The sequence below is a fragment of the Acidobacteriota bacterium genome, from assembly GCA_026707545.1.
Classification (GTDB): Bacteria; Acidobacteriota; Thermoanaerobaculia; order Multivoradales; family Multivoraceae; genus Multivorans.
In genome coordinates, this window is the sequence record JAPOWR010000001.1 from 288,358 (window position 1) to 402,601 (window position 114,244).

Genomic DNA, 114,244 nt, shown 5'->3' on the forward strand with positions numbered 1-114,244 from the left:
CGATCTCGTCATCGAGCCCGCCATGCTGACCTCGGTAGTGGGGCCGAATGGGGCCGGCAAGTCCACCTTGTTGAAGCTCTTGAGCGGCACCTGGCGCTTGACGGAGGGCCGGGCTCTCCTGGGTGGATTCGATCTTGCCGGACTGCCGAGGCGGCAGGCGGCGCGGCGCGTCGCCTATGTGCCGCAATCAGTGCGTCCGTCGTTCGAGTTCACGGTGCGCGAGTTCGTGACCCTCGGCCGCTACCCGCACGAGAACCGGCTCTTCGGAACCCGTTCGGCGGACCGGGACTGGATCGACCGTTGCCTGGACGACACGGACGTGTTGGGGCTGTCCGAACGCAGGGTCACGACGCTCTCGGGGGGCGAACTGCAGCGCGTTCTGATGGCGCGTTGCCTGGCAACCGAAGCGGAAGTGCTGCTGCTCGACGAACCGACCTCGAATCTCGATCTCGCGCACGGTCTGGATCTGCTGGGGCTGGCGCGCGGCCTGGTCGACGAGGGGCGCTCGGTCGTCCTGGTCCTTCACGACCTGAACGCCGCGGCCCGGTTTGCGGATCGTGTGGCCGTGCTCGACGGTGGCGCCCTGATCGCGGAGGGGCCGCCTGCGCAGGTGCTGGAACCTGACCTCGTTCGGCGTGTGTTTCAGGTCGAGGCGGTACCGCTTTCGGGTGCCGCGTCGACGGTCTTCGACTTCGAACCGCTGGCTTAGGAGCTTGCGCCGCAGGACGCAGCGCAGCAAGTCTGCGGCGGAAGCTCCTGGGCGAGGACGGGATGGGCCGAAACACGGAGCTGGCGACGGGTTTCGGGGCGTTAGGAATCGCCCTCCAGGCGGACCAGGTACCTTTGCCGGCCCTCGAGCACCCGCTCGCCGCGCTGGTTCTCGATGACGCTCTCCAGCACCACCACTCCGGTCGTCCGCTGGCGCTTCAGTTCCGCGATCTCGAGGGTCGGGTACAGCGTGTCGCCCGGATGGACCGGCTGAAGGAAGCGACTCGACTGGTCGATGAAGGCGACCATCGCCCGCCCGACGACATCGGCGAAGAGACCGGCTCCGGCGGCGCTGTAGCAGAGCACCTGGAGTCCGTGCGCCAGCATCCCCCGGTGGCCCTGGGATCGGCAGTACTCGACGTCGTAGTGGATCGGGTGGTTGTCGCCCGAGATCGCCTGGAACGCGGCGAAGTGGGCGTCGGTGACCGTCCGGCTGGGCAGCGGGAAGCGCTCGCCGACCTGAAGCTCGTCGAAGGTGCGGACGTCGACGCGACTTCGTTCGTTACGCACCGAACACTCGGATCAGCGCTTCGGCTGCCTCGGCTGTCTGCTCGGGGCTCACGTCCCGATGCGTCACCAGGCGGATGTGCGTCGGGCTCACGTCCAGGCACAGCACGTTCTCCTTCCGGAGCGCCTCGACGCACTCCTGGGCGCTGCGGCCCGTGCCCTCGACCGAGAAGATGAGGATGTTGGTCCTCTGTTCGGCGATCAGTGCGACGCCGGGAAGGTCGTTGAGAGTGTCCGCGAGCAGGCGGGCGTTCTCGTGATCCTGGACCAGCAGCGGCGGGCTCTCGTCGAGGGCGACCTCGGCGGCGGCGGCGAGCACGCCCACCTGCCGCATCTGGCCGCCGCACATCTGGCGGTAGCGCCGGACGTTGCGGACGAAGTCGCGGGAACCGACGACGATCGATCCGGCCGGCGCGCCCAGGCCCTTCGAGAAGCAGAAGGAGAGAGAGTCGACGGGCCCCGCGGCCTCGGCCGGGGTGCAGCCGAGCGCGGTCGCGGCGTTGAAGAGGCGCGCGCCGTCGAGGTGTACGCGCAGACCGCGGCGGTGCGCCAGGTCGCAGAGGGCCCGCGTGCGCTCCGGTTCGTAGACCGTGCCGCCTGCCTTGTTGCAACTGTTCTCCAGGCAGAGCAGCCGGGTCGGAGCCAGCGTCGGGTCGTCGGGCTGGATGGCCGCCTCGACCTGTTCCGGCGCCAGGATGCCGTCTGCCTCCGCCGTCACTGCACGCGGCAGGAGACCGGCGATGCCCGTGATCCCGTTGTTCTCGTTGTTGATGATGTGAGCGTTCGATTCGAGCAGCACTTCGCTGCCGCGGGGCAGTTCGTGTCCGAGCAGACACGAGAGATTGCCCTGCGTGCCGGAAGGGACGAAGAGGGCCGCCTCCCGGCCGAGCAAGTCGGCGACACGCTCCTGGAGGCGGTTGGCGGTCGGATCCTCGTGGAAGACGTCATCGCCGACTTCGGCCTTGGCCATCGCCCTGCGCATGGCCGGAGATGGCCGGGTCATCGTGTCGGAGCGGAGTTCCACCAGCATGGCGAGGGATCATACTTGCGCGCGAATGGCCGACTCGCAGCACTCGCTCCCTCTCCCGCCGCAGGATCCGGAGGTGGTCGCCGCCGCCGACCTCGGCTCCAACAGCTTTCACCTGGTCGTGGCCGAAGTGCGTGGCGGCCAGCTCGTGTTCGTCGACCGTCGGAAGGAGTTCGTGCGGCTCGCCGCCGGACTCGATGAGCGCAAACGTCTGACCCCCGAGGCGACGTCGCGGGCGCTCGACTGTCTCGGCCGCTTCGGCGAACGCGTACGCTCGTTTCCTCCGGGAACGGTCCGCGCGGTGGGCACCAACACGTTGCGACAGGCGCGAAACGCCCGCGATCTGCTGGAAGCCGCGCAACGATCGCTGGGCCACCCGGTGGAGATCGTCTCGGGCCTCGAGGAGGCACGGTTGATCTATCTCGGCGTGTCGAGGAGTCTGGCCGGCGACGAGAGACGCCTGGCAGTCGACATCGGCGGCGGCTCGACGGAGCTGATCATCGGCGAAGGCTCGCGGCCGCTCGACCTGGAGAGCCTGTACATGGGCTGCGTCAGTTTCAGCCTGCGCCACTTTCCGAACGGCCGGGTGAAGGAGAGGCGCTGGGGGCGGGCGGAGATTGCGGCCCTGCAGGAGCTGGAACCGGTCGAGCGCCGTTTCCGGAGCGGCGCCGGCTGGCGGGTCGCGGTGGGTTCGTCGGGGACGGTTCGTTCGGTGGCGGAGGTCGTGCAGGAGGCGGGCTGGTGCGAGGAGGGCATCACGCTGGAGGCTCTGCTCCGGCTTCGCGAACTGCTGATCGAACGCGGCAGCACGACGCGCGGCGGCATCAAGGGGCTGAGCGAGGGAAGAGCGCCGGTGTTCGCTGGCGGCGTCGCGGTGCTGCTCGCGGTGTTCAAGGCGCTGCGCATCGAACGAATGCGGGTCGCGGGCGGCGCCCTGCGCGAAGGAGCCTTGTACGACCTGCTCGGCCGGTTACACCACGAGGACACGCGGCACGCGGCGGTCGAATCGATGGCCCGGCGGTACCACGTGCAGCCGGAGCAGGCGGAGAGAGTTCGGGAAACCGCGCTGCAGCTCCTGGAGCAGTGCGCGGAACCGTGGAACCTCACTGGAGAGCTTCCGTGGCTCATGCTCTCCTGGGGCGCCCAGTTGCACGAGGTCGGTCTGGACATCAACCACGCCGGTTTCCACAAGCACGGCGCCTACATCGTCGAGAACGCCGAGATGCACGGGTTTTCACTCCAGGAGCATCTGCTGCTGGCTTCCCTCGTGCGCAGCCACCGCCGCAAGTTCCCGCGCCAGATCTTCGATCGCCTGCCCTCGGGGTGGCGGCAACCGGCGCGGCGCGGCGCCGTCCTGCTGCGGCTCGCGGCGGTGCTTCACCGGAGCCGGCGGGACGAACCACTAGCGGTCAAACTCGAAGTTGATGGCCGCGACCTGAAGCTGGTGCTGCCCAGGGCGTGGCTCGAGACGTCGCCGCTGACCCGCGCCGACCTGCGCCAGGAGGCGAAGTTTCTGGCCGCGGCGAAGTACCGGCTGACGGTGGAGGAGGACGGTTGAGGGGCGGCGCAAGCTCCTAGGCCCCGGTGGTCGCGCACGCCTCTACGGCTGCTGCCATCTCGCCCATCGAGAAGAACACGAAGTCGGTCGTTGGCACCGTCTCCACGCGCTCGGTAGCGCCCCAGCTTCCGCCCTCCGAGAGCCGTTGGCGGTCGATCCAGGCATTGGCGAGCCCGAACCGGTTCGCCGGCACATGGTCGTGGTGCAGGCTCTGAGCGGTGTGCAGGATGTCGGACCGGTCTAGCCCGAAGTCGGACTTGAGGTGCTGTAGCAGGTACTCGAAGTTCCGGTCGGCCGGCTTGTACGAGCCGATGTCCTCGGCGGTGTAGATCGCGTCGAACTCGACTCCGAGCTTGCGGTTCGATCCGGCGATGCCGGCCCGGTGGACGTTCGAGAGAATGACGAGCCGGAAGTGCCGTTTGAGGACGCGTAGCGCGTCGGCCGTATCGGCGAACGCCGGCCAGTCCGGCACGGAGGCGCCGAAGGTCCCGTCGAGTTCCGGGTCCGTTCGCAGGCCCAGGCGGTCGGCGATGCGTCGATGCACACGGGCCAACAGGTCGGGATAGAGCAGATCAGGCGTCTCCTGCTCTTGAAGGCTCTCGCACTGGCCGAACGCAAGCAGCGCCGCGTCGCGGGTGACTTCGGCGGCCGGGTTTCGCATGATCAGCGGCTGCAGCGCGTCCCAGATGCCGGTCTCCCAGTCGATCAGGGTGCCATAGCAGTCGAAGGTCAGGACGCGGTAGTCGGTGAGTCGTCGCACGGTCGGTCGAGGCTACATGGGATCGAGGTTCTCCAACCTGCCGCCGGCGCTTCTTGATGCGACGGAGCGCTTCGAGTAGGGTGGTGCACCGTACTATGAGATATGGGGACCCATAGTGAAGACCACGATCGAGATCTCGGACGACCTGGCGAGAGAGGCGAAGGCCCATGCGGCGAGTGAGAACATCACGTTGCGGGAGCTGTTCGAGCGTGGGTTGCGGATGGCGATCAAGGTTGACCGGGAAGCCGCGGGCTTTACGCTGAGAGATGCAAGCGTCGACGGCGACGGTCTGGAGCCGGAGTTTCAGGGTGCCGATTGGGCTCGCATCCGCGAAGCCATCTATGAGGGCCGCGGGGGTTGATCGCCACCGACACGAACATCCTCGTGTACGCCCACCGCGCCGACTCCGAATGGCACGAACGAGCCGCGGCGTGTATGTCGGTTCTCGCCGAGGGGCGCGTGGCTTGGGGGCTGCCCTGGCCGTGCGTTCACGAGTTTCTGGCCACGGTTACGCGCCCAGGGATCTACCGTCCACCTTCGACGCTGGAGGCTGCGATCGAGCAGGTGGACGCCTGGCTCGAGTCTCCGGTGGCTGAACTCCTGACGGAGACGTTCGCCCACTGGGAGTTGCTGAAGGGCCTACTCCGTCAAGGACAGGTCAGAGGGCCGATGGTCCACGACGCACGCGTGGCTTCCTTGTGCCTCGCGCACGGAGTCACCGAGTTCTGGACCGCCGACCGCGACTTCAGCAGGTTTCCCGAGTTGCCGGCCCGGAATCCGCTGCTGGGTTGAGTGACACTCACGGCCGGAACTGAATCGGCCGCGGCCTGAGCCGCCCCGACTGCGAGACGATCTTCCAGGCGGTCTCGAGCCACTCGCAGATCATCCGGCGAGTGTCCCGAGGATCGATCATCTCCTCGATCTGGAAGCGGGACAGCGGGCCGACCGGGCCGCGGGCGCCCTCGATCCTCGCCATCAGCTCGTCGCGGAGGGCCCGTGGGTCTTCGGCTTCGGCGAGCTGGCGCTTGTAGGCGGCTTCGATGCCGCCTTCGGGCGGGATGCCGCCGGTGTCCGCGGCGGGCCAGGCGACGCGCATGGAGGGTTCGGCGCGGGGCGTGGCGTAGTTGTTGCCGGCGACGCCGAAGCTGCGCCGCATGATGACGGTGAAGATGGGCACGGTGACCTGGGAGAAGGCGACCATCCACTGGCCGCCCCAGCGGATCGTGCCGGTGATCTCGTGTTCGAGGCCGACGGCGAAGCCGGGGTTGTCGACGAGGTTGAGCACCGGCAGGTGGAAGAGGTCGCAGAGGTCGAGGTGGCGGCTGAGCTTTCGGCAGCCGTCGGCGGTCAGAGCTCCGCCGTTCGTGTGCTGACTGTCCGAGGCGATCACTCCCATCGGGTGGCCGTTCATCCGCACGAAGCCGGTCACCTGATCGGTGCCCCATAGCGGGCCGATCTCGAAGAAGGAGTCCCTGTCCGCCATCAGCCGGATGGCGCGGCGGACGTCGAAGGTGGCCGTGCGCTTGCGGGGGATCAGGCTGAAGAGTTCCTCGTCGCGCCGGTCAACCGGGTCGTTCGCGTCCGGCGCCGCAACCGGCGGCGTCTCGAAGACGGAAGAGGGCAGGTAGGAGAGGAAGCGCCGGGTCAGAGCCATCGCTTCCTCTTCCGTCTCGGCGAGGTTGTCCACGGAGCCGTTACGGCAGTGGATGTGCCAACCGCCGAGATCCTCCTTGGTGATGTCGTACCCCATTGCGGGGCGGACGACCGGCGGTCCGGCGACGAACAGCTGGGCGATGTCGCGGACCATGACGGAGAAGTGGCCGAGCACCGCCTTGGCGGCACCGATACCGACGACGCTGCCGAGCAGGAGGTTGACGACGGGAACGGTGCTCAGTTGTTCCGTGTACATCGTGCTGCCGAGATGGCCGGGCAGGAAGGAGCCGCCGGCTCCCGCGACCCGCGGACGGCCCGCCTTGATCGCGCCGCGGCTTTCCTTCGCCTTGCTTTCGCCTTCCTTCTTCTGCTGAGGCACCATCGCCGCGACGCTGCCGCCTCCGGACGAGCCGTCGAGCAGTCGAAGGGAGGGCACCCGCATCTCGAGAGCCAGCCGATCGAGATGGCGGCTCTTCTCGCCGATCGCACCGTCCGCGTGACCGCCCCGAGAGGTGAAGTCGTCGGCGCAGACGACGGCCGTGCGGCCGTCGATCCGGCCCCAGCCACCGACGTGGTTGGCCGGCGTGAAGTCGACGATCGCGCCCTCGTCGTCGTAGGAGGCGAAGCCGGCGATGCTGCCGATCTCGTGGAAGCTCCCGTCGTCGAGCAGGAGGTCGATGCGCTCGCGGCAGGTCAGTTTCCCCCGGCTGCGTTGGCGCACGACGCCGCGCTCGTCGGAGCTGGGCGCCAGACGCTTGTGCGCAAGCGCCTGCATCGTGGCGACGTCCTCAAGCTGCGGGGCCCAGGAGTCGTCCCGCCGTTCCGCCTGCGTCTCGCTCAGCGCCCCCTCATCCGGTGCGATGACCGCGACGACCTGGCCCGCCGCCACCGTGTCGCCGGCCTGAAGCGGCTGCAATGCCGCGACCGTCCCGCTTGTCGCCGCGGCAACCTGGGACTCCATCTTCATCGCGCTGACGATCAGGAGCGGCTCGCCGGCAGCGACGCGGTCACCCTGAGCGACCCGGATCTCCAGGATCGAGCCCGCCATGGGACACTCGACGGCCTGTTGGCCGGGGCGGATCTCCAAATCGTCGGCCGTCGATCTCGCGTCGGTCGAGGTGCCGGCGCCGCCGGCCGGGGACACGCCGATCAGCGTGGCCTGCTGCCGGAGCAGGGTCAGGGCGCCGTTTCCGTCGGCGTCGGCGGCGGGGGAGAGAAGATCCGGATGCTCGGCGAGAAGCGTCGTCCGCGCGTCGCCGGCGCGCACGGCGGCGTGGGCGAGGATGGCCTGCAGTTGGCCCAGGTTCGTGGCCAGACCGCCGATATGAAACTCCCCGAGGGCCCGGAGAAGACGGTCGATCGCGGCGACGTAGGAGGACTGGCCGGAACCGAACGACGAGGAACTCGCCGCGATGACCTTGGCGAGCAGGGGGTCGAACTGGGGCGGTGGCGCGTAGCCGACGTAGCCGCAGCCGTCGACCCGTACGCCGGGGCCGGTGGGCTCCTTGTAGGCGCTTAGCGTTCCGCCCCCTCGAGCGACCACGCGGGCCTGGACGGCGGATCCGCGCGGTGCGCCGACCGCGTTCTGATCGCCGAGACCGAGCGAGGCGAGCGTGGCGCCGGACGCGATCCGGAACTGGGCCTCGACGAGATCGATCCCGGTCACCTGTTCGGTGACCGTGTGTTCGACCTGGATGCGCGCGTTGCACTCGATGAAGAAGTGCTCGCCGGTTTCGGGCACGACCAGGAACTCCACCGTTCCGGCGCTGCTGTAGCCGGCCGCGGCGACCAGCTTCACGGCATCGGCGAGGATGCGGTCCTTGAGATCGCCGTCCAAGCCAGGCGCCGGCGCGGTCTCGATGACCTTCTGGTTGCGCAACTGGACGGAGCAGTCCCGCTCGTGTAGGTGGACCACGTTGCCTTCATGGTCCGCGAGAACCTGGACTTCGATGTGGCGGGGACGCTCGATCAGCTTCTCGACGAACAGGGCGCCGGTGCCGAACGCCACCTTCGCCTCGCTGCGGCAGCGGGCGAACGCCTCGGTCAGCGCCTCGGCCGATGCGACTCGACGCATGCCGCGGCCGCCTCCACCGGCGGCCGCCTTGAGCATCACCGGGTAGCCGAGACGCGCCGCCAGGTCGGCGGCGTCGGCAGGGGACGAGGTCGGGCCGTCGCTGCCCGGAACCACGGGAATGTCGAGGGAGGCTGCAAGCTGGCGGGAGCGCACCTTGTCGCCGAACAGCGAGAGCGCGGCCGGGGGCGGTCCCACGAAGACGAGACCGGCCTCTGCACACCGCTGCGCGAAAGCGGCGCTTTCCGCCAGGAAGCCGTAGCCGGGGTGGACGCAGTCGCAGCCGCTCCCACGCGCCGCCGTCACGAGGGCCTCCGCGTCGAGGTAGGCGGCTACGGCATCGTCCGGAGTGCCGTTTCCGATCTCGACGGCCGATGTCGTGAGACGGGTGTGAAGCGAGAGCGAATCGGCGGCCGGATAGACGCCCACCGATTCCATGCCGAGTGACGAGGCGGCCTGGACGATGCGAATGGCGATCTCGCCGCGGTTGCTGATCAGGACCCGTTCGAGTTGCGGCATGGACTGACCCCGTCGGTTGAGGAAGGACGCGAGGATACAGGGGCGGCGCTAAGATCCGCCGCTTCCTGTGGCGGGCTCGTTCGACCGAGCTTGTATCCCTGTTCATGCCCTTTACCTGCCGCAACGCGACGACTGACGACGCGGAAGCCCTCGTCGTCCTGGTCAACGACGCCTTTCAGATCGAGGCGGACATGCTCACCGGCGACCGGATCGGGATTGGGGAGGTCAGGGATCGCCTCGAGCGCGGCGCCTTCCTCGTCTGCGATGCGGAGCGAGGGGCGCTGGACGGCTGCGTCTACGTCGAGCGCCGTGGCGAGACCGGCTATCTGGGTCTGGTCTCGGTGGCAACGGCGCGGCAGAGCGTCGGGATGGGCCGCGATCTGATGGCAGCGGCCGAGAGTTGGCTGCGTGAGGCCGGATGCGGCGTCTTTCAGCTCTGGGTGCTCAGCACGCGGCCCGAACTCTCCGCCTGGTACACGCGGATGGGATATCGGCTGGTGCGCACCGAACCGTTCGAAGCGGTGAACCCGCCGCCCACTAGAAGGCCGCTTCGCCCGTGTCACTTCCTGGTGATGGAGCGCGATGCGGGCTAGGACCGGGCCCGGCCCAGGACCTGGTTTGCCTACTGTTCTCTCAGCACGTCGTACAGGTCGAGCAACTGGCGTCTCAGGCGGCGCTGCTGAACTTGCTCCTCCAGCAGCTGCTCGAAGTCGTCCCGGGAGTCCAGGTAGCGACCCATCTGGGAGAGCAGGGAGAACTTGTCGTGGTCGTGGAAGCGTTCGTCGAGTTCGAGTAGCGCCTCGTAGTAGTCGAAGGTGTTCTTGATGTACCTGCTCTCCCCGGCCTCGGCCATGACCAGGGCCACGCGTCCGAAGGGCGCGACGAGAGACCGCCGCGAACCGGGCACCGCATGGGCGACGATCTTCACCTCGTCGCCCACGGCGAAGCGGTCGCGCATTTCCGGCGCGGTCATCGATCGGACCGAGCAGTTGTCCTCGGTGATCTCGACCGTGACGACGTAGCGGGACCTGGGTACGGGCAGGTGCACCGAGCCTTCGTTCTGGACCTCCAGTTGATAGGCGCCGTCGTCTTCGGCCGGCAGGGCGGCCACCTCGGTCACGAAGCCCCGCAGGACGTAGATGTCCTGAGGGAACAGGGCGTGGTACGGGGGGCCCGGACAATCCTGGCTGGCGGCGGGTGCCGCTGCCAGGGCAGCGCACAGGATGCCGCCCGGGACCGCCGCCCTTCGCCTCATGCCGGCTCCGCGGCCTCCGCTCCCGCCTCGACAGTTAGCTCGGTGGCGACGGGCGGATCGCCTGGAGGCGCCGCGCCGCCGATCGTGTTGATCGCGGTACGAACGCCAGCCGTCAGCCACAGGAGCGCCACACTCGCGGAGACCACGGTTCCGACGAGCGACGAGTACCACACCCACTGGACGGGCCAGCGTAGCCAGAAGGTCACCGCCCAGGCGAGCGGTGCCGTGATCAGGATCACCCGCAGCAGGGAAAGCCAGAGTTCGGGAGAGCCGCGGCCAAGGCCCTGCAGTGTGCGACCGGTCAGGATCGAAATGCCGATGAACGGGTAGGCGAACACGACCACACGCAGGTAGTCGACGCCGAGGCTTCGGATGCCCGGGCTGTCGGTGAAGAAAGCGACGAGGCCGGGAGCCAGCACGTAGAACGCGGCGGCGATCGCCATGCTGAGCAGGATCGTCCGCAACATGGCGTAGCGGACGATGCTGCGGAGCAGGTCGCCGCGGCGGGCGCCGTAGAACATCCCCACCAGGGTGATCAGACCCGAAGCGACCGCGACCTGGGGCAGGATGACGACGTGGTCGAGGCGGCTGCCGATCTGGAGAGCGGCGACCGCGTCGGGCGTGTGTTCGACCAGGATGCGGTTGAGTATGCCGCCGCCCATCGACATGACCAGGAAGGACAGGGACGCCGGCAGGCCGATGACGCAGATGCTGCGCGTGATCGCTGGGTCGTAGCGGAAGTTCCGGAGGTTGAACCGGACATACGAGAGCCTGGCGACAAACAGCAGGTAGACGAAGGCCAGCGCCGCGATCGCCTGGCTCACGATCGTGGCCAGGGCGGCACCCGCGACCCCCAGTCCGAAGGTGAAGATGAAGAGCGGGTCGAGGGCGATGTTGAGCAGCGTGGCCGCGCCCTGGATCATGACGGGGGTCTTCACGTTGCCCTCTCCGGAGAGGATCGAGCGGAAGAAGACGGCCAGCACCATGAAGGGATAGCCGCAGGCGAGAATGCGGAAATAGTCCCAGGCCAGCGGCACGAGTTCCGCGGGCACGCCAAGCGCGTGGAGCAGCCGGATCCCGAAGATCAGCGCCGAGCCCGTGGTGGCCGCGGCGACGGCGGCGCCGATCAGGACCGCGTGCTCCGCGGCGCGGTCGGCGCGGACCCGGTCGCGGGCGCCGATCGCCTGGGCGATGACCGCCGTGATGCCGGTGCCGAGGCCGAATGTCACGCCCATCGCCAGGAACACGAGCGGCATGTTGAAGGCGAGGGCGGTCAGCGCCTCCGGACTCACCCGGCCGACGAAGAACATGTCGACGATCATGTAGAGCGTCTGGATCGACATGCCGATCAGGATCGGCAACGCCAGCACCCACAGCGCCCGCCGCGGATTCGCGACGAAGCGGTCCAGGCGGTCGGCCCCGGGTCGCTCCTGCATCGGCGGAGGTTACCCCGCGGGGGGCCGGAGGAGACTGCTCGCGCGCGATCTCGTTCCTGTATAGTCCGGGCCAACTGCACCCCAGGCCATCTCTAGCAGGCACAGGAGGTCCCATGTCTCGACCCGCTTCGTCCACGCTGGCCGCTCTGGCGAGCCTCGCAATCCTCGCGCTGGTGGCGTCCGTCGCCCTGGCGGCGGCTCCGAACGCGAACAACCTCGATGCGCCGCTGACGGTCTACACCGGCACCGTCGTCGGCAACGACGGCGAGCCGATTCGCGGCGCCACCGTGTCGCTGTTCTCGACGGACGAGTCGCGCAGCATCTCTGTCTACAGCCAGCCGGACGGCACCTACAAGCTGCCCGCCGTTCCCTCCGGCAGGTACAAGCTCCGTGTCCGGCTGATGGGCTGGCTCGACGAGTGGAAGGACCTCAAGGAGACGACCGAGCCGACCCCGATCCAGGTTCGCCTGCGTCAGGCCGAGGGTTGGGCCCTGCAGTCGCAGCGTCCGGCTCACAACCTGATGAACATGATGGAGTGGGAAGACGAGAAGGACGCGCTGAACTTCCGCATGATGTGCGCCTACTGCCACCAGGTCGGGACGGTCGGTTTCCGTTCGCCCGAGGAGCCGGTGGACTGGGAGGTCATGCTCACGCGGATGGACGGCTTCCAGGGTCTGTACAAGCACACCCAGGACGTCCTGGTTGACAAGATCGTCAGCATCTACGGCCGTGAGGCCGAGGACGAGTGGCCGGACTTCGTGCCCCCGGAACCGCCGTCGGGCGAGTCCCTCAAGGGTGAGGTTCGCGAATGGCTGATGGGCGACCAGGCCGGGGCCGTGATCCACGACCTCGAACTGGGCGACGACGGCCTCGTCTACACCGTCGACATGGCTCAGGACGTGATCGAGACCCTCGATCCGGTGACCGGCGAGCGCGCTTTCTACACGGTGCCGGGCGGTAAGGACTACCTGTCGGCGGCAAGCACCACGACCGGAATTCACTCGATCGAGAAGGCCGAGGACGGCGACATGTGGGTCACCCTGGCCTACTCGGGCCAGATGGCCGAGTTCGATGTGGAGACGAAGGAATGGCGGGTCGGCCCCGGCCGCGCCGCTCCGCGTCCGCGTGGCGGTTATCCGCACACCCTGCGCTTCGCGCCGGACGGCATCCTGTGGTGGACCGACGCCGGCAGCCCGAGCGGCGTCGGCGTGCTCTCGCTCGACCCCGACACCTGGGACGGCGAGCGCTGGGACGTCACCGAGTACAAGCTGCCGACGGCCGATCAGGTCCGCGGCGGCGGCGCCCGCGGCGAATCGCGCGGCGTGACCCCCTACGGCATCGACGTAGCGCCGAACGGCCACGTCTTCTACAGCAAGCTGAACGGCCAGCGGGTCGGCCGCATCCGTCCGCAACTCGACGCTGACGATCCCGAGCAGGTCGTCGAGTGGAAGCCGCCGGTGCACGGTCCGCGCCGCCTGCACGTGGCCCCCGACGGCATCGTCTGGGTACCGGGCTGGGCTTCGGGCGACGTCGCGTCGTTCAACGAGGAGACGGAAGAGTGGAAGGTCTATGACCTGCCGCACGGCCCGAACTCGATGCCCTACGCGCTGAACATCAACCCGGTGACCGGCGAGATCTGGATCACCGGCACGGGCACCGACTCGATGCTGCGCTTCGACCCGAAGACGGAGGAGTTCGTCGAGTACCGGATGCCGATGATGGTCACCTACACCCGCGAGATCGAGTTCGACGAGGCCGGCAACGCCTGGACCACGAACTCGAACGCTCCGTCCCGTCACGCCGAGCATCGTCAGGGTTCGGTGCTGATGATCTCGGCCGGAGGCGGCGAGTAGGCGCCACCTGGTCAGCGGGTCCGCCGGGTACGGTCGGCGGACATTGCAGTTCGGAGGCCGGTCCCGTCGGGGCCGGCCTCTTTCTTTCCGGGTGCTGCTCGTTCTCTGGCTGATAGCCTGCCGCGGTCGTCAGATGCCGCCTGCGAAGCGGAAACCGAAGCGATGAACGTCTCTCAGCAGCCAGAAACAGCGCCAGCCCGTGGTGAGGAATCATCGAGCATCAGGTGGATCATGTTCTGGCTCTTCTGGTTCTACTACGCCCTCGCGGGATTTGAGCTGGTCCGGGCGCTTCGAAGACTGAGCGACGGGTTGGAACTCTCGGTTGCGACCTTCGCGGCCCTGAGCTTCCTCGCGGGCCTGCTGGTTGCAGCGGTCTTGTGTGCGCACAGCGAGGGTGTCGGGCTGCTGGTCTGGGTCGAGCGGCTCCCGGACAGGCTGATGCAGTCGGTGCAGTTGACTGGTCTGGTCCTGATTCTTACGGCCCTCGCTTCCACTACTCCTTGGGGGACTGGCATAGAGGAGCTACACGATCCGACCTTCATGCTGGGATTCGGTCTGACGGCTCTTGCCGTGTTCTGCAATGTCAGGCCGCTCGTGGGACGGCGTCGGGCTTGAACAAGCTGAGTTCTCGCAGGACCGAGAGCACGTACTCCAGCTTGGGCATGCGTTGGTTCCTCTTTGGAGTGCAGGCTCTGATGGGGGTCATGTTTGCGGTCGTTGCTGTTCGGGCGCAACGCGACGGTCCGTTGGCCGTCGCGCTCGCGGGCCTGGCTGTCCTCTACGTTGGTGCCTTTCTCCTGGCCCGTGGCAACCGACGGTCGAACGCTTATGGGTCGGGTGCTCTGCTGACGTCGCTTCGTTCGTGTCCCTCCTGGTTCGGCTACGCCGTCCTCGGTGTCGCCGTCGGCCTGGTGGCCTTCTACACGTACGTAGTTGTTGGTTCCCTCAACGACCGCGCCGGGGATTCGCCGCACGCGGTGGAAACGTTGGCACCGCTCATGGTGTTCCTGTTTGGCTGCGTCGGACTTCTACAAGTTCTGCCGAGACTCTCGTTCGGGCGCCGCTGAGGAGTACCCATGGCCTGGTTGGTGGTCGTCCTGGCTGGCTGCGTGCTCCTGGATGCCGTTGCCTACACCGTAGCCTCACGGCGTCCTTCGGCCCCTCGAGGCCTGTTGGCGGTGCAGTCTGGCCTGAAGTGGTTCAACTGCGCGGGCGTCCTGCTCTGCGTGGGCTGGTTCTGGTCGAGGTTGTTAACGGGTGGCGTGTCCTACTCGGGTTGGGCCACGGCCGCCGCGGGCTTCGTGACGGTCGCGACGGTCTGGGCAGTCGTCACATTCGTCGCTTCAGGGGCCAAGCCTGAGGAAAGGCGCGACGGAGGTGGCCGTCGGGTTCTTCGCTTGGCACCTCACTACGCCCGACTTGCCGCCATCCTGTTCCTCATGGCGGTGATACTCGGAGGCGGCCCGGACGACTCGGGTGCACTGCTGTTCCTCATGATTGGCTTGGTGCTCTCGGGTTCCCTGGAGCGATCGACGTTGGCGTCGCTGGAAGCCCCGCGCTCAGTGTCGGTGGTTTCCGAAGACGACGGCGAGTAGACGACTCGCCGTCCACCTCCAAGCCGCCCGGCACCTCTTCGCGTCGAGTTGATAGCTTGCCCTCATGCGGTTGACGCACCTGACCCTGCGCAACTGGCGCAACTTCAAGGAGGCGGACTTCCCGGTTCAGGATCGTCTGGTCGTGTTGGGTCCCAACGCGTCGGGCAAGTCCAACTTGCTTGACGCCTTGCGTTTTCTTAGGCAGGTCGCCTCAGCCGGCGGTGGTTTCCAGGAGGCGGTCCAGAGTCGGGGCGGGATACCACGCGTCCGCTGTCTCGCCGCGAGAAACTTCAACCACGGCCATGTGACGATAGGTGTTCGACTGGGGGACGGCGAGAGGGAGGATCGATGGTCCTACGAGTTGACGTTCACGCGGGAATCGCGGGGGCTGCACCGGCCGATTCTTTCGGGCGAAGTCGTGAAACGGGATGGGACGGTGGTCCTCGATCGTCCTGACGACCAAGACGAGACCGACAACGAGCGCCTGACCCAGACCTACCTTGAACAGGTGAATGCGAACCAGGAGTTCCGACCGATTGCCGACTTCCTCCGCACGATTCGGTATCTCCACTTGGTTCCGCACTTGCTCAGAGAACCGGGACGCCAAGCGGATCGCTCAGACGACCCGTACGGCAGCGACTTCCTCCTTCGAATCGCCAGAACTCCAACTCGCACGCGTGATCGGCGTCTGCGCCGAATCGGCAACGGGCTCAGAGCTGCGGTGCCGCAACTCAGTCAACTCGAACTGGTCCAGGACGATGCAGGTCGGCCCCACTTGGAGGCTCGCTACGGGCATTGGAGACCTAAGGGCGCGCGACAGAACGAGCACGACTTTTCGGACGGCACGCTGCGGCTTGTCGGCCTGCTGTGGTCTCTGCTTGAGGGAAAGCGAGACGCGGGGCCCGTGCTACTGGAGGAACCGGAACTCTCCTTGCATTCTTCGGTAGTACGGCAGTTGCCATCCATCCTGAGTCGATTCCGCGGCACCGGTGGTCCGCAGGTCCTTCTCACGACACATTCTGAGGAGATCATGAAGGACCAGGGCTTGGGGCTGGACGAGGTCGTCGTTCTGGAACCCGGAACTGAAGGAACCGAGGCTGTACCGGGAACTTCGGTTGAGGGTGCCGCCCGGCTGCTTGACAGCGGCCTTAGTTTGGCCGAGATCCTGGGTCCTCGCACGAGACCCAAGCGCGTCGACGAACTGTCCGGCCAGTTGTTCCTGCAGTGAACTTCGTCAACCTCGCCGTCGAGGGAGACACCGACGTTCCCGTTGCGGAACGCCTGATCGGTCTCTTGGACCTGGAGCCCCATGCCGTCGTGACTGGGCCGGGTGCGCCGAACCTCGATGCTCGGATTCCCGAGTTCAACCGTTCCGGTGAGCATGTGAACTGGCTGATACTGCGGGATCTCGACCATGACGCTTCCTGCCCAGCCGAGTTGGTTCGAAACCTCCTTGGTGGGCAGCCGATGGCTCGGCGCATAGCCCTTCGAGTTCCGGTCCGCGCGGTAGAGAGTTGGCTCTTGGCAGACCGGGAGGGCTTCTCGCGACAGTTCGGCGTAGGGCTGAGACAGGTACCGAGGCACCCAGACTCGCTGGTGGATCCGAAGCGCCGGTTGATCGATATCTGCAGGAGGTCCCGACGCGCCGATGTCCGCAGGGGGATGCCGCCGAGACAGGGTAGCGGTAGGTCGGTCGGTCCGGAGTACGTGACCCGCATCGTGGAGTTCGCCCGCTTCATGTGGGATCCTGAACGAGCGGCTGAGGCGTCGGAGAGTCTCCAGAAGGCGCTAGTCGCCCTGCGACGGCGTGTAGACGATGGTACTTGGAGTTGACAAGATCCGGGCCCCGGAGACGGTGGCGAGTGGTGGGGGGCTCGGACGAGCGCGATCAGCCCACTGGAGGCGTGTCGTTGCTCGCCCGTCAGGTTTCTGGAGGTGCGGTCGGTGAAGTGGCTGCTGGTGGGGTTTCTTGCGGCCTTCGGGGGTGGGCTTCTCGCTCAGAGGATCGCCGAGTCACGCGACCATCCGGTGTGGCGGCCGAGGACGGAGCTTGCCGTCGCGTGGGTCTACTGCCTGCTGGCGCTGGCAAGTGTGGCATGGTTCTGGTCACGGGGCCTTGAGTTGATAGGTACGGGCACGTCCGTGGCCCGCTGGGCCATCGCTGCGTCCGTGCTCGTGGCGGCTGCCGTGGCCCTGCGCCTGGCTGAGCTGTCCACCTCGAAACACAGCTCGAAAGGCGCGACAGCGGGCCCCTTCTGGGAGCGTCGCCCTGTTCGGGAGATGGTCTTCTGCACTGACCTTGCAGGGATGCTGTGCGCCCTGCTCGCGCTGTTGTTGTCCACCCGCCCTGAGGAGCCCACGACGTTCCCACTGCCATTGCTTGTTCTCGTCCTTTCGTCGACGATCCTTCGTCAGAACGAAAAGTGAGACTCCGGCGCTGGCGATGACGTTGCTGTTGTGCACTTGTTGAGTCATCGCCGATGATTGTCTGGCGTGGCCCGAATCGAATTGCTCACTGGGCTAGCTTCCTGGTCTTTTTCGCCGCCTTTGGCCTGTGGACGCTCTTGGCTTCGGAGGTGTCGAAGGATCCCGCGTGGCCGGCGACGGCGCTGGGCATCGTGGCGCTCCTGGTGGTCGTCGTCTTCGCGCTTGCGTGGGCCGGCCGGGGGGCTGTGAAGAGTGAGGGCAGCAGTCTGTTCCCGGCGTTCGATGGCGTTCCCAGCTGGGTCGGCTTGGCCCTGGCCCTAATCGGCTTAGGCTGTGTCGCGGCAGGTGCCTACAGCTACTACGTCCACGACAGGGAGTTCTGGATCGCGGTGCAGTTCTACGTGGTCGGGTTCGGGGCGATGGCTCTCTCCCAGGCTCTCCCGCGTTTCCGTCGTCCTTTCGCCCGGGACTAGGCGGTCGCAGCGTTTAGAACGTGTACCTGAGCGAGTTCGAAAGGACCACATCCGTCTCCTTGACCCCGGTTGGCGGTTCGCTGTCGTGGGCGACGTTCAGGCTGATCGCCAGGGCCAGTTGACGGAAGAGCTGGATCTCGAACGAGGTCTCTGAAAGCAGCCGGAGGTCCTTGGGGCGGTCGAGGCGGGGCTGGGCGTAGAGGGTCTGAACCAGACGCACGCGTTCGTCTTCGCTGTTGTAGCGGACGGTCAGGTAGTTGGTGGACCGGTGGTGCTCGCTGCTTCTGGTATCCGGGAGGTTGGCCGGCAGGTCGAGGGTCTCCTGCTCGAGCATGTAGCCGGCACCGACGAAGACTTCGGTGCGTTCGGCCTGGACCAGGGCGAATCGGGCGCCGGCCCCGGCGAGGAAGCGGTCCTCGAGACGGATGAACTCGTTGAACTGGTACTGCCCAAAGACCTCGAAGGAGGCGCTTGGGCTGTGCTGGCGGATGAAGCGCAGGTGTCCCTGAGCGTTGTTGATGTAGCGGTTGTCGTTCAGGCGGGTGAAGGAGTAGTTGGAGACCAGGAAGATGACATTGGCCGGATCCCCGGTTTCGTCGTCTGGTGCATTGGTTTCGCCTGCGGCGTCGGTCTCGGGCCGGGGCCAGGCGTACTGAAGGCGAACGCCGGCGCCGAGGATCTCGCGTTCGGTGTTGCCCTGCTGGAGCGAAGCGTTGATGTCGAAGGTGCCGCCCCATCCCGGCTCGTTGGCGCCGACCCGCATCTTCTCGGTGTTGACCTGGGCGGCGGCGGGAGCCGCGAGCGCCGTCGCCAACGCCAGGGCTGCAAGAGCGCGCAGGGCCGGACCGTGACCCCGAGTAGGTCCCATGCGGCTGAAACCTACTGCGGAAACGCCGACGTGTCGCCCAGGCCGCAGAAGGGACGGCTCGGGTTCGAGTACGTCTTCGACACACCGGCCACGGTGTCCGTGACGGTCAACTGGTAGTCGACATCGGTCAGCCCTGCGGCGAAGACCCAGAAGGCCTTGTTGATCGTTGTGCCGTCGAGCGCCTTGACCGCGAGTTCGATGTTCCCGGGCGAGAAGAACCACATGTAGCCGGTGGCGTCGGCGCCCGGCAGCGGCGTGGCGACCCCGCTCTCGCCGTCGGCCTTGGTCCACTCCGCGGTCACTTCGAAGCGGCCGTCCAGCAGGCAGAGCGCTCCGGGGGGGCACGTCCCCTCGGTGGTGGCGGACCGGATCTTGTCGGGAGCAGTCGCGTTGGGAACGCGCTGCCTGTTCCAGGCTCCGCCGGTGACGGCTGCGAAGCCCGCCGGCTCGCCGAATGCCTTCGAATCGCCGCGCCCGCAGATCTCGCCCGGCGGATTGCGGTAGACGACGACACGGTCGTGGAGGGTGTCGGTGACGGTGAGCCAGTACTCGACGTCGGAAAGTGCCCCGTAGTACACCCAGTGGTGGTCGTTGATGGCTCGCCCGTCGAGCAACTTGAACACGAGCTCCACGTTCTCGGGCGAGAAGAAGGTCGCGGTGCCGCTCTCGTCGCTCAGGCGTTGCAGCGAGCCCGTGCCGCGCTTTCCGTTGTATTGGGACTGCCACTCGACCTCGACCCGGAACCGGCCGCCGGAAAGGCAGAGGGTACCTTCGCCGTCCGTGCAGCCCGGACCGGCGGTCATGTCCTGAATCACGCCCACGGCGCGAGCTTCGGGCAGGTCCGCGCCGCCGGAGACGTCGCTCAGGACGAGATCGAAGAGCTCGCTGCGCTCGATCTCGTCGTCCGCCATCAGCGGGACGTGGACCAGACGCGCGCCAGATTCCCCGTCCTTCCACACGAGCCGCCCCTCGACGGCGCTGAAGTCCGTGTCGGCGGCAGAACGGGGCATCGTCCGGTAGCGGACGGCGATCTCCCCGCGCGTACCGCCCCGGCGTTCGACCGCGATCGTGGCCTCCTCGCCCTCGTGGCCGGGGAACGCCGGCCCGGTGAACTCGATCGACCCGGCGGGGTTGACCGGCCGACCTCCGGGTCCGAGTTCGAGCCGCATCCGGTGCGGTGCGTCGATGTCGCCGCTCATCGACTCGAACTCGAAGCGGAAGTCGCGCGGCACGTCTCTTGTGGGGTTTGGGAGCAGCGGAATCCGGACGGTTTGCGGCTTTGCGTCGCCGTGCTCCCACCGCAGCTCTCCTTCGGTGCTGCGGAACTCCCGGCCGGCTCTGGCGCTGCCGTTTCGGGTCCCGTAGGCCAGTGTGACGGCGCCGTCGCTACCGCCCACCCGCTTGACCTCGATTGTGATCGCATCAGCGTCGCCGCCTCCGGCCGCCGCGGTTGCCACGAGCCGCCCCCGCCGCTCCGGCTTCATCGCGTCGCGCGCCAGATCCTGAAGTTGCTCGAAGTAGTAGCGGTACGTCTCCTGCGGCCGCGGAGACTGCTCCGAGAGGGTGATCATCGTCATCACGATGTCGGCCTCGGGATCGACGCCGATGTACTGCCCGTTGTAGCCGTGGGCGAGGTAGCGGCCCTGGGGCCGGATCCACCACTGGTAGCCGTAGCTCGGAGCCTCGGCGATGCCGGCGGTCTGACCGCGCGTCGCCTCGGCGATCCACTCACGCGAGACCAGGCGCTTGCCTTCCCACAGCCCTTCCTGGAGCGTGAGCTGGCCGATCTTCGCCATGTCGCGGGGTCGGATCCGGAGGCCGGTGCCGCCCCAGTGGCGGCCGCTCAGGTCCGGGTCCCAGGTGGCCGTGGTGATCCCGAGCGGCCCGAAGAGGTGCTGCTGGACGAAGGCCAGGTGACTCTTGCCGGACGCGCGGTTGTTCACCTCGGCGATCACATGGGAGAGCCCGCTGGAGTAGCTGAATTCCGTGCCCGGTTGGGCGACGACATCCCGTGTCAGGACGTAGTCGACGCTGTCGGCGTTGTTCCAGAACGCGCCGGCGGTTTCGTTCCAGGCCAGCCCGGCGGTCATCGTCAGCGCGTGGCGCAGGGTGATGCCGTTCTTCGGCGGCTCCCTCAGGCGGTGGGCGTAGTGCGGCAGAAGGTGGACGAGCCGGGTGTTGACGCCCGGCAGCAGGCCCTGGTCCATCGCGATGCCTACCGCCAGCGAGGTGACGCTCTTGCTGACTGAATGGACGTTCTTCAGGGTCTTGTTGGTATAGCCGCCGAAGTAGGCCTCCGCGACCAGGGTGCCGTGCCGAACGATGACGACTCCGCGTACGGTCCGATAGTCGGCCTGTGAGCGCACCCGGTTGAAGATCTCGCGGACGGTCGCTTCGTCGAGGCCCTGGTCGGCGGGAACGGAGCGAAACCAGGCGTCGCCGATGTCCGCGGGCTCCTGCGCTTGCGCGGGCTGCGAAACGCCCCCGAAGAGAAGCGCCGCGACCATCGCTCTGAGGATGACGTCCTTCATCGTGGAGATCCGAACCGCGCCGCCTGCACCTGCCCGGTCCGAGGCGCCGGCTTCACTTTGACACAAGCGGGCGAACCTGCCCGCCGGCCGGTATCCTTGGGCTACGCAAAGCGTCGTTTCATCAGAGCCCCGTCCTTGGACGGCGGCTCTTCCCGCGGCAGGAGGGAGTTACAGGATGTCTCGTTCATCGTTCACCGCTGTGTTGCTCGCCGTTCCGGTTCTCTGTCTGGCATCGTGGGGTTGCGCCGTCTCCGTGAGCTCGGAGACGGCGGCCGAGCCCACCGACGCCTCCGACTTCGACGCCTCGGTCGATGTCGGGTCGATCGACTTCCCGACTTCGGCGGGCGAGGAGGCGCAGAAGCACTTCATCCGCGGCGTCGCGATTCTCCACAGCTTCGGCTACGAGCAGGCGCGCGAGCAATTCCACGCCGCCCAGGAGATCGAGCCCGATTTCGCGCTCGCGTACTGGGGTGAGACGCTGACCTACAACCATCCGTTGATGCCGGAACGGGATCTTGAGTCGCCGCGCGAAGCCCTGGCGCGGCTCGGCGAGACCCGCGACGAACGGGCGGCCAAGGCCGGCGACGAGCGCGAACGGGGCTTCCTGACCGCGGTCGAGGAGTTGTTCGGCGAAGGCGAACTGGTCGAGCGGCGCATCGCCTACATGGAGGCGATGGAGCGGCTCTACGAGAGCTACCCGGACGACGACGAAGTCGCCGCTTTCTACGCGCTGTCGCTGCTGCAGGCGGTCGGGCCGCTCGACGACGACACCTTCCGGCTGAACGTCCTGGCAGGGTCGATCGGTCTCGGCGTCTTCGAGCGCAACCCGAACCACCCCGGGGCGGCCCACTACATCATCCACGCCTTCGACGATCCGGTCCACGCGCCGCTGGCGCTGCCGGCGGCCTATCGCTTCGCCGACATCGCAGCCGCCGTCTCCCACGCCCGCCACATGCCGTCGCACATCTTCATCCAGCGCGGCATGTGGGACCGGGTGTCGAAGTCGAACGACTCGGCCTACGAGGCCGCGGTGGCGCTCTGGGACCCGGGCGAACGGGTCAGCGACATGGTCCACTCGCTCGACTGGGGGCAGTACGGAGACCTGCAGCGCGGCGACTACGCCAAGGCGCGGGAGTGGATCGCCGAACTCGACGACCTGGTCGAGCGCACCGAAAGCGACTGGGCCGAGAACACCGTGCCGCTCGTGCGGGCCCGCTACATCGTGGAGACGGAGGAGTGGGAGACGCGCGAGATCACGGACGACACGTCCAGTTCGGAGTTGCTGGCGACCGGGATCTCGGCGGTCCACACCGGTGAACTCGACCTGGCCCGTGAGGCCGCCGCGCGGCTCAAGAAGGCGGGCGAGCGGCAGAGCGGCGACAGCTCGACGTTCCAGCGCGGCCCCAAGCCCGCCCAGGTCATGCACCACGAGGTCGCGGGCCTGATCCGGCTCGCCGAGGGCGACGCCGACGGTGCCGTCGAACTGTTCGACAAGGGGCTGGCGATAGCATCGACGATGGGGCCGCCGCGCGGCGCGGCGTCGCCGATCAAGCCGATCCGGGAACTCTACGGCGAGGTGCTGCTGCAGATCGACCGCCCGGAGGACGCGATCGCGCAGTTCGAGGACCAGTTGCTCTACACCCCCAACCGGCCACGCACCCTGCTGGGGCTGGCCCGCGCGCAGTCCGCCGCCGGCGACAGGGCGGCCGCCTCCGAGTCGTATCAGAGGTTGCTCGAGACGTGGTCAGGCGCGACCGAGCCGAAGGAGCTTGCCGAGGCGCGGGAGTTCGTCGCCTCCGCCATGTAAGGCCTCTCGGGTGACCTTCGAGACCGAGTTCGAGACCAGACACAGCGACTGCTTCGCCGCCACCGGCTTCGTCCACGCCGGCGTGTTGCTGGCGCTGACCGAGATGGCCTACGCGCGGTTCGAGCAGCACTGCGGCATCGATGCCGGCCTGAAGCCCGAGCACGTCTACGCGGTGCAGCGGTCGACGAAGGCGACGTATTACTCGCCGCTCCGCTGGCAGGAAGGGGCTCGCATCCGGGTCAGCACGACGGAGGCGACGGAGCGCGGGTTCGATCAGGACTTCGAGGTTCTCTCGGCCGCCGACGGCCGCGAGATCGCACGGTTCACGCATCGCTGGGTGTTGCTCGATACGCGGGCCGGACGCCCGGTGGCTCTGTCCGGGGACATTCGACAGCGGCTCCTGGGGGAGGATTGAGATCGTGCCTGGAAGGGAGTTTCCATGAACCGCAGACCGCCTTGCCGTCTCCTGGCCGTGATCGTCGTGGCCGCAGCCGCCTGTACCGGGTCGGGACAGCCCGAGGCTGAGGGCCTGGGCCTCGTCATCGAGACCGCGTCGGGCCCGGTCGAAGGCGCGGCGGTCGACGATGGCCGCGGCCCCGCTGGCGACGTGCTCGCCTTCCGCGGCATTCCCTACGCCGCGCCGCCGGTGGGCGATCTTCGCTGGCGGCCGCCCCAGCCGGCGGCATCCTGGGATGGTGTGCGGCCGGCCCTGGACTCCGGTGCGCCATGTTGGCAGCGGATCAGTCCCGACACGTCGATCTGGAGCCGCGGCGAGCTCGACCGCAGCGAGGACTGCCTCTATCTCGATCTGTGGACGGCTGCCGCCGACGATGCCGCTCCGCGGCCGGTCATGGTCTGGTTCCACGGCGGCAGCCACGAGGTGGGGCATGGGTCTTCGCTCATCTTCGACGGCGCGGCGCTTGCCCGCAAGGGTGTCGTGCTGGTATCGATCAACTACCGGCTGGGCTCGTTCGGCTTCCTGGCCCACGCGGCGCTGACGTCCGAGTCGGAGCACGGCTCGTCCGGCAACTACGGCCTGCTCGACAAGATCGCCGCGCTGCGATGGGTGCGGGGCAACGCGGCGGCGTTCGGCGGCGACCCGGAACGAGTGACGATCTTCGGCCAGTCGGCGGGCTCGATGAGCGTCTGCAGCCTGGTCGCGTCGCCGCTGGCGGCAGGTCTGTTCCATCGCGCGATCGGTCAGTCGGCCGGTTGCTTCACTCCGCTCGAGGGCCTGGAGCAGGCGGAGCGGCGCGGCGTGCTGCTCGCCGAGGAGTTGGGCGTCGCGGAGGATGCCGCAGGGGCTGAAGTCGCCGCCGCGATGCGGGCTGCTTCGGCGGAGGACGTGCTGGCCGGGGCCGGCAGTTCCGGGTGGTCTGAGGGAGCGAAGACGGTGGTCGACGGCTGGTACCTGCCGGATCAGCCGTCGGCGATCTACGCCCGTGGCGAGCACAACCCGGTGCCGATGCTGGTCGGCTTCATGGGCGACGAGTCGCGCGCGCTCTTCGCGCCCGGTCCGCCGCTGGAGCGCCCGGCGCTCGAACTGCAACTGGAGGAGCAGTACGGGGAGGCGGCCACAGGGCTCTTGGCCGCCTACGCCGCGGAGGCGAAGAAGGCGCCCGGGGCGGTGCCGGGCCTGATCTTCTCCGACACGATCTTCGGCTGGGGCAGCCGGACTTGGGTCCGCCACGCCGCGGCTGCGGGCGGTGACGCCTACCTCTACTACATCCCGCACGCGCCGCCGGTGTTCCGGCTCTACCTGCCGGACCGGCCGGACCTGGGCGGCGAAGGCGGTGCGCGCCGGATGGGCGCCTACCATTCCGGCGATCTGGCCTACGTCTTCGGCAACACCGACCTGGTGGGGATCAACTGGGAGGACTGGGACCACGAGATCGCGGACCTGCTTTCGAGCTACTGGTCGAACTTCGCGAAGACCGGCGATCCGAACGGCGAGGGGCTGCCCGAGTGGCCGCGATACGAGCACGCGAGCGACCAGGCGCTGGTCGTCGGCGACGCGGTCGGCGTCGAGTCGGGTGTGCTGAGAGAGAAGCTCGACGCCCTCGACCACGCTCTTGGCGGCGGTTAGCGGTACTCGGCACGAGACCGGTGCCAGGCGGGGCTGCTAGCTTCGCCCCATGACCGCGATTGCCGAGCCGCTGCCGCCGGAAGTCGACGACTTCCGGCAGCAAGCGCTGGAGTTCGCCGAGCGCGAGGTGTTACCGCGGCACGAGCGGCATGGCGCACTGCTCGACGATCCGCGCGAGCGCTACGACGCCGGCGGGCGACTCCAACCCGCTGCCGTCGACCTGATCAGGGAAGTGCGCACGGCGTCTGCCCGCGAAGGGATCTTCACCGCGTGCGTACCCGAGGAGCTCGGTGGCGGCGGCTACGGTCATCTGGCCTACTACGCCGGTTGGCAGACGCTCTTTCACCGCCTGGGGCCGCGGCCGTGGCTCCTGCTGCACGTCATGGCGCACTGGGCGTTCGGTCCCAGCCGACTCCTGTCGCAGCTCTCCGAACGGGCGCGCGAGCGCTTCCTGCCGGGGTTGATGGACGGCTCGAAGATCATGTGCTTCGGGCTCTCTGAGCCGGGCGCCGGTTCCGATCTCTCGGCGCTGGCGACGAGAGCGGAGCGGGACGGCGACGGCTGGCGGATCACAGGTCGCAAGATCTGGACCACGCACGGGCCGATCGCCGACTACTGCGTGCTGTTCGCGCGGACGGGCGAGCAGGGGATCACCGCCTTCATCGTTCCGACCGATGCGCAGGGCTTCAGGCGGGTTCGTGTCGTCGAACTCTTCGGCGACATCGGCGGCGACGAGGCCGAGATCGCGCTGGAGGGCCTCTATGTCGAGCCGTGGCAGGTCATCGGAGAGGTAGACCGCGGTCTGGCCGCGGCGCTCTACGGCGTGTCGCTGGGCCGTGTCTACAACTCGGCGCGAGCGGTGGGGACCGGTCGTTGGGCGATCGAGACGGCGCTCGCCTACGCCCAGAAGCGAGAGGCCTTCGGCTCCCCGATCGCCGAGTACCAGGGCGTGAGCTTTCCCCTGGCCGAGTCGGCGACAGAACTCCACGGCGCTCACCTGATGGGGCGTAACGCCGCCCGGCTGCTCGATGGCGGCAGCCGCGCGATCAAGGAGCTGAGCATGACGAAGGCCTACTCGGTCCAGGTGGGGCTGCGCGCGGTCGACCGGGCGATGCAGACCCACGGCGCCCTGGGATTCACGAACGACCTCGGCCTCACCGAGGCCTGGAAGGCGCTTCGGGTTGTCAACGTCGCCGACGGCTCGAACGAGATCATGAACCGCATGATCGCCCGCCAGCTACTCCGGGGCGACACCGACCTGTAGCGTGCGCTCGCGGCGGCATAGACTGCCCTTCCTCCGTACGTTGAACCTGACCCGGACCCGGGAGTTGATATGACCTTACCTGCCGAGGCGACTACGTTCGCCCCTTCCACGTCAGATCGCGACCATCTGTCCGTCCTCCATCCGACGACGGACCTTCCGGCACTGCGGCGCGACGGCCCGCTGGTGATCGAACGGGGGCAGGGCATCCGGGTCTGGGACGAAGACGGCAGGGAGTACATCGAGGGGCTGGCGGGTCTCTGGTGTACCGCCCTGGGCTACGGTGTGGAGGAACTCGCGGACGCCGCCGCCGAGCAGATTCGGAAGCTCTCCTTCGCCCATCTCTTCGCGGGTCGCAGCCATGAACCGGCGGTCGCACTGGCCGAGAAGCTGCGCGAGATCGGGCCGATTCCGAACGCCAAGGCTTTCTTCGGAACGTCCGGTTCCGACGCGAACGACACCCAGGTCAAGCTGGTCTGGTACTACAACAACGCGCTCGGCCGGCCGGAGAAGAAGAAGATCATCAGCCGCCGGCGCGGCTACCACGGTGTTTCCGTGGCCGCCGGCAGCATGACCGGGCTGCCGCCGTTCCACAAGAGCTTCGACCTGCCGCTGCCGCAGTTCCGCCACGTGACCTGCCCGCACTACTACCGCGAGGGCGAGCCGGGCGAGACGGAAGAGGAGTTCACGGCCCGGCTGGCGGCCGAACTCGACGAGCTGATCCGTGCCGAGGGGCCTGAAACCGTCGCCGCCTTCATCGCCGAGCCGGTGCTGGGCGCCGGGGGCGTCGTCGTGCCGCCCGAGGGCTACTACCCGGCGATTCAGGCGGTCCTGGACGAGCACGATGTCCTGCTGATCGACGACGAGGTGATCTGCGGTTTCGGCCGGCTCGGCACGCCGTTCGGGGCCGAGGCGATGGAGATGAAGCCGGATACCGCCTCGGTCGCGAAGGCCCTGTCCTCCGCCTATCTTCCGATCAGCGCGGTCCTCGTGCCCGACGAGATGGTCGATGTCTTCGTCGAGGCGGGTGAGCGCTGGGGCCTCTTCGGCCACGGTTTCACCTACACGGGCCATCCGGTCTGTGCGGCCGTGGCGCTCAAGGCGCTGGAACTGATGGAAGAGCGGAACCTCTTCGCTCACGCCGCCCGGGTCGGGCGCTACTTCCAGGCCGGGCTGCGGCGCTTTGCCGAGCATCCGCTGGTGGGCGAAACGCGGGGCAAGGGGCTGCTCGGCGCCTGTGAACTGGTGGCGGATAGGCAGAGCCGCGAGGCCTTTCCGATCCAGCGCGGAGTGGGGGCGTACTGCATGCAACGTTGCCTGGACCACGGTCTGATCGTGCGGGCGCTGGGCGACACGGTGGCGTTTTGCCCGCCGTTGATCGTCACCGAGTCGGATGTCGACGAGATCCTGGAGCGCTTCGGCCGCGGCCTGGACGAGACCCTCGCCTGGGTCGAGACCGGAGGCGCGGCGTCATGACGGAACTGAGCACGTTGAGCCGGTCGGTCGCGGGGAAGACCGTGCTGATCACGGGCTGCGCCTCGGGCATGGGGCGGGCGACGGCGATGCTGTTCGCGGCCGAAGGCGCGAGTGTCGCCGCGACCGACATCAACGGTCCGGGCGTCGAAGCGGTGGTCGCAAAGATCCGCGCGGCGGGCCGGGAAGCGACCGCCTGGACCCTCGACGTGGGCGACGGCGATGCGATCGAGCGCGTCGTCCGCGAGGTGGCCGACCGCTACGGCGGCCTGGACATCCTGGTGAACAACGCCGGCATCTCGCGCGGCGGGCCGATCGACGCCGACGAGTACGAGACGCGCTGGCAGGAGACCGTCAACGTGCTCCTGACCGCTCACCAGCGGACGATCCGCGCGGCGCTGCCCCACCTGCGCAAGTCGGACTCGCCGCGGATCGTCAACATCGCTTCGACCGAGGGTCTGGGCGCGACGGCGCTCAACAGTGCCTATTCGGCGGCGAAGACCGGGGTCATCGGGCTGACCCGGGGTCTGGCGGTGGAGCTAGGCAAGGAGGGGATCACGGTGAACTGCATCTGCCCCGGTCCGATCCGCACCGCGATGACGGAGCGGATCCCCGAGGAGCACAAGCAGATCTACGCCCGCCGGCGCACCGCCCTGCGCCGCTACGGCGACCCGGAGGAGGTGGCCCACGGCACGCTCCACCTCTGCCTGCCCGCCTCGTCCTTCATCACCGGCGTCGCGTTGCCGGTCGACGGCGGATTGACCGTTCGCCGCGCCTGACCGTGACCGCGGGTCTTCTGACCCGCGGAAGACAACGCGCCGCGTAGCGGCGACGATTCAGTCCAGGTAGCCGAGAGCCTTCAGCGCCTCGCGCTGCTCGGGCGGTATGGACGGCTCGATGCCGGCCGTGAGCGGCCCCGCGCCCCGGCGCTGCAGTTTGCCGACGGCCGCCAGATAGCCGGCCCAGAGCGATTCCTCCTGTCGCAGGTCGTTCAACTCGGCACGGTCGCGACCGGCGTCGAACAGTTGCCGCGCGGTCCCGGAAGGCGTGCTGTGGTAGTCGATCAACTTGTGGCGGCGGTCCACTCCGTGTAGCAGCAACGCGTCCATCGCTAGCCGGTCGACGCGGAGTTCGGCCATAGCGACGGTGGATCCACGCGGGTCGGCGCCGGAGCGGATGAGAGGCAGCAGCGACTGGCCGTCGGTCTCGACCAGCCCGGGAGCCCCGATCGCATCGAGGATCGTCGGGACGATGTCGATCTGGCGCACCTGCGCCCCGACCTCGGACCGGTCCCCGTCCCGCCGTAGCCTGTCGGGCAGGCGGAGGATGAGGGGTACGTGGATCTGCTCCTGGTACAGCGTCGCGCCGTGACCGTGGCGGCCGTGGTCCAGGAACTCCTCGCCGTGATCCGACACGAAGACGACAAGGGTGTCCTCGAGGAACCCGCGCCGGTCGAGTTCCTCGAGCATGCGGCCGAAGTGCTCGTCGACGAAGGCGATCTCGCCGTCGTAGAGGTCCTTCAGGTCGCTCGTCGAGTGACTGGCGCTGGCGGGCTGGTTCTGTCGGAGCAAACCGGGACCGGCCGCCGCGTCGGGCGCGAAACGTTGCCTGTGGTCCTCGGGCGGGAGGTAGGGCTCGTGCGGATCGGTTACGTGGAGAAAGACGAAGAAGGAGTCTTCGGGACCGATCCGTTCCAGCCATTCCAGGGTCTCGTCGACCGCCCTCCAGACCGGGACGTGAATGCCTGGCCGCGAGGCCCGCTCCCGCATCTGCATGAAGTGATTGAAGCCGCGGCGGAATCCGAAGTCGATGCCGGCGTTGCCGTTCGTCGAAACGCCTAGTGCGCGATAGCCGATTGAACTGAGGATCTCGGGCAGGTAGGGAATGTCGGCGCCGAGTTCCTGGTTCCGCGTGCGTGCGCCGTGCCTGTGCGGATACAGCCCGGTGAGGATGCTCGCGGTGGCCGGGCGCGTCCACGACGATTGGGCAACGGCGTGCTCGAAGAGGATGGCGTCGCCGGCAAACCGGTCGATGTTCGGCGAGGTCGGACGCTCGTAGCCATAGCAGCCCAGATGGTCGGCTCGGAGCGTGTCGACGAGAAAGATCAGGATGTGTGGCAGGTGCGCGCCGGACGGATCGGACGCGCCGGCGAAACCTTCGCCTGTCTCCACGGGTTGCGCCTCTGCCGGTTCGGCAGGGTTGGCGAACGGCGCTTCAGCATGCGGCCATGGTGGCGTTGGGCTGCTCAGGACGGCCGAGAGCCGGAAGCCCGCCTCGGCCTCCGGCAGGCGGGCGCCGGCGAGCGCCTCGATGCGGATGCGCAGGGGACTCTCGTGCGCCGGGAGTTGCAGTTGACCTCGCCCGCCGCTGAGGGTCGTCGTGGCCGCCGCCGATCCGGTGGGGTAGCGGTGGACTGCCGCTACGAGCCGGGGCGACGGTTCGGCGCCGCGCCAGACGCCCTGAGGGCCGTACAGGCCCAGGTCGTCCAGTTCGAGGACTCCGCCTTCCGGCAGCAGGACGTAGTAGTCGAGCGCCGTGCGAAAGGGCAGATGGAGCGTTCCGTCCGCCGCCGCGGAGGGTCTCGCGCCGGTACCGGCGCCTTCGATGCGGATGCGGCTCCAGGCGACTCGCGGTGGAACGGCTCCGGCTGGCGAGGAGTACTCCAGCAGGACGTCGTTGTCGCCCTGCCGCTGTACCGCGGGGGGCACACTCAGGCGGTACTCCTCCACGGCGCCTCCGGAGGCCAGGTCGAGCTGACCGAGCGGCTGCTGGTTCCATGACACCCGGACCGTTGGGGGCTCGGTCCCGGGAGACGCCATCTGTCGGCCCGTGAGCACGAGTTCGAGCGGACGGGACCAGGACAGGTGCCAGTTCAGGGTGGACCGGTCGCCTTCTCCCGACGCGAAGCTGCCGCCCTCGTCCTCGCCTGGAGCCGACCATCCCTCGCGGAGTTGCCGCCGCTGTTCGTAGTTTCCGGGCGCCACTTCGGACGACTCGGCCGTCACTTCGGCGAGGTCGAGCGCCTGAGCCAGGTCGGTCTGGAAGCGTTCCGCCGCTCCGCCGCAGGCCAGTACGACCAGGGCGGACAAGCCGCAGGCGGTTGCGGTCGCGGCACGCCAATCGCGGCGATGTCCGGTCGGTCTTCGTGGCTGAGAGCTCTTCGGGGCGGCGCCGCGGCGGGGCCGCGAGATTCGGTTCACCGGCTGCCGCCGTCGATTCGCAGCACGGCCCCGGTCGTGTAGCTGGAGGCGTCGGATGCCAGGTAGAGGGCGGCGCCGACGATCTCGTCCGGCTCACCTCCCCGGCGAAGAGCGATCGAGGTCTGTGCCCGCTTGTTGAATGCCTCCAGGTCCCAGGCTTTCGAGATGTCGGTCAGGAAGGGACCCGGCATGATCGCGTTGACCCGGACCTTCGGGCCGTAGGCGTGGGCGAGCGATTCGGTCAGCGAGTTCAGCCCTGCCTTGGCCGCGCCGTAGGGCTCCGCGTTGGCGCTGGGATGGATGGCCGCCGTGCTGGTCACGTTGATGATGCTGCCGCCGTCGCCCTCCGCCATCCGCTGGCCGATCACCGCGGCCAGCCGGAACGGTCCCTTCAGGTTGACTCCGATCACCTTGTCGAAGAGAACCTCGCTCACTTCGGCCAGACTGGGATAGAGCGGCGACATGCCGGCGTTGTTGACCAGCACGTCGACCTTGCCGAACCGGTCGTAGGCTGCTTCGATCAGGCCGTCCACCTGGTCCCAGTGGCCGACGTGGCAGGCGTGAGCGAGTCCCTGGCGCCCCGTTTTCTCGATCTGCGCCACCACTTCGTGGCAGGAGTCGATCTTCCGACTGGTGACGACGACGTCGGCGCCGGCGGCGGCGAAGGCGAGCGACATCTCGCGCCCCAGCCCGCGACTGCCGCCGGTGACGAGCGCGGTGCGGCCCGTGAGGTCGAGGATGGGTGGGGCGGTGTGGTCCATGGAAACGAGGGTAACAAGCGCCGGCTCGCCGGGGTAGATTCCGCTGACGATGACCGATTCTCCGCCGCTTGCCGCCAGCACCGCCGCCCAACCGACGCCCGTCGCCGAACCGCGCCTAGTCCAGATTCAGGCCGGCCCTATGGCCAACTTCGTCTACGTCCTCGCGGACTCCGCCACACGCAAGGCCTGGGTCGTGGATCCGGCCTGGGAGCCGATTGGCGTCATGAAGGTCGCCCGGGAGCAGGGTTACGAAGTCGTCGGTGTATTGGCGACGCACTTCCACCAGGATCACATCGGCGGAGACATCATGGGCCAGCACGTTCCCGGTGTGCGCGAACTCCGTGCCGAGTTCGATCTGCCGATGCTGATTCATGAGGCCGAGGCCGAGCGGGGCGCCGAGATCGCGGGTTGTCCCACGGACAGGGTCGAGGTGTTCCGCGACGGCGACATCCTCGAGCTCGGCGATCTGCGGGTCGAAGTGCTGCACACGCCCGGTCATTCACCGGGAAGCTGCTGCTTCCGCGCCGGCGACCACATGCTGACTGCCGACACACTGTTCGTGCAGGGCATCGGTCGGGTCGACCTGCCGCATAGCGACATCGACGCCATGTTCCACTCGCTGGAGCGTTTGAAGGCGCTGCCCCCGGAAGTGGGCATCTACCCGGGACACGACTACGGTCCGGAGTCGTTCTCGACGATCGGCCGTGAACTGCAGTGGAACGCCTACCTACGACCGAGCAGCCTGGAACAGTGGCGCGCGATGATGGGGATCTTCTGAGCGGGGACCGAAGCGCTTCGCCCTCCGTCGTCGCGTCGCCTCGAACTCCTCCGCGGATCGAGACCCGGAGACTGCGTCGCGAGCTGCGCTCCGGCGAGCGCACCCTGGTCGTCGTCGACGACCTCGATCTCGAGGTGGCGGCGGGGGAGTGCGTCTCCATCCGCGGCCCGTCGGGAGCGGGCAAGTCGACGCTGCTGGCGCTGCTGGCGGGGCTCGATCGCCCGACCGCGGGCAGCGTCCTGATCGACGGCCGGGCGATCGAGGGCCTGAGCGAGGACGAACTGGCGCTCTTGCGGCGCGAGAAGATCGGCTTCGTCTTCCAGGCCTTTCAGTTGCTCGGCAACCTGACCGCGCGGGAGAACGTCCAGTTCCCGCTGGATCTGCTCGGCCGCCGGCGTTCGAGGGAGCGCGCGGAGGCCCTGCTCGCGGACGTCGGCCTCGCCGAGCGCGGCCACCACTACCCGTCGCAGCTCTCGGGCGGTGAGCAGCAGCGGGTGGCGCTGGCCCGGGCCTTCGCGGCCGAACCCGCGATCCTGCTCGGCGACGAGCCGACCGGCAATCTGGACTCGGCCACCGGAGCCGCCGTGCTCGACGTGATGATGGCGCTCCGGGACCGCTACGGTTCGACCCTCGTGCTCGTGACCCACGATCCGGCGGTCGCGGCCCGCGCCGACCGCGAGCTCGTCATGGTCGACGGGCGCTTCCTTACCGGCGGCTGAATCGTGGGACCGGGTACGGCGCTTCGCTACTCCCTGTGGGAGTTCCGCGGCTCCCTGGGCCGTGTATGGGTGTGGCTCGTCTGCCTGTCCGTCGGCGTGGGCGCCGTCGTGTCCGTGGCCGGGCTGGCTTCGAGCGTGGACGGAGTGATCCGCGGCGAGGCGAAGAAACTGCTGGCCGCCGACCTCGCGGTGCGTTCGCGCGTGCCGCTGCCGCAGCGGGCACTGGACGCGATCGACCAGCTTCCGGGGGCGGTGCGCGCGGAGGTCCGGGAGTTGGCGGCCATGGCCGGTCGAGCGGCGCCAAGACCCCCTCGCGAGGAGGGTGCGTCGAGTCTGTTCGTCGAGTTGAAGGCCGTCTCCGGCGGCTATCCGTTCTACGGCGAGCTGACCGTGGAGCCGCCTCTGCCCGTGGGCCGGACACCGGCCGAGGTCCTCGGCGACCACTCCGCGCTCGTGGCCCCCGAGGCGCTCTCGCGCCTTGGACTCGAGGTGGGCGACGAGTTGCGGCTGGGTCGACGGACGCTGCGCATCGCGGGTGCGCTGGTCGGAGAGCCCGATCGCCTTCCGGTGGGCCTCTCCGTCGGCCCGCGGGTCATCGTGAGCGTCGCGGGGCAGGAGGCGGCCGGCGTACTCCCGTTCGCTGGTTTCGGCGGCTACCGGGCACTGGTGCGGTTGCCGGACGAGAGTTCGCCAGACGACCTTGAGAGCCAGGCGGAGACGGTCCGGAACGCCCTCGACAACGATCCGACCGTGCGGGTCGAGACGTACGTGGATGCCCAGCCCGGCATTCGCCGCGACCTGGAGCGGATGGAACGCTACCTGGGGTTGGTCGCGCTGCTGTCTCTTCTGGTAGGCGGCGTGGGCGTGGCGCAGGGTGTGCGCGCCTGGTTGCTGCAGCGCCTGGACGCGCTGGCAATTCTCAAGTGTCTTGGGGCGCGGCCCCGCGACCTGATGCGCGCGTACCTGGTTCAGGCGATGCTGCTGGGTTGTGGCGCGGGTGTCGTCGGCGGCGTCGTCGGTTTGCTGTCGATCCTGCTAGTGCCGGCGATCCTCGGCGGAGCTCTGCCCGCGGAGGCGATCTCGATCTGGCAGCCGCTCGCACTGACGCGGGGCATTCTGCTGGGCGCCTTCGTGTCGACGGCCTTCTCGGCTCCGGCTCTTCTGGTCGTCCTGCGGGCGCCGCCGGCCCGCGTGTTCCGCCGCACTGCGGAGCCGCTGCCCGGCTCGCGGGCGGCTTCCGTGATCTCGCTGGCCGCCGTGGCCGCCGGAGTGGCTGGTTCGGCCGCTCTGCAGGCGGGTTCCCTGTGGCTGGCGCTGCAGTTTCTGGGCGGTCTGGCCGCCGGGGTCGCCGGCCTCTGTCTGGCCGCCCTTGCCGTGCGCGGCATCGCCCGGCGAGTGGCGCCGTTGTGCCGAGCGTACTGGCTGCGACACGGCATCTCGGCGCTCGCGCGCCCCGAGTCGGGAACCCTGCCGGCGACGGTGGCTCTGGGACTGGGACTCATGGTGCTGCTGGCGATGGTCGTCGTTCAGGGGCATCTTCGTGACCAGCTCGAGTCCGAGCTGCCTTCGGACGCGCCGAGCGTGTTCCTTCTGGGCGTCTCGTCCGAAGAGTGGAGCAGGCTCGACTCGCTGCTCGCGCGGGAAGGCGCCGTCGGGGTTCAGTCCGCTCCCGTCGTGATGGCCCGGATCCGCACGATCGACGGTGAGCGCGTCGAAGATCGCATCGACGACAGCAACCGCTGGGCCCTGACGAGGCAGCTTCGGCTGACCTATCTCGATGAACTGCCGGCGGACAACGTGTTCGTCGACTCGCAGGAGCCCGTCTCCAACCGCGCGCCGTGGTTCGATCCGGCGGTCGCCGAAGTCAGCGTCGAAGACGAGTTCGCCGAGACGATCGGCGTCGGTGTCGGTTCCGTGATCGCTCTGGACGTTGGCGGGCGGGAAGTCGACATCACCGTGACCAGTCTGCGTCGGGTGGACTGGGAGGGCTTCGGCATCAACTTCTTCCTGGTGGTCGAACCGGGTGTGCTCGAGGGTGCGCCCCAGACCAGGATCGCGGCGGCGCGGCTGCCAGGGGAAAGGGAACAGGAGATTCAGGATCAGGTGGTCCGAGCGCACCCGGGTGTCGCGGTGTTGCGGATCCGCGAGCTGTTGCAGAAAGTCGTCGACCTGATCTCGAACCTCCAACTCGGCGTGCGGGTTCTCGGCAGCTTCACCGTCGCTGCGGCCCTGCTGACACTGGCCGGGGCGGTCGCCGCCGGTTCGTCTCGCCGCGGCCGGGAAGTGGCCCTGCTCAAGACGATCGGCTCGACTCGCCTCGATGTCCTGCGAGCCTTCGCGGCCGAGTACGCGCTGATCGGTCTTTCCGCCTCGGTCGTGGCCGCTTTTCTTGGCACGGCCGCGGCCTGGTGGCTCGTTGTACAAGAACTGGAACTCGAATGGTCGTTCCGTCCGTGGGCGGTGCTCGGCGCCCTGGTAGCGGGAGGGCTGCTGTCGCTCGCCACCGGCATCCTGGCGAGCACGCGCGCCTTGCGAAGGCCGCCCATCGACTCGCTGCGGGAGGCGTCGTGACGCTGCGCATCTCCACCCGCTGGCAGATCGTCAGTGCGCTCTTCGCGATGATGATGTTCTCGTCGGGTCTGGGCTTCTACAACCAGTCCGTGCTGCTCGAGGCCCTGACCCGGGAGCGCGGCTTCTCGGTGTTCTCCGCGTCGTTCGCGTCGACGGTGTTCTTCGCCACGAGCGGTTTCATGGGTCTCGCCGTTGCCAGCCTGATCGAGCGGATCGACGCCCGCTGGTCCGTCGCCGCCGGCGTCGCCGTCTGCGCCGCATCGCTGGTCGCGATCGGCCGCGTCGAGACGATTCTCGAGGTCTATGCGGCGTTCATCGTGTTCGGCATCGGCTTCTCGGCCACGAACATGTTGACCGCAAGCACGCTGATCACGAGGTGGTTCGCGCGACGGCGGGCCCTGGCACTCTCGATCGTGTTCACCGGCCTCTCCGCGGGCGGCATCGTGGTCGCGCCGTTCGCCGCCTGGGCGGTCGCCGAGCATGGCCTGGGCCGCGGTACGGAGATCCTGGCTGCGACGTACGTTCTGGGCATTCTGCCGCTGGCGCTGTGGCGGTTGCTGCCACGGCCTCGCGGCGAGACGGACCTGGCCGGCGAGTTCGACGGCGGGGAGGATCCGGGCGTCGGGGCGCGTGAAGCGTTTCGTTCCCGCTACTTCGCCGGTATCGCGGTGACCTTCTTCTTCGGACTGATGGCGCAGGTCGGCGGCATCGCGCACCAGTTCAAGCTGGTCAGTGCCTACGAGCCGGACGTGGCTGGGAGGGCCGTCTCCGTGCTGGCCGCTGCCAGCGTCGTGGGGCGTCTGGCCTCGGGCGCGCTGCTGGAGAGACTCCCCTATCGCGGCTTCGCGCTGGCCATGCTCGTTCTTCAGGGAGTGACCCTCTTCGTGTTGGGATCGAGCACGAACGTGGCGGGCCTGCTGATCGCCTCGGGAGCGTTCGGACTCACGATTGGAAGCTTCCTCATGATGCAGCCGCTGCTGCTGGCCGAGGCGTTCGGCACCAGGAGCTTCGCGCGCATCTACTCGGTCAGCACGCTGTGCGCGTCGGTGGGCGTGGCGTTGGGACCGTTGCTGCTCGGTTGGGCTCACGACTTTGCCGGCGGCTATCGGAACGCCTACGCGCTGAGTACGGGGTTGTCCTGGCTTGGCTGCGTTTCGTTGTGGGCGGCGGGGAGGGGATACGTCCGCGCGCGCTAGGGCCGCCTGGAAGCCGTTCGGTGTCCTTTACCGGGTCCACCAACAGGGTTGGAGTTTTCGTCAATCGCCGCTACACTGAGGAGCACATGGCTGGCCGAAGAGAACTCAACATGCGCCGTCGCAAGCGACGGATCCTGGAGGCGGCGACCAAGCTGATCTCCGATGGCGGTATCGAGGCGTGCACGATGCGGGCGCTGGCCCGCAAGGCCCGTCTCGACGTCACGACGCTCTACAACTACTACGGGTCGAAGGAGGAGATTCTCGAGGCCCTGCGGAGGTCCGGGGCTCGCAGACTCGAACGCCAGATCGGGAAACTCGAAGAGACGGAGCCCTTTGAGCGCATTCGCGCGATCGTCGACCTGACGCTAGGCGTCTCGGAGTCGCCTGCCGAGCTGGCGCGGCCCATCAATCTGCCAAAGCGCTGGCGCCGTCCGGGCAGCGGCCCGATCGGCGTGGTCGCGAAGGCGCATCTGGAGAAGGAACTCCGTCGCGCGGCGGCCGGAGGAGACATGCTTCCCTCGGTCGATCCCGAGCAATTCGCGCTGGTCGTTCTCGGTCACGCAGGCGTGTGGCTGTCGCTGTGGGCCCGGCGCCTGACCGATGCGGAGGAGACGTTGGCTCGGGTCGGCTATCTCGTGAACCTCTGCCTGCTGGCGGGCTCGACGGACGCGTCGCGGCCTGGACTCGAGCAGGAGATGCTCGAGAGCCAGAGTCGGCTGGCCGCTATCGAGGCGGCGCTTGAAACCGCCGCGGTCTGACCGCGGCCAGTCCGGGCGAGATCGAACGACGCTCTACGACGGAGCCGGGACTCCGGCGGGCAAGGCAGCCGTCCAGCCGGCTTCGAGTTCGCGTGCCAGCCGGTCCTTCAAGCCGGCGTGGCCCGGATCCTGGCTCAGGTTGTCGAACTCTCGAGGATCCGTCTCCAGGTCGTAGAGTTCGATCTCCACCTCGTCGCTTCCGGAGACCGGAGTCCACTCTGTGTAGCGGTAACGGTCGGTTCGAAGACTGAGCCCGGCGGTGAGGTGCTGCCGGTCGGGGCGCGTGAAGCGGTCCGAGCGCGAGAAGATCGCGCTCTTCCAGTCCCGGGCCGGGTCTTCGAGCAGCGGTCGGAAGCTCGTGCCCTCGAGACCGACGGGCGTGGGAAGGCCGGAAAGGTCGGCCAGTGTCGGGTAGAGGTCGACGAGTTCAACCAGACCCGTCGACGTCGCGCCGCCTGCGATGCCGGGCGCGCGCACGATCAGGGGCACACGGGTCGACTCCTCGAACTGCGACTGCTTGCGCCACATGCCCTGATGCTCGCCAAGGTGGAAGCCGTGATCGCTGACGAAGACGACGATCGTCGATTCCTCGAGGCCGAGTTCGACGATCGCATCGAGGAGCAGGCCGACCTGGTGGTCGATCAACGTGACGGTGGCGTGGTAGGCGGCGATCGCCTGGCGCTTCTGGTCGTCGGTGTGGAGGGCGTCGTCCGGGTAGCCGACGAGCGCGGGCAACGGAATGTCCTCGCGGTCGTCGGCTGGTTCCCGCGGCAGCTCGACACCGCCGATCGGGTGCTGCTCGAAGAAGCTGGCCGGCGCTACCCAGGGCTGGTGCGGCTTGTGGAAGCCGGCGGCGATGAAGAAGGGCTTGTCGCCGTGCTTGCGCAGCAACTCGATGACCCTGCGCGCGGTGCGACCGTCGGGTGTCTCCTCCTCGAGTTCGTCGGTGGCCCGCCACGTGAGGGGCAGGCCGCCGGTGCGGCCGTGGGGCGCGAACACTTCGGCGCGCGACATGCCGTCCTCGGAGCCGTTGGTCCAGGAGTTGTCACGGACGGCCGAGTCGTCGGCGCCGGGCAGGTACTGGTCGCTCGGACGCCGCCGGGCGTTCTCCGAGATGTCCCAGGTCACCGAGTCCTCATAGCGGCCATGGGCAACCTTGCCGACCCGCGCCGTGAAGTAGCCATGCTGCCGGAAGTACTCGGGAAGCATGACGGCGTCGCCGACCGCGTGGCGCGGCTCCTGGAAGTTGTGGAGGACCTGCGTCGTCTCGGGCCTTAGGCCGCTGAGGAACGACGCGCGCGAGGGATTGCAGACCGGATGCTGGGCGTACGCACGGTCGAGGCGGATGCCCTCGGCCGCCAGACGGTCCAGATTCGGAGTGCGCGCGGTCGGGTAGGCGCCGTAGCTGCCGAGCGCGACGTTCAGGTCGTCGGCAACGATGAACAGGACGCTCGGTCGCTCGGCAGAGCCGGCGTCGGAGCCCGGATCGCTGGGGCCGCACGAGATGAGGCTGAGCAGCAGAACGGCGGCCAGAGTCCTCTTCATGGATCCTCCGAGCTGTTCGTGTGGATCTAGTCCCTCAGTATTGCGAACGTAGTTGGGACGTTCAAGTGGCGCGGGAAGCGCGCGGACTCCTAGATCAGCCCTTGGTAGGCGCCGCCATCGAGCAGGATGCTGGTGCCCGTGATGAACCGCGCCGGCTCGGAGCACAGGAAGGCGACGGCCTTGCCGAAGTCGTCGGCCGTGCCCAGCGTGCCGGTGGGCACCCGCTGCGCCACGACGTCCGTGTTGCCTAGCGATTGGATGCGGTCGGTGGCGTGGATGCCGGGCTGGGCCGAGTTGACCGTGACGCCGTCGCGGGCGACCTCCGCCGACAGGGTCTTGAGAAAGCTGCTGACGCCGGCGCGGGCGACCGACGACGCGGCGAGGTTGCCGATGGGCTGACGGGCGCCAATCGAAGTGATCGCCACGATCCGTCCCCAGCCGCGCTCGCGCATTCCCGGGAGGGCGGCCTGACACATGACGATCGTCGACAGCAGGTTGAGGTCGATCGCCTGGCGGTAGCCGTCGATCGACGTGGTCGCGGGCGAGCCGGGTGGGGGTCCGCCGGCGTTGGCGACAAGGATGTCGACCTGGCCCAGCTTCGCGATCGCCTGTTCGACGAAGGAACGCGCGCCGTCCTCCGTCGACATGTCGGCGACGATCGGCACGGCGCCGGTGCCCAGCTCCGCGGCGGCTTCCTTGATGCGCTCCTCGCTGCGGCTGCAGATCGCGACTTCCACGCCGTCCTCGAGCAGCGCCTTGGCGCAGCCGAAGCCGAGTCCCGTCGATGCCGCGGCCACGGCGGCCTTCTTTCCGTGGATTCCCAGATCCATCCTTGCCTCTCCCCTTCGTTGTCGTTCTCTGCCTGGGTCAAGCGCCGGAAGCCGGCGCGCTATCGCCTTCGATCCCGTGCCAGTTCGGCCATGCGGGTGAACAACTCCTGCATGTGGGTGCGGTCGCCGTCGTCGCCGCTGAACTCGCGGTAAAGCGAGTCGACGTTGATCGCGATCCGTTCACTGTCGCCCCACGACTCGAAGTCACCGAGAGCGATGTCGAATGCCGCGTCTCGGGCACTGAGGCCCGCGTCGTAGCGCTTCCTCGCCTCGTCGCGGATGTAGACGAGGTAGGCGCGCATGGCTTCCACGCCGCGGTTACCGGTGATCGGACCGTGGCCCGGCACGATCGTCTCCAGGTCCCAGCTCAGCAGCAGGTCGCAGGCGTCGATCCAGTTCTGGACGGGTCCCGCCCAGATGATCGGAGCGCCCTCGATGAACAGGATGTCGCCGGTGAACACGGTCCGGTCGTCGGGGACGTGGACCATGATGTCGCCACCGGTGTGGGCCGGCCCGACTTCGCTCAGCTCTACGCGCTTGTCGCCTACCGTGAGCGTCAACTGGCCCTCGAAGGTCCGGTGGGGCAGCGTGTGGGTGATCCCCTCGAAGTCGAAGCTGCCGAAGCACTCCACCAGAAAGTCGCCGACCAGGCCGCCGTTCTCGCGGGCGCCTCGCATCAGCGCCGCGAGGCCCGCCGGCGTGGTTGCTTCCATCTCGGCGGCCGCGGTCGCCGACGCGACGATCTCGGCACCGGCGACGAGTTCGTTGCCGTGGGTGTGGTCGCCGTTCGAATGGGTGTTGACCAGCCGGTCGATGTCACCGGCGGCGTCGTGCGCCCTCTTCATCGCGTCGAGCATCTCGCGCGTGTTCGGGAGGTCGAAGAGCGTGTCGACGAGCAGCGACTCGTCACCGCTCACGATCAGGCCGGCGTTGCTCCAGCCCCAGCCGCCGTCCGGCTGGAGCCAGGCGAACGAGTTGTTGCCGAGGTCGTGCAGACCCCGTTCGAAGGCGAACCGGGGACTTCCGAGCCCGGTCCAGGGCGAGGCGTCAGGCATGGGCGCACTTTAGCCAAAACCCCTCCGGCGTAGATACGATTGCGCGATGACTGCCCCGACCGCGGTCGAGCGTTCCCGGGCCACGCTCGATCTCGACGCGTTCTGGAACTGGCTCGTCCTCCATCCGAACTGCGTCATCCGGGCCGGATCGGTCGACGCCCTGCTCTGCGACGACGAGGACTTCCACTGGCAGTTCGTTGCGGAGAACGACAACCTGCTGATCGCGCAGCTCGTGTACGGAAAGAGGCTCGTCGGCGAGATTCTGATCGACCGTGAGCGGGTTGCCTACGTGCAGTCCTTCCAGGGCGAGCAGGACAACGAGTACGTCTTCGAGTTGATCTCGGAGACGGAACGCGAGCGCACGGCGGCGTGGGTCTTCGTCATGTCCCACGGCCTGGACGACGAGCCCCAGGAGTCGGCTCATGCCACTCCTTCGCTGGTTCACTGACGCTCCAGCGGGCGCTGGCGTGAGTGGCGCGGGCGGCCGGGGGCCCTGAGTTGACGCTGCGCATCCTCGGCGTCGTCGACCTACTTCGGCGGCGGAGTGGAGTTCGACCTTGACTCTCCGAATTCTCGGCGTCGTTGATCTGCACTGGTCCGGCAAGAGGCCCCCGCGGTTGCCGGACCCGTCCGGCTTCGACCTCGTGCTCCTGGCCGGGGACCTGACGAACTTCCTCGGTCCGGATCATGCCCGCCGGATCGTCGAACCGCTTCAGGATTCGGGAGTTCCGGTGCTGGCGGTCTGCGGCAACTGCGATCAGCGGTCGGTGGACGACTACTTCCGCGACATCGACATCGACCTGGACCGACGCGCGCGCGTGATCGACGGAGTCCGCTTCCTCGGCCTTTCCGGCGGTCTCCCCTTCGGTGACCTTCCCTACGAGCGCACCGAGGAGGACTACGAACGGGTCGCGGCCGAGGCCTTCGACCGCGCCGCCCGGGTGGACGGTCAGCCCACGATTCTCGTCTCCCACCAGCCTCCCTTCGGCACGACCTGCGACCTCGCGCGCGGCAACCACGTCGGCTCGAGAACACTCCGCGCTGCGGTCGAGCACCACCAACCCGACCTCGTCTTCTCCGGCCACATCCACGAAGCGATCGGCTCCGACACGATCGGCGCCACGCGCATCGTCAACCCCGGCCCCTGGTTCCAGGGCCGCTCTGTCGTCATCGAAGCCGATCCGGGCGCTGGGTCCGTCGAGTTCGAGATCCTGGCGCCGTAGCCGGCGGGCATCGGCTGGCGATGGGGCGTCGGCGTCACCCGCCCGCCGGGGGCCGGAGGAGAGGGTCCCAGCGGACGCTCACGCTTGCCGGATGAATGGAGGGTGAGCGTTCGCTGCGGTCGGCTGCGCTCCGGTTCGGTGTCGGTTCATGTGAGGTCGCCGGGCGTCGCTTGCCGACAGCCTCGCTGGGACCCTCTCCTCCGGCCCCCGGACGCGGGCTGGAGGTGGTCGGCGAGGCAACTTCGGCTGTGGTCCGGCGAGTAAAGCGCTGAAGGGTGGCTTCGGCTCAGGACGACGACGTCCAGCCTGCCCGGGGGTGCGAGGGGTCAGCCTCCAGGTGGCTCGGAACGAGCGACTTCCGAGGTCCTGACGGCGTCCGAGGTCGAACCGGAGCGAGTGGAGTGCAGTGAGCGCACCCCCTTGCATCTTCTGAGAAAGCGCGAACCCGGGTGGCGCGATCCGCGCCACCCGTGAACCAGCCCGTGTGCCCGTCATCGGGCGCACGGATGGCACGGCACCTGGAGGCTGACCCCTCGCACCCCAAGGCAGGCGGGTGTCACCGATACACGCTGCCGCTAGCCAGCCGCGCCCAGGTTCTCGAGCCGGTCGACCAGTTCGTCGATGACGGGGAGGTCGACGTTGGCGAAGGCGAGGCGGAGGTAGCGGTCCTGGCCGGGGCCGAACATGGAGCCGGCGAGGCAGAGGATGCCGTGGTCCTCGGCGAGGCTGCGGCCGACGGAGGCGGACGAGCGGTCGGTACAGTGGTGGCGGAGGTAGACGAAGTAACCGCCGTAGGAGGCGACTTCGAAGTCCGTGTTCGCTTCGCGGATGCGGCGGGCGGCGTAGGCGACGCGGTCGCGGACGGTGCGGCGGTAGTCCCGCTTCCAGTCGTCGAGGTGTTCGAGACAGAAGTTGGCCGCCAGTTGGCCGATGTGGGACGGGCAGAGGGCGACGCAGTCGGCGATCTTGAGCGTCTCGCGGAGCAGGGCGGGGTTCGTGGCCATGCAGCCGATCCGGTAGCCCGCCATGCAGTACGCCTTGGAGAAGCTGTAGAGGTGGATCAGGGTGTCGCTCCAGTCGGAGCGAGCGAAGAGGCGGTGCGCCGGGTCGGAGTGCTCCCGGAACTCACGGTAGGTCTCGTCGATGACGAGCGCCAGTCCGCGGCTCTTGGCGAGTTCGAAGAAGCGTTCCAGGAGGTCCGGCGGGTAGACGGCGCCGGTCGGGTTGTTCGGGGTCACCAGGACGATTGCGCGGGTGGCGGGGGTTACGGCGGCCGCGGCGTCGTCGGGGTCGGGCATCATGTCCGGGCCTGGCTCGAGATAGACCGGCCTGACGTCCTGGGAGCGCAGCCACATGTCGTGGTTGAAGTAGGACGGCAGTGGGACGAGGACCTCGTCGCCGGGCTCGGTGAGGGCCATCATCGCCAGGCAGAAGGCCTGGTTGCAGCCGGCTGTGACGGCCACCTGATAGGCGGCCACCGGGGCGTCGTAGTCGGTGGTCAGGTTGCGGGCCAGCGCCTCGCGGAGTGGGAGGATCCCCTGTTGGTCGGTGTAGGTCGCCGTGGCCGGGCTCTGGGCCTGAAAGGCGATGTGGTCGCGCAGTTCCTGCGCGGGCGGGTAGGTCGGCGCCGCCTGGGAGACGTCGATCAGCGGAAGGTCGCTGGCGGCCCTGCTCTTCCAGCGTCCGACCTGGGTGATCGGCGAATCGATCACTCGCTGAACTACGGATCTGATCAGCACTGGGCGTAAGCTACCGGATCGTCCGGGCGGCGAGAACGGAGCCGCCGGCAGCGATCAGGGAGGCGAGGCATGAAGTACCTGCACACGATGGTCCGGGTCCACAGCCTGGAGGAGGCGCTCGACTTCTACTGCGGCAAGCTGGGGATGGTCGAACTGCGCCGCTTCGACAGCGAGCAGGGACGGTTCACGCTCGTGTTTCTGGCCGCGCCTTCGGATGTGGAGCTCGCGCGCGAGCGGACCGCGCCGCTTCTGGAACTGACCTACAACTGGGACCCCGAGGACTACACCGGGGGCCGGAACTTCGGTCACCTGGCCTTCGAGGTCGAGGACATCTACGGCACCTGCCGCTCGCTCCAGGAGCAGGGCGTCGTGATCAACCGGCCGCCCCGGGACGGCCGCATGGCGTTCATCCGGTCGCCGGACGGCATCTCGATCGAGCTCCTGCAGGCCGGCGGCTCCCTGCCGGTCGAGGAGCCCTGGGCCTCGATGCCAAACGAAGGTACCTGGTAGAGGGAGCAGGCTTCGGCCCTCAGTAGGCCGCGTAGTCCTTCTCTTCGACCAGTTCCGAGCCCAGCAGTTCGTTGATGCTCCGCTTGGCGGCGGCGCGCCGGTCGTTCGTGCGGTAGACCGCCCGGGCGAGTTCGATGAAGCGTTCGCCGAACTCGCGCTTCCGTTCGCAGTCGCGGATGTCGTCCTCGATCTCCCACAGCCGCTCGTTGATCCGGCGCAGTTCCGCGGTCAACTCGTCCAGTTCCGGGGAGCTCGGCAGCGCTTCGCTGCGCGCAGCCGTCAGGCTCCGGAGTTCGCGCTGGACGTTCGCGACCTTGTCCGGGTCGGCGATCCGTTCGGCCTTGATCTCGAGGATCGTGATCTTGTCGATCAGTTCGCCCGCCGATACCTCGACCTGCAGCACGGTGCCCACGACGGCGCAGACACTACAGCAGTTCGGGCCTTGCGATTCGGCCGCTCAGGTCCGCTCACGCCGGACCAGCTCGCTTCCCGCTTCGACGACCTGGGCGGCCACTTTCCGCCAGTCGTAGCCGGCCGCGCGCTCGACGGCCGAGTTCGAAGCGGCGGCAAGTCGCGCGCGCGCATCGAGCAGCCGTTCCAGCAGGGCGGCCAGCTCGCGCGCGTCGGGTTCGACTTCCCAGCCGTCCCGGCCGTCGCGGACCAGTTCGGACACCGCGCTGTTGGCGGAGCGGCAGTGGACCACGGGTACGCCGGCGGCCATCGCTTCCAGCGGGAAGAGTCCGAAGCCTTCGCGGGCAGAGGGTTGCACCGCGACGGCGGCACCGGCGACCGCGCGCCAGACGTCCTCGTTCTCGGGCAGCCTGCCGGCGAAGTCGACGACGCGGGTGAGGCTCTTGCGCTCGATGTGGGCGCGAATGTCGTCTTCCGCCGGGCCGCCGCCGATGATCCGGAGCAGGGCACCGCGTTCGCTGACGAGCCCGCGGCCAGTGTCGGTGGCCGCGAGTCTCGCCGTTGCGTCGAGCAGCAGGTCGACCCGCTTCTCAGGGATCAGCCGGCCGGCGTAGACCAGGGGCGGAGCGGCCGTGTCCGCGTCGGCCGCGAGGGCGCGAATCCTCTCGAACGGAATGCCGTTCGGGATCACATCGACGGCTTCGCCGCGCACCGCCGATACGCGGCCGGCGGTGAGCTGGCTGACCGCTACCGCCTGCGTACCGAAGCGGAGCGACAGGCGTTCGCAGAGAGCGTAGAACCGCCACATGCCGGGGCCGAACCGCCCCGGAGGCCGGTGCTGTCGCCAGTAGCGTCCCCAGTGTTCGTGCCAGGTGACGAGCAGCGGAATGCGCCGGCGCCGGCAGCGGCGGGCGAGCAGGGGCAGGTGCAGGTACGGGATGTTCGCGGTCTCGACGATGTCGATGCCTTCGAGCGGAATCCTGCGCACCTGGGAGGCGAGCAGCATCGCTTCGAGACCCGATCGGCGACCGCGGGTCAGGTAGCGCCGACTCGCCCTGGCCACCGGCTGGACGCGGACGTTGGGGTGGGGCTCGGCAGGAGACTCGGCCCACCCCGACAGCACGACCTCGTGGCCGAGCCGCCCGAGTTCCCGCGCCAGCTCGTAGTTCCGGTGCTCGACGCCGCCGAGCGATTCCGGGTAGATGCAGTCGTAGAAGAACAGCCAGCGCAGGGGGCGTTCGGTCATCGCCGAGAGCGTACCCGCCACCGGCTGCTGCTACCGTCTCCGCTCCATGGCGCCGACGTCGGAACGGGGAGGAGTCTCGCGGGAACGCGGGATGCGGATCGCCTTGCTCGTCGCCTTGGGCTGGGCGTTGGTGGCGACCGTCCTGGCGATCGGACCTGAACGGATCACGGGATGGCTGGGGGTGCCCGGGGCAGCCGAGGCGCCGGCACCGCCCGACGCTGAGGCGATTGCCGTCTACGGGCCGCCGGTCGAGGTCGCTACGCTGCCGGGCTGGGCCGATGACGATGTGTCGGAGGCCGTGCCGGCTTTGCTCAGGAGTTGCGATCGACTGCTGGTGCAGCCTGCGGACCGGCCGCACCAGCCGGTCGAGCTGGGCGGCACGCCTGCCGACTGGCGGGCCTTCTGCGGCGCACTGCGCGGCTTGGGCGATGCGGCCGGCGAGCAGGAGGTCCGCGCGGTCATCGAGCGCGAGGTGGTCGCTGTGCCGCTTTCCCGAGCCGACGTGGACGCGGCCGGCGGCCGGCCGGGCGAAGGCTCTGGCTGGTCGCGCCGGATCGGCCTCTTCACGGGCTACTTCGAGCCTCTGCTGCACGGCAGCCGCCGTCGCAGCGCGCGCTACAGGGTGCCGCTCTACATGCAGCCCCCGGACCTCATATCGGTCGACCTGGGGCGGTTCCGGGATGATCTGCGGGGACGCCGCGTGGCCGGGAGGGTCCAGGGGCGAAGCCTGGAGCCCTACGACGACCGCGAGGCGATCACGGCCGGTTCGCTCGTCGGCCGCGGACTCGAGCTGGTCTGGGTCGACGACGCGATCGACGCCTTCTTCCTCCACATCCAGGGTTCAGGGAGGATCGCACTCGACGACGGCTCCAGCTTCCGGGTCGGCTACGCGGCACAGAACGGCCACCCGTACCACGCGATCGGCCGCACCCTGGTCGACTGGGGCGAGTTGACGCTGGAAGAAGTGTCGCTGCAGTCGATCGATGCCTGGCTGCGGGAGCATCCCGACCGCGCCGGCGAGGTCATGACGACGAACGACTCCTATGTCTTCTTTCGCGAGATCCGCGGCGAGGGCCCGGTCGGCGCCCAGGGCGTCGCCCTGACCGCGGAGCGTTCCCTGGCGGTCGACCGTCAGCACATTCCGCTCGGCGTTCCCGTCTGGCTCGATGCGATGATCCCGGCCGCGGCCGCCGACGCTTCCGACGAGCGCCGCCAGTGGCTCCTCGTGGCTCAGGACGTCGGCGGCGCGATCCGGGGCGCGGTGCGCGGCGACGTCTTCTGGGGCGCCGGCGAACGGGCGCGCGCGATTGCGGGGCGCATGGCGCACCGGGGCCGCTACTGGGCGCTGGCGCCGCGAAGTCTGGTGTCACCGCCGTAACCGTCTGGCTCACCGGCTCTTACGCTGACGGTCGGGTGGAGTAGTGTCGGCGCATGGAGACGGTTCGCAACCTGCAGCCGACGGATGCCAGCGGCGGCATCGGCGTCGTCGAGACCCGGTTCGAGCACTTCGACGAACCGCTCGAACTCCGTTGCGGCGACACGCTGTCCGGGTTCACCCTGGCCTGGGAACAGTACGGCGAACTGAACGCCGAGCGCGACAACGTCGTGCTCCTGTTCCACGCCCTGACCGGCAGCCACCACGCCGCGGGTACGAACCACGGGGTACCCGGGTTGGGCGACGCCTGGACCGACGAGATGGTCGTTGGCTGGTGGCACGAGTTCATCGGACCAGGGCGCGCGATCGACACCGACCACTTCTGCGTCATCTGCGTCAACTACATCGGCGGCTGCTACGGATCGACGGGCCCGCTGTCGATCGACCCGGCCACCGGCGAGCGTTGGGGCCCGTCCTTCCCGCGGGTGCGTTTCTCCGACTCGGTGCGCGCCGCGATGCGCCTCGTCGACCGGCTGGGAATCGACGTGCTGCACGCAGGGATCGGACCCTCGACCGGCGGCATGGCGGTTCTCGATCTCGCGGTCATGTTCCCGGAACGGGTGCGCAACGTCGTCGTGGTCGCCGCCGGCATGGAGGTGACGCCGCTCCAGCGGATCCACAACTTCGAGCAGATCCAGGCGATCGCCAACGATCCGCGGTTCGACGACGGCGACTACCCGCCGGGTACGGAACTCGAGGGGATGAAGATCGCGCGCCAGATCAACCACAAGACGTTCGTCTCGCTGCGCACGTTGCGACGGCGGGCACGGAACATGGTTGCCGAGGCGTCGGGCGTCCCATGGTACGGCGTGAACCACCCGATCGAGTCCTACATGAGGCATCAGGGCCGGAAGTTCGCGGCCCGGTTCGACGCCAACTCCTACCTGCGGATTCTCGACGCCTGGAGCCAGTTCGATCTGGCCGCGGCCGCCGGCGTCGGCTCACTTCAGGACGCCTTCGAGCGCTGCCGGGACCAGCGCTTCCTCATCTTTTCGATCAACTCTGACGTCTGCTACTACCCCGAGGAGCAGGGCGAACTGATGGCCACGCTGGAGGAAGCCGGTGTCAGTTGCATGAGAATCATCGTCCACTCCGACAAGGGGCACGACTCGTTCCTGCTGGAACCGGCGCTGTACCACCCGCATCTGACCTTCCTGCTGGAGGGTCGGGGTTCCTGGCCGTAGACGCAGCCGCGGAGCGACCTGGCCAGGGTCCGGCGGATTCATGCCATGATCCGGCGTTTCGTTCGAACCGAAGCACCTGAAGGAGATTCGTCATGTGGTTGCGCCTGCGGCAGATCTGTCTCGTAGCGGAGGAACTCGCCCCGGTCGTCGACGACCTGGAGGCGGTTTTTGACATCGAGGTCTGCTTCAACGATCCCGGCATCGTCCGGTTCGGGCTCGAGAACGCCCTGCTGCCGATCGGCAACCAGTTGCTCGAGGTCGTGGCGCCGATCGAGGAGAACACCGCGGGCGGCCGCTACCTGGAGAAGCGCGGCGGCGACGGCGGCTACATGTTCATCACCCAGTGCGACGATCACGCCCCTCGCCGGCGTCGGGTCGCGGAGTTGGGGATTCGCCTGGTCAACGAGTTCGAGCGCCACGGCTTCCAGAACATGCAGCTCCATCCCAAGGACACCGGCGGGACGTTCTTCGAGATCGACTGCCAGACGAACGGCCTGGAACCTGACGGGCCCTGGGAGCCGGCGGGAGATAACTGGCAGCGCTGCAGGCGGACCGATGTGATCGACGCGATCGTGGCGGGAGAGATTCAGACCCCGGACCCGGACCGGCTCGCGGCCCGCTGGAGCGAAATCGCCGAGATCCCGTTGCACGATGTCGGCGGCGTGCCGACGATCCCGTTCGAGAATGCCGACCTGCGGTTCGTTCTCCCGACCGACGGCCGGCCGGAGGGCCTGGGCGGCATCGATCTGCGCGCGGTCGACGCGGACCGGGCACGTTCAGCCGCGAGCGAGCGGGGCTGCCTGGGCGTCGACGGCGTGATCCACATCTGCGGCACCCGTATTCGACTCGTCGACTGACGATGAGAAACGGCACGGCGTCGGGCGGCCGCGCGTCGCTGGCGGTCGCTGCGGCTCTGGCGTTCTTCCTGGCTGTCGCCGGCGCGGGCTCCGCGACGGCCCAGGATCGCGGCGCGGCAGGCGGCGGGCCGGGCCCCTATGTCGGTGTGTTCGCCGGCTGGGGTGCTCTGGACGTCCGGCTCCTCGACGAGGACGGCTTCACGGCGGCGGACAGCCGCCCGGGCCGGACCTTCGACTACGACGACGCCGCATACCCGGTCGGCGTGGTCGCGGGTTGGGAGTTCGTGCCGCGACGCACGGCGATCCGCGTCGAGCTGGACGGCTTCGTCGGCGGCTTGCCGGAGGCGGCCCGCCAGGTGGATCCAGTGGGGCTGGACGAAACAGCGGCCTCGGAGTTGCGCTGGGCGGTGACGGCGCGGGTCGGAGTCCGGAGGTCCCTTGGCCGCGCCGCCGCTTTCCTCAGCGGCGGTGTGGCGGCGGCCGGGATCTCCGCTTCGTTCACGGACCTCGACCTGGGCCCGGACGGGCGCATGGCCGTGGATCGGGACGATTCCTTCGCCGGCCGATCGACGCGGGTCGGCTGGGTCGCCGGCGCCGGCCTCGAGATGCCGTTCGGCGACGCCTGGACGCTCCGTTTCGAAGCGATGCGCATGGACTTCGGCGAGACGGTCGACGAGGCTCCGAACGTGACGGGCGTCAACGCCGGCGTCTGTGGCCCAGGCGGGCTACCGAGCCCGTGCGAGTACCGGATCGACCATCGGTTCGACCTGGCCCGGCTGGTCGTGGTGCGTCGTCTCGGCCGCTGATCCTGTCCCGGCGCCGTTGCCGGCGTCGAGGCTGGCTGCCTTGTCCAGAAAGGCGGATCTCCGCCGGCTGCCGTCCCAGCGGATATCGGGAAGCAGCACGTCCCGCTTCGCTGCGATCCGGTCCTGGTGCGGCAGGAGGTCTTCCAGCATCGCCCGGAGCTCGGAGTCCATGTCGCGGGTCGGCTGGTAGCCCAGCGCCAGCAGGTGGTCGTGGTCCGGGTTGTAGTGGTGCTCTTCCATTTCCTTGCGCGGATTCTCGATGCGGCGGATTCGCGGATCGAGACCCATACCGGAAGCGACCGCCGCGACCTTGGCGGCGAGCTCCGAGATCGTGTAGGTCTCCTCGAACTGGTTGAACACGCGGTAGTCGCCGGCTTCGGGCGGGTTGTCGACCGCCAGGGTCAGGCACTGCATCGAGTCACAGATCGGCAGGAAGCCGCGGCGTTGGTTGCCGAGCCCGAACAGGGTCAGCGGTTCGCCGATGACCGACTGGCAGCAGAAGCGGTTGAGGGCGGTGCCGAAGGCCTGGTCGAAGTCGAGCCGGGTGTGGAGCGCGGGGTCGGTGGGGTGGTCGGCGGCGCTACCGAAGAAGCGGGTGCCGTAGACGACGCCCTGCATCACGTCGGTGGCCCTGAGCCCGAAGATGCGGCACGCGAACATCACGTTGTTGCTGTCGTGGACCTTGCTCCAGTGGTACCAGGAGCCGGCCTGGCGGGGGAAGGGCAGGCGGTCGTGGCGGCCGCGGTACTCGATCTCGAAGAATCCCTCGGGGATGTCCAGGTTCGGCGTGCCGTACTCGCCCATCGTGCCGAGCTTGACCAGGTGTGCCTTCGGCGCCAGGTCGCGCATCGCGTAGAGCACGTTCATCGTCCCCTCGATGTTGTTGCGCTGCACCCAGATCGCGTGATCCGCGTCGATCATCGAGTAAGGCGCCGAGGGGCATTCGCCCAGGTGGACGATCGCCTCCGGCCGGACGTCTTCGAACAGCCGGTACACCACGTCCTTGTCGGTCAGGTCGCCCTGAACCAGATGCGGACACCGGTCGTAGGCGGACTCGAAGGCGTCGAGCCGCTCCTCGACGGACGCGACCGGGAGAGCGGAGCGGCCGCCCATCTCGGCGACCCACTCGCGACGGAAGCCGGCATCGATGCCGGAAACCTCGTGGCCGCGGGCAGTCAGGTACTGCGCCAACGGCCAGCCGAGGTAGCCGTCGATGCCTGCTATGAGAACGCGCGTGATTTCACCCCCTGTTGCACTGTGCGGGGATCAGACCGCGTTCTCGGGTGCGAACCGGGAAGATTCCGTGAGGAAGTCGATTCTACCAGCGAGAGGGCGGGAGGCTGGCTGTTGCGGCTTCGACTGGGCGGGTGCTACCTTTCCGTTCGCGTGCTCTGGTCCGGATCAAGACCGTCCGCGGCTCCGGCATGAGGATTCTCTACGGAGTTCAGGGCACTGGTCATGGGCACCTGGTGCGTTCGGCGGCGATGGTGGCCGGCCTCCGGAGCAGGGGCCACGATGTCCACTGCCTGCTGACCGGTCGGTCTTCGGCCGCGTTCGCCGACCCTGAGATCCGGGCCAGCCACACGTTGCTCGAGGGGTTCACCGGCCAGGCCGCCGGCGGGCGAGTGCGGCTGTTCCAGACCATGCGGCAGTTGCGCGTGGTTCGCTTTCTGCGCGACGTACGCAGCTTCGATGCGTCCGGCTTCGATCTTGTGCTGACGGACTACGAGCCGGTTTCCGCGTGGATTGCGCGTAGATGCCGACGGCCGAGCATCGGCGTCGGCCACCTGTACGCATTCCACCGGCGTCTGCGACTGCCCGGGCGGACCGGGCCGGCCAGGTGGATGCTGCGCCTGTTCGCTCCGGTCTACACGCCGGTTCGGACCGCCGTGGGTCTGCACTGGCATCGATTCGGCGGCGCGAATCTGCCGCCGACGATCAGTCCCGACCTCGTCGCGGCGGCCGCGGACGGTTCTGCGCGTAGTGATGGCCAGCGGTTCCTCGTCTACCTGCCCGCGGAGAGCGAACGGAGCATCGTGGATCTTCTGGGGCGACTGCCGCAGCGGCGGTTCGTTGCCTACCGGCCTGTGCCCGAGCGGGTCGAGCGCGGCAACGTCTCAATTCGTCCCTACGACCGCAAGGCCTTCGTGGCCGATCTGGTCGACTGCGCGGGAGTGATCACGAATGCGGGTTTCTCGCTCGCCAGTGAGGCGCTCCACCTGGGCCGCCGTCTCCTCGTGCAACCCATTCGCCGCCATCCGGAGCAGTTCCTCAACGGCCGGGCGCTCAAGGCGCTGGGTCTTGGCACCGTCGTCGAGCGGCTGACGGTGGAGCGGATCGAGTCTTGGATCGATACTCCGGAGCCGGCTCCCATGAACTATCCAGACGTGACGCGCCACCTGGTCGACTGGATCGACGGGAGCGCCGAGCGTCCGCTCGGCGATTTGGCGACCGACGTGTGGGACGAAGTCGCCTGGCGGCCGGCATGACCAGACCACGACCCGCGCGTCCGGCCGATCCGGATCTTGACTTCACCCTCGATCACTACCGCGAGATCCTGGCCCGGATTACCTCGACGCACCGCACCCTCTCGTTCGGTGAGGCGGCTCCCCTGGGCGAGGCGCTGCTCGAAGTGGAGCGCTTCGTCCTGATGCGGCACGACGTCGAGTTCAGTCTCGACGCCGCGCTGACCCTGGCGCGGGCAGACCACGGCGCCGGCGTGCGCTCGACCTTCTTCGTCCAGATCGGTTCCGACTACAACCTGTTCGAGGCCGACGGTGCCGAGGCGGTCGAGGCGATTCTCGACCTCGGCCACGACCTCGGCTTCCACTACGACCTCGGATTTCTGGAGCGTTCGTCCGGCGACCCGGTGGTGCTGGCCAGCCGGGCGATCGACCTGATCGAGGGCTTCTTCGACACGCGCATCCGGGCCGCCAGCCCCCACATGCCGATGCGCTCGGGCCGGACGCTACGGATTCCCGGCGTCGTCGACGCCTACGACCCGCTCTACTTCGAGCGGATCAAGTACCTCTCCGACAGCACCCAGGTCTGGCGCGAGGGCGTGGTGACGTCGCTGCTCGACCGGTACGACCAGATCCAGCTCCTCACCCACGAGTACCACTGGACGGAGGAGGGTCTCGGCTGGGACGAGCTGCTGTTGCTCGAGGCCGAATCCAAGTACCACCGGCTCAGGCGCCGCGCCGAGGCGAACATCGAGCGCTTCCGGGAGGGGCTGCGCCTGCGGGCGGAGCGGGACGAGGCGTTTCGGGCAGGGCGCGGCGGATCGAAGTAGCCTTCGGGTCGATGGATCGGGTGCGTACGGTTCGGGACGTCCTGCTGCGCCCGAGTACCGAGAGCGAACTCCCTCGTCTCTCCGAACTGACCGAGGTCGTCTACGGCGTCCGGCGCGAGCCGGAGGTTCTGCGGTGGCTTCTCTTTCATCCCGGTCCGGGGCCGGAGGTCGAGTCTTCCGTCGCCGAACGGCATGGTCGAATCGTCGGCCACGTGGCTTCGTTGCACTGCCGCTACCGGGTCCATGGCGGAACGGTGACGGGTGCGCACCGGATGCTGTGGATGGTTGAACACGCTGCGAGGGGCAGAGCCGGCGTCCCCCTTGCCGGCCGAACGCCCGACACGGACTTCGAGGTCGTCCTCGGCGGCACCGCCGCCACCAAGGCCATGCTGGTCATGCGCGGCTTTCGCGAGGCCGGCGAGGCGCTCGAAGTGCGTCTGGGCACCGCGGCGGCGGGCGTCGCCACGACCGGGCAGACCGGCCTGGCGCTGTCCGACTTCGATCCGGCGGCGGCCGGCCCGGCCGCTCCGCGGGACACGCTGGTCAATCTCGCCGAACCGGATCACCTGGCGTGGCTGGCGGCCTGTCCGGAGCACGACGGCCTGCTGTTCACTTTGGAACGATCCGGGGAGCCGCTGGGTCCGGTCCTGCTCTACGTCAACCGGGCGAACGATCCACCCACCGGCCGGATCGTCCACATGCCACATCTCGCGGAGGGTGCCGACCTGGCCCTTGGGGTTTTCCTCGACCGGCTGGGCCGGGAAGGGTGTGCCGAGGTGACCGTCCTGACCACGGAAGATGGCCTGTTGCGGGCCACGGAGGCGCTGGGGGGCGAGGTCTTCTACCGGCGTCCGCTCTGGTTCCGCAACCCGAACCGGGCCGTTGAGCCGGCCCGCTTCTATCTCACCTACATGGAGGGGGATCTCGCCTACCGGCGGGTGTGAGGCTGTACGCGACCGTCGGACGAGCGCCCGGCGTCACTTCGTGCCGGTGCGCCGGCCTTCCGGCCGGCTCATGAGCGGCTCTCAGTCCGTCGCCAGAAGCGCCGTGAGCCGCTGCTCCCACTCCTTTTCGTCGACCACCTCGAACCGCGTCGGCCGGCCGCGCATGGCGGGAACGAACTCGGCCCAGTCCGCGCGTCTCGCATGCGCGTTGCAGAGATCGAACACGGACCGCTTGTAGCTCGTGTCGGTCGCCTCCTCCAGGTGCAGCCCCTTCGTTTCCAGCACGAACACGCGGTGGAACGGGTCGTCCGGATCCGGTTCGTCCGGCTTCAGCGTCAGGATGAAGTCGGCGTAGATACGGCCGCGCCGCCAGCCCTGAACGTAGTAGTCCTTGCGGGACCGGTTGCGATACCAGAAGAACAGCCTCTCTTGCCGGTCGAGGTAGGTCGCCACCTTGTTCTCCAGGATGTTGAACTCGTCCTCGTCCGTTCGCTCGAAGAGGTTCAGCTCGAACTGGCCGCCGTCGTCCCGGTTGGCCTGCTTCCCCTCGGGCGCCTCGATCTCGTGTGGCAGTCGGTTGAAGCCGAAGTCTTCGGCGGCAACGAGAAAGCGCATCCGCCCGCTGTCCAGCATCTCGCCGAAGGCCGCTCGGGCCAGGCGGTCGCGCTCGATGGCCACCTGTCTCCTGAGCTCGCCGAGCAGATGTACGAAGTGGGCGTGGACCTGTTTCGCCGGGTGGCGCTTCAGAAGTTCACCGAACAGCCGTTTGGCGAGGTCGTAGCCTCGCCAGGGATTCGGCACGAGGTCGATCAGGTGGTTCGTGGCGAGCGCGTAGTCGAGTGTCGTGCCGCTGTCATCCTGTCCGGTTTCCGCCGCGAAGCGCGATGAGGATTCGAGGCCGACGCGCAGGTCGAGCCCTCCAACCGGCGAGTCACCGAGGGCCAGGTCGAAGAGGGGACTCACGTCGATGGCCGCCCAGTCGACCCGCGACAGGATGTCCGCCTCGTAACGGACCGGTCTCCAACGATCCTGATCGTCGATCATGAAGGCCGGCAAAACGAGATCCCGAGCAGCTTCCTGGAAGTGGTCGCGTTGTCGCCGCGTGGTTTGGCGTCGCCGGAGTGCCTGATCGTCCGCTTCGTCGACGATCCGGCCGCCGAGGTCCCCCAGGCCTTCCTTGCCGAACCCCCGGCGAACCTGCTTCAGCATTTCGGCTCCCCGCCGCCTGAAGCAGAACACGTAGCTCTCGTCCAGGGCGGGCACGTTCGTCTTTCGAGCGTAGGGCTGGCGCAGGATGCGACCGACGAGCTGCGTCAGGCCGGTTTGCGACGAGGGTTGGGTCAGGATGGCGAGGACGTAGGCGAAGGGGCAATCCCATCCTTCCTGGAGCGCCTGCTTCGTGATGATGTAGCGAATCTGGCAGTCGGGCGAGAGCAGACCGCCGATGTCGTCGACCTCTTTCAACTCGTCCTTCGCGCTCGACTTGACCGCGATCTCGTGTGCCTGAATGTGCTGACTCTGTTGCAGGTACTCGCGGACATCCTCCGCATGCACGAAGCCGGCGCCGCGCTGGTCCTTCCCCGTTCGCTCCACCTGGATGACGCAGATGGGGCGGATGTGGGTGCCCGTGGCCGCTTCGTACTCCCGGGCTTGGCCCTCCAGGCGCTGGCGATGGTCCGCCGCGGCGAGGAGCGTGTCGCGCCAGTCGACATCCTCCCGACAGTGGATGTGGAGATCCAGTTTGATCATCTCTTCTGCCAGAAGCTCCTGGCCCAGGATCTCGACCAGAACATTGGCTTCGGGCGCCGGGGTTGCCGACAGTTCGACGACCGCGCAGGGGTTGAAGCCCTCGATCGTGCCCCGGGCGAGCCTCCCGTACGTCTTGTGTCCCTCGTCGAGGATGACTAGGGGCCGCAGCAGGCGCAGCGTGTTGCCCAGGGAGGTCTTGATCTGGGGTCCCCAGAGTTCGTGGCCGACGTCGAAGGTGTCGAGGTTCGGCGTTCGCCCGAGGATCTCCTCGTGGGCTTTCGGGTCGCCCTGATCCGGGAAGAACTGATCGAAGCCGCCGCTGTCGCGGAACATCCGAAGTTGCTCCTTCGTCTCCCGGTTCGCGGAGGGCAGCATCAGTATGAGAACGCACAGGTTCTCCGCCACGTCACGGGGGCTGAAGCCGTCGGTCTTCTCGAGAATCAGGGTTCGCCCGCCCGAAGCGACATCCAGCCGCTGCCGGTAGAAATGGCCGCGATCCCTGAGGGCCGAGAGCGTCTGCCGGTAGATCTGCGCGGACGGAACGATCCAGAGCACCATGCCCGTCTGCCGCACTCGAAAGGTCACGTTGACGCGATCGATGACGTTGATGGCGATCAACGTCTTGCCGCCGCCCGTGGGGACCTTGAGGCAGAAGGCCGGCAGCACGCGGCCTGAACCGTCAGTGCGCGGCGTGTAGCGCCGCGGCGTGCATTCCCTCCAGGCCCGTTCGACCCAGTCGAACCCGATCTCGGGATCGAAATCCCGCGCCTGGGCATCCTTCTCGTGCCAGCGCGTCAGGGCGGTCAGAAAGTCGTCAACGGCGGTCAGCGTCCGTCGCTGATAGTCCTTCAGGATCATCCGGCGGAGAGCGCTTCGCCGTCAGGCGTCCGCCAGCATTCGGTAGATCTCGAACGGAAGTTGGCAGAACTTGATCGAGTAGTGGTCTAGGAACTCCTCGTCGAGGTATCTGGCCGGGGCGTAGACGATCCGCTTGCGGCCGTTGGGCGCGGGCAGGCTCCGGGCGAAGTCCATGTCCAGCGCTAGGTCCCGCAGCCGGACCGCGTCCGGTTCGTAGATCAAGAAGAAGTCGCTGTTCCCTGCGCGGCCCAGGAAGCAGCGTGCCCGGTCGAGCTCCTCGGGCGTTACCTCCTCGCCGGTTGCCGTGAAGAAGATGTAGTTCCCGAGGGCCTCGTAGCTGGGGAGCTTTTGGCCTTCCAGCAGGACACCCTCCAGCATCGGCGGTCCGAGCTCGTAGTAGCTGAAGGCGCCGCCGAAGCCGGCGCTCAAGGCCTTGTCCTTCGCGTCAGGCACGCCGCCGATGACCCGCCGTACGCGCTCGGCCGTGAGCGAGTCCGCGTAGTCTTCGCACTCGATGAGAATGAACCGGCGGTTGCCGCCGTCTTGTCGATTCAGGCCGAGCACGGCGTGGGCGGTCGTGCCGGAACCCGCGAAGGAATCCAGGACGATGGAGTCTTCGTCCGTCGCGAATGAGAGCAACTCCCGGATCAGCGTCGATGGTTTCGGGTTCTTGAAGATGCGCGGGTTCTCCGGAAACAGGCGCCGGAGTTCGTTCGGTCCGCGCCGCGAATCGATTCCCTGGATGACGCTGCCGAGTTTCGCCTGATAGTCATCGACGTGGACCTTGAGTTCGATGATCTTCGACTCGTCCTTCCCGAAGATGACGCGATCCTCCGCCAGCAGACGAGTCATGGTCTCCTGCGGAAAACGATAGCCCATCAGGGGTTGCCGGCAGGGCTTGCCGGTTACGGGATGGAGCACGTCGTAGCGGTAGCCTTCGCGGCCCGGGTTGTGGACGCTCTGACTGCCCGTGAAGACGCCCGTGTCGTCGATGAACTTGTAGCGATCCAGAGGCTTGAGTTCCGCACGATGCTCCTTCAGCCAGCGCGAGTACTCCCGCTGTCTCGGCTCAGGCTCCGGGTGCGCCTCGATGAGCTCCGCGCCAATGCGCTGAAGCGCGGCCTTCGGCCCGAACTCGGCCGACTTCCAAACCTCCTCGAGTTCTTCCTTGTTGGCGGCGTAGCAAGCGACGTACTCGTGCTCGGTGGCGATATTGGTCGGGTTGTTGTCGGTCGAGCCGTGCCAGACGATCTGTCCTACGTGGTTGTGTTCGCCGAAGACCTCATCCATGAGGGCCCGCAGGTGGTGCACCTCGTTGTCGTCGATTGAGACGAAGATCACCCCGTCGTCGCGCAGCAGCTCGCGCAGGAGTCTGAGGCGTGGCAGCATCATGCAGCACCACTTGTCATGGCGGGTCAGATCGTCGCGGTCGATCGTCTTGCCCAGCCACTCGCGCATCATGGGCGAGTTGACGCTGTCGTTGTAGGCCCAGCCCTCCTTGCCCGTGTTGTAAGGCGGGTCGATGTACACGCACTTGACCTGCCGGTGCAGGGTGGGCAGCAGGGCCTTGAGCGCGATCAGGTTGTCGCCGTGGACGATCACGTTGCCGCGTAGACCGTGACTCTCGCCCAGCCCTCGTTCCGTGACGCTCCGCAACTCGTGGAACGGTACGGAGAGGTGGTGGTTTTCGATCAGGCTCCGGCCCTTGAAGCGGAGGTGCGGCATGGCGGCGTCAGACCTTCTTCACGACTCGGGATAGGTCGCCTAGCTCCTCCGCGCCGGCCATGTCGAGCTTCACTAGCCTTCGTGGCCTTGGTCAGCCTGGGAGGGGCTGAATGGGGGAGGTACGGCTCGGTCGCGGTCGTCAGGAGGGGGCAGTGGTGCTGCGTAGGTGCGCGCCTGTCTCGTCCGTCGAGTGAGGCTCTTCGTGCCCGTGGCCATCCTCAAACTGTCGGCCCTCAGGTCCAGGAGCTTCTTGAGGCTGGGGGGCTTCATCGCGGTGAGGTCCTTCATCAGCTTCTCCGGTGACTTCTGCTTCTTCGTGGGGTGCTGGCGGGGGCGGTTCGGCGGAAAGAAAGTGAAATGGGCTATGCGGCTCGCCCGACACTGGGTTACGGGGCCATAGGGCAATGTCGCCAAGAGCGTCAGCGAGTGCACGCTCTGCTGCCGACGGCGCGGCTACTTGAGAGAAGAGCGATCGGGCTTCTTCTCGGTCGATGACGAAGCCGTGCGAAGGATACTGGGACATGAGGAAATCGAGCGCGTCGTCGGGGATGTTCCTCCCCTTGCTCAAGAGACGCCGGCCGTAGTGGCCGGCGATGGACATCGCACGTGCAGCTTCGCCGATGTGGAGGGGATCCAACTGGCCGTACAGGGGTGCAAAGAGGCCGGTGGCCATCTCGGTTGCGATCTTGGTGGCCGTACGAAGGGTGACTGAGCCACCGCTTCGTGCCTTTGTGTTGAGGAAGAACTTTTCGAAGGCCGAGAACGCATTGTCCTGAAGGGCGAGCAACGAGTCCAAGACCGTGAGGCCGGACTGTGTTTCCCAGAGCTCGTCCTTCTTGAACATCTGGACGTCGAGCGGGCCAAGTTCTCCATGGTCGGAGATCACAAGCTGGTTGGCGCCGATGGCGCACAGCGTGCCTGCGCTCTTGCAGTACCCTGAGACGTAGAGGACATAGTTCGCGTAGCTTTCCTGCAGGCACCGTGCGATCCGGTAGGCGGCGTCAGCGTCTCCGCCCATCGTGACGAGGATGAAGAGGACGTTGGGGTGGCGCTGCCGACTAGCACATGTGGCGATCAGCTGCCCGTCGGTGTGGCGTTGGATCGGGCCGTTGTAGAGAATGACGTCAGCTTGGCGTTCGGCTGCGACTGCATCAGCCAGCTCTTGGATAGAGAGCGGCTCTTCAGGAGGCGCGGACCGAGTTTCAGGAGATTCGAGCATGTGTCTCGTGGCGGTGCTGGTAGGTAGGGGCGCAGGTCCTCAGTTCTTGGTCCGCCGCCGCCGAGAAGCGGTGGGCGACTGGCTAAGGTCTGGAGCGACGCCTGGCCGCGGAGAATAGCAGGCCGGACTGGCTTAGATGCGGCCAGCGGCGAACGGCGGCAACCCGAACGAAGGGCGGTACAAACGCTAGGTGAGTGCGGCTACCCGTGCGGCGTCACGAGGTACTTCTCGCCCGTCGCCTGTTTAGCGTAGACCGCGATGGACGCCGGGTCGAGGGCCTGCCGGAGGGTGACTGTCTTCGCGTAGCTCGACGCGAAGGTCGTCCTGATCTCCGCGGCGACGCGTTGCCGGAGGCGTTCCGAGGCCTCGTAACCGATGCGCCGCAGGAAGTGGGGCAGCAGCCAGCCGCCCAGCCCCCAGGCCATTCCGAAGTTGCGGGTGAGGACGGTCTGGCTGCGGTCGAGACCACCGTAGATGTAGACCTGCTTGAGGGTCGCCGAGCCGTAGCGGCTGTACTCGGGAGCGTTGGCGGAGAGCGCCGCCTCCATCGCGGTCAGGATCTGGCCGGCCAGCTTGCCGCCGCCGGTGGCGTCGAAGCCGAGCGTTGCGCCGGTGTCGGCAATCGCGGCGACGAGGTCGGCCATGAAGGTCTCGGTACTCAGGTTGACGACGTGGCTGGCGCCGATGCCGCGCAGGAGTTCCTCGTGTTCCGGCCGGCGGACGACGTTGACCAGCGGCACGCCGTCCGCGGTGCAGATGTTCTGGAGCATCTGGCCGAGGTTGGATGCGGCGGCGGTGTGGACTAGGGCGGTGTGGCCCTCGAGCCGCATCGTCTCGACCATGCCCAGGGCGGTCAGCGGATTGACGAAACAGGATGCGCCTTCCGCGGGCGTCGTGCCCTCGGGTAGCGACAGGCACTGCCGGACCTCGGCCAGCCGGTACTCCGCGTACATCGAGCCACCGAGGACGGCGACCGTGCGACCGATCAGGGCCTGGGCGGCCGGTGACGAGCCGGCGGCGACGACCACGCCGGCGCCCTCGTTGCCGGTCGGTATCGCCTGGCCGAGGCGACCGGCGACCAGCCGTGCGAGCCCCTTGGGGATGTCGGCGACTACCGCCGGACCATCCTCTCCGTCTGACGCGCGGACCGTGGAGACGTCGGCCGGCCCGAACAGCACGCCCAGGTCGGACGGGTTGATCGGCGACGCCTCGACCCGGATGACGACCTGGTCCGCTCCGGGTTCCGGCACCGGGACCCTGACCAGCGCCAGTTCGACAGTGCCTCCGCCGCTGTCATCGGCGCGGATCGTGGAGTGGAGGGTCAGGCCGTCGGTGGGGAGTGTGGTCATGGTCGGTTTCCGGTTGGTTGAGGTGTGAGCGGCGGCGAAGGCTATCGCGGCCCAGGCGCGCCCGACGACTATGCTCCCGCCCTGGATGCCGCACGTCGTCTGCTCGTTTGAAGCGTCCTGCCGGCGGTCGTTCGACGTCCGTGGCCTGCTGGAGTTCTTCGCGGTCCGCGCATTGCCCGGAGTGGAGGCCGTCGACACGGAGCGCTTGCTCTATTGCCGGACGATCGACCTCGCGCGACTGTCGCCGGTTGGGCCGGAAGGCAGGCCACGGTTCGGCGTCCTGCGGGTCGACTTCGGCGGTTCCGTCTCACACTGGGTGCGCCGGCGTCCCCGCCGGCATCAAGCGCGATGCCGCGAAGCGGCGAGCCCGAGTGGCTTCCACATGAGTGCTGAAGTCCATACCAGCGCGGGCGAAAGCCTCGAATCGCATCTTGAGGAAGAGGTTGAGCGGCGAGTGTGGCGACTGTTCGACCTCGACGCGAGCCCGGATGCCATTCGCCGCGGTTTGAGCGGTGCACGCGAACTGGCCGCAGGCGGCCGCATCCCGGCCGACGTGCGGATTCCCGGTGCCTGGGACCGCTTCGAGACGGCGGTGCGGGCGGTGCTGGGTCAGCAGATTTCGGTGGCCGGCGCGCGCACCCTGGCCGGCCGCCTGGTCACGGCCCTGGGCCGGGAGCTTCCAGCCGCGCTGAGAAAGCCGGGGCTCGAGCGGACGTTCCCGAGCCCGGATCAGGTCGCGTCCCACGACCTCCGGACGCTCGGTTTGCTCGGGTCTCGCGCCCGGGCGCTGGGAGACCTGGCGTCGGAGGTCGCGAGCGGCGCGTTGAGGCTGGACGCCGACCCGCGGGAGGTCCGCCGCCGACTCCTCGACATCAGGGGCATCGGCCCCTGGACGGTCGAGTACATCGCGATGCGGGTCCTGGGCGACCGCGACGCGTTTCCCGCCAGCGACCTGGGACTCCGCAAGGCCATCGACCGCGAGCAGCCGCCTGGCGCCGCCGAGTTGGAGGCGATGGCGGAAGACTGGCGACCGATGCGTGCCTACGCTGCGATCCTGTTGTGGTGCCGGGGTGGCGGGGGTTGACGGGCGTGCGGGCGGCAACAGATCGGTCTACGGCAGCACTTGTGCGTCGGGGTGACGTCTCGGTTGCGGCAAAGAGGTCTGTCGCCTTGACGTCGTTGCTATGGGTTCGGGGGTCTTCCGGCCCGTTGCCGACGCAGGCGGCCGTCCGAGAAGGCGTTTTCAGGGCTTGCTGACGTCGATGACCCGGACACCTATCTTGCGCCGCTGCTCGAGCGGAAGCTGCCTAGCGAGACAGTCTTCCAGCCGCTGCTGGAGTTCACCGGGACTTCCGGGGCGGGTCCCCGTCTCGTCCAGGGGCGTTTTCTCCTGTTCGCCGAACCAGAACACAAGGTAGATCCCGTAGCCGTCGGTAGCGGGATCCTGAGTGTACTTGGCGACGAGTTGGTCTCGGGCCGCGCGCCAAAGTCCCGGGTTCGACTGCTTCTTGATCTCAATTGGGACGTGGAAGTTGGGACCAAAGAGTCCGATGTCAGCGCGCTTCTTCGCGGCCGCAGCGGCCTCTGGTTGGTCGTGGAGTTCGTCTCGAAGGAGGAACCGCAGGCGGGATAAGAGAGTGTCTCGGCACGATTCTTCGTGCTTGGAACTCACAGGCTGGCCGTTTGTGTCCTCGTTCCAGTACTGGCGCCATTCGTTCGTGTTGGCGTGTCGAATCGCTCCGGCCAGTTCGTCGAGCCGATCGAGCGCGAGCGCGGCGAGGTCGGCGGCGTTGGCTGGGCCCCGGTTGTCAAGGGTTGCGCGGATCTGGTCGAGTTCCGGGCGCTTGTAGGAACTGTCGCGATCAGCAACGACTCTACGGTCGAATGCGATACGAAGATGGTGCCGCCAATGTGAGAGGCTCTCGTCGTTGGCGAGTCGATGGAGAGAACTCGCAGCGTCTGTTCTCGGGGAGTCCAGGAGGTGCTGGATCAGGTCGGGGACGTGCCACAGAGTCCATTGGCCCACGTCCACTGGCCCGTCTTGGGGTTCGATTGGCCCGAATCCACGTCCCAACTGCCGGATGAGGGTCTCAAGAGCGCATGGAGGTAGCTTGTCCGGCTGAAACAGCTCCTCGAACCGAAGGAAGTCTGCAAGTTGGCCCGCACGGAGTTCCTTGCCAGCGACGAACCGGTCGAGTTGTTCGGCGTAGGTTTGGGGGGCCGCGACGAGGCCGGCTCCGAGCCAATGCACTCGCTGGGCGGTGGTCATACTTTTGGCCGCCAGCTTCGTCTGGATGACTGAGACGAGTTGCCCACGGTCAGCGTGCCTAAGGGCCGCCCACAGCAGGCGAATCAGGTTGGGAAGTCGTCGGGCGGGACAGCGCACGGGAAAGCCGCTCAGCAGCGGCACACTGACCATCCTGGCAAGTTCAGCGTAGTCTTCGTCGTGTACAAGCTGTGCCACGCCGCTGACGTGCTCTCGGCCACTCTGGATGTCGGCACGGATTAGGGGAAGGAGGACCGAAGCCACCAGTTCCGTGCGGTTCGAGAGTAGTTGCCGGTACCACTTCGGAGAGAAGCTCCGACCCGTAGGCACGCAATAGTGGAACACGAGTGCCAGGCGCAGTTGGTTGTCGGACAGACTCTTGACTAAGACTCCTTGTTCGCGGTCCCGTTCTTCAAGCGCAACGAGAAAGGGCACGCCGAGGTAGTGCGTATGGGACCTCCGGCGAAGTCGGAGGATCTCGTCCATGTCCGGCAGGTCGTCGCGGTCGATGACCTTCAGGAGAGCCCTCAGCGTGGCGACTGCCAGTTCGTCCTCCTCGCCGAACTTGGCACGCAGCCACTCCGACAGTGGAATCGGTTTCCACGAGGATTGCTGCAGCCACTCTCCAGCCAGGTCGTGCAGGAGCCACGGAGCACCCCTGTTCCGGCCGAGTGCGGGCACTTCCGCGCGGACCGCGTCGAGCCACTGCCGTTCGCGGCGTTCACGCTGTTCGGCAAGTGCGTCTCGCTCTACACGGTGGAATTCAGGCTCGGCAGGCTGAGTGGCGTGTTGCGAGGCCTGCTCTCGCAGTTCACTGCTTGATTCAGGTTCCGGTGCGGGGGACGCGGGTTGCCAGTCCGGGTGTTGTCGCAGACACTCGTCGATGAGCGCTTGTGAGAGGCCGCTACCGGTTTCACCCATGTCGAGGCAGTGCCGCGCTTGGTTGAACATCAGCTTCGCCAAGGCGGGTTGCGTGTTTGCGAGCGCGCCAGCCCGTTCGAGACTCCACGCGCCAAAATCCACGGGAGTTGCTGCGCCTTGGAGCTTCATGGAAACCAACCGCGCCTCGGCGTGTAGGTCGTCGGAGTCGGCGCAACGAAGCAGTCCCTCGAGCAACGTCGCCTTGAACGCGTCGGGATGCTGTTCGAGCCAATGCCGCACTGCGGCCAAGTGCTGCGGGGCTTCGGGATTGCGGCGGAGTCCGAAGAAGTCCTCGTGGCTCTCGGCCGGCGCGCACAGCCAGTCGTACAGCCGGGACGGTTTCAGCTCGTCGCCGTGGGTTCCCAAGCCGCGTGCTAGGAGCCTGGCGGCAACGACCGGGAACTCCCTTCGGTCCAGGACTTCTCTCAGTTCGCTCGCGTGCCGCGCCAGACCGTCCATGAGGCGGGGAACATCGGCGTCCTGGATTCGTGCTTCCATGTCGTCGCACCAGAACCGGCGGTGACGCCCGATCAGCCTCGTCGGTTGGCTGTGGGCCAAGTGGCTCCAGACCTCGGCCGGCCCGATCACGTCGGGATACAGATGATCGAGGATCCGGGCTGCGAGTTCGTTACCGGAATCGGTCAGGTGGCCTTGCTGGATGCTTGCGAGGAGCTCTAGCAGCTTGGCCGCGATCGTGTCGGTGTTCGGGCACTGGCGGAGGAACGCGTCGAGGGCTGCGTAGGTGACGCGCGGCCACGCACCAGAGTCGTGAACGATGCTCAGGCAGGCTTCGGCAAGCGCCGGCATTGGCACGCCGTGAGACAGCACCTTGAGCACGAACTCGACCGATAGCTGGTTGTCGTCGGTCCTCAGAGGCATGCCCAGCTCTCCGCGAAGTTCGGCCTCAAGGACCGGAGTGGCGATGGGTGCGAAGGCGGCCGCTGTACGCCGGTCCACGCTGTGCAACCGCCGGCCCTCTCGAATCAGCGCCCGAAGCAGCGCCCGTTTTTGGTCGGTCGAGAAGCCGCTGATGTCACCGTAGAGCCCGACACCCAAGGGATCGCGGTGGATCAACTCTCGGCGCGCGTGTTGTGAGTACGCCCCCAGCCATGCGGCCAAGCCTCGATGTGCGGTAACGACGCTGCCTTCCCCCGCGGTAACCAGGGCGACGACTCGCGCTGGCGGAAGACCGTCTTCAATCTGTTGAGCCAGATATCGACCGGCCAGAAACTCGGCGATGTGTCGGTGGACAGGTTCGAAACTCCGTTCCGATGGAGGCCGGTCAACGGCGGCCCGAAACAGCCGGCTTGACAAGACTGCGCGTTGCTGACGGCTCCAGGCCTCGACATCACCAGGAGACACGCCGGGCGGTGCCGGGTCGACGAGATCGGCCGGTCTGTAGTCCCCGCTGCTGCCGGTTGCGGCGGAGGAGAGGCGGATGCCGGCGGTGCCCGAGAGCAACAGCAGAGAGCAGAGACGGCCTGCAGTCCTCAAGAGAAGGTCTTGAGAGTGCGCGATACGGGCGTTCAGGTGCTCGTCGTTTGGCTCGCACACCAGGCTTCGGCAAGCGAGTTCGAACAGCTCGGCCCGGTTCTCCGGCCACTCGCCCGCACGGGTGGCGGCTGCCACGAGTTCCAGGTTCTGGGGATTCCGGATCAGCAGTCCCAACCCCTTGTCCTCGGCCGTCTTGAGGAACCGTTTCCCGTCTTGCAGGTAGAGACGCGACTCCGCGACCTCCAGTACGTCCTCGTGGCTCAGGGGGTCAAGCCGGAGGACGGCCACGTTGCCACCGGGAGCAACCTTGTCCAGGCGTTCCTGATCGTTCTTGCCGAGCCAGTCCGCTTCCCGGCAGGAAAGCCTGAAGGAAGGGCTCCCGAGGCGGTCCAGTTGTCTCCTTACCTCGTCTAGCGGAGTGCGGGCGTCGTCACGGCCCGCACGGATCTCGTCGAGGCCGTCGATGAAGAGAGTCTTGTTCCGCCACTCCGGGTGACTGGCGGTGTCGAGCGTGACGAAGTCACGAGCCGAGATCATGTGACCCTGTTCACCCATGCTGCGGCAGGCTTCGCGAAAGCAGGTCGTCTTTCCCATGCCGGCGTCGGCGAGAAGCACGTAGGCCGGTGTCGTGTCGTACTCGGATAGGGGTTTCCCGGTCTCTTCGTGATCTAGATTCCCTGCGTCGATGACCTCGGTACATGTGCGCTGGACGAACTCGCTCCTTAGCCAAGCCGAAGCCGGTCGGGACAGGAACACCTCAAGCGGGATGCTGCCGTGTGGTTCGCCGGTCTCGGTCAACAGGAGGGTGCGATAGGGCCGGTGCCGTTCGCCGAAGACCCTCATTCCCTTGGTGGGTCGTGGCCTGTGGCCGGTCTTCACCTCGATCGCGACGGTCCTCAGCCCTTGCTGGATCACGAAATCGACCTCGTCGTCGCCTTCTCGCCAGTAGTGGACTCGAGCGACCGAGCCACTCGTGTTCAGGAGGTGGGCACCGACAGCGCTTTCAACTAGGCGGCCCCAGAAGCGGCGGTCGGCTCTCGCGTCCTCGAATGAGCGGTTCGACCCCACCGTCATGAGCGCAGTGTTCAGCACGTTGAACTTGGGCGGCGAGGCGCGCAACCGAAGCATGCTGGGCGTGTACTTCGGCAGGCCGGTAATCAGCCCGACTTGGGAGAGAAGATCCAGATAGCGAGCGAGAGTGGTTGCGTTGCCGGCATCCTGTAACTGCCCCAGCATCTTGTGCAGCGGCAGGATCTGGCCGGAGTACGCGGCGCCGAGCTCGAACAAGCGTCCGAGCAGGGCGGGTTTGTCCACCCTGGTCATGGCCAGCACGTCCCGTTCGATGGCTGGGCCGACGAAGGAAGTCCTGACGTAGTCGCGCCATCTTGGCTCGTACTCGGGCCAGTCTGGGGGCCACCGACCCGCCAACCGCACGGCTCCCGGGTAGCCGCCGAAGTAGAGGTACTGTTGGAGGTCGAAGCCGAACGCTTCCCTCATCTCGCTGAATGACCAGTGGCCGACGCTGATGATCTCGAATCGGCCGGTCATGCTCTCCTTCAGGCTCGATTGAATGGCCATGGGCGCAGAGCCGAGGATCACGACGTGGAGCGGGCGGTCGTTGAGTCGGTCTCCGTCCCAGAGACCCTTTACTGTGCTGGACCAATCCGGGATGCTCTGAAGCTCGTCGAGTGCCAGGACGCTTCCGTCGTGCCTCGTGGCATCGGCCCTTGCTTGGCGCCAGACGTCGATCAGCCATTGCTTGCTCCGGGGTGTGTCCGGGGACCGTTGCGGCCCAGCCGTGCGCGGAAGAACCGGGCTCGCAAGATCGTTGTCGGCCGAGTCCACGTCGAAGTAGTGCCATGGCCCAGTCAGCGTCCGTAGCGCTTGAGTGACGATCGTCGTCTTTCCACTTTGCCGCGGTCCGAGTACGATCTGGATCGTTCGTGGTTCCTCTTCCAGCCGTCGTCGAAGGATGCCGACCTGCTCGCGCTCGTAGCCCATCAGGAGGAGGACATTACGACACTGAATAGATTTATTCAAGAGAGTAATATGCCTGACGGAGACCCCAACCGATGACAGCGACCTACCACGACTTTCATACCCCGATCGGCAACCTCCGCCTGGTAGGCGACGAGGCCGCGATCAACCGCATCGAGTTGCCGAACGAGGCGGCGAAGGCCCCGGACGTGGCCTGGGAAGCGGCGGACGGTGCCCTGCCGGCGGCGCTGGCGGAGGCGAAACACCAGCTTGAGGAGTACTTCGCTGGTGAGAGGCGGGAGTTCGAGCTGCCGCTCGCTTCCCAGGGTACGGACTTCCAGCACCGGGTGTGGGACGAGCTGCGGCGCATTCCGTTCGGCGAAACGATCTCCTACGGCGAGTTGGCTGCGCGGATCGGCAAGCCGACCGCTTCGCGTGCCGTGGGGGCAGCGAACGGCCGCAACCCGCTGCCCGTCGTCGTGCCCTGCCATCGGGTGATCGGTAGCGACGGCCGACTGACTGGCTTCGGCGGTGGCCTGCCCACCAAGCAGGCGCTGCTCGATCTGGAGCGGCGGGCATTAGTGCGTTAGGGGCTTGCGGCTGGCGGGGAGGCCGGCGAAGGGAAGTGCTGCAGCGCCGATGGTAAGCTGCACGCCGCCGCTCTAGCAGGCTGCCTGTGCCCTGGCGCCGGCGGAATCGGTTCCGAACCAATCTCCCCCACAGGAGGTTCATGATGCGTCGACCCACCTCTCTGCTCGCCGTTCTCGGTGTGGTTCTCCTGGCCGCGGCCCCGGCCCTCGGCGCGCCGGCGTCCACCGACAACTGGCCCTCCTTCCGGGGCGCGGACGCGATGAGCGTCGCCGATGACGATCCCCGGCTGCCGGACTCCTGGAGTACGGAGGAGAACGTGGTCTGGTCCGTGGACGTGCCGGGTCTCGGCTGGTCCTCCCCGATCGTTCTGGGCGACCGCGTCTTCGTCACCACGGTGTGGAGCGAAGGCGAGGTCGAAGAACCGAAGAAGGGTCTCTACCTGGGCGGGAACCGGATGCAGCCTTCCGCGGACGTCCACCACTGGTCGGTCTACTGCTTCGAGGTCGAGACGGGGGAGAAGTGCTGGGAACGCGAGGTGCTGACCGGTGCGCCGGACTTCCCCCGGCATCTGAAGAACACCTACGCCTCGGAGACGCCCGTGACCGATGGTGAGCGCGTGTACGCCTACTTCGGCAATGTCGGGGTGTTCGCCTTCACCCTGGACGGCGAACCCGTGTGGGAGCGCCGTTTCGAGGCGGTTCCGACCCGCTACGGCTGGGGCACCGCGGCGTCGCCGATCGTCCACGGCGGACAGCTCTACATCGTGAACGACAACGAGGATCAGTCGTACATGGTGGCGCTAGACGCCGCGACCGGCGAGGAGCTCTGGCGGGACCCCCGTGACGAGGGCAGCAACTGGGCGACGCCCTACGTGTGGGAGAACGAACTGCGCACCGAGGTGATCACGGTAGGTACCGACCAGGTGCGCTCCTACGACAAGGATGGCAACCTCCTCTGGCACTTCGGCGGCATGTCGTCGATCGCGATCCCGCAGCCTTTCTCGGAGTACGGCCTGCTCTATGTGTCGTCGGGCTACATAGGCGATCGGATCCGCCCGGTCTACGCGATCAAGCCGGGCGCCGAAGGTGACATCACCCTCGAAGAGGACCAGCAGAGCAACCGGTGGGTCGTCTGGTACCAGCCCCAGGCCGGTTCCTACAACCCGACGCCGCTGATCTACCGCGACCGGTTCTATACCCTGCTGGACCGTGGGTTCTTCACGGCACACGATCCGAAGACCGGCGCCGAGGTCTACGGCAAGCGGCGCATCGAGCGCGGTTCCGGCGCCTTCACGGCGTCGCCCTGGGCCTACAACGGCAAGGTGTTTGTGCTCAGCGAGGACGGCGACACATTCGTCATCGCGGCCGGGGACGAGTTCGAGGTGGTGGGCAAGAACTCGCTCGACGAGATGTGCATGTCGACGCCTGCGATTGCCGACGGCAGCCTCTACATTCGGACGCGGAGTAAGCTCTACCGGTTCACGAACCAGGGAGCATCGGCCGGACCCTGACCGGCGGGCGTAGAACGGCGCGGATCGCGGCGGTCGGATGGGTGCTGGCCGTCGGCGCCCTGCCCGCGGCCGCGGTCGACTTCGATGCGGTGGCGGAGGTGTTCCGCCTCCGCTGTACCGGTTGCCACCACGAGGGTGGACCGGCGCCGTTCGCGCTCGAGAACTTCGAGCAGGCCCGAGCCTGGTCGTCCTCGATCCGTCGCGCTGTCGCAGCGGGGGTGATGCCGCCTTGGCACGCCGACCCGCGCTACGGCGAGTTCAGCAACGACCGGCGCCTGCCGGCGGCGGAGAAGGAGAAGCTGCTGGCCTGGATCGATGGCGGTAGCCGACGCGGGTCGGGAAGTGGGCCGTCGTCGTCCACTCCAGGCCGGGAGCCCTCCTCCGACTGGCGGATCGGCGTGCCGGACCTGATCTACGAACTGCCGGAGGACGTCACGATTCCGGCCAGCGGAACGATCCCGTACCACGGCTACCGCGTGGAGACGAAGCTGCCCGGTGACGTGTGGATTCAGGCGGCTGAGACGCAGCCGGGCAACGCCGCGGTCGTGCATCACGTGATCGTGCAGGCGTTCGCGGGATCCGGTGCCGCGCCGCCGGCGGACGGCGGCGATCCGCGCACCGCGGGCGATCTGGGAGGGTACGCGCCCGGCACCGGCCCCCTGGTCATGCCGCCGGGTGTAGGTCGCCGGCTACCCGCCGGCGCGGTGATCGACTTCCAGATGCACTACACGCCGACCGGCCGGGCGGAGACCGACCGCAGCCGGATCGGCCTGGTGCTCGCTTCCGAGCCGCCCCGCCACGAGTCGCGCACCGCCCTGTGCACGACTCCCTTCCTGTTCATCCCGGCCGGGGAGAAGGATGTGCGTTTCGAGGCGGAACTCTCGTTCCCGCGGGACAGCCGCCTGCTCTCGCTCAGGCCGCACATGCACCTGCGTGGCGACACCTTCGAGTTCCGGGCCGCGTACCCGGACGGGCGCTCCGAGGTCCTGCTGCGGGTCAACGGCTACGACTTCAACTGGCAGACGACCTACCGTCTGGCCGAGCCGAAGCCGATTCCCGCGGGCACGAAGCTGCACTGTGTGGCCACCTACGACAACAGCAGCGGCAACCCCGACAACCCGGACCCGACCCGCAACGTCTCGTGGGGCCGGGAGACGACGGACGAGATGATGATCGGCTTCGTCGACTACTACGAGGTGGACTAGCTAGCCCGACGGGTTCCACTCGCCGCGGGCGACCGCGGGCACGAACTCGTCGAGACCTTCGGGCGGATAGTCGACGGCGCGACCCAGCTCCGCGCTCATGTAGGCGGCCATCAACAGGCGGGTCACCTCCAGGCCGTCGTCGAAGGTTTCGCGCGGCCGCTTGCCGCCGCGGAAACTGTCGACCATGTGCCGATTCTCGGCGTCGTAGCCGTAGGCCACGGGCTCGTTCGCGAGCACCGGCATCAGTCCCATCTCCGCGTTCTGTTTCTCGACCAGATCCTCGCCGCTCTGCTGCGCCAGATCGCGGCTGAAGAAGAGCTCGAGGTCTGTGTCGAGGCTGTTCGCCCGCATGGAGTACTCGGGGCCGAGCAACTCCATCGACAGCCGCAGGCCGGCGCCCACGTAGCTCCAGGAGGTCGTCGCCTCGACCACCAGCGGCGTGCCGGCATCGTCCTCGTACTCGACCATGGCGCGGGCGAAGTCCTCAGCCGGCCGGCGGGCGTAGTCGACCGTGTCGCCGTACTGCCTGCGCAAGCGTTCCGCGTACTCCGGCCGCTGCCACTTGAGACAGTGGATCTGGGCGTGGACCCGCTTCGGCGTCAGACTGCTCCTCGGCTTGTCCGGGTCGGTGAGCAGGAAGCGCGCGGCCTCCACCGAGTGGCACATCATGTCGTTCAGCACTCCGCCGCCCTGCAGGTCGCCGCGCCAGAACCAGGCGTTGTGCGGGCCGGAGTGCTCCTCGGCCGCGCGGGCGAGGTAGGGCCGGCCGGCGGCGCTGGCTCCGCGCTGCCAGGCGAGTTCGCGGCCGCGCACGACGGCGGGACTGAAGACCTGGTTCTCCAGATAGCCGTCGAGGACCTCGATCTCGCGCGCAAGTTCGACCATTCGGAGCGCTTCGGCGGCGTTGCGCGCCAGCGGCTTCTCGCAGGCCACGCCGACCAGGCGGCCGCGGCCGCTCCGTACAGCGGCCGCGATCTCCTCCATGTTCGCGACCCGGTGGTCGTTGCGGCCGCAGATCCAGATCGCGTCCACGGCGTCGTCCTCGACCATCGCCGCGATCGACGGGTACGCCTGGGCTTCGCCGACGTCGAGGTCCTTCGCGAGAGCCGCCGCCGCCTCGGCGCTGGACCGAGTGGGGCTCCAGACGCCCCGGATGTCGGCGCCCCGCACCGCGGTCCAGGAACGGATGTGGAAGCGGGTGATGAAGCCGCTGCCGACGAAACCGATGCCTAGGGTACGGTGATGTGCCAACTAGTCGCCCTTCAGTTCCCTGGCCTGCGCGATCCAGCGTTCGACCATGGGGGCGGAGGGCGCTCGACGGCTCAGTTTCCGCGCGGCGTTGACCGTGCTCATCTTGGTGGCCAGATTGAACGCGCGGCGGCGGCTCAGGTCGCGCACCGTGCGCACTCCCGACGCGCCGAGCAGCTCGGCGAAGTCTCCGCCGATGCCGCGAATGCGCATCAGATCGGCCATGTTGACGAACCTCCGAAGCTGCCGCTCGGGCAGACCAGTGCGCTCGGACAGGAGGCGGCGCTCTCTGCGGCCGTTGCTGGCGTTGAGGAGCGCGTCCGTGGTCCGGATGTCCGCGGCGGCGAGTTTCTTGGCGACGGCGGGACCTACGCCAGCGATCTTCCGGACGCCGTAGGTCATCCCCCCAGGCGCCTATTCGCTGCCTTTGAAGATCAGGTCGAGGCTTTCGATGTCGCCGCCCACCTCGACCTCGACCACCCGCTCACCCAGCTTTTCGTGCCAGAAGACGAGTTCATGCGAACCGGCGGGCAAACCGTCGATCCGGTATGCGCCGTCGCTTCCCGTCGTCGAGTGGAACGAATGCTCCATGACGAACACGTAGGCGGCCATCCAGGGATGGACGTCGCACTTCACCTTGATCGGTTTCTCGGCCGCCCGGAACGACTTGATCCTCGTGCCCCGCGCCGGCTGGCCGATGTTGAAGGGCCGGTTGGCTCTGGCCAGGGCCCGCACGTTGTGGAGTGTGGGATCGTCGTTGACGATCTCGATGTCCTGCTGGACGCGCACACCGAGAATCCGCGGTGTGTAGAGGCAGCCCCGTTGTTCCAGCCGAACCGCTTCAGCCGGCGCGTCGTCGGCGGTGCCCTCGGGGGCTTCCTTGAGGTAGACGAAGACGTTCTCGATCGCGCCGCCCTCTCCGATCAGGCTGTCGCGCGAGAGGACCCGTTTGCCGTCGTAGATCTGTTCGCAGTTCGGGTCCGCGTCCATGCGCAGGGGGTAGCGCTTGAGCGGCTCTCCTTCGTACGTGACCGTGCCGCTGATACTGAAGTTGTCGGCTCCCGCCGCCGGGACGGCGCCGGCGAGAAGAGAGGAAAGAAGGATGACTGCGGCCGGGATCGAGATTCGCAGCATGTCAGGCGCTAGCGGGAGTAGTACTCGATGACGAGAGGCACTTCGCACACGATCGGAACCTCGTCCCGAACCGGTGTGTTGCGGAGCGTCGCCTGGTAGCCCGTTTCGTCTGTCTCGACGTAGGTGGGCACCGTCACGCCGCGCGGCTCGTTGAAGCAGCGGAGCTTGCGGCTCTTCTCGCGCACCTCGACGACGTCGCCCTCCTTGACCCGGAACGACGGGATGTTCACCCGGCGCCCGTTGACCAGGATGTGACCATGGCCGACGAACTGGCGAGCGGCGAACACGCTGGGGGCGAAGGCGCGATGCACGATCGCGTCGAGCCGCGTCTCGAGGAGTCCGACGAGATTGTCGCCGGTCACGCCTCTCATCCGGGTCGCGCGCTTGTAGTAGTTGCGGAGCTGGCGCTCGCTGACGTTGTACTGGAAGCGCAACCGCTGCTTCTCCAGCAACTGCCGACCGTAGTTACTCTGGCGCCGGCGCCGCTTCAGGCCGTGCATGCCTGGAGGATGGCTCTTCTTCTCCATGTAGCGCGCCGCCTTGGACGTCAGGGCGACACCCAGCTTCCGCGACAGCTTGACCTTGGGCCCGTTGAACTTCACCTGTTTCTCCGATTCTCTGTTTGCTTTGCCGACCGACGGGCGTGGAGGCGGCGAGCCGATCAGTCTGCCGAGGTCGCGTCCGACCGGCGCATCTATCGTTTCGACTGTTCCTGGGGCCCGCTACCGCCGTCGAGCGGACGCGCATTGTAGCAGCGAGTCAGACCCAAGTGTGAATCGGGACCGTGTTCCTGTCCGCGCTATGGCTGTGCCTGAGGGGAAGGCGGGGTCACGAACAGAGTTCTCTGGGCGGTTCGCCGGCGGAACGCGGTTGCCGACGGGCTCGCAGTGTGGCCTCCTTCGAGGCCGAAGCGGCGGCGCGAGGTCTCGAACAGCCGGCCGATCTGATCGGCGTACTCTCCGCCGCCCTTCATGCGGTGATGGAATCGGGGGTCGTTCAGATCGCCGCCGCGGGCCTCGCGCAGGCGGTTCAGGACTCGATCCCGGCGGTCGGGGAAGTGTGTGCCGAGCCAGTCGGCGAAGAGTCCTCGAAGCCCGTGCGGCAGGCGGACCAGGATGTAGCCCGCGCGCCGCGCTCCGGCCTCGGCCGCCGCTTCCAGGATGGCGGGGATCTGATCGTCGTTCAGGCCAGGGATGATGGGTGCCGCCATGACGCCGCAGGGAATGCCTGCCTCGCTCAGTTTGCGTACCGCGTCCAGGCGCCGCCTTGGGCTCGAAGCCCTCGGCTCCATACGAGCAGAAAGCGACGGGGACACCGACGTGATCGACAGGTAGACGCCGCAGGCCTGGAACCGGTTCAGTTCGAGGAGGAGGTCGAGATCGCGCGTCACCAGGTGGTTCTTCGTCACGATCGCCACCGGGTTCCGGAACTCGGCCAGGACCTCCAGGCAGCGGCGCGTGACGAGGAGTCGCCGTTCGATCGGCTGATAGGGGTCGGTGACGCCGGAGAGCATGATGACCTGGGGTGTCCAGCGGGGATTCAGGAGAGCCTCGCGCAGCAGTTCGGGCGCCCGCTCCTTGACCAGGATCCGGCTCTCGAAGTCGAGCCCGGCGGAGAAGCCGAGATACTCGTGGGTGGGCCGTGCATAGCAGTAGATGCAGCCGTGTTCGCAGCCGCGGTAGGGGTTGAGGCTGTATTGGAAGCCGATGTCCGGTGAGTCGTTGCGCGACAGGATCGTCTTCGAATCGTCGCGGAAGAGCTCCGTCGGCGGTGAGTCGCCACGCTCGGCGGTGCTTTCGCCGGGCTCGAAATCGATGTCGATGCGTTCGAAACGGTTCCTCGGGTTGGCGGCGGCGCCGCGGCCGCGTACTGAACCGGGTGAGGACATGCGGTCGATCGTATCACGACTTACGCCCTGTTTGCGTCCAGAGCGTGGGGCGACTCGCCTCCTAGCGGAGGATCAACTGCGGCCGCTCGGAGCGCGGCGTCAGGGCCTGTGCGATGACGCAGGCCGCATCGAGTCCCTGGGAGCGGAGATCATCGACCAGGCGGCCGCTCCGCTCGGGTTCGACCGCCAGCACCAGCCCGCCCGCGGTCTGGGGGTCGAAGGCCAGTTCCAGCCGCGGTCCGGCGGGGGCCTGGCGCCTGACCGGCAACGGCAGGCGGGTGTTCTGTTCGTGGCTGGTGCTCCTCTCTCCGCGCTCGAGAAGCTCCAGGGCGCCGGGCAGGGCGGGGACGGCGCCTGTGTCGACCTCGATGTCGACGCCACTGGCCTGGGCCATCTCGCCGACGTGGCCGGCCAGACCGAAGCCGCTGATGTCGGTTGCGGCCCGGGCCCCGGCGCGGCGGGCGGCCTCGAGCGCACCGCGGTTGCTGGTTTGCATCGAGGTCAAGGCGGCGCGGAGCCAGCGACCCGGACACAGGCCCATGCGGTCTGCGGCGAGCAGGACGCCGCAGCCGAGCGGTTTGGTCAGCACGAGCGTGTCTCCGGGCTCGACCGCGGCCTTGAGCAGCAGCTCGCGGCCGTTGCCCGCGACTCCTTCGACGTGGAAGCCGACGACGAGTTCCGGGCCGGTGTTCGTGTGGCCGCCGAGCAGGAGCACGTCCTCGGCGTCCAGTGCCCTGCGGGCGCCGGCGAGAATCTGGATCAGCAGTTCTTCCGCGGCGTCGCCTTCCGCGGCATGGGGCAGCGTGACCAGGGCCTGGGCGACCCTGGGCGCGACACCGGTGGCGTAGAGATCGGAACAGGCGTTGACCGCCGCGACTCGCCCAACGAGCCATGGGTCGTCGGTGAAGGCGGGGAACGCGTCGAGCGAGGCGACGACCTGGTCGCCCGCCGGTGTCCTGTAAGCGACCGCGTCGTCTGGAGTCGCCACATCGAGGACGACCTCGGAGTTCTGGCCGGTCTTCGCCTGAAGATCCGCCCGCGCGAGCGCTCTTGCCAGGCGATCGGGCCCGATCTTGGCGGCGCAGCCACCGCAGAACATGGGTTCCGCAGCGGCTGCGCTCGCGTGGTCCATCCCGCCGCCGGCATCGTCGCTGCCGTTCCCGTGGCCCATTCCTGCGAACCAGGGACGGGGCGCGCCGTCTGCATCGAGCGCCTGGAAGCGCTCCATGAACTGGCGGTCGATCCGATCCTTCAACCGCATGACCCACCTGCCCTCGAAGGCGTGTCCCCACTTGGCGCCGACAGCGGTCCCGTCGCCGAGGTTGAGGAGAGACAGAAAGTCGCTCTGCGGCCTGTACCGACGGAGCCGTCGCCCGGCCAGCAGGCGATCGAGGTTGTCGATGAGGTAGGGCCCCATGCGCACCGCGTAGACCCCGGCGCGGGCCCGCCGCGGGTGCTCGGTCAGGGTCGCGCAGTCGCCGACCGCGAAGATGTGGTCGTGCCCCTCGACCTGCAGGGTCGATCGAGTGCGGACGTAGCCGCCATCGTCGAGCGGCAGGTCCGAGTCGCCGAACATGGGCAGCGCGGCGGCGCCGGTGACCCAGAACGTCAGGTCGGCGTCGAGACGGTCACCGCCGTCGAGACGGACCGAGTCCGCTTCGACCGTGACGACCTTGGCGCCGAGGATCGTGTCGATTCCGCGCCTGCGAGCCGCGGCTTCGATCCGGCTGGAGAGAGACGGGTGATAGCCAGGAAGAATGCCGTCACCCGCCTCGACGATCGTCGTCTTCGGTTCTAGTCCCCGGCTCCTGAGTCGAGCATCGATGCAGAAGGCCAACTCGATCCCGCCGGCGCCGCTGCCGACCACGACGACCTTCGGACGATCGCTCGTCAGGGACTCCACGCGACCCTCGACCACCGCCGCCAGGCGGTTGATCGGGCGGGTCGGAACGGCATGCTCGCGGACGCCGGGAAGATCGAGGGCAGCCACCGTGGAGCCCACGTCGAAGGAAGCCAGGTCGAAGGCGAGCGCTTCGCGGCCCTCGATCAGCACCCGCCGGGCGGCTGCTTCGACCCCGGTGCATGGAGCCAGAATGACCCGTACGCCGGCCCTGCGCGCCAGCGGCACGGCGTCGATCTCCAGTTCGTGACGCTCGTACTGGCCGGCTACCAGCCCCGGCGCCATCCCGGAGTAGACGGCGATCGGCGTGTCGACGACCAGAGTGGCGTCGATGGCCGGGTTGGGGTCCATGATCCAGTGTCGCAGCAACTGGACGTGCGTGTGGCCGGCGCCCACGAGGACCACTCGCGTGGCCGCATCGAGCGCGGAACCTGGCGTGCCGGGACCCCGATCCCGGTTGAGCCCTGTGGACCTCACGTCATGGCGGGAGAACGGTCGTGGGTCTAGGAACTGCCGCCGGCGTCGCCTTCGGCTCCACGAACGGCGCCGGAGGTGCGGAGGGCGGCGATCCGTTCCCGGTCATAGCCCAGCTCGGTGAGGACTTCGTCCGTGTGTTCGCCGAGCGCCGGAGCCGGCCGCCTGATCGACGCCGGCGAGCGGGAGAAGCGCCACGGCACGCCGGCCATTCGCAGGTTGCCGAGCTGCGGGTGCCGGACGACCTGGCTCATCGCCATTGCCTCGACCTGGGGATCGTCGAAGAACTCGTCGGCCGAACGGACGGCCGCGCAGGGAACGCCCACCGCCACGAGATCGGCTTCCAACTCGTGGGCCGGCCGCGAGGCAACGATCGGGTCGATCTCCGCGCTGAGTTCCTTTGCCTGCGTGACGCGTTGGGGGTTCGTCGCATAGCGGGGGTCGCCGGCCAGGTCGTCGCGGCCGATCGCTTTGCAGAACAGCTTCCAGAACTTGTCCGTACCGGCGGCGATGAAGATGGGGCCGTCGGCGGCGGCGAACATCCGGTAGGGGAAGATGCCGGGCGGCCCGGTGATCTCGGCCTCGAGCGGCTGGATGTAGGACTGCGCCTGGGCGCTCATGATCGCCTGCAGCAGGGACGTCTCGATCCACTGGCCCTCGCCGGTGCGCTCGCGGTGGAGGAGGGCGGCGTTGATCGAACAGACCGTGAGGACGGCGGCCATGTAGTCGGAAACCGCCACCGGACAGATCGCCGCGACGCCGTTCATGAGTTGCTGCAGGTGCGCCGCGCCGGCCATCGACTGGAGCACCGGGTCGTAGCCGGGACGCTGGGCGTACGGTCCGCTGCCGCCGAAGGCGCTCGACGAGGCGTAGATGAGCCCGGGGTTGTGGCGGCTGAGCGTGTCGTAGTCGATGCCGAGCCTGGCGGCGACTCCGGGCCGGAAGTTCTCCATCGCCACATCGGCGTCCCGGACGAGGTCGTAGACGACCTGCCGCCCCTCCTCGGTCTTCAGGTTGACGGCGATGCCACGCTTGTTCCGGTTCCACGCCTGGAACATCCGGCTCTCGCTGCCGATGAAGGGGCCCCAGTGGCGGGCATTGTCGCCGCCCGGCGATTCGATCTTCAGGACATCGGCGCCCATGTCGCCGAGCAGCATGGCGCCGTAGGAGCCGGCGATGAAGCTGGTGAAGTCGAGAACGCGAATGCCGTGCAGCGGGCCGTGGGTGCGCGGCTCCGGCATGGGCCCGTCAGGCATCCGGCGATCTTAGCTACTCCACCAGCTCGACGTTGTCGATCTCGAGCCAGAAGGCACCGAGATCGGCGGGACCGCCGATGAAGAACGCCCAGGCGCCCGAGGGGTCGAGACCACGGAACGAGGACAGCGGAATCTCGACCCGGCCCCATTCATCACCGGCCTCGAAGGAGGCGGCCGCCGGCCGCATTCCCAGGCTTTCGGCGAAGGCCATCGCCTGGTAGGTCGCGCTCTCTCCGCGCGCGTCGAAGGCCAGGGCGCGGATGGCGCCGGCGTCGACCGGTTCGTTGAACTGGGAGCCGAGCAGAACCATGACCCCGGACCACGGGAAGGGAAAGCCCTCCTTGATCTCGCCCTCGATCCGCAGCGCGTTGCCGCCCTCGTCGCGGGGCGCCGCGGCGCTCTTCACGGTCGACTTGCCGCCGGCAATGGCGTCGGTCGAGTGCGACCACTTCGGGGGCAGGTTGCCGGTGCCCAGGTCGTCCTCGAAGTTACTGAGCAGCGTCGGCTCGAGGCGGGGCCGGCCGGTCGTGGGTTCGGCAATCCTGCGCTCGAAGCGGGTCCCGTCCTTCCAGATCGCCGCGATGTCGCGGGTCGCGAGCACGTCCTCGGTCGCGTCGCCGCGAACCAGGATCAGGTCGGCCTTGAGACCCGCCGCGATGCGGCCGCGGTCGCCCAGGTCGAACGCGTCGACGGGCGCGGCGGTGGCCGCCCGCAGGGCCTCGACCGGAGTCAGACCGGCACGGACCAGCAGCTCGAGTTCCCGATGGATGCTCGCGCCGTGGGTCGTTCCAGGATTCGGCGCGTCCGAGCCGGCCAGGATCGGCACGCCGGCGGCGTGCAGTGCCGCGACGTCGGCCAGGATGTTCGCCATCAACTCCGGGTCCGGTTCCCGGCCGAAATCCTGCCCCAGACTGCCTCGCTGCTCGGGCGTCAGGAAGGCAGCGATCAGCGGATCCGCGGCCAGCTCCGCGCCGCCCGCGGTGCCGGCGATCGTTTCGAGCACGGCGAGCGTGGGGACGACGAAGATCCCCGCGTTGCGGGCCGCTTCGACGATCTCGCCGCCTCCGGCGCGGTCGAAGTGCATGTGGACCAGGCCGTCGGCGCCCGCGTCGATGACCTCCCCGGCCGCTTCCACCGTGCTGATGTGGAAGACGGCCAGCAGATCGTGGCGATGCGCTGCGGCCACGATCCGGGGCAGGGTCGAGTCGGCGAGCGTGGGAAGCGGGCGCCCGACGGAACCCGCTTCGTAGATCACCTTGATGAAGTCGGCACCCGCGGCGGCCCGGTCCGCGATGAAGGCGTCGGTCTGCTCCGGGTCATCCAGGGTAGGCAGCGCGACGCCGAACTGGGTGCCGTGGCCGCCCGCGACCGTGACGGGGCCGCCGGCGAAGACGTCGGCCCGGTCCGGAACCGCTCCCGCAGCCTGCTGCCGTCTCCATTGAGCCGCCATGGCTTCGGCGGTGAGCATGTCCAGAACGGTCGTGACGCCGAAGTTCAGCGCCTGCTCGAGCGCCGGCCCGAAGTTGTGCGTATGGCTGTCGATGAGCCCCGGTAGCAGGGTCGACCCGGCGCCGTCGACGACCGCCGCTTCCGTGCCGGCGGCCGCTGGAATGTCGGTACCCGTCGTGACCGACTCGATCTTGCCGCCGCGGATCACGACCGTTGCGGTGTCGAGGACCGAGTCTCCGGTGAACACGCGTGCCCCCTGGATCACGGTGGCGGGGGTCTGCGCTTGGAGCCCCCCGCCGAGGCCGACCAGGCAGATCGTCAGGAGGGCGGCTCGGCCGACACATCTCAAGCGCAGGTTCATCGCGGTGTCCTCCCGGGTCGGTCGTATGCTAGCGATCGCCTGCTGCCGGCAGGCGACTTATTCCCAGGACCGGCAGTGGCCGGCCCGTTGGCCGGAAACAGCGCGGACGAAGGAGCACCCTTGAAGATCAAACTGGATATCGACTGCACACCCGAGGAGGCGCGCGCCTTTCTCGGTCTTCCCGACGTGGCGGGGATTCAGAACGAGATGCTGGAACGGTTCCGCGATCGGTTGACCGCCAACCTGAAGTACGCCGACCCCCAGGAAATGTTCAAACTGTGGTTTCCGGGCCTGGCGGCCCGGCGCGGATCCGACGCCGACGCCGAGGGGAGCTGATCCGGCCTACGCCCCGGCCCCGGCCTCGAGACCCGTCACGTCGTAGGACATCAGGATCAGGTCGTGGGTCGCGTCGTTGGGGTCGATCACCCAATCCGCGAGCAGGGCTTCGATCGAGAAGCCCAGCTTGTGGAACATCTGGCGGGCGCCGCGTTGCTCGCGGGCCATCTGGGCCACGATCTTGGTCAGTCCGATCTGCTGGGCGAGCTGGAAGACATCGTGCGCCAGGTGGCCTCCGAGACCGGCCTGCCGGACCTCCGGCAGGACCATGATCCGGATCTCGCCCAGGTGCCGCATCCATGAGGACTCGCGGCGGTTCAGGCTGCCGTAGCCCACGAGCCGGCCGTCAACGTGGGCCAGTACAGCGATCCGGAGCCCCGTCGTCACGCCCTCGATCCAGTGGTCCACGACCTTCGGATCCGTCAGGTCGACGCGCAGAAACCGGAGATCCTCCTTCGGAAGGGCGCGAGCGAAGGCAAGCATGTCGTCGCGGTCATCCTGACCCAGGAGCCTGAACTCGAAGGACTTGCCCTTCAGGCGGACGGTGCGAGGGTAGTCGTTGGCCATGTCGTTCACTCGGCTGCCTCCGTTTCGACGGCAGGATCCTCGGCCGGGGAGCCGTCGGCGAGCCGGTCGAGGTAGGTAGTGATCGCCGCGAAGGAGCCGTCCACCGTGTTCTTGAACTGCTGTTGACCCTCCGCGGCGGCGTCGCGCCAGGTCTGCATCAGGGTGCGGGCTTCATCGGGCAGGTTCGGGACCTGGTCGATCATTCGGTCGGCGAGTTCGAGTTGCCGCTCCTGCAGCGCAACGATCGCGTTGTAGCCGTTCTCAAATGCCGCCTTCTGGAACTCCAGCACCTGCTTCTGGTAGTCGAGAACCTGCTTGGGAATCGTGGGTCTGTTCATCTAGGTCTCCAAGGTCTGATCTGCATGCGGTCGCGGTTCCAGTGGCGGGTTGCGTACCGGCCGGCGGGGCGAGCTGCCGGCTGCTTCGCGGAGCTCGCTGAGCGACTCGGCGAGCAGGTCCGGCAGTGCGTCGCCGTCCGGACAGGCTCCCTCGTCCACTGTGAGACCGACGTGCAGCAGTTGGTTGTAGGCGAAGAACGCGCAGGATAGCCCCTGACCGAAGCCGACGGGCCAGGACGGCGTGTAGCCGATGACCGTTCGGCCGGCCAGGAACGCGGGGATCTGGGGACCGGTGGCGTTGGCCACGGCGAGGTGGAAGGGTGGCCGGATCCGGGACGTCATGGCGGCGGCGGCCGCGGCCAGACGACCGCCGCGCTGCTGCACGCGGGCAAGGCGCGCGAGAACGTCCGGGACGTGAGCCGCGCGTAACAGGCGGGCGAGCTGATGCACGGCCCGCAGCCGGTGTGCGGCGCCCAGTCCGAGCGGGACTTCGATCGGGAGGAGGCTGCGCCGCTTGCCGCCGCGACCCGGCACGTCCGTGGCAAGGGCAATCCTCAGGTTGCGGCCGGCGACATCCAGGCCGCGACCGGTCAGGTAGCGCTCGAGGGCGCCGCCGACCATGGCCAGGACGACATCCGAGAGGGCGCCGCCGAGCCGGCTGCGGATCGTACGGATGTCGGCGTAGGAGATTTCGAGGCGGATCAGGCGCCGGCGCCCTTTCCCGGCCCGGTTGAAGGGCAAGGGCGGCGGGGGCAGCGCCGCGTCGGGCATCGTTTCGTTCAGGGTCAAGAGGGCCGTGCGTACATCTTCGGAGACGAAGTGCATCGCGCTGCCTAGCAGATCCTGTCCGGCGCCGGTCCAGTCCTCGACCCATTCGGCCAGTCGCCTGCCGGAACAGCTTTCAGGCCGCCGTGTGCGGGGAGTGTGGTCGCCCGCCATGAGCGGCTCCGAGAGTTCGTCTCGACTGTTCCTGGCGCTCGTGTCGAAGAGGACATCGAACAGATCGGTGGTGCCCAGGCCGTCCACCGCGGCGAGATGCGTCTTGACCAACAGCGCGTCACCGTTGTCGTGGTGTCCGGGCAGCAGGTGGACCTCCCAGAGCGGCCGCGAAGGGTCGAGAGGCTTCGTCAGTACATCGTCGAGCGCCGCGTCCCGGTCGCCGCCGTCGGCGACGTGAACGTGTTGCTCCGGATCGAAGTCCGCCGCGCGCCAGCGGGGGGCTCCGAAGGGCGCGGTCTCCACCCGCAGTCCGAACCGCGGCAGCCCGCGGAAGCGTTGGACCTGCCGGAGGACCTCGCCGCGCCCGATGCTGCCTTCGATCCGCGCCAGGCCGGCGATGTGCAAGCCGGGGTTCTGGCGTTCCAGGTTCCAGAGGAACGCCCGGTCCGCGGCGAGCAGTTCGTTGGCCGTCGTCATTGCGCCTGTTCTTCCGCCGCGGGATGCCGGCTCAGGAAGCGTGCCAGGTGGCGGTACGCCAGTGGGTTGGCGGCGAGACCGCTGTGGGTTCCGGGCACCTCCGCGTTCTTTGCGGGATCGTAGAGGCGCGTGTAGCGCCAGGCGACGACGCCGTCACGGCGCGTGTAGATCGCGAGCTGTGGAATCTCCTCCGGGAAGACTCCCTGAACCGCACGCACGAGGTCGCACCGGCAGTCACCCGAGAAGCACCGGGGATCGCGGCTGTCGTCCCGTTCGACGGCCCGGCGGCGTACGACCTCCGCCAGTCGCATGACCAACGGGTGGGAGCGGACTCCCCTGATCGGCGTGCCCATCGTGGTCACCGAGGCGACCAGGTCGGGCCGGAGACAAGCAACGCCCCGGGCGAGCACGCCTCCCAGGCTGTGGCCGACGACGTGTGCGCGGCGGCCGGTCTGTGCGGAGGCGGCTTCGAGCGTTGTCGTCAAGCGATGTCCCAGCCGCTCCAGGCAATCCGCGTTGTGTCCGATGTCCGAGCGATAGGGCCGGTAGCCGATGCGTCCGAGCCATCGCCGCATCGGCGCCAGGTAACCGTCGGTGCCGGTGAAGCCCGGCACGACGACGACCGCCGCGCCGTCGCCGCGCGGTAGGCCGAAGCCGTAGTAGGTCGGCGTCATCGGAAGCATCGAGAACTCAGCGATGGCGAAGCCCTCGAGCCACAGCGGCACGGCGGCCGGCACTGTGTCCCGCAGCAGGCGCGGGTTGACGCTCCAGATCGGGCTGGGCGGGCGGCGCTGGGCCGATGTCACCGGACGATTCCCCGCACTATGCGACTCCCTGAAGAGGCGCGGCTTCCGGGCTCGATGTCTCGGCCTCGTCCGCGCCGGCGGCGAAACAGCGGGCTCCTGTCGCTTCCTCGTCGTCGATGCCGGCGGCCTGCCGCAGTTCGGCATAGGAGTCTTCGAGGCACTCCGTGAGGAACCACGGATCGGGAATCAGCCTTGAGTCCACGGTGATGCCGAGAGTGATGCGCTGGTTGTAGGTCAGGATGGCGAGGAACAGCCCGATGTTGTTCGACACGATACCGGCCGGGAGCCAGTCGATCAGCTTGTGCGGTCCGAAGTAGAGCGGGATCATCGGACCGGGGACGTTCGTCGAGACGGTATTGAAGAGGGTCTGGGAGAACGGCATCGTCGCTCCCATGGCTGCCATCAGGGGCGGTACGCGGACGCCGAACTGACTCAACTGGTAGAAGGCCTTCGCCTGGCCGGCCTCCTTCAGCCTGTTCATCGCGTCGCGTTCCTTCTTCAGGCGCTCCACCGGATCGTCGACGCCGACGAAGAGCGGAGCGATCATGTTCGACACCAGGTTGCCGAGCTGTCCGCGTTCGTCCTCCTGCCGCATGCTGACCGGACACATGGCGCGGAGCTCGAGTCCGGCAGTGTCCTGGCCGCGCGACCGCAGGTAGCGGCCGAGGCCGCCGGCGAGCACGGTGAGCACGACGTCGTTCACGGTGCCCCCCAGTTTGGACTTGACCGCGCGCATCGTCGGGAAGCCGAACTGGGCCCAGGCGAAGCCCAGGTCGCCGCCGACCGGCCGGTTGAAGACCGTACGGGGCGCCGGAGTGGCGCTGACCGACAGCGTGGCGCTGCTGGCGGACATCATCTCGCGGGTGCGTTCCGTCATGACGTCGGGGCGCAGGGCGTCGAAGGCAGCCTCGGTCCAGGTCCGGTTCAGTTCACCCAAGCGATGCTGCATCGCTTCCTGCAGCAGGCTCAGGGAGTCGGGCAGGGGCGTCGGCGACCAGGCTTCGGCGGGCGGCTCGGGCAGCTCGTCGGTCGGCGAGAAGTCGCTCAGCACCATGGTCAGATCGACGCCCGAGACACCGTCGACCATCGCGTGATGGATCTTCCAGACCACGGCGGTATGGCCCGGAATGCCGCGCAGCACGATCCCCTTCCACAACGGCCGATCGCGGTCGAGCATGCCGCTGTAGGCCTCGGCGGCCGCCCGCGCCAGGATCTGCTCGTCGCTGTCGGCTGGCAGCCAGACTTCGTCGATGTGGTGTTCGATATCGAAGTTCGGGTCGTCGAGCCACAGCGGGTGGGAGACGAAGAACGGCGGAAACACGACCCGCTGCCGGTACCGGGGCAGCAGGTGCATGCGGGCGGCGACCTGCTCGATCACGTGTTCTCTGGAGAACTCACCTTCGTAGACCATGCAGCCACCGATGTGCATGGTTGCGTTGGGGCGCTCCACGTAGAGGAAGGCGGCGTCGAGCGGGCTCAAGAATCGGTTCAGTTCCGGGGCCATCGGATTCTCCAAAGGACGGCGGATCTGGAAAGGTCGAGGTCGGTATGCTGCACTGCTTACTGCACCGCAGCATACGCATCGTTGCACAGAACCGGACGAACGGCAAGAGCCCGTGAACCGCGCGGGATCGAGTCAGCCCGGCCGACGCCAGCGGAAGGCGGTCACCTGGATCACTTCACGGGCCGGTTCCACCCGTACCTGAACCGGTGTCGACGACAGCGGAAGCCGCGGCGTGAGGCAGCGGCGCCGCTCCCGGCCCTTCTGGGTCGGCCGACAGGGGAAAGGGTCTCCGTCGATCTCGACGGTCACGTCGACCGTGTCGCGCGACGGCGTGCGGATGGCGATCTCGAGGGAGACCAGCGACGCAAGCCTGCCGTCGACGCTGCCAGCAAGCGAACCAAGGTCTACCGAGTACGCGCCTTCCCCAGCCATGGCGAACGGTGCGGGGGCGGGAGGTCCGACAGCCTGAAACGGTTGGCGGACGAGGACCACGGGTTCGCCGCGCAGGCGGAACAATCCGGGTTCGAAACGCTGGACCTGTGCGCCGTCGGCGGCTGCCAGCTCCCGGTGTGCCGGATGCTGGTCGGGCGCGAGCCGGGAAGCGGCGAAGAGCAGCACGTCGGCCATTCGGGGCTCGACCGCGAGCCCCTCCGCGAGGTCGTCGGTCCGGATGACGGTGGGCACGAAGGCGCTCTCCCATGTGCGGGGATCGAAGGCCTGGGCTCCGAGTGGCAGTTCGGTGATGAATGTTCGACCCCGCAGCGGCTTGCGGGCGCCCGCGACGCGGGCCGCTTCGTCGACGGTGAGCGGAACGTTCTCGTCATGCACGGTTCGGTGGACGAAGTGGGCCTTGGCGGCGAACGCGCCGGCGAAGACGAGGACCAGGGCCGGTACCGCCGTTCGGCGCACCCAGACGGGGTGAGCGGTTCGGGCCGATCCGAGAACACGGTGAATCAGCCAGGCGGCGGCGAGTGCGGCGACCGGGGCGACGATCAGCCAGTTGGGCGGTTTCGGGTAGCGGGTGGCGGCCCAGAGCGCCGCCACGTAGCCGCCGGCGAAGGTCAGCAGAATCCCGGCGTCGCCGATCGTCGCTGAGCCTCCGGCGCCCGGGAGGGGGACGGACGCGGTTCGCGTGCGCAGGACGAGAACGAGGAGCCAGCCGAGCCCGAGCAGGGCCAAGGCGCCCAGGATCGGGCTGAAGTAGACACTGCTCGCGAGGCTGGTGACGACGCTGAGCGGCTGGTCGAACCATCCGGAACCGGCCGCTGCCAGTCGTTCCTGGTACTGGGTGACGGTCGAGCTCAGGTGGCGGCGGTAGAGATCGGGAACGAGTAGCAGCCAGGGGTTGAGAAGCACCAGCACGCCGGCCGCGGCAGCGCCGGCTGCGGCCGTCCGCCGCACCAAGAGCCCGACGTCCCGGACTCCGCCGAGCGCGATGGTCCCAAGCAGCGGGATGACGAGCGCACCCCCGTTCCACTTGGCGGCCGCGGTGGCCCCGACCATGGCCCCGGCGACGGCAAAGCTCTTCAGACTGCCGTTTCTTCGAGCCGCCAGCATGGCGTAGAGCGCAACGACCGAGGCGAGGACCATCATGATGTCGGGCTTGAAGGCTCCCGACTGGCGCAGGTGCCAGGGGGTGACCGAGAGAAGCAAGACCGCGGTCAGGGCCACGCCCGGTCCGAACAGCCGCCTGCCGATGAGGTAGAGGACCCAGAGCGACGCGGTGCCCACGACGACCTGAAGGAAACGACAGGCGCGGACACCGAAGGGCGTCAGAAAGGGCCTGCCCTGCGGGGCCATCGCCACGGCGGAGGGAGCGGCTCGCAGGCCGGGAAGGGAGCGCGCGGCCTCCCACGTCTTCAGCAGCAGGGCGTGCGGCATGTAGGACAGGGTCGGATAGTGGGCGCGCACCGGTTGGAACTGCCCTTCGGCCAGGATCGCGGCGACGTTGCCAGCGTTGTAGCGCTCGTCCCAGATCCGGTTCATCGTGGGATCGGGCCAGCTGAAGACCAGGCGGACGGCGAAGGACCACACAAGCAGCAGTCCCAGCAGCCACCTCTGAAGACGACTGGCCGGGGGCGGGGCGCCTTCCGGGTTCATCGCGTCAGTCGAGGATCGGATAGCCGGAGTGGGCGGTCAACTCGCGGAAGAGCTGTTGCAGCCGTTCGAGCACCGGCCGCTCGCCGCCGCCGATCGTCCGGCCGTCGACCTCGGTGACCGCCACGAGTTCGCCCATCGTGCCGGTGCAGAACGCCTCGTCGGCGCGGTAGAGCTCGGCCTGGCTGAAGTCGGCGACTTCGTGGGGAATGTCGTTCTCCCGGCAGAGTTCGAGAACCGTCTCGCGGGTGACGCCCTCCGGGCACGCCCTGCAGTGGCTCGTTGTGACCACGCCGCTTCGCACGATGAAGACGTGGGTGGCGTTCGTCTCGGCGACGAAACCCTGGCGGTCCAGCATCAGGGCGTCATCGGCGCCGGCCGCGTTCGCTTCGATCTTCGCCAGAATGGACTGGATCAGGTTGTTGTGGTGGATCTTCGGGTCCATGCAGTCGGGCGGGAAGCGGCGGATCGACGAAGTGATCAGGCGGATCGGCCGGGATCCGTAGACCGGCGCCTTGTGTTCGGCGAGGACGATCAGCGTCGGTCCCGCGACGTTGAGCCTCGGATCCATGCCGGAAGTGACTTTCGTACCGCGGGTCAGGGTCAGCCGGATGTGGACGTCGTCCCGCATCCCGTTCGCTTCGAGAGTGCGGCGGATCTCGCCGATGACCTCCTCGTGGGTGGGAATCCGGGCGAAGGCCAGGGCAAGCGCCGAGTCCCGCAGACGGTCGAGATGCCGTTCGAGCTTGAAGATCCGGCCGTCGTACAGGCGAAGACCCTCCCAGACCGCGTCGCCCCCCTGGACGGCGGAGTCGAACGGACTGATTCCGGCCTGATCGCGGTGGATCAGGTCGCCGTTGATGTTGATCAGCAGATCCCGGTTCTTTGGGTTCGCCTTCTGGAGCATCGAAGTCGTGCGGTCTTTCGGGTCAGAAGAGGAGCCGGTGCGCGGCGAGGTGATCGTAGTGCTGCTGGCACTCTTCCAGGACGTCCGCGAGGAGGTCGGGTACGGCCTCGTTCTTGGGCCGGTAGGGAGCGAAGCCGGTGCTCTTCTCCACGGCACCGTACCAGTGGGGCGCCCAGACCCCGTCCGTTCCGCGGCGCCCGGGCGGCCAGCTCAGCATCGTCTCGTTGAACTCGGCGCCGACGGCGCGGCACAGGCTCTCCAGGCCGGCGCGCGGGTTGCGCAGCACGTCGGCGGAGTCGATCACCGCGGGCGGCTCGCCGAGCCGTTCCGACTCAAGGTCGAAGAGTTCCCGCTGCTGCGGCAGGCCGGTGTCCGCCAGGGTGGGCTGCGGGAGGATCCGGATCAAGGATGTCAGCATCTCGGCCGGATCGCGGATCAGGAAGACGTTCGTGAGCCGCGAGACCCAGGATCTGTCCGTCTCCGGAAGCAGGTGATGGGCCATGTGTTTCTGGTAGAAGATCGGCCGGTTCTCCGGAGCGTCCTCGGTCAGCCACTTCGTGACCCGCCCCAGGTCGCTGTCGTGATGGGCGAGGATCTCCTGGCGGCCGGGATGGTCGAGACCGTGCTCCAGCAGGTAGTTCGCGTAGAGAGGCTCGTCGCAGACGAAGGTGTCCCGGCGGTTGCCCCAGGCCCTCAGCATGGCCGTCGAGATGTTGCGGGGCCCGGACCACATGGCGATCCGAAGCACCTCGGATCCTGCACCGTCGACCCTGCCCATGCGGCGCATTCTAGGAGCTTGCGCCGCAGAACGCAGCGCCGCACAACGACGCGCAGACCCGGTGATAGCTTGCGCCGATGAGCCGGCGGGCGGAGTTCGAGGAGGCACACCCAGAGGTTCACATTCTGTCGCACCAGCAGGCGGGACGGGTGGATCTGGTCATGGGGGCTCTTGGCTGGTTGGGCGACGAGGAACAAGTGACCGCTTGCTCTACTCTCGGCGGCGACTCGAGTACCGTCATGAGAGTCGAGCTGCAGGAGTTGCGCGGCGGATGGCGCACCGCGGTCCTGAAGCAGTCCTTGCCCTGGCTCCGGCGCGACGAGTCGGTCGCCATGCCGGCTGGCCGGGGGCGTGCCGAGTTCCGCTTCTACCGGCAGGTGGCCCGACTGCCGGAGGCCGCGTCGCACATGCCGCGTCTCCTGGGCGGCGACGAGAAGCGATCGATCCTGCTTCTGGAGGACTGCCGCGGCTCCTCGGACCTGACGGTGCTCTACTGCGGTCGTGTGCTGGACGAGGACGCAGCGGCCGGCCTCGGCTCGTTCCTTCGGGCGCTCCACGAGAGTACGCGTGGATGCGAAGATCGGGAGCTGTCGAATCCGGGCATGAAGGACCTGAACCACCGGCTCCTGTTCGAGGCGCCGTATGGCCTCGCGCCTCCCGTCGGCGAGGGCCTCGGCCCCGACGGTCCCGCGCTCGACCGCCCTGCGCTGGATGAACTCGAGGAGGGCCTTGGGGCGTCGGCGATGGCCATGCGGTCCGATGGGGAGTTCCGGAAAGCGGTGGCGGAACTCGGGGAACGCTACCTCGACTCGGACACCTGTCTCGTGCACGGCACCTTTCATCCGGGCAACTGGCTGCTCCTGCCAGACGGCGACGTCCGCGTCGTCGATCCGCAGTACGGCGAGTGGGGAGATGCCGAGTTCGATGTGGGTACAGGGCTCGCCCATCTGCTGCTTGCCCGGCAGCCCGAGGAGGTTGTCCGGACCTTCCTTTCCGCGGCCGCGGGCCGTTCCGGCGACGAGCGGGAACCTGACGACACCGGCCTCGAGCAACGGGAGGGCGAGCCAGCGGTCGAAGCCGGACCACCCGGCCTCGACCCGGAGTTGGCCGCGCGCTACGCCGGCGTGGAACTCGTGCGGCGCCTGATCGGAGGTGGTCGGGTCCCGTTGACGGGGGACGCTGGAGTTCGAACTGCCTTGTTGGCTACGGCTCGAACGGCGGTGGTCGAGGGACATCTGGAGGTACTGCGAACATGAAGCGATCCCGCGCGCACGCGTCGACGGCCATCGTCGTCACGCTCACGCTGGGCTTGACCCCCGCCTTCGCGCAGACCGGGCACTTCGAGCAGGGCCGGGTGCTAGATGGACCCGGCCATGTCTTGCCGCACCGGGATCGGGTCGAGCCCTTCAACCGCATACTCGAGGAGCGGCTGGAGACGCTTCTTCCGCGGTTGATGCGCGAGACCGGGATCGACATGTGGCTGGTGATCAACCGGGAGTACAACGAGGATCCGGTCTTCTTCAGCCTGGTGCCGCGGCCTGTGTTCGCGGCACGCCGCACGACGATGCTCGTGTTCTTCGACCGCGGGCCGGACAACGGCGGCGTCGAGCTCCTGACCGTCAACCGCTATCCGTACGGCGCTCTGTACGAGTCGGCCTGGGAGGGCGGTGACCTGGAAGAGCAGTGGCAGGGATTGGGCGAGGTGATCGCGGACCGCGACCCGAAGCGCATCGGCATCAACGTCTCGCGCCACTGGCCGGTCGCGGACGGTCTGTCCGCGGCACTGCACGAGCGGCTGCTCGAAGTGCTGACGCCCGGACTCAAGGAACGGGTGACCAGCGCCGAGGAGCTGGTCGTGCGCTGGATCGAGACCCGTAGCCCGCTCCAGATGGAGGCCTACCCGCAGATCGTTTCGCTGGCCCGCGGCGTGATCGCGGAGGCCTTTTCCGAGCGTGTGATCACCCCCGGCGCGACGACCACCGACGATGTCGCCTGGTACATCGCCCAACGCTTTGAGGATCTCGGTCTCGACATCTGGTTCCTGCCCTCGGTCAACGCGCAGCGTCAGGCCACCGATGAGGACGGCGGATGCGGTGCCGATGAGCCCTTCTGCGGCGGGAGCGGCGACTTCGTCATCCATCGCGGCGACGTGCTGCACACGGACGTCGGCATCTGCTACATCGGACTGTGTACCGACACCCAGGAGATGGGATACGTGCTGCGCCTGGGCGAGAGCGAGGCGCCGGCCGGACTCAAGCGAGCGCTGGCGGCGGGCAACCGCTGGCAGGACATCCTGACGGGCGAGTTCCGGACAGGCCGCACCGGCAACGAGATCCTTGCCGCGACGATCTCGATCGCCACCGACGAAGGTCTGCGCTCCAGTACGTACACGCATCCTCTCGGCGTCTTCGGCCACGCTCCGGGGCCGACGATCGGTATGTGGGACAACCAGGGGCCGACGCCGGTGCGCGGCGACTGGCCTCTGTACCCCAACACCGCCTACGCGATTGAGGGCAACGTGAAGGTCGAACTCGAGATGTGGGGCGGCCAGGACGTCCAGATCAAGCTGGAACAGAGCGCGGTCTACGACGGCGACAAGGTCTACTACCTCGCCGGCCGCCAGACCGAGTGGCACCTGGTGCGCTGAGAAGCCTCTAGAAGATCGCGCTCAGCAGGCCGAATCCGGCGCAGACGACGGCCACCAGCCCGCCGACGACGAGCAGCACGACGCCGACGGCGAGGGTCACCGGCAGCGCGATGATCGCGATCGGAATCAGGATCGCGGCCAGCAGGGTCGCGGCGATGAAGCCGATGATCTTGAACGGCAGAAGCACGAGCTTGAAGGCGATCTTCACAACGAATGCGATGGCGGCGAAGACGGCCAGCACGGCGAGGGCGATGGCCCCGAGGGTCAGGATGGTCAGGACTTCCATGTCGAGTTGTACTCCTCCTGTCTCACCACTACGGAGATGAGGCCTAGAGGTTTCGGGGCGCGCTACACTCCCTGGATTCTCGGCTGGAGGTGAGCTCGATGACGATGGACCGCAGACGTTTTCTGCAGACGGGCGCCGTGCTGGGCGCCGCGGCCGCTGCCGGCTGCATGGAGGGTGCAGCGCCCGAGGAGGAGCCCGCTGTCCCGGCCGTGGCCGATCCCCTCTACCGCATCTCCCTGGCCGAATGGTCCTACTTCCGCGAGCTGTTCGGGCCGGGCCTGAGCGCGCTGGCCGACGGGTCCTTCCGGGACGACCCGAGCGTGCTCTACCAGGGTGAACTCGATCACCTGGACTTCCCGGCGCGCGCGCGCAGCCACGGGATCGAGGCGGTCGAGTACGTCAACACCTTCTTCTTCGACCGCGCCCGTGACGAGAAGTACCTGGCGGATCTCAAGTCCCGCTGCGACGGCGAGGGCGTGACCAGCCTTCTGATCATGTGCGACGCGGAGGGCGACATTGGGGCTCCTGACACGGCGGCGCGCGCGCAGTCGGTGGAGAATCACCACAAGTGGGTCGAGGCGGCGGCCTTCCTGGGCTGCCACTCGGTACGCGTCAACGCGGCCAGCGCCGGTTCCTTCGAGGAGCAGCAGAAGCTGGCCGCGGACGGCTTGCGCCAGTTGTGCGAGTACGCCGACGGCTACGACATCGACGTCCTGGTGGAGAACCACGGCTACCTCTCCAGCAACGGCAAGTGGCTCGCCGGCACGATCGCGATGGTCGACCATCCACGGGTCGGGACCCTGCCCGACTTCGGCAACTTCCGGACTTCGTACGAACCCGAAGAGTGGTACGACCGCTACGAGGGCGTCGCCGAGTTGATGCCCTACGCCCGCGCTGTCAGCGCCAAGAGCTACGACTTCGACGAGGCCGGCGACGAAACGACGATCGACTACGGGCAGATGATGCGGATCGTGCTCGACGCGGGCTACCGCGGCTGGGTAGGGATCGAGTTCGAGGGCCGGATGGCGGCCGACGAAGGCATCGTGAAGACGAAGGAACTGCTCGAGCGGCTGCGCGACGATCTGGCGCCCGAGTACGCCTGAACGTCCCTAGCCGGGAAGCCGCACGCTGGCACCGGCGTGCGAGCCCGTCGGTGGGGCGCCCTCGGCCTCGAACACTCGGCCTGGGCTCAGGATGCCCCTCGGGTCGAGCGTGCGCTTGAGCGTCTTCATCAGGGCGATCTCCTCAGCGGTGCGGCTGCGCCCCAGGTGGGCCCGCTTCTCGAAGCCGATGCCGTGTTCGGCCGACACCGAGCCGCCGATTGGCTCAAGGTGTCCGTAGACGATCTCCTCGACCGCGCTGCGCGCCTCGGCGGCGCCGTCGCCGACGGCGACGACGACGTGCAGGTTGCCGTCGCCCAGGTGGCCGAAGACGATGCAGTGGCCGGCGGGCCACCGCTCGGTCAGAGCGGCCTTGATCGCCCCCACGTAGCTTTCCATGTCGGCGATTCGCAGGCTGACGTCGAAGGTGAAGATCGGCGCCAGGTGGTTCATCTGCTCGACGTCGTCGCGCAACGCCCAGATCTCGTCCCGCTCCGCCTTTGACCGGCCGAGCACCGCGTCGCCGATCAGGCCGGCTTCCATGCAGCCTCCGAGCGTCTCCTCGAACTGCGCGGCGTCCTCCTCGGGCCGCGCACCGAGCGACTCCACCAGCACGTAGTAAGGATCGCCGTGCGGAATCGGGGGCGCCGTCCTCGCCTGCGGGCCGGTGACCAGTTCGTAGAACTCGCGCCACATGACCTCGAAGGCGCTCATCGAGCCGCCGATCTCCTCTTCCAGCCGGCGCAGCAGCTCGACCACTTCGGTGAAGCCCGGAACCGCCAGCAGGGCGCAGTCGTGGCTGCGGGGACGCCGCTCCAGGCGCAGGACGACCCGGGTGACGATTCCCAGGGTGCCCTCGGAACCGACGAAGAGGTGTTTCAGGTCATAGCCCGCGTTGTTCTTGACCATCTTGTTCAGGCTCGAGAGCACCGTGCCGTCGGCCAGCACGGTCTCGAGGCCGAGCACCGAGTCGCGGGTCATGCCATAGCGGATCGTCCGGTTGCCTCCGGCGTTGGTCGCCACGTTGCCGCCGATCGTGCATGAGCCGCGCGCGCCCAGGTCGAGCGGAAACAGCAACCCTTCGGCTTCGGCCGCCTCCTGGATGCTCTGCAGCGCGGCACCCGCCTCGACCGTCATCGTCCGGCCGACCGGATCGATCTCCTCGATCGCGGTCATTCGCTCCAGAGTGATGGCGACTTCGAGATCACCGGCGACACCACCGCCGACGAGACCGGTCAACCCACCCTGTGGCACCACCGGCTGCTTTGCGCGATGGCAGGCCGCGAGAGCTGCCGAGAGCTGCTGCGTGGTGCGGGGTCGAAGGACTGCCCGGGCCACGCATGGGACGGTGCCCGAGCCGTCGCCAGCCCTCGCCGTCACCTCGTCGCCGACGAGGAGGCCGTCATCCCCGAGAGCGTCGCGGAGTTCGGCGAGAAGGGCGTCGCTGGAGCGACGTGTGTGATCGGTCATGGCAGTCCGGGGAGCGCGTGGAGCGCGGATCATAGCGAGGCCGACGGTTCCGCTTCACCCCGCCACGCTGTGCTCCCGCTCCCGCAGCCGGATGAGGCATTCCTGACTCGCCGAGGCGATCAGTTCGCCCTGCCGGTTGAACACATGGCCGCGGACGAAGCCGCGGCCGCGCGCCGCGACGGGGCTCTCCTTGCTGAACAGTAGCCACTCGTCGGCGCGGAAGGGGCGGTGGAACCAGAGCGCGTGGTCGAGGCTGGCTCCCTGGACGCGATATCCCTTCATCGATGGACCGTGCGGCTGCATGGACACGGCCATGAAGTCCAGGTCGGACATGTAGGCGAGAAGGGAGAGGTGAACGATGCGGTCGTCCGGCAGGGACTCGCGGCAGCGCAGCCAGGTGTTCTTGCGGGGTTCGGTCGCCGGGCGGTCGCCGCGCGGGAGCATCTGGATGCCCTCGACCTGGCGGCTGTCGATTACGTCGAAACGGTGCGCAAAACGCCGGTAGGAGGGGTCGTCCTTCGCCATCTTTCGGTAGATGTCGCCGTCCGAGGGCAGCTCGTCGGGTGGCGGCACCTCGGGCATGTCGGACTGGTGCTGGAGCCCGCCCTCCTCGACCTGGAAGGAGGACGACATGTTGAAGATCGCCTGACCGTGCTGGATGCCGACGACGCGGCGGGTGGTGAAGCTCGTCCCGTCACGGATGCGATCGACGTCGAACAGGATCGGGCGTTCGGGGTCTCCGCGGCGCAGGAAGTAGGCGTGGATCGAGTGCAGGTGGCGATCCCCGACCGTCCTCGAGGCGGCGACGATCGCCTGGCCCAGCACCTGCCCGCCGAAGACGTGGTTACCCGGGCCGTTCTGCGCCCGGAACAGGTTCTCCTCGATCTGCTCCATCTGCAGCAGGTCGACCATCTCCTGGACGGCGCCGTTCATCGGGGCGGGATGGTAACGGTGCGGCGGAGCCAGTCGCCGAGCTGGCCGAGTTCGGTGAACACGCGCGCGCCGGCCGCGGCGGCTCTGGTCGACTGGTCGCTGTCGCCCGGCGGACGATCGAAGAGCGCCAAAGGCCGTGCATAGCGAAGAGACAGCTCGATCTCGCTCCAGGTGCCGGCGCTGCCCGGCAACGCGACGACGGCGTCGGCAGAGAGGACGTTGATGTGGTTGCGCGAGAACGGACCGGTACCGGCGGCGCCGGACAGCGGCAGGTGGGTGCGGATCACGACCTCCACCCACGGGTTGGGGTAGCCGTCGGGCGAGCCGTCGCCTTCCTCATGGCTCGGAACGATTCCCAGGCACAGACCCTCCCGGTCCTCGGTTTCAGCGAAAGCGCGGCTCGTGGCCGTCATCGTGCCGCGGCCGGCGCCGGTCAGCAGATGCCAGCCGTTCCCGGCGATCGCCCGGCCCAGGGGCGCGGCCAGATCCTCGTGGCTTTCGGTGCCCGAACCCATCACGCCGACGATGGGGCGCCGCTCGACTACTGCGACTTGCCCCGGGCGCTGATCGGCCACAGCTCCTCCACCCGGCCGTTCCGCACCGGGTAGTACACGTCGTAGAGGTTGACGGTCGGATCGCAGTGCGGCGTGACGCACCAGAGACGGTCGCCGAGCTGGGGCGGCCGGGTCGCTTCGGTAATCCGGAGGATGCCGTGCTCGTCGCCGCCCCAGCCGTAGACGACCCCGGCGAGGTCGGCGAGTTGGGGGCGGTCGGCGTCCGAGGCGAACGCCTTGTAGCCCCCATCCGTCGTGATCAACTCCGGCACCGGCTGGCTGATTGCCGTGACTTGGACGAAGAGCGAGGTCTCGAAGTCGTCGAAGATGTCGCTGCTGCGGCTGCCGATCCGCCGGTACTGCTCGTCCATGAACAGGTAGGAACCGACCTGGAGATCGGTCATGCCGTCGACCTGTGAGTCGATGTCCCAGGTGCCGGTGCCGCCGCCGGTCAGGACGCTGATCTCGATGCCGTCCGCCTCGATCAGTCGCTTCGTCTCGACCGCGGCCTCGAGCGCGGCTAGCGAACGCTCCTGCCGTTCGGCGTGGCCGTGGACGTGCATCAGGTGGCCGGCGTATGCCTGGAGGCCGCGGAGATCGAGGTTGGACAGACCGCCGATCGTCCGTGCCAGTTGGAGGGCCGGTTCGCCGGTGGCGATCCCGGTGCGCCGGGTGCCGACATCGAGGTCGACGAGCACCCGCTGGGTGACGTCCGCGTCCGCGGCCGCCTCGTTCAGCCGTTCCGCCGCCGCGCGGTTGTCGACCACCAGCGCGACTTCCGAGCTCTTCTTCGACAGGGCGACGACCCGGCCGATCTTGTCCCGGGTCACGACGGGTGAGGTGATGAGCACCTCCTCGATTCCGGCCTCGACCATGACCTCCGCCTCGCTGACCTTGGCGCAGCAGACGCCGACCGCTCCCATCTCGATCTGGCGTTTGGCCAGCAGCGGACACTTGTGGGTCTTTGTGTGCGGGCGAAGCCCGATGCCCTGCTCTTCGGCGTGGGCCGCCATCTTCGCCAGATTCAGTTCCATCGTGGCGACATCGATGAGCAACGCCGGGGTCGGAATGTCCTCTACCGCGAGGGGTCTGTCGAGCGGAATCGCTTCGTGGCTCAAGACGGGCTCCGGCGCGCCTCCGGTGAGGCCTGAACTGCAGGCGACGGACGCGCCGCCGGCCGCACCGACCGCCCCCAGGAATGCGCGTCGCGTGGTGTGGTGCGCCATTCGAAGCTGCGACTATAGCCCCGCGCCTCAGTATTCTGGGCGTGGCCCATGAAGATCGCCACCGGTTCCCTGGTCCTGTTTGCCGCGGCTCTGTCTGCCCAGCCGTCGCCGGACCGGACGTTCGTGGAGGAGGTCGACGTCGCGGAGTCGTCGGTGGTCATCGAGCTGCCCCGGCTCGGCAAGGTGCCGCCTGACGAGTTCGAGCCGGATGACTTCGTGGTCGAGGTGAATGGGAAGCGTCGCCGCGTGACTGGTGTCTCGGCGCTCGACCTGAAGGCGAACCCGCGGCCGGTTCTCGTCTACATCGATGCCGTGCTCTCGAAGCCCGAAACGGTCCGTCTCGGCGCCGGGGCGCTGGCGCGGCAGGCGCGGCCCCTGACCGCGCTGGGCCCGGTCGAGATCGCGGTCGACGACGGTGCGCCGGGCGGCGCGGAGCTGCGACTCGGTGCGTCGACGAAGCCGCGGGCGGTGCAGACGGCTCTTCAGGAGATTGCCGGCGCGGGTCTGGGCCGGGATGCCTACTTCGACTCGGAGAACCGGCCCTCCAACCTGCCGACGGACGTCGATGTGATGCTCGGATCGGTCGATCGCCTGCTGGCTGAGGCCGTTCCTCGCTGCGGCGATCCGCCGTGCTTCCTGTTCTGGCTCAGCGACGGGTTTCTCGCCCTGGACAACGACGGTGTGCGGGCCGCCGATGACTTGGCGGCGGGTCTGTCCGGCCACGGATGGATCGTGGTCGCCATGGCGCTCCACATACCTACACCGGATCCGGACTTCGGCGAGCCGAGGCCGGTCAGCTTCGAACAGTGGAAGGCGTTGATGCCCGGGGTCAAGATGCCCCCTTCGGCGGGCGATCCCAGCCGCCTGCGGGGTCTCGCGGCGAACAGCTTCGACTTCTACGTCGAGCCGCGGTACGAACCGCTGCGCTGGGCAGCGGTCGCCTCTTGCGGGGCCGCGCTGCGGGTCGAGCCTCAGTTGGAGGCCGAGTTCGAGCGACTGGAACGGCGCCTGCTACTGCGCTTCGCCTCGGGGGAGGACCCGGTAGATGAGGATCCGTACGGCGCTCTTCTGCCGGTCGAGGCGCGCCTGGCGGAAGTGTCGCGGTTTGCCGACCGCCGGAAGTTCAAGAGGTGGCTCGGACTAGTGCCGGCCGAGGAGCGGCTGCGGTACGGGCGCTGGGTGCGGCGCGCCCCCTGACCTCGCTAGAACGTCAGGAGATCGACCAGGTCGGGCGCCGCGAAGAACAGCGCCAGCGACAGCAGCGCGGTGAGCACGAGCGGTAGGACGCAGAGCAGCGGCGCTTCGGCGATCTTCCCTGGACCGCCTCCGTCTCCGCCCGGCGGCGTTGCGAAGAAGCCCCGGACGACGATCGGCATCAGGTAGAAGACGGCGAGGAGTGAGCTCAGCATCAGCACGCCCAGCAACGCGGCCTGTCCCGCGAAGCCGGTCTCGAGCGCGCCGACCATCAGGTACCACTTGGCCCAGGAACCGCCGAGGGGTGGGATGCCGATGATCGAGAGCGAGGCGACGAAGAAGGCGGCGAAGGTCCAGGGCATCGTCCGGCCCAGGCCATCGAGTTCGCTGACCTTCTTCTTGTGGGTGGCGACCAGGATCGCGCCGGCGCAGAAGAAGAGGGTGATCTTGCCGGCCGCGTGCATCGCGATCTGCATGCCGCCCGCGAGGATGCCGGTGGCGGTCGCCATCGCCGCGCCGAGGACGATGTAGGCGAGCTGGCTGATCGTGGAGTAGGCCAGGCGCGCCTTCAGGTTGTCGTGCCGGATCGCGACCACCGCGGCCATCAGCATGGTGAAGGAGGCGATCGTCATCAGTGCGAGGGATCCCGTGCTGCCGCGGAGCAGGTCGAGGCCGAAGACGTAGACGACGACCTTGAGGATGGCGAACACGCCGGCCTTGACCACCGCCACGGCGTGCAGCAGCGCGCTGACCGGAGTCGGCGCGACCATCGCGTTCGGCAGCCAGCGGTGGAAGGGCATGAGGGCCGCTTTGCCGGCGCCGAAGGCGTAGAGCAGCAGGAGAACCGTGACCATGCCGGAACTCGTGTCCGCGGCGAGGATGCCGCCGGGCGCAAACTCGACCGTGCCGGTCAGCCTCCAGGTGAACAGGATGGCGAACAGCAGGAAGGAGATCGACGTGAAGAGCAGGATGCCGAGATAGACGCGTCCCGCGCGCCTCGCCTCGCCTGTGCCGTGGTGGGTGACGAGCGGGAAGGTGAGAAGCGTAAGCGCCTCGTAGAACAGGAACAGGGTGAACAGGTTGCGGGCGAAGGCGATGCCGATCGCGGCGAAGATCGAGAGCGCGAAGAAGGTGAAGAAGCGGGTCTGGTTCCGTTCGTGGTGGCCGCGCATGTAGCCGACGGCGTAGATCGACGTGGCGATCCACAGGCCGCTGGCGACGAGCCCGTAGAGCAGGCCGAGCGGCTCGACCTGGAACGCCAGTTCGACTCCTGGCAGCACCTCGAACAGGACGAGTTCCGGCCGGCCGCCTCGCAGAACGTCGCCGCCGAGTTGCCAGACGGCGGCGAACGTCCCGACGCCGATCAATGCCGTCGCCAGGTCGCGCAGGTTCGGATGCTTGAGGCGGCCGAAGACCTGGCAGGAGACCGCCGCCGCCACAGGCAGCAGCAACGCGGCCGCAATCGTCGTCCCGGAGTTCATCGATGCGGCCTCAGATGCCGCCCTGGAGCAGGAGTTCGGCCGCCTCGGCGGCGACGCCGTAGGTCCAGTCCGTGGTCAGCCCGAAGACGACGGCGGCCGCGATGAGGATCCAGGTCGGCGCGACCATCGAGAAAGGCGCTTCCCGCACCTTGTCGATCGGTTGGGTCGCCGGCGGCGTGCGGAAGTAAAGGGCCTCGACCACCCGCCCCACGTAGACCAGGGCGAGCAGTGAACTCAACAGAATCAGCACCGCCGCCGCGGTCCAGCCGCGTTCCAGCACGCCGGACACGAGGTACCACTTGCTCACGAAACCGACGGTGCCCGGAACGCCGATCAGGCTCAGGCCCCCGATGACCAGCGCGGCGGACGAGAGCGGCATGCGGCGGCCGACGCCGGCGAGCGCGTCCAGGTGGACGGAGCCGACCCGGTAGAGCAGGCAGGCGACGACCAGGAACAGCCCGCCCTTCATCACCGCGTGGTTGAACAGGTGGACCAGACCGCCCGCCAGACCGACGGCGTTGGCGGTCGACAGGCCAAGGGTCATGTAGCCGATCTGGGCGACGCTCGAGTAGGCCAGCAGCCGCCGCAGGTCCGTCTGGAAGATCGCCGCGCCCGAGGCCAGGAACATGGCCAGGATCGACAGCGGCATGAGCACCACATGCAGTTGCAGCTCCCCGAACACGAAGGGTGCGCCGAAGATCGTGAAGAGGATCATCGCCAGCAGGTAGAAGGACACCTTCGTCGCGGTCGCGGCGAGGAAGGCGCTCACCTTGGGCGGCGCGAAGGAGTACGCGTTCGGCAGCCAGTGGTGCAGGGGGAAGACCGCCAGCTTGATCGAGATGCCGACGACCAGAAGCGCAAGTGCAAGCAGCGTGCTGCGATCGTCGAGCGACGGCTCGAGGCGGGCCGCGATGTCGCGCAGGTTCAGGGTGCCCGTCGCCTGGTAGAGCAGGCCGACGCCGAGCATGAAGAAGACGCCGCCGATCGTGCCCATGACCAGGTAGTAGAAAGCGGACATCACTGCACGCCGGTGGCCGCCGAGGCTGACGAGGATGTAGGACGACAGCGACGAGATCTCGAGGAACACGAAGATGTTGAAGGCGTCGCCCGTGATCGTGATCCCGAGCAGCCCGGAGATGCAGAGCAGGAAGACGGCGTAGTAGAGGTGGCGTCGCCTCTCCGGCACCCGGTGCGGGCCGCCGCTCGAGTGGAAGCTCAGCACGACGAGGGCCATCGCCGTGACCAGGACCAGCAGGTAGGCGTTGATCACCGACACGCGGTACTCGATGCCGAGCGGCGGCGGCCAGCCGCCGAGCTGGTAGGAGATGACATTGCCGCCGCGCACTTCGACCAGAAGCGCCACGGCGATCGCGAAGCACGCGGCGACGACCCCGAGGCTGAACAGGCGGGTCACGCGCGGGTGTCGCAGCAGCACGCACGCCGGCGCCGCCAGCAGCGGCAGGACGACCGCGAGGACGACGATCTGGTCCCTCACGCCGGAACTCTCATCCGTGCTCCATGTCCCACGCGACCGCCTCGTCCTCCTCGACGGTGCCGTACTCGCCGTGGATACGCACGGCCAAGGCCAGGGCCAGGGCGGTCGTGGCGACGCCGACCACGATCGCGGTCAGCATCAGTACGTGGGGCAGGGGGTTCGAGTAGACGACCTCTGCCGTGCCGTGGCCGCCGCCGTGTTCCGCGCCCTCCTGCACGATCGGCGCCGTGCCGCCGGCCACCTTCGCCATCGTCACGTAGAAGAGGATCGCCGCCGCCTGGAAGATGTTGAGCCCCATCACCTTCTTGACCAGGTTGTCGCGCGCGATGACGATGTAGAGCCCGACCATCATCAGCGCGATGATGAGCCAGTAGGCCCAGAGCCCGGAGATGGCCTCGGGCAGGCTCATGGCGTGTCTCCCGGCGCTTCGGCGGCTCCCGCGCCGCCGGGGCGGCGGCTCACGAACGCGTAGTAGACGCGCATGATGGTCGACGCGACGGCGATGCCGACGCCGAGCTCGATGGCGATGATCCCCAGGTGCTGGCCGTGATGGCCTGTCGTCAGCGGATCGAGAGCCGAGTAGTCCAGGAACTCGCCGCCCAGGAACATCGCCACCACGCCGACGGCGCCGTAGAGCAGGACGCCGGCGGCCATCAGCCGCTCGGTCAGGATCGGCGGAACGACGCGCCGCAGCGCGCCCAGGCCGAAGATCAGCGCGTAGACGATGAGCCCCGCGGCGAAGATGACGCCGGCCTGAAACCCGCCCCCCGGGCCGAAGTCGCCGTGAAACTGCACGTAGAGGCCGAACAGCAGGATCATCGGCACGAGAGCGCGTGCGATGACGCGCAGCACCGGCATCTCGCGGACGCGGGAGGTGGGTTTCACGACTCTTCTTCCTTCCCGCGCCGGTGCAGACCCCCCAGCAGCAGGGCCACGCCGACGCCGGCAGTGAAGATGACGACGACTTCGCCCAGGGTGTCGTAGCCACGGAAGCTGGCGAGGATCGCGGTCACGATGTTCGGGATGTGGATCTTCTCCTCGGTCTGGGCGATCAGGTCCGGTGCCAGGTGGTGGTGGATGACGGCCTCCGGATCGCCGTAGACCGGCATGCCCCAGGTGCCGTAGATCAGCGCCGCCCCGGTGGCGACGACGATCACCAGCGGCAGGAGGCGGTTCCGTTCCTGCTTCTCCCGCCGCGAGGTCAGGCTCAGGGCGCCGAGAAAGAGAACCGTGCTGACTCCCGCGCCCACCGCGGCCTCGGTGAAGGCGACGTCGACCGCGTCCATCAGCACGAACAGGCCGGCCGCCAGCAGGCTGGCGATGCCGGTCAGCATGGCGGCGGCGAAGAGGTCCTTCAGTCTCGCCACGACGATGACGGTCGCGAGCAACAGCAGCATGAGCAGCAGTTCGACCGGCGGCATCGTCACTCTCCGCCGGCCGCGGGGCCGGAGTCGCCGGGCCCTGGGTCGGTTTCTTCGTCGGATACGTCGAGTTCCAGCGCCAGGCCGTAACCGTGAGCTGCCTTGACCAGGGCGTGCGCGATGGCGGGGCTCGTGAACAGCAGGAACGTGAGCACCAGGATGAGCTTCAGGGTGACCATGGACACGCCGCCCTGGAGCATCAGGCCGAGAAGCATCAACCCGGCACCGGCGGTGTCGGTCACCGACGCGGCGTGGGTCCGCTGGTAGAAGTCCGAGAACCGGTGCAGGCCGATGCCGCCGACGATGCAGAAGAGCCCGCCGATCACCAGCAGGACCGCGGTTACGACATCCAGCGCGCCGGTCATCGGTCGGCCTTCCTGTCGTCGCGGCGGAGCCCGCCGAAGCGCGCGAAACGGAGCACCGCGAGTGTGCCGGTGAAGTTGACCAGCGTGTAGACGAGGGCCAGGTCGAGCCACTCGGGTCGCCCCATGAGGAAGCCGCTGACAGCGATCAGCAGCACCGTTTTCGTGCCGAACATGTTGACCGCCAGGATGCGATCGAACACGGTCGGGCCGATGGCTGCGCGCGCGAGCGCCAGGAACATCGTGACGACGATCGCGGCCATCGCTGCCAGGTACATCAGTCGGAAGGTCCTTCCAGGCGGAGCACGTCCCGGTCCATCGAGCCGTCCACGACGTCCGCCTCGCTCTCGGCGTCGAGTGCGTAGACGAGGAGTTCGCCCTGGCGCAGATCCAGCGTGATCGTGCCCGGAGTCAGCGTGATGAAGTTCGCGTAGAAGACCTGGCCGAACGACGTCTTCTGGCTGGCGCGAACGCGTCGCAAGCGCGGGTGCAGGTCGCTGCCCGGCGCCAGGATCAGCCGCACGACGTGGAGGTTCGCCAGGGCCACCCTGTACACGAAGGCGACCAGGAAGCGCGGCAGCCGCAGCCAGGCGGCGGGGCGGAAGAACTCCCAGTCGCCGCCGGCTTCCCGGTCGAGCGCCGCGTAGAGCCGCCAGACGAAGGCGACCGAGACCAGTCCGAAAACCAGGATCAGCCATTCATGAAAGGTGTAGGGCCCGGACAGGGACAGCCAGACCGCGGCCAGCAGCAAGAGCACCCCCCACCTCATCGCGGCGTCGTCCCGGATGCGTGCGTGGATCTACTCCGCATACGACTGCTTGCCCTTCACGACGGTCAGGGTCCACTTGCCTGTAGCCCGGATCCGGATCGGGTACACGCCTGCTTCGCTGTTGAAGAAGGTCGTGATGCCAGACCAGTTCGTCACGTTCTCGGAGATGTTGATCGGCGGCCCGATGGCGAACAGGCCCTCGTTCTCCGCGACGGTGACGGATGCGCTGTGATCGCCGCCGGCCATCTGGAATCTCACCGTCGCGTTCCCCCGGCCTTCGAGGCAGCCGACGCCGCAGGTCTTCGGTCGCGGCGGCGGGGGCGGCGGCTTCCAGGCCGGCTGCTCGGAAACCGCCTCGCGGGTGACCTCGACCGGCGTCGGCGACTCTTCGGCGCAGGCGGAACCGAACAGGAGCAGGCAGCCGGCGAGAGCGCACGAGCGCGCCGGGCCGAGGCCGAAGCCGTGGCGGCGATCCAGGCTCACTCGCCGCCGCCGGTCGACTCGATTTCCGGGGTTGCGCCGGCCTCTTCGCTCTCGTCGGTCCCTTCGGCCCAGGGAAGGTAGGCCGCGTAGTCGATCTCGCGGGGCGGCGGTTCGCCGCCGGGGCCTTTGAGGTAGTGCTCCATCCAGCGCAGGGTGCGCACCATGTAGTCGAAGCGCGCCGCGGAGCGGCGGTTGCCGTGTCCCTCGCCGGGGTACAGCACGAGTCGCACCGGGGCCTGACCGAGGGTCTTGAGGTGCCGGTACAGCTCCAGCGACTGGCTGGGATGGACCCTCGGATCCTCCTTGCCGTGGAGGATCAGGGTCGGCGTGCGGTTGCGCTGCACGTAGTAGATCGGGCTGCTCTTCTCGAAGTACTCCCAGTCCTCCCACAGCCGCTTGAGATGGTGAACCATGTGCATCTCTTCGGGAATGTCGGTCGTGCCCATCTTGGAGATGTTGTTCGAGATGCCGACGAAGGGGATCGAGGCGGCGAAGCGATCGGAGTAGAAGGTCGTTCCCCAGGCCGACGCGTAGCCCCCGTAGGAGCCTCCGGTGATGCCGACGCGGTCGCGGTCGACGAGACCGATCTCGATCAGGTGGTCCACGGCGGTGACCAGATCCTCGAACTCCTTACCGGCCGCGGCCGCCTGGCCGTGCTTCGAGAACTCGACGCCACGGCCGGTGCTGCCGCGGTAGTTCGGGTAGAAGGCCGCGAAGCCGCGGGCCGCCGCGAGCTGACCCAGGTTCGAGTAGCTCGTCAGCCAGCCGTTGCTGTAGTGGCTCTCCGGACCACCGTGCACGATCAGGATCAGCGGATAGCGCGTTCCCTCGTCGTAGTCGAGCGGGTAGATCAGCAGACCCTCGAGTTCGAGACCGTCCGGCGCGCGGTGCCGGATCGTCTCCTGGCGGGCAAGGGCGAGGTCGTCCAGCCAGGGGTTCGAGTTCGTCATCCGCACCGGCGCGGTCTGCGGGTCGGCCGGGTCGTATCGGTAGATCTCGCGCGGATGATCCGGGCTTTCCGAGACCAGGGCGAGCGCGCTGGCATCCTTGGCGCGGCTGAAGCTCAGGCTGATCGGACCGCCGGGCTCGATCAGGGTCGTCGCCTGTCCGGAAGTGGACACCCGGCCGAACGTGCTCCAGACGCCGACCGAGGCGCTGTAGAGGAGATGTTCGTCGTCCTCCCAGGCGAACGAGGCGACGTGACCCTCGAGGTCGGGCATCAGCTCGCGGAAGTCGCCGGCGGCACCGAACAGGATCAGCCGCCCGGCCGCCGGGTCGTTCGGGTCGGCGGCCGAGACGGCAGCGACCTGTTCGCCGTTCGGGCTGAACTCGACCTGGCCGAGCTTGCCGATTGCGCGCGTCGAGGAGACGACAGGGTAGTCGTCCTTCGTCGTGTCGACGACTACGACGGACTTGCTGGTGTAGGAGTCGTCGATCAGGGCGGTGGGCGTGGTGACGGCGGCGAGGCGTTCACCGGTCGGGCTCCAGACCGCGGAGAGCACCGATCCCTCGACCGCCTCGACCAGAACGGGCCCCTCGGCTTCGTCGTGGCGGTCGGCTTCGAGCGCGGGAACGTCGGCGACCCACAGCCGGGTCAGGGAACGGTCCTCTTCGTAGATCTCCTGGTTGAATCCCTGGTCGCGGAGCTTCTCCAGATCCTTCGCGGTTTCCTCACGGGCCAGGAAAGCGATCCGGCTGCCGTCCGGCGACAGGGCGTAGGAGCCGATGCCGACCGGGTGTTCGACGAGCTTGCGGCTCTCGCCGCCGCCGATGGGGATGCCGTAGAGGACGGACGCCTTGTCCGAGCCGCGGCGTGCCGTGTACAGGATCTCGCCGTTGCCCCGGAAGGTGGGCCGCCCGACGTTGACCCCGCCGGTGATGTAGGGCCGGGAGGAGCCGGGTTCGCTCATGTCGAGGACGTGGAGTTCGGTCCAGGACGAGCCGCTGTCGTCGTCGAGCGGCCGCCTGGGCACCGCCAGCAGATAGGCGGCGAGGCTGCCGTCCGGCGACAGTGCGACCGTGCCGACGCTTTGGAGGGTCGCCACGTGGTGCGGCTCGATCGCGTTCGTGTCCTGGGCTGGCGAGATGGTCGGCAGGAAGAACGCTACGACGGCGACGGCGACAGGGCACCACCTCGCGGCGGCCTTGGACCCCGGGCCGAGCGGCCTTGCGGCGGCCCGGAATGCGGTCGGAACTTCGATGCGGACGGTGTGCCGATTCATGTGCACTCTCCTGTCACTGGGCGACTTGCAGTGGCTGTTCGTGTTCGATCGCGGTCAGGCGTTCCCGGATGTCCGGCGACAACTTGACGCCCAGATGGGTGATCGTATCGGCGGCCATGGCGATGCCGATCTCGCAGCACGTGCGGATCGGCAGTTCGCGTAGCAGGCCGTAGAGGAAACCGGCGGCGAAGCAGTCGCCGGCGCCCGTCGTGTCAACCACCTCGACCCGGTGCGCGGGGACATGGTGGATCTCTTCCCCGCGCACCACCCAGGCGCCGCGAACTCCGTGCTTCACCGCGACGACCTCAATCGTCCGGGCCAGTTCCCGGGCCGCGGCTTCGGGTTCCAGGCCGGTCATCATCCGCGCCTCCTCGGCGTTGGCGAAGAGGATGTCGAAGCCGTGTTCCCTGTGACGCAGCAGGTGGTCGCGTGACCGGCCCACCGCGAAGGGGTCGGCGAGGTCGATGGCGAGCTTGGCGCCGGCGTCGCGGGCCACCTCGATCGCGTGTTCGATCGCGTCGATCTGGTTCGGCGTGTCCCAGATGTAGCCGGTGGTGAAGAAGATCCTCGACCGCCTGATGTCGTCCTCGGGCACGTGCTCCGCGCGGTACTGGCGGCAGACGCCGAGGTGCGTGTTCATCGTGCGCTCACCGTCGGGCGTCACCAGTACGACGGACGTTCCGGTCACGCCGTCGATCCGGGCAAGCCGGTTCCGGACCCGGCTCGCCTCGAGCCCCCGCTCGAACAGTCGGCCGACGTCGTCGTCGGCGACGGCCGAGCTGTAGCTGGCGTCGACTCCGAGCAGGGAGGCGGCGCGCAGCACGTTGGCGCAGGAGCCGCCGGCTTCGATCTCGGGCTGCAGGACTTCGCCGTCGCGGTTCAGGACGTGGTCGAGAATCGCCTCCTGCTCCACGGCCGAGACGAGCTTCATGATCCCCTTGTCGAGGCCCATTTCGTCCAGGTGCCGGTCTTCGACCCGCACCAGGAGATCGAGGATCGCGTTCTCGATCCCGGTGATCTCGAGGTCAACGGCAGCGGTGCGCGGCGTTCTCGCCACCGCGGGTCAGGCGTCTCCCCAGCGGTCCTTGACGGCGGCGCGGTCGATTTCGCCCTTGCCGGTGCGGGGTAGCTTGTCGGTGAAGATCACATCGCGCGGGCGCTTGAACCGGGCGATGCGCGAACCGACGTGCTCGCGGACCGCTTCCTGGTCCAGGCCGGCTTCCGGATCGGCCTCGACGACGGCCCGGATCGCCTCGCCCCAGCGGTCGTCGCTGACTCCGAACACGCAGGCGGAATGGACGGCGTCGATCTCAAGGATCGCGGCTTCGACCTCGGCCGGATAGACGTTCTCGCCGCCGGGCTTGATCAGCTCCTTCTCCGGCTTGCGGGCGACGTAGAACAGGTTGCCTTCCTCGTCGAAGCGTCCGATGTCGCCGGTGTGGTGCCAGCCGCCCCGGAAGGTGTGCGCCGTGACGTCGGGCTGCCCGTCGTAACCCAGAAACACGAGCGGTCCGCGGACGACGATCTCGCCGTCCTCGCCGGCAGGCACCTCGCGGTCGTCGTCGTCGACCAGGCGTACGCTGCAGAGTTCCGCCGCCTTGCCGGCGCAGCCGAGACGCTCGCGGGCGTTCTGGATCGTGACGAAACCGCTCGTCTCGCACTGTCCGAAGCCGGCCCAGAAGGTGGCGTCCGTCTCATCATGCAGCCGCTGCATCGTGTCGGGCGAGTCGAGGCCGGTGACGTGGCGGAGGCTGGCAAGACGGCTGCCGGCATCGGCGGCCGCGTCCAGCAGGGTGGTGAGCACCGGTGGGAAATCGCTGATCATCGTGATCGCGTAGCGGTCGATCAGCTCGACGGCCTGGACCGGGTCGTACTTCGCGGTGACCACGTTCGCGCCGCCCGCGTGGAAGACGCTCAGCAGGTGGCCGAGCGCCGCGATGTGGAAGAGGGGAAGCGCGACCAGGTTGCGGTCCGAGCCGTCGAGGCCGAGCGACGCGATCTCCTGCAGGTTGGCCCAGACCAGGTTCGAGTGGCTGAGCAGCGCGCCGCGCGGGATGACGTCGACGGCGGCGGTCGCAATGACGGCGAAGGGTTCGCCGGCGGAGACGTCGGGCCGCGGCAGGTCGTTTGCCGCGCCGGCGCCGGCGTAGAGCGAGTCCAGCGAAGCGTAGCCTTCCGCCGGATCGTCGCCGAACTGGAACCAGTGGGGGATCGCGTCATCGCCGGGGCCGCCAGGTACCGCGTCGAGGAAGTCGCTGCCTGTGACGAACGCCTGGGGCTGCGCCCGTTCGCGGACGAGCATCTCGATCTCCCCGGGCTGCAGCCGCCAGTTGATCGGGTAGACGACGATGCCCTGGCGGGCGCAGGCGAGATAGAGCTCGACGTAGGCCGCCGAGTTCTGGGCCAGCACCGCGAGACGGTCAGAGACCTCGAGCCCGAGGCCGTCGAGCCCCGCCGCCAGCGCGTCGACTCGTTCGCGGAGTTCGGCGAAGCTCCGTTCCTCGCCGTCCTCCGTGACCAGCGCGAGCCGGTCGCCGAACGCCGTCGCGTTGCGGACGAGAACGTCGTAGAGCGTGAAGTTCTGAACGTGGGACACGGTGTGCGGAGCTTCAGGCGGGGAGCGAACCGGCGCGCACTTTATCAACGGCATCCGCCGCTACACTCCGTCCATGCCTACACGACGATGGAATCTGATCGTCCTGTTCGCGCTCCTCCTGGCGCTGACGACGCCCGTTCACGCCTGGAACGACTTCGGCCACGAGGTCGTGGCCCGCATCGCCTGGCAGGAACTCGAACCTGAGGTCCGGAGTCGGGTCCTGGCGTTGTTCCGGCAGGCGCCTCGGGACAGCCTGATGCACTGTCTCGATCTGAACCAGGATCGGCGTCGGGGCTGCGGTCGGTTCGCCTACCGCCTGGGGGATGCCGAGAGCAGCGAAGACGGCGACCGGATCCTGTTCGAGCGGGCCGCCTACTGGCCCGACCTGGCGCGGCAGCTCGACAAGTACAACCGTCCGACCTGGCACTACATCGGCTGGACCTGGCGCCAGGGTGCCGACGGGACCGCCCACGACACGGATCTGCCGGTGCCCGAGCCGAATGCCGTGAGCCAGTTGGTCGAACTTGCGCGGTCCGTTGCCGATACGTCCGTTCGGCCGGGCAGGCGGGCCATCCACCTGGCCTGGATCTTTCACCTCGTCGGCGACGTCCATCAGCCGCTCCACGCCGCGTCGCGGGTCACCGATCGGCGGGACGAGCGCGAAGGCGACCGCGGTGGCAACGGCTTCGGTCTCGACGAGTGGAACCGGAATCTGCACGCCTTCTGGGACGGGGCCCTGGACGGCCGGTTCCGGGCCGGGCACCGGCGGCAGGCGCTTGCTCAGTTGACCTCCCGGGCCAACCGCCAACCGCCGCCCGAGCAGTTCTGGAGGGCCTTCGGCGAACTCCGCGACCGCGAGTACGAGGCCCGCAAGGACCGGGTCGCGGCCGAGGCTCGCGCGCGCCACCCGCTCGACGACGCGGTGCGGGCGAACCTCAAGTCCGGCGACTTCGAAGCCTGGGCACGGGAGTCCAACCAGATCGTCCGGAACACCCTCTATCCCCCCGACCTCATTCGCGGGGAAGCACCGTCCGGTGCCTACGCCGACCGGGCCTACGACATCTCCCTGCAGCGCGCCGCCCTCGCCGGCTACCGCCTGGCCGACCTCCTCACCAACCTCCTGGCGCCCTAGACGCGCGTTGCCCCGTCTGTTCGTTGCCCTCGACCTGCCTCCGGAGTTGAAGGCGGCCGTCCGAAGCCTGCAGTTCGGCCTTCGAAACGCCCGTTGGCTGGACGACGCCGGTCTGCATCTCACGCTGGCGTTCATCGGCGAGGTCGACGGCCCTGCCGTGGAGCGGGTCGAAGATGCTCTGGCCGAGGTCGAGGCCGAACCGATCCATGTCGAGCTTCACGGCCTCGGTTGCTTTCCCGGGCGCGGCGACCCGCGAGTGTTGTGGACGGGCGCGGCGCCCAAGGCCGAGCTTGCGGCCCTTGCCGCCGCTGTCGCGCGGGCCCTCCGGCGAGCCGGCGTGGCGCTGAAGCGCCGGAGGTTCACTCCCCACGTCAGTCTGGTTCGATTCCGCCGGCCGCCGCCGCGCGTTGACCTGGAGAGGTACCTGGCGACCCACTCCCTGTTCCGCAGCCCGGTCTGCGAAGTCGCGTCGTTTCATCTGTACTCGAGCATCCTGCACCCGTCGGGGGCGCGCCACACGATCGAGGCGACGTACCCGCTGGAGCGAAACGAAGACGGAGCCAACTGAGACGACTCCGCGGTCTCCCTCGGGCTGAGCGATGACAGGGCAACGACGGATGCTCTGGCACGTCGGTTGCACCCCGATTGTTCACGATGAACGACCTGTTCACGATGAACGAACAATGGGAGGAGACTCAATGAAGAAGATCTTGGTGCCGATGTTCCTGATCCTTGCCCTGGCGGCCTGCGACGACTTCCGCAGCCCCGCCGGGGTGGGAGAGGGAGCGGAAGGGAGCGGACACAGCGAAAGCGGTGAAAGCGGAGGAGAGTTGGGCGAGTCCGGAAACCGTTACAACCCTGGAGACACGGCCTACGAAAGCCGCCAGGGCGTCGACCTTGTGATGTCTCACTACAGGCCTGGCGACAGATTCGAGGGGACGATCACAAACACGACCGGCCGGCCGATCTCCAACGTCCGGGTGGAGATCCACCTGTCGAACGGAACGGAACTGGGCCCCACGCCGAACGTCACGCTGGCTGCCGGCGAGATGCTGGACGTCGAGCTCGACGCGGCGGGCCAGAGCTTCGCCTGGTGGTCGGTCCACGTCGAGATCGGCAGCAGCGGCTCCTAGTCGGCTGAAGGCAGCCGCTCCACGAAGCCCCGGATCGACTCGACGAGTTGATCCGGGGCGTCGTAGTGGACCATGTGGCCTGCCGCGGCGATCTCCTCGTGTTCGCCGTTCCGAAACAGGGAGATGCGGCGCGCGACTTCGGCCGGTTCAGGCGTGGCGTGCTGTTCGTCGACGCCGCGGCGGCTGCTCCAGAACTCGTTGGCGAGGGCCGCGGTGAGGATGAGGGTGGGGCAGGTGACCCAGCTCCAGCGTTCCTCCGAGGCTTCAGGCACGTTCGACATCCAGGTCATGACCACCTGGGGATCCCACTTCCACTCCAGGCCTCCTGAGGCGAGGGGTCGAGTGCCTAGATCGACGAACTCGCGGGCGCGGTCCGGATCGAGGCGGGGGTGGACGCGCTTCAGCAGGTCCCAGGCGTGGTTCCTGGACGCGACCATCCGGTGTTTGCGCGGGTGGGTCAGCGCTTCGATCCCCATCCTGGCCCGCTTCTGCTTGACCTCTTCGGGGAAGCGGTTCAGCGCATAGGGCGGACCGAGACCCTCGATCAGCACGATGGCCCGTGGCAGTTCGGCGAAGATGCCGGCCCACTGGGCGACGACCTGGCCTCCGAGGCTGTGCCCGATGACGAGCGGCCGCTTGAGTTCACTGTCCAGGAAGACGGCGTGCAGGTCGGCGATGTGGTGGGCCATCGTGTAGATGCCGGGATGGGCGCTGTCCCCGTGGCCCCGGAGATCGTAGGCCACCACCCGGTGGTCCGCCGCGAGCGCCTCCGCCACGGGTGCGAGCGTCAGGGCGAAGTCCTGGATGCCGTGGGCGAGGAGGATTCCGGGCTGGTCCGGACGGCCCCACTCGTAGACCTCGAGCTCGGTGCCGCTCGCCTCGATGCGGCGCCGCACCGGTGGGGCGGTCGCCGGTTCGACGCGAAGCGCGGTCGGGGCTGCGGCGGCGGTCATGGAGGAGCTACCAGTTGGAAGCCACTTTCGGCCAGGGTTCGGTTGAGGGTCGCCAGCGGGCCGGCAAGCGTAGCGTCGAAACGGTCTCGCTGCTCGGCGAGTTGGGCACTGAGCCGTTGCCACAGCGCGAGCTGCTGATCGGTCGGCCGGGCGTCCGCCTGTCCGACCGAGCGCGCGATGTAGGTGAGCCGCGCGTACAGCCGGCGCTGCCAGCGCAGACTGTCCTGGCCGGTGCCGGTGAGCCGCAGATCGAAGAAGGCCTCCTGGATCGCGCGGAGTTCCTCTATCAGCGGGGTGACGTGCGCCGCCGCTTCGGCCAGGTCGGCCTCGTCGCTTTCCCGCAGCCGATCTTCGAGTTGGCGCAGGTCGCGGCGGAGCCGTTCCGCTCCGTTGATCACCCGGGCCGCGGTTTCGATGCCGTCGCGGATCTCCGCCAGCAGGGCGTGCTGGGTGGCCAGGTCGTCGGTGGAAGCGGG

General features: G+C 68.1%; 102 protein-coding genes (2 of these 102 running past the window's edge). 45 read left to right on the forward strand and 57 right to left on the reverse strand.

Translation table 11 applies throughout. The features are described from left to right. Positions 1 to 709 carry the 3' portion of an ABC transporter ATP-binding protein gene (locus tag OXG83_01105; protein MCY3963606.1) on the forward strand. 95 nt of this gene lie to the left of the window's left edge, so the window shows 709 of its 804 coding nt (coding positions 96-804); the start codon falls outside the window, past its left edge; its stop codon occupies positions 707 to 709. Positions 710 to 810: 101 nt separating this feature from the next. Here the strand turns inward: OXG83_01105 and OXG83_01110 are convergent, their stop codons facing one another. Next, positions 811 to 1,278 (reverse strand): MaoC family dehydratase, encoded by a 468-nt coding sequence (locus OXG83_01110; GenBank protein ID MCY3963607.1) that lies wholly within the window; start codon positions 1,276 to 1,278, stop codon positions 811 to 813. Continuing rightward, positions 1,271 to 2,305 carry an aminotransferase class I/II-fold pyridoxal phosphate-dependent enzyme gene (locus OXG83_01115; GenBank protein MCY3963608.1) on the reverse strand — a complete coding sequence of 345 codons (1,035 nt, stop codon included), beginning with the start codon at positions 2,303 to 2,305 and terminating at the stop codon, positions 1,271 to 1,273. The genes OXG83_01110 and OXG83_01115 overlap by 8 nt, the downstream gene beginning before the upstream one ends. A gap of 25 nt (positions 2,306 to 2,330) precedes the next feature. On the opposite strand from OXG83_01115, the gene OXG83_01120 reads away from it, so the two are divergent. Then, positions 2,331 to 3,860, forward strand: a complete 1,530-nt coding sequence (locus tag OXG83_01120) for a Ppx/GppA phosphatase family protein (protein MCY3963609.1) — start codon at positions 2,331 to 2,333, stop codon at positions 3,858 to 3,860. A 16-nt stretch (positions 3,861 to 3,876) separates the two neighbouring features. Here the strand turns inward: OXG83_01120 and OXG83_01125 are convergent, their stop codons facing one another. Further along, positions 3,877 to 4,620 (reverse strand): haloacid dehalogenase, encoded by a 744-nt coding sequence (locus OXG83_01125; GenBank protein MCY3963610.1) that lies wholly within the window; start codon positions 4,618 to 4,620, stop codon positions 3,877 to 3,879. 115 nt (positions 4,621 to 4,735) lie between these two features. Here OXG83_01125 and OXG83_01130 point away from each other — a divergent pair, with 115 nt between their 5' ends. Together OXG83_01130 and OXG83_01135 are read left to right on the forward strand one after the other, a co-directional pair. Next, a complete protein-coding gene (locus OXG83_01130; GenBank protein MCY3963611.1) occupies positions 4,736 to 4,981 on the forward strand; it encodes a DUF2191 domain-containing protein in 246 nt (81 codons plus the stop codon). Then, a complete protein-coding gene (locus tag OXG83_01135) occupies positions 4,978 to 5,412 on the forward strand; it encodes a PIN domain-containing protein (GenBank protein MCY3963612.1) in 435 nt (144 codons plus the stop codon). The genes OXG83_01130 and OXG83_01135 overlap by 4 nt, the downstream gene beginning before the upstream one ends. 7 nt (positions 5,413 to 5,419) lie before the next feature. On the opposite strand, the gene OXG83_01140 is transcribed toward OXG83_01135, so the two are convergent. Beyond that, positions 5,420 to 8,863, reverse strand: a complete 3,444-nt coding sequence (locus OXG83_01140) for an ATP-grasp domain-containing protein (GenBank protein ID MCY3963613.1) — start codon at positions 8,861 to 8,863, stop codon at positions 5,420 to 5,422. Positions 8,864 to 8,967: 104 nt separating this feature from the next. Between OXG83_01140 and OXG83_01145 the strand changes: the two genes are divergently transcribed. Next, complete coding sequence (locus OXG83_01145; GenBank protein MCY3963614.1) at positions 8,968 to 9,456, forward strand: GNAT family N-acetyltransferase; 489 nt, start codon at positions 8,968 to 8,970, stop codon at positions 9,454 to 9,456. Between the two features lie 29 nt (positions 9,457 to 9,485). Here OXG83_01145 and OXG83_01150 read toward each other — a convergent pair whose 3' ends face one another. Beyond that, positions 9,486 to 10,118 (reverse strand): hypothetical protein, encoded by a 633-nt coding sequence (locus OXG83_01150; protein MCY3963615.1) that lies wholly within the window; start codon positions 10,116 to 10,118, stop codon positions 9,486 to 9,488. Next, a complete protein-coding gene (locus OXG83_01155) occupies positions 10,115 to 11,554 on the reverse strand; it encodes an MATE family efflux transporter (protein MCY3963616.1) in 1,440 nt (479 codons plus the stop codon). The genes OXG83_01150 and OXG83_01155 overlap by 4 nt, the downstream gene beginning before the upstream one ends. Positions 11,555 to 11,667: 113 nt before the next feature. On the opposite strand from OXG83_01155, the gene OXG83_01160 reads away from it, so the two are divergent. From OXG83_01160 to OXG83_01190, 7 genes are all read left to right on the forward strand, one after another. Further along, positions 11,668 to 13,407 carry a carboxypeptidase regulatory-like domain-containing protein gene (locus OXG83_01160; GenBank protein ID MCY3963617.1) on the forward strand — a complete coding sequence of 580 codons (1,740 nt, stop codon included), beginning with the start codon at positions 11,668 to 11,670 and terminating at the stop codon, positions 13,405 to 13,407. A 162-nt stretch (positions 13,408 to 13,569) separates the two neighbouring features. After that, positions 13,570 to 14,022 (forward strand): hypothetical protein, encoded by a 453-nt coding sequence (locus tag OXG83_01165; protein MCY3963618.1) that lies wholly within the window; start codon positions 13,570 to 13,572, stop codon positions 14,020 to 14,022. Positions 14,023 to 14,585: 563 nt separating this feature from the next. Beyond that, entirely contained in the window at positions 14,586 to 15,002 is a 417-nt protein-coding gene (locus OXG83_01170) for a hypothetical protein (GenBank protein MCY3963619.1), read from the forward strand. A 64-nt stretch (positions 15,003 to 15,066) separates the two neighbouring features. Next, on the forward strand, positions 15,067 to 16,230 hold the full coding sequence (locus OXG83_01175; protein ID MCY3963620.1) for an AAA family ATPase: 1,164 nt from the start codon (positions 15,067 to 15,069) through the stop codon (positions 16,228 to 16,230). Beyond that, complete coding sequence (locus tag OXG83_01180; protein MCY3963621.1) at positions 16,227 to 16,835, forward strand: hypothetical protein; 609 nt, start codon at positions 16,227 to 16,229, stop codon at positions 16,833 to 16,835. The genes OXG83_01175 and OXG83_01180 overlap by 4 nt, the downstream gene beginning before the upstream one ends. Before the next feature lie 111 nt (positions 16,836 to 16,946). Beyond that, positions 16,947 to 17,429 (forward strand): hypothetical protein, encoded by a 483-nt coding sequence (locus OXG83_01185; protein ID MCY3963622.1) that lies wholly within the window; start codon positions 16,947 to 16,949, stop codon positions 17,427 to 17,429. A gap of 53 nt (positions 17,430 to 17,482) precedes the next feature. Beyond that, entirely contained in the window at positions 17,483 to 17,902 is a 420-nt protein-coding gene (locus OXG83_01190) for a hypothetical protein (GenBank protein MCY3963623.1), read from the forward strand. Between the two features lie 13 nt (positions 17,903 to 17,915). Here OXG83_01190 and OXG83_01195 read toward each other — a convergent pair whose 3' ends face one another. Further along, the gene (locus OXG83_01195; protein ID MCY3963624.1) at positions 17,916 to 18,770 is read right to left on the reverse strand and encodes a DUF481 domain-containing protein; all 855 of its coding nucleotides are present in this window, start codon (positions 18,768 to 18,770) and stop codon (positions 17,916 to 17,918) included. An 11-nt stretch (positions 18,771 to 18,781) separates the two neighbouring features. Beyond that, a complete protein-coding gene (locus OXG83_01200) occupies positions 18,782 to 21,301 on the reverse strand; it encodes a serine hydrolase (protein ID MCY3963625.1) in 2,520 nt (839 codons plus the stop codon). Positions 21,302 to 21,476: 175 nt separating this feature from the next. Here OXG83_01200 and OXG83_01205 point away from each other — a divergent pair, with 175 nt between their 5' ends. From OXG83_01205 to OXG83_01230, 6 genes are all read left to right on the forward strand, one after another. Next, the gene (locus OXG83_01205; protein ID MCY3963626.1) at positions 21,477 to 23,108 is read left to right on the forward strand and encodes a hypothetical protein; all 1,632 of its coding nucleotides are present in this window, start codon (positions 21,477 to 21,479) and stop codon (positions 23,106 to 23,108) included. Between the two features lie 10 nt (positions 23,109 to 23,118). After that, on the forward strand, positions 23,119 to 23,523 hold the full coding sequence (locus OXG83_01210; protein ID MCY3963627.1) for a thioesterase family protein: 405 nt from the start codon (positions 23,119 to 23,121) through the stop codon (positions 23,521 to 23,523). Between the two features lie 24 nt (positions 23,524 to 23,547). Then, complete coding sequence (locus OXG83_01215; protein MCY3963628.1) at positions 23,548 to 25,194, forward strand: carboxylesterase family protein; 1,647 nt, start codon at positions 23,548 to 23,550, stop codon at positions 25,192 to 25,194. A 49-nt stretch (positions 25,195 to 25,243) separates the two neighbouring features. Then, positions 25,244 to 26,458, forward strand: coding sequence for an acyl-CoA/acyl-ACP dehydrogenase (locus OXG83_01220; protein ID MCY3963629.1), 1,215 nt, complete (start codon positions 25,244 to 25,246; stop codon positions 26,456 to 26,458). Between the two features lie 69 nt (positions 26,459 to 26,527). After that, entirely contained in the window at positions 26,528 to 27,931 is a 1,404-nt protein-coding gene (locus OXG83_01225; GenBank protein ID MCY3963630.1) for an aminotransferase, read from the forward strand. Next, positions 27,928 to 28,707, forward strand: a complete 780-nt coding sequence (locus OXG83_01230; protein MCY3963631.1) for an SDR family NAD(P)-dependent oxidoreductase — start codon at positions 27,928 to 27,930, stop codon at positions 28,705 to 28,707. The genes OXG83_01225 and OXG83_01230 overlap by 4 nt, the downstream gene beginning before the upstream one ends. A gap of 57 nt (positions 28,708 to 28,764) precedes the next feature. Here OXG83_01230 and OXG83_01235 read toward each other — a convergent pair whose 3' ends face one another. Both OXG83_01235 and OXG83_01240 read right to left on the reverse strand, forming a co-directional pair. Next, entirely contained in the window at positions 28,765 to 31,017 is a 2,253-nt protein-coding gene (locus tag OXG83_01235) for a sulfatase (protein MCY3963632.1), read from the reverse strand. 107 nt (positions 31,018 to 31,124) lie between these two features. Then, entirely contained in the window at positions 31,125 to 31,889 is a 765-nt protein-coding gene (locus tag OXG83_01240) for an SDR family oxidoreductase (protein MCY3963633.1), read from the reverse strand. Between the two features lie 49 nt (positions 31,890 to 31,938). Here OXG83_01240 and OXG83_01245 point away from each other — a divergent pair, with 49 nt between their 5' ends. The 5 genes from OXG83_01245 to OXG83_01265 all read left to right on the forward strand — a co-directional run bounded on the left by OXG83_01245 (position 31,939) and on the right by OXG83_01265 (position 37,911). Continuing rightward, the gene (locus tag OXG83_01245) at positions 31,939 to 32,667 is read left to right on the forward strand and encodes an MBL fold metallo-hydrolase (protein ID MCY3963634.1); all 729 of its coding nucleotides are present in this window, start codon (positions 31,939 to 31,941) and stop codon (positions 32,665 to 32,667) included. Positions 32,668 to 32,723: 56 nt separating this feature from the next. Beyond that, a complete protein-coding gene (locus OXG83_01250) occupies positions 32,724 to 33,386 on the forward strand; it encodes an ABC transporter ATP-binding protein (protein ID MCY3963635.1) in 663 nt (220 codons plus the stop codon). Positions 33,387 to 33,389: 3 nt separating this feature from the next. Next, positions 33,390 to 35,957, forward strand: coding sequence for an FtsX-like permease family protein (locus OXG83_01255; protein MCY3963636.1), 2,568 nt, complete (start codon positions 33,390 to 33,392; stop codon positions 35,955 to 35,957). Further along, positions 35,954 to 37,153 (forward strand): MFS transporter, encoded by a 1,200-nt coding sequence (locus OXG83_01260; GenBank protein MCY3963637.1) that lies wholly within the window; start codon positions 35,954 to 35,956, stop codon positions 37,151 to 37,153. Before OXG83_01255 ends, OXG83_01260 begins: the two co-directional genes overlap by 4 nt. A gap of 86 nt (positions 37,154 to 37,239) precedes the next feature. Continuing rightward, a complete protein-coding gene (locus tag OXG83_01265; GenBank protein MCY3963638.1) occupies positions 37,240 to 37,911 on the forward strand; it encodes a helix-turn-helix domain containing protein in 672 nt (223 codons plus the stop codon). A 33-nt stretch (positions 37,912 to 37,944) separates the two neighbouring features. On the opposite strand, the gene OXG83_01270 is transcribed toward OXG83_01265, so the two are convergent. From OXG83_01270 to OXG83_01280, 3 genes are all read right to left on the reverse strand, one after another. Continuing rightward, complete coding sequence (locus OXG83_01270; protein MCY3963639.1) at positions 37,945 to 39,456, reverse strand: sulfatase; 1,512 nt, start codon at positions 39,454 to 39,456, stop codon at positions 37,945 to 37,947. A gap of 89 nt (positions 39,457 to 39,545) precedes the next feature. Beyond that, the gene (locus OXG83_01275; protein MCY3963640.1) at positions 39,546 to 40,286 is read right to left on the reverse strand and encodes an SDR family oxidoreductase; all 741 of its coding nucleotides are present in this window, start codon (positions 40,284 to 40,286) and stop codon (positions 39,546 to 39,548) included. Between the two features lie 59 nt (positions 40,287 to 40,345). Beyond that, positions 40,346 to 41,341 (reverse strand): MBL fold metallo-hydrolase, encoded by a 996-nt coding sequence (locus tag OXG83_01280; GenBank protein ID MCY3963641.1) that lies wholly within the window; start codon positions 41,339 to 41,341, stop codon positions 40,346 to 40,348. Between the two features lie 46 nt (positions 41,342 to 41,387). On the opposite strand from OXG83_01280, the gene OXG83_01285 reads away from it, so the two are divergent. Both OXG83_01285 and OXG83_01290 read left to right on the forward strand, forming a co-directional pair. Further along, positions 41,388 to 41,789: a hypothetical protein gene (locus OXG83_01285; GenBank protein MCY3963642.1), complete on the forward strand. Its 402-nt coding sequence runs from the start codon at positions 41,388 to 41,390 to the stop codon at positions 41,787 to 41,789. 109 nt (positions 41,790 to 41,898) lie between these two features. Next, entirely contained in the window at positions 41,899 to 42,564 is a 666-nt protein-coding gene (locus tag OXG83_01290) for a metallophosphoesterase family protein (protein MCY3963643.1), read from the forward strand. A gap of 575 nt (positions 42,565 to 43,139) precedes the next feature. On the opposite strand, the gene OXG83_01295 is transcribed toward OXG83_01290, so the two are convergent. Beyond that, a complete protein-coding gene (locus tag OXG83_01295) occupies positions 43,140 to 44,303 on the reverse strand; it encodes an aminotransferase (protein MCY3963644.1) in 1,164 nt (387 codons plus the stop codon). A gap of 69 nt (positions 44,304 to 44,372) precedes the next feature. Here OXG83_01295 and OXG83_01300 point away from each other — a divergent pair, with 69 nt between their 5' ends. After that, positions 44,373 to 44,813 (forward strand): VOC family protein, encoded by a 441-nt coding sequence (locus OXG83_01300; protein MCY3963645.1) that lies wholly within the window; start codon positions 44,373 to 44,375, stop codon positions 44,811 to 44,813. 19 nt (positions 44,814 to 44,832) lie between these two features. Here OXG83_01300 and OXG83_01305 read toward each other — a convergent pair whose 3' ends face one another. Continuing rightward, a complete protein-coding gene (locus OXG83_01305) occupies positions 44,833 to 45,225 on the reverse strand; it encodes a DUF6165 family protein (GenBank protein ID MCY3963646.1) in 393 nt (130 codons plus the stop codon). Positions 45,226 to 45,270: 45 nt separating this feature from the next. After that, positions 45,271 to 46,470 (reverse strand): glycosyltransferase, encoded by a 1,200-nt coding sequence (locus tag OXG83_01310; GenBank protein ID MCY3963647.1) that lies wholly within the window; start codon positions 46,468 to 46,470, stop codon positions 45,271 to 45,273. A gap of 91 nt (positions 46,471 to 46,561) precedes the next feature. Between OXG83_01310 and OXG83_01315 the strand changes: the two genes are divergently transcribed. The 4 genes from OXG83_01315 (at position 46,562) to OXG83_01330 (ending at position 50,752) form a co-directional block, all read left to right on the forward strand. Next, positions 46,562 to 47,848, forward strand: a complete 1,287-nt coding sequence (locus OXG83_01315) for a murein transglycosylase A (protein MCY3963648.1) — start codon at positions 46,562 to 46,564, stop codon at positions 47,846 to 47,848. A gap of 53 nt (positions 47,849 to 47,901) precedes the next feature. Then, positions 47,902 to 49,089, forward strand: a complete 1,188-nt coding sequence (locus tag OXG83_01320) for a homoserine O-acetyltransferase (protein MCY3963649.1) — start codon at positions 47,902 to 47,904, stop codon at positions 49,087 to 49,089. Positions 49,090 to 49,181: 92 nt separating this feature from the next. Continuing rightward, positions 49,182 to 49,946, forward strand: a complete 765-nt coding sequence (locus OXG83_01325; GenBank protein MCY3963650.1) for a hypothetical protein — start codon at positions 49,182 to 49,184, stop codon at positions 49,944 to 49,946. Between the two features lie 2 nt (positions 49,947 to 49,948). Beyond that, the gene (locus OXG83_01330) at positions 49,949 to 50,752 is read left to right on the forward strand and encodes an outer membrane beta-barrel protein (protein MCY3963651.1); all 804 of its coding nucleotides are present in this window, start codon (positions 49,949 to 49,951) and stop codon (positions 50,750 to 50,752) included. On the opposite strand, the gene OXG83_01335 is transcribed toward OXG83_01330, so the two are convergent. Then, the gene (locus OXG83_01335; protein ID MCY3963652.1) at positions 50,672 to 51,991 is read right to left on the reverse strand and encodes an NAD-dependent epimerase/dehydratase family protein; all 1,320 of its coding nucleotides are present in this window, start codon (positions 51,989 to 51,991) and stop codon (positions 50,672 to 50,674) included. The genes OXG83_01330 and OXG83_01335 overlap by 81 nt on opposite strands. Before the next feature lie 185 nt (positions 51,992 to 52,176). On the opposite strand from OXG83_01335, the gene OXG83_01340 reads away from it, so the two are divergent. Genes OXG83_01340 through OXG83_01350 form a run of 3 tightly spaced genes read left to right on the forward strand, consistent with a single transcriptional unit; the run spans position 52,177 to position 54,988 of the window. After that, positions 52,177 to 53,241: a hypothetical protein gene (locus OXG83_01340; GenBank protein MCY3963653.1), complete on the forward strand. Its 1,065-nt coding sequence runs from the start codon at positions 52,177 to 52,179 to the stop codon at positions 53,239 to 53,241. Further along, the gene (locus tag OXG83_01345; GenBank protein ID MCY3963654.1) at positions 53,238 to 54,044 is read left to right on the forward strand and encodes a hypothetical protein; all 807 of its coding nucleotides are present in this window, start codon (positions 53,238 to 53,240) and stop codon (positions 54,042 to 54,044) included. The genes OXG83_01340 and OXG83_01345 overlap by 4 nt, the downstream gene beginning before the upstream one ends. Positions 54,045 to 54,055: 11 nt before the next feature. Beyond that, positions 54,056 to 54,988, forward strand: a complete 933-nt coding sequence (locus OXG83_01350; GenBank protein ID MCY3963655.1) for a GNAT family N-acetyltransferase — start codon at positions 54,056 to 54,058, stop codon at positions 54,986 to 54,988. 81 nt (positions 54,989 to 55,069) lie between these two features. Here OXG83_01350 and OXG83_01355 read toward each other — a convergent pair whose 3' ends face one another. The 4 genes from OXG83_01355 to OXG83_01370 form a co-directional block, all read right to left on the reverse strand. After that, positions 55,070 to 57,595, reverse strand: a complete 2,526-nt coding sequence (locus OXG83_01355) for a DEAD/DEAH box helicase family protein (GenBank protein MCY3963656.1) — start codon at positions 57,593 to 57,595, stop codon at positions 55,070 to 55,072. 21 nt (positions 57,596 to 57,616) lie between these two features. After that, on the reverse strand, positions 57,617 to 59,320 hold the full coding sequence (locus tag OXG83_01360; protein ID MCY3963657.1) for a site-specific DNA-methyltransferase: 1,704 nt from the start codon (positions 59,318 to 59,320) through the stop codon (positions 57,617 to 57,619). Between the two features lie 139 nt (positions 59,321 to 59,459). Beyond that, a complete protein-coding gene (locus tag OXG83_01365) occupies positions 59,460 to 60,539 on the reverse strand; it encodes a hypothetical protein (GenBank protein MCY3963658.1) in 1,080 nt (359 codons plus the stop codon). 200 nt (positions 60,540 to 60,739) lie between these two features. Beyond that, a complete protein-coding gene (locus tag OXG83_01370; GenBank protein MCY3963659.1) occupies positions 60,740 to 61,888 on the reverse strand; it encodes a zinc-binding dehydrogenase in 1,149 nt (382 codons plus the stop codon). Positions 61,889 to 61,958: 70 nt separating this feature from the next. Between OXG83_01370 and OXG83_01375 the strand changes: the two genes are divergently transcribed. Further along, entirely contained in the window at positions 61,959 to 62,972 is a 1,014-nt protein-coding gene (locus OXG83_01375; GenBank protein ID MCY3963660.1) for a hypothetical protein, read from the forward strand. Between the two features lie 159 nt (positions 62,973 to 63,131). On the opposite strand, the gene OXG83_01380 is transcribed toward OXG83_01375, so the two are convergent. Next, positions 63,132 to 68,570, reverse strand: coding sequence for an ATP-binding protein (locus OXG83_01380; GenBank protein ID MCY3963661.1), 5,439 nt, complete (start codon positions 68,568 to 68,570; stop codon positions 63,132 to 63,134). Positions 68,571 to 68,641: 71 nt separating this feature from the next. Between OXG83_01380 and OXG83_01385 the strand changes: the two genes are divergently transcribed. The 3 genes from OXG83_01385 to OXG83_01395 all read left to right on the forward strand — a co-directional run bounded on the left by OXG83_01385 (position 68,642) and on the right by OXG83_01395 (position 71,852). Beyond that, positions 68,642 to 69,136: a methylated-DNA--[protein]-cysteine S-methyltransferase gene (locus tag OXG83_01385; protein ID MCY3963662.1), complete on the forward strand. Its 495-nt coding sequence runs from the start codon at positions 68,642 to 68,644 to the stop codon at positions 69,134 to 69,136. A gap of 143 nt (positions 69,137 to 69,279) precedes the next feature. Continuing rightward, positions 69,280 to 70,647: a PQQ-binding-like beta-propeller repeat protein gene (locus OXG83_01390; protein MCY3963663.1), complete on the forward strand. Its 1,368-nt coding sequence runs from the start codon at positions 69,280 to 69,282 to the stop codon at positions 70,645 to 70,647. 41 nt (positions 70,648 to 70,688) lie between these two features. Then, positions 70,689 to 71,852 (forward strand): hypothetical protein, encoded by a 1,164-nt coding sequence (locus OXG83_01395; protein ID MCY3963664.1) that lies wholly within the window; start codon positions 70,689 to 70,691, stop codon positions 71,850 to 71,852. Here OXG83_01395 and OXG83_01400 read toward each other — a convergent pair whose 3' ends face one another. The 8 genes from OXG83_01400 to OXG83_01435 all read right to left on the reverse strand — a co-directional run bounded on the left by OXG83_01400 (position 71,853) and on the right by OXG83_01435 (position 81,562). Continuing rightward, positions 71,853 to 73,103, reverse strand: a complete 1,251-nt coding sequence (locus tag OXG83_01400) for a Gfo/Idh/MocA family oxidoreductase (GenBank protein MCY3963665.1) — start codon at positions 73,101 to 73,103, stop codon at positions 71,853 to 71,855. Next, on the reverse strand, positions 73,104 to 73,502 hold the full coding sequence (locus OXG83_01405) for a DUF4332 domain-containing protein (protein MCY3963666.1): 399 nt from the start codon (positions 73,500 to 73,502) through the stop codon (positions 73,104 to 73,106). A 12-nt stretch (positions 73,503 to 73,514) separates the two neighbouring features. Beyond that, positions 73,515 to 74,234: a hypothetical protein gene (locus tag OXG83_01410; protein ID MCY3963667.1), complete on the reverse strand. Its 720-nt coding sequence runs from the start codon at positions 74,232 to 74,234 to the stop codon at positions 73,515 to 73,517. Between the two features lie 8 nt (positions 74,235 to 74,242). Continuing rightward, positions 74,243 to 74,836 carry a 30S ribosomal protein S4 gene (gene rpsD / locus OXG83_01415; protein ID MCY3963668.1) on the reverse strand — a complete coding sequence of 198 codons (594 nt, stop codon included), beginning with the start codon at positions 74,834 to 74,836 and terminating at the stop codon, positions 74,243 to 74,245. Between the two features lie 197 nt (positions 74,837 to 75,033). Then, positions 75,034 to 76,122, reverse strand: coding sequence for a PA0069 family radical SAM protein (locus OXG83_01420; protein MCY3963669.1), 1,089 nt, complete (start codon positions 76,120 to 76,122; stop codon positions 75,034 to 75,036). 61 nt (positions 76,123 to 76,183) lie between these two features. Then, positions 76,184 to 78,427, reverse strand: a complete 2,244-nt coding sequence (gene selD / locus OXG83_01425) for a selenide, water dikinase SelD (protein ID MCY3963670.1) — start codon at positions 78,425 to 78,427, stop codon at positions 76,184 to 76,186. Between the two features lie 98 nt (positions 78,428 to 78,525). Further along, positions 78,526 to 79,752 carry a CoA transferase gene (locus tag OXG83_01430; GenBank protein ID MCY3963671.1) on the reverse strand — a complete coding sequence of 409 codons (1,227 nt, stop codon included), beginning with the start codon at positions 79,750 to 79,752 and terminating at the stop codon, positions 78,526 to 78,528. Between the two features lie 13 nt (positions 79,753 to 79,765). Further along, on the reverse strand, positions 79,766 to 81,562 hold the full coding sequence (locus OXG83_01435) for a CIA30 family protein (GenBank protein ID MCY3963672.1): 1,797 nt from the start codon (positions 81,560 to 81,562) through the stop codon (positions 79,766 to 79,768). Between the two features lie 120 nt (positions 81,563 to 81,682). On the opposite strand from OXG83_01435, the gene OXG83_01440 reads away from it, so the two are divergent. Further along, on the forward strand, positions 81,683 to 81,898 hold the full coding sequence (locus tag OXG83_01440) for a DUF6489 family protein (GenBank protein MCY3963673.1): 216 nt from the start codon (positions 81,683 to 81,685) through the stop codon (positions 81,896 to 81,898). A 6-nt stretch (positions 81,899 to 81,904) separates the two neighbouring features. Here the strand turns inward: OXG83_01440 and OXG83_01445 are convergent, their stop codons facing one another. The 8 genes from OXG83_01445 to OXG83_01480 all read right to left on the reverse strand — a co-directional run bounded on the left by OXG83_01445 (position 81,905) and on the right by OXG83_01480 (position 90,311). Then, positions 81,905 to 82,465 (reverse strand): GNAT family N-acetyltransferase, encoded by a 561-nt coding sequence (locus tag OXG83_01445; protein ID MCY3963674.1) that lies wholly within the window; start codon positions 82,463 to 82,465, stop codon positions 81,905 to 81,907. Between the two features lie 5 nt (positions 82,466 to 82,470). Next, positions 82,471 to 82,803, reverse strand: a complete 333-nt coding sequence (locus OXG83_01450; GenBank protein MCY3963675.1) for a hypothetical protein — start codon at positions 82,801 to 82,803, stop codon at positions 82,471 to 82,473. Next, a complete protein-coding gene (locus OXG83_01455) occupies positions 82,804 to 84,219 on the reverse strand; it encodes a WS/DGAT domain-containing protein (GenBank protein MCY3963676.1) in 1,416 nt (471 codons plus the stop codon). It abuts the gene before it with no gap. Then, complete coding sequence (locus OXG83_01460; GenBank protein MCY3963677.1) at positions 84,216 to 85,025, reverse strand: hypothetical protein; 810 nt, start codon at positions 85,023 to 85,025, stop codon at positions 84,216 to 84,218. The genes OXG83_01455 and OXG83_01460 overlap by 4 nt, the downstream gene beginning before the upstream one ends. 16 nt (positions 85,026 to 85,041) lie before the next feature. Beyond that, positions 85,042 to 86,529, reverse strand: coding sequence for a wax ester/triacylglycerol synthase family O-acyltransferase (locus tag OXG83_01465; GenBank protein MCY3963678.1), 1,488 nt, complete (start codon positions 86,527 to 86,529; stop codon positions 85,042 to 85,044). Between the two features lie 132 nt (positions 86,530 to 86,661). Continuing rightward, complete coding sequence (locus OXG83_01470) at positions 86,662 to 88,629, reverse strand: glycosyltransferase family 39 protein (protein MCY3963679.1); 1,968 nt, start codon at positions 88,627 to 88,629, stop codon at positions 86,662 to 86,664. Between the two features lie 4 nt (positions 88,630 to 88,633). Continuing rightward, positions 88,634 to 89,533 (reverse strand): aminotransferase class IV, encoded by a 900-nt coding sequence (locus OXG83_01475; GenBank protein MCY3963680.1) that lies wholly within the window; start codon positions 89,531 to 89,533, stop codon positions 88,634 to 88,636. Positions 89,534 to 89,555: 22 nt separating this feature from the next. After that, on the reverse strand, positions 89,556 to 90,311 hold the full coding sequence (locus OXG83_01480) for an HAD family hydrolase (protein ID MCY3963681.1): 756 nt from the start codon (positions 90,309 to 90,311) through the stop codon (positions 89,556 to 89,558). Between the two features lie 77 nt (positions 90,312 to 90,388). On the opposite strand from OXG83_01480, the gene OXG83_01485 reads away from it, so the two are divergent. Continuing rightward, the gene (locus OXG83_01485) at positions 90,389 to 91,567 is read left to right on the forward strand and encodes a phosphotransferase (protein ID MCY3963682.1); all 1,179 of its coding nucleotides are present in this window, start codon (positions 90,389 to 90,391) and stop codon (positions 91,565 to 91,567) included. After that, positions 91,564 to 92,958, forward strand: a complete 1,395-nt coding sequence (locus OXG83_01490; GenBank protein MCY3963683.1) for a M24 family metallopeptidase — start codon at positions 91,564 to 91,566, stop codon at positions 92,956 to 92,958. Before OXG83_01485 ends, OXG83_01490 begins: the two co-directional genes overlap by 4 nt. Before the next feature lie 7 nt (positions 92,959 to 92,965). Here the strand turns inward: OXG83_01490 and OXG83_01495 are convergent, their stop codons facing one another. Continuing rightward, complete coding sequence (locus tag OXG83_01495; protein ID MCY3963684.1) at positions 92,966 to 93,244, reverse strand: hypothetical protein; 279 nt, start codon at positions 93,242 to 93,244, stop codon at positions 92,966 to 92,968. A gap of 104 nt (positions 93,245 to 93,348) precedes the next feature. Between OXG83_01495 and OXG83_01500 the strand changes: the two genes are divergently transcribed. Further along, positions 93,349 to 94,347, forward strand: a complete 999-nt coding sequence (locus OXG83_01500; protein ID MCY3963685.1) for a sugar phosphate isomerase/epimerase — start codon at positions 93,349 to 93,351, stop codon at positions 94,345 to 94,347. 6 nt (positions 94,348 to 94,353) lie between these two features. Here OXG83_01500 and OXG83_01505 read toward each other — a convergent pair whose 3' ends face one another. From OXG83_01505 to OXG83_01520, 4 genes are read right to left on the reverse strand one after another with little or no spacing between them, the layout of a single operon-like run. Continuing rightward, the gene (locus OXG83_01505) at positions 94,354 to 95,814 is read right to left on the reverse strand and encodes an FAD-binding oxidoreductase (GenBank protein ID MCY3963686.1); all 1,461 of its coding nucleotides are present in this window, start codon (positions 95,812 to 95,814) and stop codon (positions 94,354 to 94,356) included. Positions 95,815 to 95,868: 54 nt separating this feature from the next. Then, a complete protein-coding gene (locus tag OXG83_01510; protein ID MCY3963687.1) occupies positions 95,869 to 96,747 on the reverse strand; it encodes an acyl-CoA thioesterase II in 879 nt (292 codons plus the stop codon). Further along, positions 96,744 to 97,322, reverse strand: a complete 579-nt coding sequence (locus OXG83_01515; GenBank protein MCY3963688.1) for a molybdenum cofactor carrier protein — start codon at positions 97,320 to 97,322, stop codon at positions 96,744 to 96,746. Before OXG83_01515 ends, OXG83_01510 begins: the two co-directional genes overlap by 4 nt. Next, positions 97,289 to 98,527, reverse strand: a complete 1,239-nt coding sequence (locus OXG83_01520) for a DSD1 family PLP-dependent enzyme (protein MCY3963689.1) — start codon at positions 98,525 to 98,527, stop codon at positions 97,289 to 97,291. The genes OXG83_01515 and OXG83_01520 overlap by 34 nt, the downstream gene beginning before the upstream one ends. Positions 98,528 to 98,575: 48 nt before the next feature. On the opposite strand from OXG83_01520, the gene OXG83_01525 reads away from it, so the two are divergent. Then, complete coding sequence (locus tag OXG83_01525) at positions 98,576 to 99,724, forward strand: hypothetical protein (protein ID MCY3963690.1); 1,149 nt, start codon at positions 98,576 to 98,578, stop codon at positions 99,722 to 99,724. Between the two features lie 5 nt (positions 99,725 to 99,729). Here the strand turns inward: OXG83_01525 and OXG83_01530 are convergent, their stop codons facing one another. Genes OXG83_01530 through OXG83_01585 form a run of 12 tightly spaced genes read right to left on the reverse strand, consistent with a single transcriptional unit; the run spans position 99,730 to position 110,550 of the window. Next, positions 99,730 to 101,202 carry a proton-conducting transporter membrane subunit gene (locus OXG83_01530; GenBank protein ID MCY3963691.1) on the reverse strand — a complete coding sequence of 491 codons (1,473 nt, stop codon included), beginning with the start codon at positions 101,200 to 101,202 and terminating at the stop codon, positions 99,730 to 99,732. 10 nt (positions 101,203 to 101,212) lie between these two features. Next, positions 101,213 to 102,697, reverse strand: a complete 1,485-nt coding sequence (locus OXG83_01535; GenBank protein ID MCY3963692.1) for a monovalent cation/H+ antiporter subunit D family protein — start codon at positions 102,695 to 102,697, stop codon at positions 101,213 to 101,215. Between the two features lie 10 nt (positions 102,698 to 102,707). Beyond that, positions 102,708 to 103,106, reverse strand: a complete 399-nt coding sequence (locus tag OXG83_01540) for a cation:proton antiporter subunit C (protein MCY3963693.1) — start codon at positions 103,104 to 103,106, stop codon at positions 102,708 to 102,710. Next, positions 103,103 to 103,582: a Na(+)/H(+) antiporter subunit B gene (locus OXG83_01545; GenBank protein ID MCY3963694.1), complete on the reverse strand. Its 480-nt coding sequence runs from the start codon at positions 103,580 to 103,582 to the stop codon at positions 103,103 to 103,105. The genes OXG83_01540 and OXG83_01545 overlap by 4 nt, the downstream gene beginning before the upstream one ends. Further along, a complete protein-coding gene (locus OXG83_01550; GenBank protein MCY3963695.1) occupies positions 103,579 to 104,118 on the reverse strand; it encodes a DUF4040 domain-containing protein in 540 nt (179 codons plus the stop codon). The genes OXG83_01545 and OXG83_01550 overlap by 4 nt, the downstream gene beginning before the upstream one ends. A gap of 2 nt (positions 104,119 to 104,120) precedes the next feature. Continuing rightward, positions 104,121 to 104,483: a monovalent cation/H(+) antiporter subunit G gene (gene mnhG / locus OXG83_01555; protein MCY3963696.1), complete on the reverse strand. Its 363-nt coding sequence runs from the start codon at positions 104,481 to 104,483 to the stop codon at positions 104,121 to 104,123. Continuing rightward, a complete protein-coding gene (locus tag OXG83_01560) occupies positions 104,480 to 104,758 on the reverse strand; it encodes a monovalent cation/H+ antiporter complex subunit F (GenBank protein MCY3963697.1) in 279 nt (92 codons plus the stop codon). Before OXG83_01560 ends, mnhG begins: the two co-directional genes overlap by 4 nt. Continuing rightward, the gene (locus OXG83_01565; protein ID MCY3963698.1) at positions 104,758 to 105,249 is read right to left on the reverse strand and encodes a Na+/H+ antiporter subunit E; all 492 of its coding nucleotides are present in this window, start codon (positions 105,247 to 105,249) and stop codon (positions 104,758 to 104,760) included. Before OXG83_01565 ends, OXG83_01560 begins: the two co-directional genes overlap by 1 nt. Before the next feature lie 30 nt (positions 105,250 to 105,279). Further along, a complete protein-coding gene (locus tag OXG83_01570) occupies positions 105,280 to 105,732 on the reverse strand; it encodes a hypothetical protein (GenBank protein MCY3963699.1) in 453 nt (150 codons plus the stop codon). Then, entirely contained in the window at positions 105,729 to 107,954 is a 2,226-nt protein-coding gene (locus OXG83_01575; protein MCY3963700.1) for a S9 family peptidase, read from the reverse strand. Before OXG83_01575 ends, OXG83_01570 begins: the two co-directional genes overlap by 4 nt. Positions 107,955 to 107,967: 13 nt before the next feature. After that, positions 107,968 to 109,011 (reverse strand): adenosine kinase, encoded by a 1,044-nt coding sequence (locus tag OXG83_01580; protein ID MCY3963701.1) that lies wholly within the window; start codon positions 109,009 to 109,011, stop codon positions 107,968 to 107,970. A 6-nt stretch (positions 109,012 to 109,017) separates the two neighbouring features. Next, positions 109,018 to 110,550, reverse strand: a complete 1,533-nt coding sequence (locus tag OXG83_01585; protein MCY3963702.1) for an AMP-binding protein — start codon at positions 110,548 to 110,550, stop codon at positions 109,018 to 109,020. Between the two features lie 73 nt (positions 110,551 to 110,623). On the opposite strand from OXG83_01585, the gene OXG83_01590 reads away from it, so the two are divergent. The 3 genes from OXG83_01590 (at position 110,624) to OXG83_01600 (ending at position 112,815) form a co-directional block, all read left to right on the forward strand. Next, positions 110,624 to 111,682, forward strand: a complete 1,059-nt coding sequence (locus OXG83_01590) for a S1/P1 nuclease (protein MCY3963703.1) — start codon at positions 110,624 to 110,626, stop codon at positions 111,680 to 111,682. Between the two features lie 7 nt (positions 111,683 to 111,689). Further along, a complete protein-coding gene (gene thpR / locus OXG83_01595) occupies positions 111,690 to 112,250 on the forward strand; it encodes an RNA 2',3'-cyclic phosphodiesterase (GenBank protein MCY3963704.1) in 561 nt (186 codons plus the stop codon). Between the two features lie 130 nt (positions 112,251 to 112,380). Next, a complete protein-coding gene (locus OXG83_01600; protein MCY3963705.1) occupies positions 112,381 to 112,815 on the forward strand; it encodes an FxLYD domain-containing protein in 435 nt (144 codons plus the stop codon). On the opposite strand, the gene OXG83_01605 is transcribed toward OXG83_01600, so the two are convergent. Both OXG83_01605 and OXG83_01610 read right to left on the reverse strand, forming a co-directional pair. Next, positions 112,812 to 113,768, reverse strand: coding sequence for an alpha/beta hydrolase (locus OXG83_01605; GenBank protein MCY3963706.1), 957 nt, complete (start codon positions 113,766 to 113,768; stop codon positions 112,812 to 112,814). The two genes, OXG83_01600 and OXG83_01605, sit on opposite strands and share 4 nt — an antisense overlap. Further along, positions 113,765 to 114,244: the 3' end of a sialidase gene (locus OXG83_01610; GenBank protein ID MCY3963707.1), read on the reverse strand. 2,820 nt of this gene lie beyond the right edge of the window; 480 of the gene's 3,300 nt are visible here — the last part of the coding sequence; its start codon lies off the right edge, out of view — the gene reads right to left on this strand; its stop codon occupies positions 113,765 to 113,767. The genes OXG83_01605 and OXG83_01610 overlap by 4 nt, the downstream gene beginning before the upstream one ends.

What these genes read in the sequence shown, in the direction of transcription:
- OXG83_01505 (MCY3963686.1), bottom strand. Translation starts at nt 95,814, where the DNA reads ATGACCGATCACACACGTCGCTCCAGCGACGCCCTTCTCGCCGAACTC.
- OXG83_01240 (MCY3963633.1), bottom strand. Translation starts at nt 31,889, where the DNA reads ATGGACCACACCGCCCCACCCATCCTCGACCTCACGGGCCGCACCGCG.
- OXG83_01320 (MCY3963649.1), top strand. Translation starts at nt 47,902, where the DNA reads ATGGAGACGGTTCGCAACCTGCAGCCGACGGATGCCAGCGGCGGCATC.
- OXG83_01140 (MCY3963613.1), bottom strand. Translation starts at nt 8,863, where the DNA reads ATGCCGCAACTCGAACGGGTCCTGATCAGCAACCGCGGCGAGATCGCC.
- OXG83_01120 (MCY3963609.1), top strand. Translation starts at nt 2,331, where the DNA reads ATGGCCGACTCGCAGCACTCGCTCCCTCTCCCGCCGCAGGATCCGGAG.
- mnhG (MCY3963696.1), bottom strand. Translation starts at nt 104,483, where the DNA reads ATGACCGGCGCGCTGGATGTCGTAACCGCGGTCCTGCTGGTGATCGGC.
- OXG83_01575 (MCY3963700.1), bottom strand. Translation starts at nt 107,954, where the DNA reads ATGAATCGGCACACCGTCCGCATCGAAGTTCCGACCGCATTCCGGGCC.
- OXG83_01435 (MCY3963672.1), bottom strand. Translation starts at nt 81,562, where the DNA reads ATGAACCTGCGCTTGAGATGTGTCGGCCGAGCCGCCCTCCTGACGATC.
- OXG83_01375 (MCY3963660.1), top strand. Translation starts at nt 61,959, where the DNA reads ATGCTCCCGCCCTGGATGCCGCACGTCGTCTGCTCGTTTGAAGCGTCC.
- OXG83_01165 (MCY3963618.1), top strand. Translation starts at nt 13,570, where the DNA reads ATGAACGTCTCTCAGCAGCCAGAAACAGCGCCAGCCCGTGGTGAGGAA.
- OXG83_01365 (MCY3963658.1), bottom strand. Translation starts at nt 60,539, where the DNA reads ATGCTCGAATCTCCTGAAACTCGGTCCGCGCCTCCTGAAGAGCCGCTC.
- OXG83_01330 (MCY3963651.1), top strand. Translation starts at nt 49,949, where the DNA reads ATGAGAAACGGCACGGCGTCGGGCGGCCGCGCGTCGCTGGCGGTCGCT.
- OXG83_01600 (MCY3963705.1), top strand. Translation starts at nt 112,381, where the DNA reads ATGAAGAAGATCTTGGTGCCGATGTTCCTGATCCTTGCCCTGGCGGCC.
- OXG83_01225 (MCY3963630.1), top strand. Translation starts at nt 26,528, where the DNA reads ATGACCTTACCTGCCGAGGCGACTACGTTCGCCCCTTCCACGTCAGAT.
- OXG83_01310 (MCY3963647.1), bottom strand. Translation starts at nt 46,470, where the DNA reads ATGACCGAACGCCCCCTGCGCTGGCTGTTCTTCTACGACTGCATCTAC.
- OXG83_01300 (MCY3963645.1), top strand. Translation starts at nt 44,373, where the DNA reads ATGAAGTACCTGCACACGATGGTCCGGGTCCACAGCCTGGAGGAGGCG.
- OXG83_01450 (MCY3963675.1), bottom strand. Translation starts at nt 82,803, where the DNA reads ATGAACAGACCCACGATTCCCAAGCAGGTTCTCGACTACCAGAAGCAG.
- OXG83_01270 (MCY3963639.1), bottom strand. Translation starts at nt 39,456, where the DNA reads ATGAAGAGGACTCTGGCCGCCGTTCTGCTGCTCAGCCTCATCTCGTGC.
- OXG83_01275 (MCY3963640.1), bottom strand. Translation starts at nt 40,286, where the DNA reads ATGGATCTGGGAATCCACGGAAAGAAGGCCGCCGTGGCCGCGGCATCG.
- OXG83_01370 (MCY3963659.1), bottom strand. Translation starts at nt 61,888, where the DNA reads ATGACCACACTCCCCACCGACGGCCTGACCCTCCACTCCACGATCCGC.
- OXG83_01205 (MCY3963626.1), top strand. Translation starts at nt 21,477, where the DNA reads ATGTCTCGTTCATCGTTCACCGCTGTGTTGCTCGCCGTTCCGGTTCTC.
- OXG83_01410 (MCY3963667.1), bottom strand. Translation starts at nt 74,234, where the DNA reads ATGCTGCGAATCTCGATCCCGGCCGCAGTCATCCTTCTTTCCTCTCTT.
- OXG83_01150 (MCY3963615.1), bottom strand. Translation starts at nt 10,118, where the DNA reads ATGAGGCGAAGGGCGGCGGTCCCGGGCGGCATCCTGTGCGCTGCCCTG.
- OXG83_01500 (MCY3963685.1), top strand. Translation starts at nt 93,349, where the DNA reads ATGGACCGCAGACGTTTTCTGCAGACGGGCGCCGTGCTGGGCGCCGCG.
- OXG83_01495 (MCY3963684.1), bottom strand. Translation starts at nt 93,244, where the DNA reads ATGGAAGTCCTGACCATCCTGACCCTCGGGGCCATCGCCCTCGCCGTG.
- OXG83_01465 (MCY3963678.1), bottom strand. Translation starts at nt 86,529, where the DNA reads ATGGCCCCGGAACTGAACCGATTCTTGAGCCCGCTCGACGCCGCCTTC.
- OXG83_01190 (MCY3963623.1), top strand. Translation starts at nt 17,483, where the DNA reads ATGATTGTCTGGCGTGGCCCGAATCGAATTGCTCACTGGGCTAGCTTC.
- OXG83_01605 (MCY3963706.1), bottom strand. Translation starts at nt 113,768, where the DNA reads ATGACCGCCGCCGCAGCCCCGACCGCGCTTCGCGTCGAACCGGCGACC.
- OXG83_01340 (MCY3963653.1), top strand. Translation starts at nt 52,177, where the DNA reads ATGAGGATTCTCTACGGAGTTCAGGGCACTGGTCATGGGCACCTGGTG.
- OXG83_01265 (MCY3963638.1), top strand. Translation starts at nt 37,240, where the DNA reads ATGGCTGGCCGAAGAGAACTCAACATGCGCCGTCGCAAGCGACGGATC.
- OXG83_01115 (MCY3963608.1), bottom strand. Translation starts at nt 2,305, where the DNA reads ATGCTGGTGGAACTCCGCTCCGACACGATGACCCGGCCATCTCCGGCC.
- OXG83_01550 (MCY3963695.1), bottom strand. Translation starts at nt 104,118, where the DNA reads ATGCCGCCGGTCGAACTGCTGCTCATGCTGCTGTTGCTCGCGACCGTC.
- OXG83_01525 (MCY3963690.1), top strand. Translation starts at nt 98,576, where the DNA reads ATGAAGATCGCCACCGGTTCCCTGGTCCTGTTTGCCGCGGCTCTGTCT.
- OXG83_01520 (MCY3963689.1), bottom strand. Translation starts at nt 98,527, where the DNA reads ATGGCGCACCACACCACGCGACGCGCATTCCTGGGGGCGGTCGGTGCG.
- OXG83_01175 (MCY3963620.1), top strand. Translation starts at nt 15,067, where the DNA reads ATGCGGTTGACGCACCTGACCCTGCGCAACTGGCGCAACTTCAAGGAG.
- OXG83_01160 (MCY3963617.1), top strand. Translation starts at nt 11,668, where the DNA reads ATGTCTCGACCCGCTTCGTCCACGCTGGCCGCTCTGGCGAGCCTCGCA.
- OXG83_01385 (MCY3963662.1), top strand. Translation starts at nt 68,642, where the DNA reads ATGACAGCGACCTACCACGACTTTCATACCCCGATCGGCAACCTCCGC.
- OXG83_01215 (MCY3963628.1), top strand. Translation starts at nt 23,548, where the DNA reads ATGAACCGCAGACCGCCTTGCCGTCTCCTGGCCGTGATCGTCGTGGCC.
- OXG83_01230 (MCY3963631.1), top strand. Translation starts at nt 27,928, where the DNA reads ATGACGGAACTGAGCACGTTGAGCCGGTCGGTCGCGGGGAAGACCGTG.
- OXG83_01285 (MCY3963642.1), top strand. Translation starts at nt 41,388, where the DNA reads ATGACTGCCCCGACCGCGGTCGAGCGTTCCCGGGCCACGCTCGATCTC.
- OXG83_01590 (MCY3963703.1), top strand. Translation starts at nt 110,624, where the DNA reads ATGCCTACACGACGATGGAATCTGATCGTCCTGTTCGCGCTCCTCCTG.
- OXG83_01360 (MCY3963657.1), bottom strand. Translation starts at nt 59,320, where the DNA reads ATGCCGCACCTCCGCTTCAAGGGCCGGAGCCTGATCGAAAACCACCAC.
- OXG83_01455 (MCY3963676.1), bottom strand. Translation starts at nt 84,219, where the DNA reads ATGACGACGGCCAACGAACTGCTCGCCGCGGACCGGGCGTTCCTCTGG.
- OXG83_01485 (MCY3963682.1), top strand. Translation starts at nt 90,389, where the DNA reads ATGAGCCGGCGGGCGGAGTTCGAGGAGGCACACCCAGAGGTTCACATT.
- OXG83_01380 (MCY3963661.1), bottom strand. Translation starts at nt 68,570, where the DNA reads ATGGGCTACGAGCGCGAGCAGGTCGGCATCCTTCGACGACGGCTGGAA.
- OXG83_01470 (MCY3963679.1), bottom strand. Translation starts at nt 88,629, where the DNA reads ATGAACCCGGAAGGCGCCCCGCCCCCGGCCAGTCGTCTTCAGAGGTGG.
- OXG83_01445 (MCY3963674.1), bottom strand. Translation starts at nt 82,465, where the DNA reads ATGGCCAACGACTACCCTCGCACCGTCCGCCTGAAGGGCAAGTCCTTC.
- OXG83_01245 (MCY3963634.1), top strand. Translation starts at nt 31,939, where the DNA reads ATGACCGATTCTCCGCCGCTTGCCGCCAGCACCGCCGCCCAACCGACG.
- OXG83_01200 (MCY3963625.1), bottom strand. Translation starts at nt 21,301, where the DNA reads ATGAAGGACGTCATCCTCAGAGCGATGGTCGCGGCGCTTCTCTTCGGG.
- OXG83_01155 (MCY3963616.1), bottom strand. Translation starts at nt 11,554, where the DNA reads ATGCAGGAGCGACCCGGGGCCGACCGCCTGGACCGCTTCGTCGCGAAT.
- OXG83_01560 (MCY3963697.1), bottom strand. Translation starts at nt 104,758, where the DNA reads ATGTACCTGGCAGCGATGGCCGCGATCGTCGTCACGATGTTCCTGGCG.
- OXG83_01405 (MCY3963666.1), bottom strand. Translation starts at nt 73,502, where the DNA reads ATGACCTACGGCGTCCGGAAGATCGCTGGCGTAGGTCCCGCCGTCGCC.
- OXG83_01315 (MCY3963648.1), top strand. Translation starts at nt 46,562, where the DNA reads ATGCGGATCGCCTTGCTCGTCGCCTTGGGCTGGGCGTTGGTGGCGACC.
- OXG83_01145 (MCY3963614.1), top strand. Translation starts at nt 8,968, where the DNA reads ATGCCCTTTACCTGCCGCAACGCGACGACTGACGACGCGGAAGCCCTC.
- OXG83_01475 (MCY3963680.1), bottom strand. Translation starts at nt 89,533, where the DNA reads ATGCTCCAGAAGGCGAACCCAAAGAACCGGGATCTGCTGATCAACATC.
- OXG83_01325 (MCY3963650.1), top strand. Translation starts at nt 49,182, where the DNA reads ATGTGGTTGCGCCTGCGGCAGATCTGTCTCGTAGCGGAGGAACTCGCC.
- OXG83_01565 (MCY3963698.1), bottom strand. Translation starts at nt 105,249, where the DNA reads ATGAGGTGGGGGGTGCTCTTGCTGCTGGCCGCGGTCTGGCTGTCCCTG.
- OXG83_01345 (MCY3963654.1), top strand. Translation starts at nt 53,238, where the DNA reads ATGACCAGACCACGACCCGCGCGTCCGGCCGATCCGGATCTTGACTTC.
- OXG83_01430 (MCY3963671.1), bottom strand. Translation starts at nt 79,752, where the DNA reads ATGCCTGACGGGCCCATGCCGGAGCCGCGCACCCACGGCCCGCTGCAC.
- OXG83_01355 (MCY3963656.1), bottom strand. Translation starts at nt 57,595, where the DNA reads ATGATCCTGAAGGACTATCAGCGACGGACGCTGACCGCCGTTGACGAC.
- OXG83_01420 (MCY3963669.1), bottom strand. Translation starts at nt 76,122, where the DNA reads ATGTCCTCACCCGGTTCAGTACGCGGCCGCGGCGCCGCCGCCAACCCG.
- OXG83_01390 (MCY3963663.1), top strand. Translation starts at nt 69,280, where the DNA reads ATGCGTCGACCCACCTCTCTGCTCGCCGTTCTCGGTGTGGTTCTCCTG.
- OXG83_01490 (MCY3963683.1), top strand. Translation starts at nt 91,564, where the DNA reads ATGAAGCGATCCCGCGCGCACGCGTCGACGGCCATCGTCGTCACGCTC.
- OXG83_01195 (MCY3963624.1), bottom strand. Translation starts at nt 18,770, where the DNA reads ATGGGACCTACTCGGGGTCACGGTCCGGCCCTGCGCGCTCTTGCAGCC.
- OXG83_01510 (MCY3963687.1), bottom strand. Translation starts at nt 96,747, where the DNA reads ATGAACGGCGCCGTCCAGGAGATGGTCGACCTGCTGCAGATGGAGCAG.
- OXG83_01350 (MCY3963655.1), top strand. Translation starts at nt 54,056, where the DNA reads ATGGATCGGGTGCGTACGGTTCGGGACGTCCTGCTGCGCCCGAGTACC.
- OXG83_01280 (MCY3963641.1), bottom strand. Translation starts at nt 41,341, where the DNA reads ATGCCTGACGCCTCGCCCTGGACCGGGCTCGGAAGTCCCCGGTTCGCC.
- OXG83_01540 (MCY3963693.1), bottom strand. Translation starts at nt 103,106, where the DNA reads ATGAGCCTGCCCGAGGCCATCTCCGGGCTCTGGGCCTACTGGCTCATC.
- OXG83_01480 (MCY3963681.1), bottom strand. Translation starts at nt 90,311, where the DNA reads ATGGGCAGGGTCGACGGTGCAGGATCCGAGGTGCTTCGGATCGCCATG.
- OXG83_01220 (MCY3963629.1), top strand. Translation starts at nt 25,244, where the DNA reads ATGACCGCGATTGCCGAGCCGCTGCCGCCGGAAGTCGACGACTTCCGG.
- OXG83_01530 (MCY3963691.1), bottom strand. Translation starts at nt 101,202, where the DNA reads ATGAACTCCGGGACGACGATTGCGGCCGCGTTGCTGCTGCCTGTGGCG.